This window comes from Pseudomonas sp. A014 (genome assembly GCF_052378495.1).
In the GTDB taxonomy this organism is placed as follows: Bacteria; Pseudomonadota; Gammaproteobacteria; order Pseudomonadales; family Pseudomonadaceae; genus Aquipseudomonas; species Aquipseudomonas machongensis.
Genome location: NZ_CP199001.1, coordinates 505,001 through 617,718, shown reverse-complemented (window position 1 = coordinate 617,718; position 112,718 = coordinate 505,001). Strand labels below are relative to the sequence as shown.

The following is a 112,718-nucleotide window of genomic DNA, read 5'->3' as shown; positions in this document are numbered from 1 at the left end:
GCTACGACGGCCCCCCGCAGCGCGTGCTGGTAGTGGACGACCACGTCGACCACCGCAAGGTGCTCAGCGGCATGCTCACGCCGCTGGGGTTCGAGGTGGTGCAGGCCAGTAATGGCCATGAAGCGATCCGCCAGGTTGCCCTGCTCGGCCCGGACCTGATCCTCATGGACCTGTCGATGCCCGGCATGGATGGCTGGGCCACCAGTCGGCTGATCCGTCGCAACGCCTTGTCCAAGGCTCCGATCATCGTCATCTCGGCCAATGCCCTCAACGACGAGCGCGCCCTGGCCAGCACCTGCAACGACTACCTGGCAAAGCCCGTGCGCACCCCCGACCTGCTCGAGCGCATCCAGCGCCAGCTCGGCCTGCAGTGGCGCCGCCGCCAGGCCACAGGCGCCTGCACGCAACGCGTGCTGCCGGCCTACGCCGAGCTGGTGGCCCTGGGCGAGCTCAGCGCCATCGGCCATGTGCATGGCATCAAGGCCCGGCTCGATGCAATCCAGGCCGAGGCGCCCGAGACGGCAGCCTTCCTCGACACGCTACGCCCGCTGCTGCGGCAATTTCGCCTGGACGAACTCACCCGCACCCTCAAGGAGGCCGAAGATGAATGCGCTGACCACCGCCCCTGAACCTGGCGTCGTGCTGATCGTAGACGACACCCCGGACAACCTCGCGCTGTTGTCCGACGCCCTCAACGACGCCGGACACATGGTGCTGGTCGCCCTCGATGGCCTGAGCGCACTGAACCGCATCGAACGCCGACGCCCTGACCTGATCCTGCTCGATGCGATGATGCCGGGCCTGGACGGTTTCGAGACCTGCCGGCGCATCAAGGCGCAGCCCGCCAGCAGCGACATCCCGGTGCTGTTCATGACCGCCCTCACCGAAAGCGCACATGTGGTGCAAGGCTTCGAAGTCGGTGGCAGCGACTACGTGACCAAGCCGATCCGCATCGACGAAGTATTGGCCCGTGTTGCCGCCCATCTGCGCACCTCTCGCTCGTTGCTGTCGGCACGCGCAGCCTCGCAGCCTGCGACCCTGAGCCTGGACGATGCGCCGGCCAGCCGGTTGCTGTCGGCGCGTTTCCAGTTGACCGGACGCGAAGTCGAGGTGCTGCGCTGGGTGGCCTGCGGCAAGACCAACCGCGACATCGGTACCATCCTCGACCTGAGCCCACGCACCGTGAACAAGCACCTGGAGCATGTGTACATCAAGCTGGGGGTGGAAACCCGTACCGCTGCCACCGCGGTGGTGCTGGCGGCGCTGAGCCGCGATGGCAGCACCCTGGACAATGTGCTTGCCTGAGCGGGCCTCTTTGCGGACAAGTCGGGGCGCCGAACCGTCGCACCCACAAAGGACGGAGGCCCCCGCGACAGGGTCGATACCTCAGCCCAGCAGGACCTGCTGGATGCGCTCCAGCCCCCAGTCCAACTCGTCGCGGCTGATGCACAGCGGCGGCGCGATGCGCAGCACGGTCTCGTGGGTTTCCTTGGCCAGCACGCCCAGCGCCATCAGTGCCTCGCAGTATGGCCGCGCAGGGCGATCCAGCTCGATCCCGACCCACAGCCCACGGCCACGGATATCACGCACGAACGGGACGGCCATCTCACGCAAGCGCTGTTGCAGGTAGGCGCCAAGCTCGGCACTGTTGTGCGCCAGTTGCTCGTCTTCCAGCACGCGCAGCGCCTCCAGGCCTACCGCTGCCGCCAGCGGATTGCCGCCGAAGGTCGAACCATGGCTGCCAGCATCGAACAGGTCCATCAGCGCATGGTCGGCGATGAACGCCGAGACCGGCAGGATCCCGCCGCCCAGCGCCTTGCCGACGATCAGGCCATCCGGGCGAATGCCCTCGTGCTCGAAGGCGAAGGTCTTGCCGGTACGCCCAAGGCCGGACTGGATCTCGTCAAGAATCAGCAGGGTGTTGGTGGCGTCGCACAGCTCGCGCAACTGACGCAGGAAGCCCTGTGGCGGCACGCGAATGCCGGCCTCGCCCTGGATCGGCTCGATCAGCACGGCGCAGGTATCCGGACCGATGGCTGCACGGAAGCTATCGATATCGCCGAAGGTCGCCGTGTCGAAACCGTCGCTGAACGGGCCGAAGCCATCCTTGTACTGCGGCTCGGTGGAGAACCCGACGATGGTAGTGGTGCGACCATGGAAGTTGTCGGTGGCGGTGACGATTCGCGCCTTGTCACGGGCGATGCCCTTGACCCGATAACCCCAGCGACGCGCAGCCTTGATCGCGGTCTCCACCGCCTCGGCACCGCTGTTCATCGGCAAGGCGGCCTCGAAGCCTGCGATCTCGCACAGGGCTTCGAGGAAGTGACCGAGGGTTTCGGAGTGGAAGGCTCGCGATACCACGCTGACCTTCTGCAACTGGGCGATGGCGGCAGCGACGATGCGCGGGTGGGCGTGGCCATGGCTGACCGCCGAGTAGGCCGACATCATGTCCAGGTAGCGCTTGCCGTCGCAGTCCTCGACCCAGACACCCTGGGCACGGCTGATGGCCACCGGCAGCGGCGAGTAATTGTTGGCGCCGAAGCGCTGTTCACGGTCGATGATACGGGTGATGTTCATGAAAACTCCTGATCAGGCGCTGAGCAGCTTGCCGGTGCGAATGGGGGTGGTGCCGGTGACGCGTCCCAGCGGATCGCCAGGGCGCACGAAGCGCACGTCGCGGCGCATGTACAACACGCCAGCGGTGGCGCTGCGGACCGTGGTCACCTCGCCGCTGAGCGGGTCGATCAGGTCGAACATCGGTTCGCCCGGCTGTACCTGGGTGCCCAGGGCAACGCGGTGCACCAGCACGCCACCGACCGGGGCGATGAACTGCTCGCTGCCAGCCAGCGGGGTGCCCGGCCACAGCAGTTCCGGCAGCGCTGCCGGCTCGCCGCTGATGAAGCCGGCATGGCACAGGTAGTCGATGATCGCGCTGGCATCCTGTTGCGCCAGGGCGCTATCGACGTCGCGCTGGCCACGGTGCTCGACGGTCACGCAGGCATTGCCCAGCGGGATCGGGTAGGCGCCTTGCAGACGCTCGCGCAGGCGCCACCAGATCAGGCTCAGCGCCTCGTCGAACGACAGCGCCTGGGAGTCCACCGACAGCAGCGAAGCCTTCGCGCCAATGTAGCGGGCCAGCGGCTCGACCTGCTCCCAGCTCCATTCGGAGGTGTACAGGTGCATCACCGCCTCACGCGAGCAGTGCAGGTCCAGGACCAGGTCGGCATCGTGTGCCAGCAGCATCAGCCGACGCTGCAGCGACGCCATTTCATCGCGCGGGTCGATCGCCTCCAGGCTTTGCTGCCAGGCGGCGCGCACAGCCTTGAGGTTGTGCTGGGCATCGTCGGTGAGTTCCCCTTCCACCCGCTGCAGGATCGCCTCGAGCGGGAAGGGAAAATCACGGTTGTAGTTGCGCCCGCTGGCCAGTTCGAAACGTCCGCTCGGCGCGCCCATGACGAACTGGGCGAGCCCTGCCGGGTTGGCCACCGGCACCAGGACGATCTGTGCCGTCAGCCGGCCAGCCGCCTCCAGCGCCAGCAGGCGCTGGCGCAGGTCGGTGGCGACCAGCATCGCCGGCGTTTCGTCGGCGTGCAGGCAGGCCTGGATGTACACCTTCCTGGTGTAGACGTCCGGCCCAAAGTGCTCGCTGACGATCTCGCGTTGGGTGCCGTGGGTGGCAGTGAGCAGTGGATGTGCGATTCGTTTCATACAGAATTCCATGGCCGCGGGCGGCGTCGTTCATGAAGCAGAAGGCAAGCCACCTCCCGCAGGAAACCCGGCGCTACCAGAGCGCCCAGGTGTACCCCACGATGAAGCGGTTCTCGTTGATGTCGTTGGCATAGCTGGAGTTGAGCTGGGCGTTGCGCCAGCGCAAGGACAAGCCCTTGACCAAGCCGGACTGCACCACGTAGCCGATATCCAGGTCGCGCTCCCACTCACGGCCCTGCTCGCCGACCAGCTTGGTGGTTTCGATCCCCCAGCCCTGGGCGTAGCGCATGCCGAAGGTCAGGCCCGGCACGCCGAGGGCGGCGAAGTCGTACTCGTAGCGGGCATGCCAGGCACGCTCGTTGGTCTGCGAGAAGTTGACCAATTGATACTCGGTGAACAGGTAGGTGTTGGCGCCATCGACATACGGGAACGGGGTGTCGCCGTACTGCTTCTGGTAGCCCACGCCGAAGTTGTGGCCAGCCCACTCGTAGCTGAAGCGGGTGCTCAGCGCGCGGTTGTCGACCTTGCCGGCCAGGCCTGCGCCGTCCTTGTCGGCATCCCAGTAGCGCAACTCGCTGCGCACGGTGCCGGGGCCGAACTTGAAGGCATGCTTGAGGCCGAAGAAGTGCTGCTGGTAGAGGCGCTCGAGCTCGCCGTAGTAGTAGCTCAGCTGCAGGTCCGGCAGCAGGTTGTAGTCACCGCCCGCGTAGCGGAACTGATTGCTGGTGGCGGCTTTGTAGGCGCCGTTCTGGGCGGTCATGCTCATGGTTTCGCGGTCGGTCGACTCGCGGTCACGCATGCGGTCGAACTGGCCCAGGCCCAAGGTCAGGTTGGAAATGTCCTTGGAGCTGACGGTCGCGCCCTGGAAGGTCTGCGGGAACAGGCGGCTGGTGTTGGGCTGCAATACCGGCAGCTTGGGCACCTGCTCGCCGACGCGCAGCTCGGTCTTGCTGATGCGCACCTTGCCGGCCACGCCGAGCTTGGAGTACTCATCGGCGGCACGTCCGTCACTGCCCTTGGGCAGCAGGCCGGTGCCGGAACGGTCGGGGCTGGAGTCCAGCTTCACGCCCAGCATGCCGGTGACATCCAGGCCGAAGCCGACGGTGCCTGGGGTGTAGCCGGAGATGAAGTTGAAGGTGAAACCCTGCGCCCATTCGTCACGCTTGGACTGCTTGGAGGCCTCGCGGTAGTCGCGGTTGAAGTAGTAGTTCTTGGTATCCAGGTTGGCGCTGGAGTCCTTGAAGAAGTCGGCCATGGCCGCCCCCGGCAGGACCGTGACGACGCTCGCGCCCATCAGGATTTTCTTGAAATCTCGGTTCATGTCTGTGCTCCCCACCTTCTTGCTTTTTTCGTTGTTGGATGTTTTGAAGGCATGACTTCCCCCTGGGCGCTCAACCGGGGGTTGGCGCCATCCGAGGAAGGTGAATCAAGGTTTGTGGATCAGCTCGTCGCAGGCGTCTGGCGCAGCCTGAAACCGCCACCTTCGAGCTTCTCCAACGGGCACGACGCTGCCAGCAATTGCCGGGTATAGGCATGCTGAGGGCGATCGAAGATCTCGTCGCGCGGCCCGATTTCCACCACATCGCCCTGGCACATCACCGCGACCCGGTGAGCGATGCGCTCCACCGCTGCCAGATCGTGGGAGATGAACAGGCAGGCGAATCCGTACTGCTTCTGCAGGCGCTCGAACAGCTCGAGGATCTGCTTCTGCACGGTCATGTCCAACGCCGAGATCGGCTCGTCGGCCACCACCAGGCTGGGCCTGCGCACCAGCGCCCGGCCAATCGCCACACGCTGGCGCTGGCCGCCGGACAGCTCGTGCGGCAAGCGGTCGATCAGGCGCTCCGGCAGGTTGATGTCGTTCAGCGTCGCCAGCACTCGAGCGCGACGCTGGGCCGGGCTCATGTCCGGCACATGGCGCAGCGGCTCGGCGAGAATCTGGCCAATGCTCATGCGCGGGTTAAGCGAGGAGAACGGGTCCTGGAAGATCATCTGGCATTGCAGGCGATGGCTGCGATTGGCCGCCTGGGCAATGTCGTGGCCCTGGAAACGGATCTCGCCAGCGCTGGGCTTGACCAGCCCGACGATGGCCCGACCCAGGGTAGTCTTGCCCGAGCCACTGCCGCCCACCAGCGCCAGCGTCTCGCCCGGCGCGATGTGCAGGTTGGCGCCATGCACCACGCGCCGCGCCTCGCTCTTGCGCCACATCCGGCGCGGGCCGGGATAGGCGATCTGCACGCCATCGATCTGCAACAGCGGCGCGTTGGCCTGCGGCAGTGGCGGCAACTCACCACGGCTGGGCAGCGCTTCGAGCAACTGACGGGTGTACTCGGCACGGGGGTTGAGCAGTACCTGGTCGATCGGGCCCTGCTCGACCTCCTTGCCATTGCGCATCACCACCACCTTGTGTGCATAGCGTGCGACCAGCGACAGGTCGTGGCTGATGAACAGCACCGCGGTGCCCTGCTTGGCGGTCAGCTCGAGCATCAGCTTGAGCACATCGAGCTGGGCCAGGCAGTCGAGCGCAGTGGTCGGCTCGTCGGCAATCAGCAGCGCCGGGCGCAGCAGCATGACCGAGGCGAGCATGATGCGCTGGCGCATGCCGCCAGAAAACTCGTGCGGGTAGGCCTGCAGGCAGCGCTCGGCGTCGCGGATGCCGATGTCGCCGAGCATCTGCAGGCATTTCTGGCGAATGGTCTGCTCGTCGAACTCGGTGTGCAGGCGCATGCCTTCGGCCATCTGCTCGCCGATGCGAAGTGCCGGGTTGAGCGACACCATGGGTTCCTGGAACACCATGCCGATCTTCGCCCCGCGAATCTCGCGCAGGGCTTGCGGGCTCAGGCTGCCCAGGTCCTGGCCCTGGAAGCGGACGCTGCCACCGCATACCCGCATCGGCGGCGGCAACAGGCCGATGGCGGCACGCGCGGCCATGGTCTTGCCGCTGCCGGACTCGCCCACCAGCGCCACGATCTGGCCCGGGGCGATGTCGAACGCCAGGTCATCGACCACCACCGGGCCATCGACACCAGCGCGGATCTTCAGGCCCTCGACGGCCAGCAAGGGTTGGGTCTGGCTCATTGCAGCGTCCTCATGCGCGGATCGAGGCGGTCGCGCAGGGCGTCGCCGGCAAGGTTGAAGGCCAACAGCGAAAGGGCAATGCACATGCCGGGGAACAGCCCCAGCCAGCCCGCGGAGGCAATGAAGGGACGGCTGGCGGCAAGCATGTTGCCCCAGGTCGCAGCGGGTGGCGGCACGCCCAGGCCGAGGAAGCTCAGCGAGCTTTCGGCGAGGATGGTCCAGCCGAACATGCTGGTGGCGATCACACACACCGGCGCCACGCAATTGGGCGCGACATGGCGCAGCATGGTGTACAGCTCGGAGTTGCCGATCACCCGCGAGGCCTCGACGAACTCGCGCTCGCGCAACGACAGCACGCTGCTGCGCACCACACGCACCACCGACGGCGTGTAGGCGATGCTCAGGGCCAGGATGATGCCGTACTGGCTCGGGCCGATGATCGCCATCAGCGCCAGCGCCATGAGAATCCCCGGGAAGGCCAGCAGGGTGTCGTTGATCATCATCAGCACCCGGTCGACGTTGCCGCGCAGGTAGCCGGCGAGCAAACCGAGAATGGTGCCGCAGGTCACCGCGACGATCACCGTCAGCAGGCTCACCCACAGGCTGGTGTGTGCGCCGACCATCAGGCGGCTGAGCACATCGCGGCCGTATTCGTCGGTGCCCAGCCAGTGCGCGGCCGAAGGTGGCTGCAGGCGCGTCAACAGGTCCAGGCGCACCGGGTCGTGGGGCGTCCAGACCAAGCCGAGCAAGGCCACCAGGGTCAGGATCGCCAGCAGGGTCAGGCCGACCAGCGCGTTCAGTTGCAGCGGCCGACGGCGACGAGCGCGCGGGGCCGGCGTGGATGACATGTCCGCAGGGGACAGGGTCGGAGTCTGAGGCTTGCTCATAGCTTCACCCTTGGGTCGAACAGTGGGTACAGCAGGTCCACCAGCAGGTTGACCAGTACGAAGATGAAGGTGACCAGCAACAGGCAGCCCTGCAGCACCGGGTAGTCGCGACCGAAGATCGCATCGACCATCAGGCGCCCGATGCCAGGCAAGGTGAACACCGTTTCCAGCACCGCGATACCGCCCAGCAGGTTGCCCAGGATCAGCCCGATCAGGGTCATGGTCGGGGCGAAGGCGTTGCGCAGGGCGTGCTTCCACAGCACTGCGCTTTCCGACAGGCCCTTGGCCCGGGCATGGGTGATGTATTCCAGGCGCAGCACCTCGATGGCGTTGGCCCGGGCCATGCGGGTGATCGCACCGATCTCCACCAGGGTCAGGGTCGCCACCGGCAGGATCATGTAGCGCATCGACTGCCAGGCGTCCTGGTCGAAACTCACGTAGCCCACGATCGGCAACCAGCCCAGCTTGATGCCGAAACCATAGAGCAGCAGCAGGCCCAGCCAGAACGACGGGATCGACAGCAGCAGGGTGGCCACCGCCACCACCGACAGGTCAAGCGAACCGTTCTGTTTCCAGGCCGCCAGCATGCCGGCGGGCACCGCGATCAGGCTGGCGAGCAGCACGGCGATCAGCACGATGCTGGAGCTGACGCCGAAGCGCTCGAGCATCATCGGCAGTACCGCTTCGCGGGTGGTGATGGAATGGCCCAGGTCGCCACTGAGCACGGCCTTGAACCAGATCACGAATTGCACCGCCATCGGCTGGTCGAGCCCCAGGGCCTGGCGAGTGCTCGCCAGGCTCTGTTCGTCGGCCATGTCACCGAGCATCAGCAGTGCCGGATCGCCCGGAATCAGCCGAATGATGGTGAACACCGCTACCGCGATCAGCAGCAGGGTCGGGATCGCCATGCCCAGCCGCTGAAGGATGTACCGAAACATGTCAGCTCTTCCCCTGGTTATCGAGGCTGATCATCCACAGGCGCGGCTTGGACACCGGCCATGGGCGCTGGCCCTGCACATACTCGCGGGTCACGGTGATGGCATTGCCGTTGTACAGCGGGATCAGCGGCAGGTCGCGCAGCATGTCCTTGTGCAGCTCGTCGAACAGCGCCTGGCGCTTGGCCGGCTCGCCTTCGCGGCGGGCTTCGGCGATCAGTTCGCGGGCCTTGGCGTCATCCCAGACCTTGCGCGGCTCCTTGCTCTTGTCGCCGGCGGCAGCGTCGTAGTTCAGCGCCGGGTCCAGGCGCTCGGAATAGGTGGAAACCATCACTTGGTAGTTACCGCTCTGGTAGCGCTCGAGCTGGGTGCCCCATTCCATGGTCTGCAACTGGATGTTCAGGCCGACCTGGCTGGCCATGGCCTGCACATAGACGGCGATGTCGAACATGTTCGGGTAGCGCTTGTTGGTGATCAGCTGGATCGGCTGGCCTTTGTAGCCGGCCTCCTTGAGCAGCCGTTTGCTTTCTTCGGGCGAGTAGCCCCAGCCCTTGTCCTGCGCAGCGGTGTGGTAACGGCTGCCCAAGGCGACCATCGAAGGGTTGGGCTTGGAGCGGCCTTCGGTCAGCGCGGTGACGATGGTGCTGGTGTCCAGCGCATGGGCCAATGCCTGGCGCATGCGCACGTCGGAAAACAGCGGGTCCTTGGTCTGGAACAGCACGGCGCTGGTCGACATGGTGGTGCTCGCCGAGATACGCACGCCAGGCAGCGCCTCGAGCTCCTTGGCTTCCAGGGCACTGACGTCGTTGAGCATGTCGACGTTGCGCGAGAGCAGCGCAGCCTTGGCGGCGGCCGGATCCGGGATGATGGTCATGTGCACGCGGTCGAGGGTGGTCGACTTGTTGCCGGTATAGCCATCGGCAGCCTCGTCACGCGCCTTGTATTCGGCGAAACGGTCCAGGTCGACGTATTGACCCGGCTTCCAGGTCGCCAGCTTGAACGGGCCGGTGCCGATCGGCGTGGTCCACTCACCATTGACCACCGAGTCGGGGTGCATGATGCCGCTGCCACCGCACTCGGGCAGCGCCATGCTGGCCAGGAACAGGGCGTTGGGCTGGTCGAGGGTGAAGACCACGGTCTGCGCGTCAGGGGCCTTGATATCAACGATCTTCGCGCCGCTGTGGCCGTCGAACGACGCGGTACAGCGCCACTGGGTGGCCGGGTCCATGTAGCGCTGCCAGGTCCAGAGCACTTCCTTGGAGGTCAGCGGCTTGCCGTTGTGGAAGGTGACGCCGTCGCGCAGCTTGAAGGTGTAGGTCAGGCCGTCGTCGGAAGTGACGACTTCCTTGGCCAGCAGCGGGCCGACGCTTGCGTCTTCGCGGAAGGCGACCAGGCCTTCGAACAGGTGCAGCACCACCGCATCGGAGTTGGTGTCACGGTTGACGCCTGGCTGGGTGCTGCGGATGTCGGCGTTGAGGGCGACATTCAGGGTGTTTTGTGTCTGAGCGTTGGCGCAGATGGAGGCCATCAGGCCAGTCATCAGAATCAGAGTCTTGTTCAAGTTATTCCCCTCGGGCTCGAGATCCAATGCAGTCGGCGGCAGAGTCGTGAAAGGTTGCGCCCCGATCCGGGAACTCGTTGTTGTTGTTATGACCGTGGCTCTGGGGTGACGTACGCCCGAGGCCCGGTAGCGATGCCTGGCTCATCCTGTCTCAGGTAGCGTCGCTGCGTAAGCACACAAATTCCGATCATGAGTGGCATAGCCAATCACGCTGATCGCAGACTTGCCGTGCACCCCTGCCAAAAACTTTCGGCAAAGGCCATGCTGCGCTGGTCATAACGGGCTCTTCGCCCAGAAACACCTGATCCAATAAAGCTATCGGGATCAGCAAAAGCGCACTGACGGCAAATTCGATCGCTCTCTAACATGGCCGCATCAAGCACGGCCCCCACGCACCCTGCGGAGTTCGAACAATAATGACCCTGACCCACCTGCGCGCCTTCTGCTCCGTGGTCGACATGGGCAGCTTCCGGGCTGCGGCCCGCGCACTGAACATCGCGCAAAGCACCCTCACCCAGTCGGTCCAGGCCCTGGAGCGCGAGCTCGGCGGCCCGTTGCTGCACCGCACCAACCAGGGCATCCGGCTCAGCGACTCCGGCCAGCGCTTCATCGCTCATGCCCGCTCCATCCTGATGGACTGCGACCGCGCCGTGGCTGACGTCCGTGCACTGGTCGAACCCCAGGGCCATGTGGCCCTGGGCGTCACCTCCGAACCGCTGGCCGAACTGCTGGTGCCGGTGTTCGAAAGCTTTACCTCGCAGCACCCGCAGACCCGCCTCGAGGTGACCAGCGGTTCGACCAAGATCCTCATCGAGAAACTGCGCGAAGGCCGCCTGGACTTCGCCCTGTGCGCCCTGCCCGCCCATGTCGATGAAATCGACCTGTCCATCCAGCGCCTGCACGCGTCCCGCGCCGGGGTGATCGCACGCAAGGATCACCCACTGCGTGATGCACGCTCGGTACGCGACCTGACCCAGTGCAAATGGATCAGCGTGCGCCGCGACGGCCTGGTCGGTGGCACCGAGGGCCGCCTGATCGAGCTGTTCCGCGCCCACGGGCTGGGCATGCCGAAGATCGGTATCACCACCGAATCGCTGCTCGAGACCCTGCACATCGTCGCCGAGACCGACTATCTGACCATCGAGCCGGCGATCATTCCGTCGCTGAAACTGTTCTCCTCCTCGCTGGTGAAGATCCCCATCGAGGAGCGCCTGAGCCACCGCGACGTGGCCCTGATCACCCGCAAGAACGCGACGCTGACCAGCGTGGCCCAGGTCTTCATCGGCATGCTGGTGTCCTACAGCCGATTGGTCCACCCGCGCACCGCCGACTGAACAACGCCCCGCATCATGAGGAATACCCATGCCCCAGCCAATCACCGCCGATCAGCCTGCCGCCCATGACCTGCCCCGTGGGCTGCCCTCCAGCGTCGGCATCGACGGCTTCGGGGTCGCCGCCTTTCTCGAGGCGGTGCAACAGGCCGGGCTCGAACTGCACGGGGTGATGCTCGAGCGCGACGGCGTGCTGGTAGTGGACGCCTGGCGCTGGCCGTACGATTCGCTGACGCCACGGGTGACCCACTCGATCACCAAGAGCTTCACCGCCTGCGCCATCGGCCTGGCCATCGACGAAGGGCTGCTGCGCCTGGACGACCCTCTGGCGAAGTTCTTCCCGCAAGCGGCGGCAGGCGCCACCGACCCACGCGCCGCGCAAATCACCGTCGAGCACCTGCTGACCATGCGCACCGGCCACGGCGGCAACACCTCCGGCTCGATCTGGCGCGGCATCGACGGCAGTTGGGTCGAGGAGTTCTTCCGCATACCGCTGACCAGCGCGCCGGGCACCGACTTCGTCTACACCAGCGCCGCCAGCTACATGCTCTCCGCAGTGCTGACCCAGGTTGCTGGCGTCACCCTGCATGACTACCTCAAGCCGCGCCTGCTCGAGCCGCTGGGCTTCGAGGCGCAGCACTGGGACATCAGCCCGGAAGGCATCAGCCCCGGCGGCAACGGCCTGACGGCGCGGCCTGTGGATGTCCTCAAGCTGGCCATGCTGCACCGTGACGGCGGGCGCTGGAACGGCGAGCAGGTTCTGCCGCAGGCGTGGGTGGAGGCGGCAACGCGCGCCCAGGGTGGCGAGGGCAGTCGCTATGGCTATCACTGGTGGACCGACCGACCGGCGAACGGTTACAGCGCCGTGGGCGTGTTCGCCCAGATGGCCGCCGTGATCCCCGGCGAGCGCGCCACGCTGGCGGTATTCGGCGCAATGGAGAAGTCGGCGCAGGTGACGCCCTTCATCGATCGTCATCTGAGCGCGGCGCTGCGCGGTGAACAGGCTGGGGCCGCAGGTGACGAACGGCTACGCGAGGTGCTCCAGCGTTTCGCCGAAGAGCAACCACTGCGCTCGCTCGCACGTCCGACCCAGCCGCTACCTGCACGAATGAGTTTTGCGCTCGAGGCCAATCCGTATGGCATCGAAACGCTGAACCTGTTGCAGGCCGGCGAGCGGTTGGTGATGGAGTGGGTAGAGGCGACGGGCAGCGAGCGCATCGAAGCCGGGATCGATCATTGGGTCGCGGGCACCAGCTCGTTGCCGGGGGCACAACTGCACCATGGCTATGCACTGCGCGATGCACCGGTGCTGGCGACGGCGCGCTGGGTGGCGGCAGATCGACTGGAGCTGGAATGGGTGTACCCGCGCTCGGCATTCCGCGATCGGGTGTGCCTGAGCTTTGCAGGCGAACGGGTTTGCCTGGAGCGCAGCGTGAACATCAACAGCGGCATCCGTGCCTGGGAGCCGCTGTATGGAATGAGCACCCACAACCCGACCCGACACGTGTAGCAACTGTCTTGCTCAAAATCTAAAGACCAGCCCAATCCCTGTGGGAGCGGCGGTTCGGCGCTCCGACTTGTCCCGCGAACACGGGCGGAGCCCGTGCCAGGCAGCGCGGTGTCCTTTTCGCGGGCAAGCCCGCTCCCACAGATTGTGGGGCAGCCCAGATGCTGCGCCAGCCTCGAAATCACAGGCTCAACCGTACTGCGCCTGAAACCGCCCGACCGTCTCCAGCAGAAAGCGATCCAGCACTCCAGTGTCGCTGCGCTCGCCACGCGCCACCTCGACCGTGTCGGCCCGCGCCAGCTCGGCCTCGATGAACCGGTGCAGCACGTCATCCCGCGGCCCGTGCTGCGTCTCGCCCGCCCGGCGCTTGCGCTCGAGCAACTGATCGATCGCCTGGCGCACATCCGCCTCATCGACGGTTCGCTCGAGCAGTGCCGTGAACGCAGTCGGAGGCATACCCAGGCCCTGGTCGATCCAGCGCACCGCCAGCAACGGGCGGATCACGTAGAGGTACTTCTTCAGCCGCACCGTGTCACCCGACAGATAGCCGCGCAGGTTCTTGCGGGCCATCGACAGGTAGTGATGGCGCACAGCGCGTGGCGAATAGAACGCACGAGCCAGCGCGCCCAGTTGCTCACGGGCCTGCTCGTCGGCCCGGTACACCAACGGCGAGCCCAGCCACTCGAGCAGGCTCGGATTGGCACCTCGCAGCAAACGCAATGCCTTGCGCAACTCCCAGCCACTGACGTCCAGCTCATCGCTCAGGGGTCGCTCGATCACATCGCGCGGTTCCTCCACGCGCAGGTACCACTCGGCACGCTGCACATAGACGAAACGCACGTCGTAGTCACTGTCCGGCGAGGCGAAGCCCCAGGCGCGGCTGCCGGACTCGCAGGCGTACAGCACAGTCACGTCATGCTCGCGCTCGATGCGCTGAAGTTCTTCGAGCACCCGCATGCGCATGGCGTCGGACAGTGGATGTGGGTCGTCCTGGTACATCTCTTCACTCCTTGTCAGGGCGCCCCTGGCGCCGCTTCAACCTTTCACACACACCACCTGACGCAGGGTGTGCACAACCTCCACCAGCTCGCGCTGGGCATGCATGACCGCATCGATATCCTTGTAGGCCATCGGAATCTCGTCGATCACACTCTTGTCCTTGCGGCACTCCACATGGGCCGTGGCACGCTGCTGGTCTTCCACGGTGAACAGGTTCTTGGCCTTGGTCCGGCTCATCACCCGCCCTGCACCGTGGCTGCACGAGCAAAAAGCCTCTTCATTGCCCAACCCACGGACGATGAAGCTCTTCGCGCCCATGGAGCCGGGAATGATGCCCAGCTCACCCTTCTGCGCCGATACCGCGCCCTTGCGGGTCACCAGCACTTCGCGCCCGAAATGTTGCTCACGCTGCACATAGTTGTGATGGCAGTTGACCGCCTCCAGGCTGGCCTCGAAAGGCCTGCCCAGCACCTTGCGGGTCGCTGCCACCACCGCCTGCATCATCAGTTCGCGATTTTGCCGGGCAAAGTCCTGCGCCCACTCCACCGCCTCGACATAGTCAGCGAAATGCCGGCTACCTTCCTCGAAATAGGCCAGGTCCTTGTCCGGCAAGTTGGCCAGGTGCTGACGCATGTCGGCCTGGGCAAGTCCGATGAACAGGTTGCCAATGGCATTGCCCACCCCACGCGAACCGCTGTGCAGCATGAACCAGACGCGATCGGCCTCGTCCAGGCAGACTTCGATGAAGTGGTTACCGCCGCCCAGGGTGCCGAGGTGGCTGCGGTTGTTGGTCTTCTCCAGTTGCGGATGCTTGTCGGTGATCACCTTGAAACGTCCAGCCAGGCGGCCCCAGGTCTGGTCGGCCTGGCTCGGCACTTCGCCCCAGGCGCCCTGGTCACGACGACCGAACGTCTTGCCATGGGGCACGGCCTTCTCGATGGCACTGCGCAGGCCATGCAAGTTGTCCGGCAGGTCGCGCGCGTGCAGCGAGGTGCGTGCGGCGATCATGCCGCAACCGATGTCCACGCCAACCGCTGCCGGGATGATCGCACCAACGGTGGGGATCACACTGCCGATGGTCGAACCCTTGCCCAGGTGCACGTCCGGCATCACCGCAAGGTGCTTGAAGATGAACGGCATGCGTGCGGTGTTCATCAGTTGCCGACGCGCGTCGTCCTCGACCGGCACGCCATCGGTCCACAGTTTGATCGGCTTGCCGCCGGCGACTTCCAACAGGTTCATGTCCTTGTTCCTCGTGTTCGATCAGCCTGCCTTGAGGCTGACCAAGCCATTCAATACCTGATCCAGACCACCGAATACCGAGATCCGGTCGATGCGTTCGGCCACCCGCTCCAGGGTTTCCAGCTCCTTCAGGCGCAGGGCCGTCGGGCTGCCTTCCATCACCTTGGCGGTGTTGAGCAGCGAGCGCGTCGCCTGGGTTTCCTCACGGCGACGAATCACGTTGGCCTGCGCCGCCTTTTCCGCCTCCACTACCTGCGCCAGCAGGGTCTTCATCTCGCCCGGCAGGATGATGTCGCGCACCCCGAGGCTGCTGATTTCCAGACCGCTGCCCGGCAGTTGCGTCTGCAGGTGGCGGCTGATGCTGTCGTCGATGAGCTGCTTGTCTTCCAGCAACTCGTCCAGGGTCCGAGTCCCCACTGCGGCGCGCAGACCGAATTGCAGTTCACGGTACAGGTGCTCCACCGGTTTGCTGAAGCGTGCATGGGCCATCAGCACGTCGGCATAGCGCCAGTTGGCGACCAGGTTCAGACGCAGGTTCACCTTGTCGCGGGTAAGGATTTCCTGGCCGCCGACCTCCAGCGCCTGCACACGGGTATCGACGGTTTCCACCGTCACCTGGCTGCCGCAGCGCCAGAAGCCATACTGCCCGGCTTCGAGCAAGTCGAACACGGCACCGTCGATCTTCAGCACGCCGACATGGAACGCCGGCACGCTGACCAGCAACACATGCTCAAGGCCGGCCATGCCCGGACGGTTCAAGCGTGCGAGCAATGCAGGCGCAACGCGCCGTCCGCCACTCAGGTCGACTCGCTCCAGGGTCTGCCGGGCCTGGCCCTTCCAGTACAGGCGACGGCTGTCCGGTGCCAGCAGCTCGACCAGCCGACCGTCCTCGAAACGCAGGCCCAGCTCATGCTCGCCCAGGTCCATGCGCTCGAAATACTGCTCGACCAACTGCGGCTGGTGCTGACGCAGGTAGCCTGCCAGCGGATGGTCGAACAGCGGGGAATTGAGGCTGAAGGTCTGCACCGTCAGCCGGTCGCGCCAGTCGACACGCGAATACTGCCCAGGCTCGAGGATGGCCTCGAAGTCGCCTTCATCGAGCAGCAGGCCACGTTCGTTCTTCTTCACGACAAAGCGTTTGAACAATTTCATCTTTCTATCCTTTTCATCCATATCCAGGGTTGCCGGTGGTGCCGGCACACCGGGCACTGCGGGCGAGACCTGGCGGAGTCAGGTACCGTGAGCAAGGCTCAGGCGGCGTCCTTCGTTGCGTCAGGTCCGGCCGGCAGGCCGGGTGGGCCGGCGGTGGTGCAGGCGTCCGTGGCCGTCGAGGGGCCATCCTGGCCCTGCTTGCCTGACCTGCACCGCACCAGCGGGTGTTACGTTCACAGCTACCTTAGGAGGGTAGTGCCGGGGCTTCCCGGCGAGCGTCTGTGCAGCCGTTTCACGGGTACTGCACAGGGCGACCGGTCGTTGCAGCGGCGGCATGCACGACACCGACACCTGAGTGGGTACGTGCACCAGCGGGGTCTCAACCCCTTGCCCTTGGGCCTGCCTGGCGATTCGGTCGAGAGGGATGTAGCGAGCGGCGTGCCAGCTTTTGGAAACTGCTCGAGTTATTTTTTAAATAGCTGATTTTTAACGATTTATTTTTTCAATCTGGTTTGCTGGCAATTTTAGTGGCAGCAGGAAACTCGATTACTCATATATGCTTGGATAAGACTTTATCTTTTGGGATAACTCCATGAGCAAAGCCCGTGTTGCCATCGGTTTTCTCGGCACCACCCTCGACCGCAATGGCAAGGGCGCCGCACGCTGGAACCGCTGGCGCCCCACGATCGGCCTGTGCCGCCAGCCAGACCTGCCGCTCGATCGCCTGGAGCTGATTCACGGCCCCGGCGTACGTGACGTCAGCCTGGCCGAACGCATCCGTGCCGACGTCCAGCAGGTGTCACCCCACACCGAGGTGCGACTGCACCCGCTCAGCCTGCGTAACCCATGGGATTTCGAAGAGGTCTATGGCGCCCTGCACGACTTCTCCAGCGGCTACCCCTTCGACACCGAGCGCGAGGACTATCTCGTGCACATCACCACCGGCACCCATGTCGCGCAGATCTGCTGGTTCCTGCTCACCGAAGCGCGCTACCTGCCCGCACGCCTGGTGCAGACCTCGCCCTCACGCAAGCACGACGAAGCCAGCGACCCGGCCGGTATCGCCACGCTGATCGACCTGGACCTGTCGCGCTACGACCTGATCGCTTCGCGCTTTCGCCGCGAGCAGGTCGAGGCGCAGTCGCTGCTCAAGTCCGGCATTGCCACGCGCAACGCGGCATTCAACCGCACCATCGAACAGATCGAGCGCGTCGCCCTGCGCTCGAAGGCACCGATCCTGCTGGTCGGGCCTACCGGCGCTGGCAAGTCGTTCCTGGCCCGGCGCATTCACGAGCTCAAGCGCGGCCGACACCAGTTGCAGGGGCGGTTCATCGAGGTCAACTGCGCGACCTTGCGCGGCGATGGCGCGATGTCGGCACTGTTCGGCCATGCCAAGGGCGCCTTTACCGGTGCGCAGAACGCCCGCGATGGCCTGCTGCGCGCGGCCGACGGCGGCATGCTGTTTCTCGACGAGATCGGCGAGCTTGGCGCCGACGAGCAGGCCATGCTGCTCAAGGCCATCGAAGAGAAGCGCTTCTTCCCGCTGGGCTCGGACCGCGAAGTGCAGAGCGACTTCCAACTGATCGCCGGTACCCATCGCGACCTGCGCGCGAAGGTCGCCGAAGGCTCGTTTCGCGAAGACCTGTTCGCCCGTATCAACCTGTGGACCTTCGCCCTGCCGGGGCTTGCGCAGCGGCGCGAAGACATCGAGCCGAACCTGGACTTCGAGTTGCAGCGCCATGCCCGCGAACAAGGCCGACAGGTGCGTTTCAACCTGGAGGCCAAGCGCAGCTACCTGACGTTCGCCCACGCCAGCGAAGCCCGCTGGGCCGGAAACTTCCGCGAGCTGTCGGCCTCGATCACGCGCATGGCGACGCTGGCCGACAGCGGGCGAATAGACGAAGCCCTGGTGGCAGAGGAGATCGAGCGTTTGCGTCATGCCTGGGGGCTGGAGGCCGAGAGCGAGCCGGTACTGGCCGGGCGCGAACTGGACCTGTTCGACCAGGTGCAGTTGCAGGCGGTGATCGACGTTTGTCGCCGCGCAGCAAGCCTGTCCGAGGCCGGGCGCCAATTGTTCGCTGTGTCGCGCCAGGAGAAGGCCAACCCCAACGACGCCGATCGCCTGCGCAAGTACCTGGCGCGATTCGGGCTGGATTGGCAGCAGGTGAAGGGTCAGGGGTGACAGCTAGACCGTAGGACATTTCTCAAGCTGAAACCAAATGCTTCGAGCCAAGCAGGCTTGGGAAGTATCCTACGCGCCTTGCCGAAGCTTCTCTGTTGTCGGGAAAGCACCTCAGGAATAACGTCCCTGGGTCGCGATGTTTGCGGCCGGGTGTGAGAACCCGTTGATGAGTAAAAGAGCATGTCTTTATGGCAGCCGCGCGCGGGCAGACTTCGGTCTGGCCGAGTTTTCTTTGCTCCCTCGGTTTTCTCACCCCGCGCGCGGCCGCCACCCAAAATCCTTGAGAAAGATGTGGCGGCTCCCTTGCACCAAGGAGTAAAGCCATGAAAAAGATCGTCCCCGACCCACCTCTCCTGACTGCCGGCCTGGAAACTTTCAATGAATCCGGCAACCCGCCTGTGGACATGTTCCGCATCCTGCCCGGCATTCCCGCCGAACATGCCTACGACGAAGTGATGAACCTGCTCGCCTGCATCCGCCACCTGCTGCACGAAGGGCTGATGGAGCAGGACGCCCGGCTGCTGACCGCCGCCGACTACCTGAGCGCCTTTGCCAAAGCGCTGATGACGGATGTCGAGCGCGGCAGGCTGCACTGATCTGAGGGCAACTGTCTGACCCAAAATTTAAAGTTCAGCCCAATCCCTGTGGGAGCGGCGGTTCGGCGTCCCGACTAGTCCCGCGATCGGGCGCGCAGCGGCCGTAAAACCAGGCCCCGAGGTGTTTCAGGAAAAGATAGTCGCCTGGATTGCGGCCGCTGCGCGCCCGATCGCGGGACAAGCCCGCTCCTACAGGGATCGAGTGGGAAGCGGGCATCGACTTAAGCAGGGCTTGCCAGCAAACGGTCGGTTTGCGGTATGCTCCCCCGGTCTTCAGGGCGGGGTGAAAGTCCCCACCGGCGGTAAATCGAAAGATGAGCCCGCGAGCGCCCCGGCCATGCCGGGGGTCAGCAGATCTGGTGAGACTCCAGAGCCGACGGTCATAGTCCGGATGAAAGAAGGCGCAAGCGCGGGGCCATCGGGCGCCCTTGCGCGCGCATTTTGTTCGCCCCGAGACGTTCATCGATCATTCACGAGGAGCGTTTCATGTCCACCTTGCACCACTCGAAATTCCCCAACGTCACCGCCGCCATCGCCGCCTTCCAGGCCGGGCGCCCCGTGCTGCTGCTCGACGACGACGATCGCGAGGACGAAGCCGATATCGTTGCCGCTGCCGAAAACCTGTCGCTGCAGACCATGGCCATGATGATTCGCGATTGCAGCGGCATCGTCTGCCTGTGCCTGGATGAAGCCACGGTCGATGCCCTGCAGCTCGCACCCATGGTGCAGAACAACCAGGCCCGCCACGGCACCGGATTCACCGTCACCATCGAGGCGGCCGAGGGTGTGAGCACCGGCGTGTCGGCCCAGGACCGGATCACCACCATCGAGGCCGCACTGCGCTCGACCGCCGAGCAGCGTCACATCGTCAGCCCTGGCCATGTGTTCCCATTGCGTGCGCGTGATGGCGGCGTGCTGACCCGTCGCGGCCATACCGAAGGCTCGGTGGACCTGGCGCGGCTGGCCGGGTTGCGACCAGCAGCGGTGCTGTGCGAGCTGATGAACCCCGACGGCAGCATGGCCCGGGGCGAGCAGGTGGCCGTGTATGCGCGCCAGTACAACCTGCCGGTAGTGACCATCGAGGAGCTGGCGCGCTATCGCGAAGCAATGCTGGAGCTTGAGGCACAACCCGCCTGATCTGCAGCGCGGCTCTTTGGTAGGTGCGGGCTTGCCCCGCTCCTACCAGTACAGCACTCAGCGCAGCCCCAGTTGCCCCTTGAGATAGGCGTACAACATCGCCGCACTCTTGCGATAACCCTCGGCAGTCAGGTGTACCAGGTCTGGTCGCCCCAGGCCGCTGGCCTGCCAGGCGACAATCGAGCACGGCCCGCCCATTCCTGCCTGCCAATCCCAGAACAGTGCCTTGTACTTCTGCGCCGCCTGGCGCTGGATGCGGATCACGCTCGCCAGCGGCTGTGGCTGGCGCGCAGCGCAACTGGCGGCCTTGCGCTGCTTGATCGAATCGGGCGGCCCGACCAGCAGGATGGCCGCCTTGGGCATTTCCTGGCGCAACCGGGCCAAGGTGACCTCCAACTGCGACTGGTACAGGGCAAGATCGAGCTTGTCGTCGAAGGCTTCGTTGGTGCCATAGGCCAGGATCACCAGGTCAGGCCGCAGCGCCTTGAGCGTGCCTTGCCAACCCGCCTGCCACTTGTCGACCACCTCTAGCCGTGCGCCGTTGATACCCAGCGACGAATAGGTGACCCCGGCGTTTTTCTGGCCCTGGATATACCAACCACCCAGCGCCACGCCCTGGACACCCTCCACACTCAGTTGCACCGGCAGGCCGAGATTGATGAAGGCTGGGCTGAAGCGCCACTCACCGTTGGTGGCCGGCAGCATGCGGCGCTGGCTGCCGTTGGCCACCAACGTGCTGCTGCGCGTTGCCTGATACAGGGCCGAGATCCGGTAGCGTTGTTCGTCGGGGTCGCGGGCCTGGATCTTCACGCCGGGGCGATCGACCACCGGCAGCGACAGGTAGCCACCCAACGGAAACTGGCTGCTCTGCTGGTTGCGCGCAGAAACCAGTTCCCACTGACGGCGCTCGCTGGTGACGATCACCCGGTCGTTGCGAATTCCCGGCACGGGCGAGGCCGGCACCAGGCCAATGCCACCGTCGCCATAGCGGGCCTGCAGCAGCTTGCGCAACTCACCGCTGAACAGGTCGGCAGCGGTGTGCGAATCACCCAGCTGGACGATGGAAATGGGCGCACGGCCGGCGTTGCGGAACTTGCCGGCGAGCAGCGCGAGGTTGCCGTCGTCGCGCACATTGGCGACAACGGCGGGCTTGGCCGCAGGCTGGGGTGGCGCGCTGGCGCCGGTGCTGCACGCGGGCAAGGCGCTGATCAGCAGCGCCACGCCCAGCAGGTGATGCCATAGGCGCATCTCAATGTCCTGTTGCAGTCAGGACCGGGAAGCTGATCAGTGACAGTACCTGCGCGGCGATCATCTTCTGGCCCGTGATGGTGAAATGAATGCCGTCGTCGACCCGGACCTTGACCCGCTTGCCCTCCGGCGTCTGCACCGTATACGAGAACTGCTCGTCGGGATAGCCGAGAATCGGGTTGGCCGAGACGTAGTGCTGGCCGAATTGCTGGGTGCGCTCCTGATAAAGGCCACTGAGGTAGCTCATCGCCGTCGACAGCCGCGACTTCTCCATGTTCGGCGGGCCGACCCAGATCACCTGGACATTGTGCTCGCGGGCCTGCTCGAGGATCGCGTCGATGCGCTCACGGTAGGCCACTTCCCACTCCGGCGACTTGAAACGCAGGAACGGCTTGCCCTTGCCCTGGGGCATGTCCCACGGGTCGTTAGGGCCGAGGAATACCACCATCAGGCGGACCTTCGGCGCGCTGGCGAGCGTGTCGGCCACGGTCTTCGGCCAGTTGAAGAAGCCCGGGTAGGCAAGCCCGGTGCTTTGCCGACTGAGGTTGATGGTGTGGATCTGGTAGCGCTTGCGCAGGCTGTTGGCCAGGTGCGGGGCGACGCCCTGCATCAGCGAGTCCCCCACCAGGAACACTTCATCGCCCGCCGCCAACGACGCCAGGGTGCCCGGTGCCACCATCTGCGGCAGCGGTGGCTTCACGACCACGGCAGCGGGCGGTGGCGCCAGTGCCGGTGCCGGTGCCGGTGCCGGTGCCGGTGCGACAGGGTGCGGGGCAGCTGTAGCGACATGCTCAGGCCTGGCCACAGGCGCCTGCAGATCGACACTCACCACCGGCATCGGCGGCGGCAGTTCCACCACAGGCTCTGTACTCGCCACCGCAACCTGCCCGTTGAGGCTGTCGAGGAAGCTGTCACGGCCCTGCTCCAGCGCTGTGGTCAGGCCCGCGCCCAGGCGCCAGGCTGGCAACTGCCCCAGCACCGGCAGTTCGCAACTGTCGTGATACTTCTGCTGGCAATACAGGCTGATCGAGTCCTGGTTCAGCCAGAACAGCAGGCCTGTGGCGACCACCATGGCATACAGCGTGCGCGCCGCGCCCATCTGCACCCGGACCAGCTGACGGATATCAGAAGCTTGCATAGATGAACCCCGGCACACCCGATTGCGACGCGAAGATCACCAGCGACACGAAGATCGCCAGTGGCAGTGGGTACAGTTGCCAGGGCAGGCGCTGGCTAGCTACGAAGCCCTGGCGCAGGGACGCCAGCCACTGTGGATACGTGGCGACGTACAACACACAGGCCAGCAGCGCTACACCGGTGGCCGAGTCGAGCCCGGCCAGGCTGACCTGGGCGATATCGCCAAGCATCTCCCAGGCGCCATCCAGGGTTGGGCTGCGGAAGAAGATCCAGGCGAAGGCGACGTAGTGGAACGTCAGCAGGCGCGCCAGCAGCCCGCTGCCCGGCAGGCGCACAAAGCCCGGCCACAACTGCTCGAACAGCTTGTACAGGGCCAGCCCCACCCCATGCAGCGCGCCCCAGAGGATGAAATTCAGACTCGCGCCGTGCCACAGCCCGGAGATCAGCATGGCCAACAGCATGTTCAGGTTGCCGCGCCACACCCCTTTGCGATTGCCGCCCAGGGGGATGTAGATGTAGTCACGAATGAAGCGCGACAGGCTGATGTGCCAGCGCCCCCAGAACTCCTTGAGGTTGCGCGCGGCATAAGGCGCGTTGAAGTTCTCCGGCAGGCGAAAACCCAGCAGCAGGGCGATGCCGGTGACCAGGTTGGTATAGCCGCTGAAGTTGAAATAGATCAGGAAGCTGTAGCCATAGACGCTGAGCAGCACCTGCTCGGGCGTGAAGCTGCCCGGGGTTTCGAATACCGGATCGACCCACTGGCTGCCCAGCCAGCCGCTGAGCAGGAACAGCTTGACCACCGCCAGGGCGATCAGGCCAAGCGCCCGCTGCGGCTCCAGCACTTCACGCATGGCCTGCGGGCGGATCTGCGGCAGCAGATGCGCCGCGCGATTGACCGGGCCTGCGATCAGGCTGGGGAAGAAGGCCAGGTACAGCGCCAGGTCCACCGGCGGCGCCGAGACCATCTCGCCGCGGTTGATCGACACCAGGTAGCTGACCGAATGGAAGGCATAGAACGAAAGGCCAATCGGCACCAGCAGCTCGAGCACCGGCAGCGACACCTCGAGCCCGACAGCCGTGAATGCGCCCTGCACACTGGCGGCGAAGAACTCCTGGTATTTGAAGAGGTAGAAACACCCCAACACCAGCGCCAGCAGTAAAACGCCATTGAGCCAGCGGCCGGGCTGGCGCGCAGCCAGCAACCCCAGCAGATACACCAGCACGCTGTAGCCGAGCAGGATGTACAACGATTGCAGGCTGAAACTCGCCACCAGCCCGTAGCTGGCCGCAAGCAGCAGCAGGTTCTGCAGGCGCAGGCTCCAGCACAGGCTCCAGTAGACAATGAAGAAGAGCGTGAAACAGAGGCCGAATTCGATCGAAAGGAAGCTCACAACGTAGTCCGTTACGTGACGTCGAGAAGAAGATGGCCCAAGGCTATCAAGATGCCCAGGCCAGAGCGCGCGGGATTATGGCAGAGCCCCCATGGGGTCACAATCCGACCACGTCTCAAATTGCAATAAGAAACTTCTGAAGCAAGTGCAACAAAATACTACTAACGGATTGCCTCCTGGGAGGTACCGCAATTTGCTCCCCCCGCCCCGCTCTGCTAGTGTCGCGCCGTTAAAAACGCCACCGAGACAGTCGCCATGGCCCGCAAGAAAACCTCCATCGATTTCGAACAATCCCTCGCCGACCTGCAAGCCCTGGTCGAGCGCCTGGAGACCGGCGAGCTGTCGCTGGAAGAGTCGCTGGCAGCGTTCGAGCAGGGGATCGCCCTGACCCGCGACTGCCAGGGCGCGCTGGCCCAGGCCGAACAGAAGGTGCAGATCCTCCTGGAGCGTGACGGCGAACTGGCCGCCGAGCCCTTCGACGCGGAACCGCAGGAATGATCAACAGCTACCAGAGCGCCTGCCAGGCGCGCGTCGACGCCGCCCTCGAGCCGCTGTTCGTGGCGCCGTCCAAGGAGCTCGAACGACTCTACGCAGCGATGCGCTACAGCGTGATGAACGGCGGCAAGCGTGTACGCCCGCTGCTCGCCTACGCCGCCTGCGAAGCCTTTGGCGTTGCGCCCGAGCAAGCCAACGGCGCAGCCTGTGCGGTAGAGCTGATCCATGCCTACTCGCTGGTGCATGACGACCTGCCGGCCATGGACGACGACGACCTGCGCCGCGGTCAGCCGACCACCCACAAGGCATTTGACGAAGCCTGCGCGATCCTCGCTGGCGACGGCCTGCAGAGCCTGGCCTTCAGCGCGCTGCTCGATGCGCACCTGAGCCCGCAGCCTGACGCCATCCGCCTGGCCATGGTCCAGGCCCTGGCCAAGGCCGCAGGCCCGGCCGGCATGGTCGGCGGCCAGGCCATCGACCTCGGTTCGGTCGGGGTCAAGCTCGACCAGCAGGCCCTGGAATACATGCACCGGCACAAGACCGGCGCACTGATCGAGGCCAGCGTGCGTCTCGGCGCCCTGGCCAGCGGCCGTGCCGAAGCCACCCAACTGGATGCCTTGCAGACTTATGCACAGGCCATCGGCCTCGCGTTCCAGGTGCAGGACGACATCCTCGACGTCGAAAGCGATACCGCCACCCTGGGCAAGCGCCAGGGCGCCGACATCGCTCGTGACAAACCAACCTACCCCGCCCTGCTCGGCCTGGATGCCGCCAAGGCCTATGCGATCGAACTGCGCGACCAGGCGCTGGTCGCACTTGAAGGGTTCGGCGAAAGCGCCGAGCCGCTGCGGGCGCTGGCGCGCTATATCGTCGAGCGCCGCCATTAAGCGTTGATGCCAATCCCCTGTGGGAGCGGGTTTACCCGCGAATGCGATGCCGGGCCTACCGCCGTCTTCGCGGGCAAACCCGCTCCCACAGGGTCGGCGTAACCCGTGGTCCAATGGGCACTTTTCCCACAATGGGGTAAACTGCCGCGTCTTCAAACCTATAACGACTCGCCTGATGCCCACGACGTTTCAAGAGATCCCCCGCGAACGCCCGGTCACGCCTCTGCTGGACCGCGCCGACACGCCAGCCGGCCTGCGCCGGCTAGCCGAAGCCGACCTGGAGAGCCTGGCCGACGAACTGCGCCAGGAGCTGCTCTACACCGTGGGCCAGACTGGCGGGCACTTCGGCGCAGGCCTAGGCGTCATCGAGCTGACGATCGCCCTGCACTACGTCTTCGACACCCCGGACGATCGTCTGGTATGGGACGTCGGTCATCAGGCCTACCCGCACAAGATCCTCACCGGTCGTCGCCAGCGCATGCTCAGCCTGCGCCAGAAGGACGGCGTCGCTGCCTTCCCGCGTCGCAGCGAGAGCGAGTACGACACCTTCGGCGTCGGCCACTCGAGCACCTCGATCAGCGCCGCACTGGGCATGGCCATCGCCGCTCGTCTGCAGAACGACCCGCGCAAGTCCATCGCCGTGATCGGTGACGGCGCGCTGACCGCTGGCATGGCCTTCGAAGCGTTGAACCATGCCCAGGAAGTCGATGCCGACATGCTGGTGATCCTCAACGATAACGACATGTCGATCTCGCGCAACGTCGGCGGGCTGTCCAACTACCTGGCCAAGATCCTGTCCAGCCGCACCTACGCGAGCATGCGCGAAGGCAGCAAGAAAGTGCTGTCGCGCCTGCCCGGCGCCTGGGAGATCGCCCGGCGCACCGAAGAGTACGCCAAGGGCATGCTGGTGCCCGGCACCCTGTTCGAGGAGCTGGGCTGGAACTACATCGGCCCGATCGACGGTCATGACCTGCCGACGCTGATCGCCACCCTGCGCAACATGCGCGACCTCAAGGGCCCGCAGTTCCTGCACGTGGTCACCAAGAAAGGCAAGGGTTTCGCCCCCGCCGAGGTCGACCCGATCGGCTACCACGCCATCACCAAGCTCGAACCTGTCGACAAGCCCGCCGCGCCGAAAAAGCCCAGCGGGCCCAAGTATTCCGCCGTGTTCGGGCAGTGGCTGTGCGACATGGCCGGCGCCGACAACCGCCTGGTGGGCATCACTCCAGCAATGAAGGAAGGTTCGGACCTGGTCGCCTTCAGCGAGCGCTTCCCGGAGCGCTACTTCGACGTGGCGATCGCCGAGCAGCACGCCGTCACCTTCGCTGCCGGCATGGCCTGCGAAGGCGCCAAGCCGGTGGTGGCGATCTACTCGACCTTCCTGCAGCGCGCCTACGACCAGCTGATCCACGACGTGGCGGTACAGGACCTCGACGTGCTGTTCGCCATCGACCGCGCCGGCCTGGTCGGCGAGGACGGTCCGACCCACGCTGGCAGCTTCGACCTCTCGTACCTGCGCTGCATCCCCGGCATGCTGGTGATGACCCCGAGCGACGAGAACGAGCTGCGCAAGATGCTCAGCACCGGGCACCTGTACAAAGGCCCGGCCGCCGTACGCTACCCGCGCGGCACCGGCCCCAACGCGCCGATCGACGGGGACCTGGAGCCACTGGAAATCGGCAAGGGTGTGATTCGTCGCCAGGGTTCGAAAGTCGCGCTGCTGGTGTTCGGCGTGCAACTGACCGAAGCGCTGCAGGTGGCCGAGCAGATCGATGCCACGGTGGTCGACATGCGCTTCGTCAAGCCGCTCGACGAAGCGCTTGTACTGGAGATGGCCGGCAGCCATGAGCTGCTGGTGACCATCGAGGAAAACGCCATCATGGGCGGCGCCGGTGCGGCGGTCAGCGAGTTCCTGGCGCGTGAGGCGGTGGTCAAGCCACTGCTGCACCTGGGCTTGCCGGATATCTATGTCGAGCATGCCAAGCCTGCGCAGATGCTGGCCGAGTGCGGGCTGGATGCTGCCGGTATCGAAGCTTCCGTCAAAGCCCGAATGGCCAAGCTCGGCCTCTAAGGCCCTTTCGCGGGCAGTCGGCGCGGCGCTCCGACCGCCCGCGAATGCTATTGTACTGCCCATGAAAATCCTGACCTTCGCCCCGCTGCTGTGCCTCCCTCTTCCGCTGCTGGCCGCCGAGCGCGACGACGCTCTCAAGCTCTCCGACACCCTGATCAGTGCCAATCGCCAGGTCGAGTCGCGCACCGCCACCAGCGCCGCCAACAGCGTCTTCACCCGTAACGATATCGATCGCCTGCAACCCAGCAGCGTCACCGAACTGCTGAGCCGCGTGCCTGGTGTGCAGGTGGCGCCGACCGGGGGTCGGGGCAGCCTGCCGGGTATATTCATCCGCGGCACCAAGGCCGCACAGAGCCTGGTGCTGGTCGATGGCGTGCGCATCGCCAACGCCACCTCCGGCGACAGCGGCCTGCAGTTTCTCGACGTCGACCAGATCGAGCGCGTCGAAGTGCTGCGCGGCTCGCGCTCGGCGGTCTACGGCAGCGACGCCATCGGCGGGGTGATCCAGATCTTCACCCGACGCGCCAGCGGCCCCGGCCTGCAACCGCGGCTGCGCCTGGCGGCCGGCAGCAACCAGACCTTCCAGCGCAGCCTGGGACTGTCCGGTGGCGATGGCCAGACACGCTTCAACCTCGGCGCCAGCCTCGACGAAACCGCAGGCATCGATTCGACCGGGCCGTCCTTCGCCAGCGATGGCGATCACGACGCCTACCGCAACAAATCTTTCAACCTGAGCCTGAGCCACACCTTCGGTGAGCGCTTCGAGGCCGGGGTGAACCTGCTCGACAGCCGCGGGCGCAGCGAATACGACAACCCCTTCGGCCGATTCGACCCAGTCAGCTTCGAAAGCTTCGGCCAGAAACCCTACACCGACTTCACCGTCAGCAGCCTGGGCACCTATATCGATGCCCAGCTCAGCGACCTCTGGCATTCGCGCGTGGAGATCGGCCACAGCGAGAACCGCGACCGCAAGCGCGACAAGCTCAGCGACGATGGCAGCGTATTCAACACCTATCGCGACCAGATCACCTGGCAGAATGATCTCGCCCTCGATGCACGGAACAACCTCTCGCTGGGCGCCGACTGGTATCAGGACCGGGTGCATGGCAGCACCGACTTCGCCGAGGACAGGCGCTACAACCGGGCAGCCTTCCTCCAGCATCGCTACAGCGGCGAAAGTTTCTCCACCGAATTGGGTGTGCGGCGCGACCAGAACCAGCAGTTCGGCGGCCAGACCACCTGGAGCGCCAGCCTGACCCTGCCGCTGAACACCGACAACGACCTGCTGCTGTCGTACAGCGAAGGGTTTCGCGCCCCCACCTTCAACGACCTGTACTACCCGCAGTACAGCAACCCTGACCTCGACCCTGAGCGCTCCAGGAGCTACGAACTGCAATGGCGCAGCCAGTTGAGCGACAGCAGCCGCCTGGAAACCTCGCTGTACCGCACCGATCTGCGCGATGCGATCATCTTCGGCGAGGGCTCGATCCCGCGAAACGTTGCCTCGGCGCGGATCAACGGCATGGAGATGTCACTGACCCAGGACTGGGGCCCCTGGCGCAGCCAGCTTGGCCTGGCGCTGATCGACCCACGTGACCGTGACACCGGCCATACCCTGGCTCGCCGCGCCCGCCGAACCTTGAGCCTGGACCTGGACAGGCAGTTCGAGCGCTTCAGTATGGGGGCGAGCTGGCAGGCATTGAGCAACAGCTATGACGACGAGGCCAATCGCAACAGGCTCGGCGGTTATGCACTGCTGGGCCTGCGCGGCAGCTGGGCGGCCAGCGATGCGCTGAAGTTCGAGGCCAAGGTGGATAACCTGCTGGACAAAGGCTACAGCCGCGCGCTCTACAACTATGACGGCAATGACTACGGCTACCGCGAAGAAGGCCGCACCTGGCTGCTGAGCCTTACCTGGACACCGGCGCTGTAGACGCCAGCAGCGCACACAGGCGCGCCGTCGCTTCGATCATCTGTCCGCTGGGGCGCTCCAGGCCCCTGTCGGGCACCACCAGCAGGTGCCCACCGGCAACGGCGCTGAGCTTTGGCCAGGCCTTCCAACCAGCCAACTGCGCAGCGTCACCGGCAAGGATCACATCAGGGTCGCGCGCCAGCACCGACTCGACGTTCACCTGCGGCGCAGGCTGCTCAAGGTCGGCAAAGACGTTGCGCGCCCCACAGACCGTCAGTGCATCACTCACCACCTGACGGCCCCCCAGGGTGTACAACGGCTGATCCCAGACCTGATAGAACACCTTGAGTGGCTGCTCGCGGCGATAGCGCTCGCGCAGTTCGGCCAGGCGCTCGCGCAACCTCTCAGCGTAACGCTGCCCCTGCTCGGCACGCCCCAGGCGCACGGCGATGGCCTGGATCTGCCCGATCAGTTGCTCAAGGTCCTGGGGCTCGCTGCTGAACGTGGTAATCCCCAGCTGACGCAACTGGTCGCGCTGGGCCGGGGGCACGCTGCCGGGCCAGAGCAGCAGCAGGTCGGGCTTGAGCGCCAGCAGGTGTTCCATGTCCAGCTGCCCGTAGCGCCCGACCGATGGCAGATCCTTCAGACGCTGCGGCCGCTCGCCGCTGTCGAGCACGCCCACCAGCAAATCGTCCGCCTCAAGCTCCAGGACGATCTCGGTCATCGACGGCCCGAGGCTGATCACGCGCGGCCCTGCCTCGGCAAATGCACCGATCGACAGCAGCACGGCAACGAAGAAGGCGCGCATCAGCCCAATTGGCGCGGGATGCGATAGAGGTAGAGCAGCACCACGGTAGACAGCGCCAGCAGCACCTGCGGCACCGCCTCCAGCCCCACCAGCACCGAGAGCGCGGCGATCCAGGCCGGGAAGCAGGCGTAGGTCATCGCCAGACGACGAACCCGCGCCAGTTCGATCCAGGCGGCGGGCTCTTCGGGGGTGTCGAGCACCTTGGAGGTGGCGATCAGCGCCCGCTTGTAGGCACCGAAGCGCGGCAGGCTGAGAAACATGGTGGCCGCACCGGCAATGAACAGTGGCATCGCCAGCACCGGAATCAGCGCTTCACTGCCACCAAAAGCCCAGGCCATGACCAGTAGCGGCACCAGCCCGACAGCCAGATACTGCCACCAGGCCAGCGCCAGGCGCCGCTTCACCTGGCCACGGGTCACGCCTGGGGCGCCTCGCCCTGGTGACGGTTGCCCATCATGTGACCGAGCTTGTCGGCCTTGGTCGCCAGGTACAGGCGGTTGTGCGGGTTGTGGCCAGTGTGCAGCGGCACGCGTTCGGCAACCACGATGTTCATGTCGGTCAGGGCTTTGACCTTGCGTGGGTTATTGGTCATCAGGCGCAGCGACTTGACGCCCAGGTGCTCGAGCATCGGCAGGCACATGGCGTAGTCACGCTGGTCGGCCGCAAAGCCCAGGCGCTCGTTGGCCTCGACGGTATCGGCGCCGCCATCCTGCAGCTCATAGGCGCGGATCTTGTTCAACAGGCCGATGCCTCGACCTTCCTGACGCAGGTACAGCAACACGCCACGACCTTCACGGGCGATGGCCTGCAGCGCGGCTTCCAGTTGCGAGCCGCAGTCGCAACGCTGGCTGAACAGAGCGTCGCCGGTCAGGCATTCGGAGTGCAGACGCCCGAGCACCGGTTCACCGTCGGCGATATCACCCAGGCTGAGCACCACATGCTCGCGGCCGGTGGCTTCGTCGAGAAAGCCATGCATGGTGAATGTCGCAAAGGGCGTTGGGAGTTTGGAGGCGGCAACAAAGACGACGGGCACGTTGTGCTCCTGATAAGTAGGAAATTTCAATGGGCCAGATTGTATCAGCAGCCCAGCGGGCATGCGCAGGCTGAATCTCGCGGCTTAAGATCGAAAAGTTCGATGCATAGGCTCGCCCGATACGCCCCCCGCGGTCGGAGCCTCGGCGATCAATGCGGCTGGCTGTCGGAAGCGAACGGGTACGGCTGCTTCCAGCGTTCGAAGATCGAGCGCAGCTCGCCACTGCGTACCAGCTTCTCCATGCGCTGGTCGAACAGGTCGCGCAGGGCCTTGCCTTGATCGCTGCGGGTAAAGGCCAGATACAGCGGCAGCTCAGCGATGTGGGTGCGGCGGAAGTCCTGCGGCTTGCTGGCCTGGTGCAGCACGTAATTCACTTCGGTTTCGGCATCGATATAGAAATCCACCCGGTCATGCTCCAGCATCGGCAGGATGCCTTCGCGGCGCTGGATCTCGCGGAAGTTTTTCACATCGGGCAGGTAGCTCTGGTAGTCATAGCCGCGCACCCACGCCAGGCGGTACTCGCCGACGCTGTTCAGCGTCGGAACCGGCTTGCTGGCGAGCCCCAATGCATAGATATGGTCCATATCGAAGTGCCAGCGCGGGTAGAGGTTGTCTTCGTTCTCCTGCTTGTACGAACCCACCCAGGCATCGGCCTCGCCGCGCCTGACCAGCCCGACTGCACGGCTGTAAGGCGCGCTCGTTACCTCGACCTTCACCCCGGCCGGTTCGAACACCTTGCGCAGCACATCCCAGGCAACCCCGCTGCCATCGGCGTTGGTGTAGTCGATCCACTCCTCGCTGACCAGCCGCACCTGCTTCGGCAACTCAACGGCCCCGGCTCTCCAGGGCAGGAAAACCAGCATCAGCGCCAGCAGCACAGTCCGTATGGCCATCGACCCGCTCCCTGTATCAGGCTACCGCCCAAACCAGCACTTGCATGCCCAGCCAGGCGAACACGCCAGCCAGGATATCGTCGAGCATGATGCCGACACCGCCGTGCACATGGCGGTCGATCCAGCGGATCGGCCAAGGCTTGAGTATGTCGAAGAAGCGGAACATCAGGAACCCTGCGAGCAGCCACTGCCAACCTTCGGGCACCAGCCACAAGGTGATCCACATGCCGACCATCTCGTCCCAGACGATGCCTTCATGATCGTGCACGCGCAAGTCGTTCGCCACCTTGCCGCACAGCCAGAAGCCGAACAGCATGGTGATTCCCAGCAGCAGCCAGTAGCCCCAGTCCGGCAGCATCTGCCACAGCGGGATGAACGGCAGCGCCACCAGCGAGCCCCAGGTCCCCGGCGCCTTGGGCAAGGTACCGGAGCCGAAGCCGAACGCGATGAAGTGCCATGGATTGCGCCAGACCGAAGGCGGAACGAACTCCGCAGGCACCTGATTGGGGTGGTCGGTCACGGTGTCTCCCTGAAATGTTGATAGCCCCGTTGCGTGGGGGTGATGTCACGACCCTGGCGATCACGCAGCGTGACGCCCTGCCCGTCCAGGACGCGGCCGATGACATGGACATGGATGAACCCCGGCAGCTGCAATGCCTGGTGTTGCGCGGCGGGGATGGTGAAGGCCAGCACATAGTCGTCGCCGCCGGTGAGCGCCGCGTGCACGGCAGCGTCACACCCGAGGAAAGCCTCCAGTTCGGTAGATACCGGAACCTGATGCTGGTTCACTTCGAGGGCGACGCCCGAGGCCCGGGCGATATGACCGCAGTCGGCAAGCAGGCCGTCGGAAACGTCCAGCGCCGCCGTGGCCTGGCCACGCAGCAGCTGGCCCAAGGTGAGCTGCGGCATCGGCGACCAGTACTGCGCAAGCAGCGCCTGGGCCTGTTCAGCCGGCGCCTGGCGCTCGCCCAACACCAGCGGCAAGGCCCCTGCGGCGTTGCCCAGGTTGCCGCCGACACACAGCAGGTCGCCCGGCCTGGCACCATCACGGCGCAAGGCCTGCCCGGCCGGAACCCGGCCAAACACAGTGACGGTGATGCTCAGGGGGCCGCGGGTGGTGTCGCCGCCGATCAGGCTCATGCGACAGCGGTGGGCCATACGCTGCAGGCCTTCGGCATAGGCTTGCAGCCAATCCGCGCTGACCTCGGGCAAGGTCAGGGCCAGGGTGAAGCCAATGGCAGTCGCGCCCATGGCCGCCAGGTCGCTCGCGGCCACGGCCAACGAGCGCTGGCCGAGCAGCGAGGGGTCGCAGACTGCCGGGAAGTGCACACCTGCGACCAGCGTGTCGGTGGAGACTGCCAGCTGTTCGCCGGCCGGCAGCTCCAGCAGGGCGCAATCGTCGCCGATCCCCAGGGCCACGCCGTCACCGCCCTGCGCACAAGGCGCGGCGGCAAAGAAGTGGCGGATCAGCTCGAACTCACCCATGGCTCGTCAGCGCCGCGATCAGCGCTTGTTGGCCTTGACTTCAGCTTCGCGCAGGTTGGGCGCGAGCTTGTCGAGCACACCGTTGACGAACTTGTGGCCATCGGTGGCACCGAAGACCTTGGCCAGCTCAACGCCTTCGTTGATCACCACGCGGTACGGAACGTCGACGCGCTTGATGAACTCCCAGGTGGACAGACGCAGCACGGCCAGCTCGACCGGGTCGAGTTCGTCCAGTGCCAGGTCCAGGCAAGGGCTGAGTGCGCTGTCGATTTCGCCCTTGATTGCCGGAACTCCGTGGAGGATTTCGCGGAAATAGGCACCGTCGACATCGGAGAAATCGTTATCGACCCGGAACTGAGCCTCGATCTCGTTCAGCGAATGCTGCGCCATGTGCCACTGGTAGAGCGCTTGCGTGGCGAGCTTGCGGGCTTCGCGACGCTTGGCACTCTTGGAGGGCTTGCCGGCATCCGCAGGTTTTGGATCGCGCGGGTTGAAACGATCGCTGTCGTCGCTAATCACTTGGCCTCCAACTGCGCCAGCAGGCTGACCATTTCCAGGGCGGACAGGGCAGCTTCGGCACCTTTGTTACCGGCTTTGGTGCCGGAACGCTCGATGGCTTGCTCGATGGAGTCGACGGTCAGCACGCCGAAGGATACCGGAACGCCGAACTCCATGGACACCTGGGCCAGGCCCTTGGTGCATTCGCCCGCCACGTATTCGAAGTGCGGGGTACCGCCACGGATCACTGCACCCAGGGCGATGATCGCGCTGTAGTCGCCTTGCTGGGCGACTTTCTGTGCCACCAGCGGGATCTCGAAGGCACCCGGGGCACGGATGATGGTGATGTCGCTTTCGCTGACGCCATGGCGAACCAGGGCATCGACGGCACCGCTCACCAGGCTTTCGACGACGAAGCTGTTGAAGCGGCCAACCACCAAAGCATAGCGACCTTTGGGGGCGATGAAGGTACCTTCGATGGTCTTCAGGGTCATTCCGGTATTCTCATATTAAAGAGCGAGGCCGCACCAGGCGGCCTTCGGGAGGGTTCGGACACGAGCGCCAGGACAATGCTGGCGCACCTGTGTCACTCGGAGGGCACGTATTCTACAACTTCCAGATCGAATCCGGATATCGCGTTGAACTTCATCGGCGAGCTCATCAGGCGCATCTTGCGCACACCGAGGTCGCGCAGGATCTGCGAACCGGCACCCACGGTGCTGTAGGTGCTCGGCACCTTGGCCTGCACATCGCCCGCGCTTTCGCGGATATGCGCCAGCAGCACATCGCCGTCCAGCGGGTGGCCCAGCAGCAGCACCACGCCGCTGCCGGCCTCGGCCACGGCAGCCATGGCCGCGCGCAGGCTCCAACGGCCCGGCTGCTTGACCAGCAGCAGGTCACGCAGCGGATCCATGTTGTGCACACGCACCAGGGTCGGCTCTTCGGCGCAGATCTTGCCCAGCGTCAGCGCCATGTGCACGTCGCCTTCCACCGAGTCACGGTAGGTGACCAGGTTGAACTGGCCCAGCTCGCTTTCGACCGGTTGTTCGGAGACGCGCTGCACGGTGCGCTCGTGGATCATGCGGTAGTGGATCAGGTCGGCGATGGTGCCGATCTTGAGATTGTGCTCGGCGGCGAACACTTCCAGCTCGGCGCGGCGCGACATGGTGCCGTCGTCGTTCATCACTTCGCAGATGACGCCACTCGGCTCGAAACCGGCCATGCGCGCCAGGTCGCAGGCCGCTTCGGTGTGGCCGGCGCGGGCCAGGGTGCCGCCAGGCTGAGCCATCAGCGGGAAGATGTGGCCAGGGCTGACGATATCCTCGGCCTTGGCGTCCTTCGCCGCGGCAGCCTGGACGGTGCGGGCGCGGTCGGCGGCGGAGATGCCGGTGGTGACGCCCTCGGCGGCCTCGATCGACACGGTGAACTTGGTGCCGAAGCCGGAGCCGTTGCGCGGCGCCATCAGCGGCAGCTTGAGCGTTTCGCAGCGCTCGCGGGTCATCGGCATGCAGATCAGGCCACGGGCGTGCTTGGCCATGAAGTTGATGTGCTCGGGCAGGCAGCACTCGGCTGCCATGATGATGTCGCCTTCGTTTTCGCGGTCTTCGTCATCCATGAGGATGACCATTTTGCCCTGGCGGATGTCTTCGACCAGTTCTTCGATGCTGTTGAGCGCCACGCGGCACCCCCTTCTCAATCAGGATTTCAAGAAGCCGTTGGCGGCCAGGAAGCTTTCGGTGATGCCACTGCCTTTGCTCGGCTCGGCGGCCTTGTCGCCCAGCAGCAGACGCTCCAGGTAACGGGCCAGCAGGTCGACCTCAAGGTTCACCCGACGACCTGCACGGTAGTCGGCCATGATGGTTTCGGACAGGGTGTGCGGGACGATGGTCAGCTCGAACTCAGCGCCATCGACCTCATTGACCGTCAGGCTGGTGCCATCGACGGTGATCGAGCCCTTGTGGGCAATGTACTTGGCCAGCTCTTTCGGGGCGCGCACGCGGAACTGGTTGGCGCGGGCGTTATCGCTGCGCGAGATGATTTCGCCGACACCGTCGACGTGGCCGCTGACCAGGTGGCCGCCCAGGCGGGTGGTGGGGGTCAGGGCTTTTTCCAGGTTGACCCGGCTGCCGCTCTTGAGCTCGACCATGGCGGTGCGCTTGAGGGTCTCGACGCTGACGTCGGCCCAGAAGCCATCGCCTGGCAGTTCCACGGCGGTCAGGCACACGCCGTTGACCGCGATACTGTCGCCGAGCTTGACGTCGCCCAGGTCGAGCTTGCCGGTTTCGACGTAGACGCGCACGTCACCGCCCTTGGGGGTCATGCTGCGAATGGTGCCGATGGATTCGATGATGCCGGTGAACATGGTGTTCTCCTCAGGTACGGGCTGCGCGAAGCAAGCCCGGCATTATACGCCGGGCGCGGGCAAGGGGATGGCCGTGACTCGCCAGTCATCGCCCACGGCGCGCATTTCGATGATCTTCAGCCGCGGCGCTTCGCTCATGTGCTCCAGCGGCCACTCCAGCAACGGGCGAGCCTGGGAGCCGAGGAACGTGCCGGCGACGAACAGCTGGTATTCGTCGATCAGGCCGTGGCGAGCGAAGGCGCCGACCAGACCGGCGCCCGCTTCGAGCAGGACCTCGCTGGCACCGCGCTCGGCCAGCAGGCGCAGCAGCGCAGGCAAGTCGACCTGGCCATCGCTGCCGGGCAGCACCAGCAACTCGTGGCCGGCCGCGGCGTAGCGCGGGTCCGGCGCGGCGGCGGTGACCACCAACGCCGGACCGGCCTGAAAGAACGGGGCGTCCAGCGGCAGGCGCAGACGGCCATCGACCAACACCCTCAGCGGCGGGCGCGTCACGGCCAGCGCGGTCATTTCGTCGTCCAGGCCAAGCTCGGCGGCGCGCACGGTCATCCGCGCGTTGTCGTCCAGCACGCTCTGGGCGCTGGTCAGCACCACGCTGGAGCGGGCGCGCAGGCGCTGTACCGCGGCGCGCGCAGCGGGGCCGGTAATCCACTGGCTCTCGCCGCTGGCCATGGCAGTGCGGCCATCCAGGCTCATCGCCAGCTTGGCACGAACGAATGGCAGCCCATGCTCCATGCGCTTGAGAAAGCCCGGGTTGAGCGCGCGGGCTTCGGCCTCGAGCACGCCACTGGCAACCTCGATACCGGCTTCGGCCAGCCGACCCAGGCCACGCCCGGCCACCTGCGGGTTGGGGTCTTGCATCGCCGCCACCACCCGCGCCACACCTGCCTTGACCAGCGCCTCGGCGCACGGTGGCGTGCGGCCATGGTGGCTGCAGGGCTCGAGGGTGACGTAGGCGCAGGCGCCACGCGCACGCTCACCGGCCTGGCGCAGGGCATGCACTTCGGCATGCGGCTCGCCGGCACGCACGTGCCAGCCCTCGCCGACCACTTCGCCATCGCGAACGATCACGCAGCCCACCCGCGGGTTGGGATGGGTGGTGTACAGGCCCTTGCGGGCCAGTTCCAAGGCACGGGCCATGTAATGGGCGTCAAGCAACGCGGTCTGGCTGGACATGCTTACTCTTTGGCTGGCTCACGGGCCAGGCGGTCGATTTCTTCACGGAATTCGTCGAGGTCCTGGAAGCGCCGATACACCGAAGCGAAGCGGATGTAGGCAACTTCGTCGAGCTTGCGCAGCTCGGACATCACCAGCTCGCCGACCACCAGCGACTTCACTTCGCGCTCGCCGGTAGCCCGCAGGCGGCTCTTGATGTGCGCCAGCGCCGCTTCCAGGCGCTCGACGCCGACAGGGCGCTTCTCCAGCGCCCGTTGCATGCCGGCACGCAGTTTGTCTTCGTCGAAGGGCTGGCGCGTGCCGTCCTGCTTGATCAGCCGGGGCAAGACCAGTTCGGCGGTCTCGAAGGTGGTGAAGCGCTCGCCGCAGGCGACGCATTCGCGGCGGCGGCGGACCTGTTCGCCCTCGGCGACCAGTCGCGAATCGATGACCTTGGTGTCGTTGGCACCGCAAAAGGGACAGTGCATGGTGGCAGGCAACAAAAAAAGGGAGGGCCATGGTAGCGCATCCCACTGGCAAGACAAGCCAAAGGGGTTACCATCCAGAGAAATCTGCCTGTGAAGGATTACCCCATGCACCATCGAGCCCTCGTCGTCCTGTGCCTGGCCGGCCTGCTCGCCGCCTGCGGCAGCGACCGACCGAAGCCCGAGCAGCCTGTGGCGCCCAGCGCGCCCAAGACGGTCAAGAAGAGCGACGAACCGGGCCCGCTGCCGGCCTACCAGCGCGAACTCAGCGGCACCCTGATGGAAATCCCCGCAGGCGCCGAAGTCGAGCTGGCACTGCTGGTGATCGACGAGCGCGGCCGCCCCCAACGCCTGCTGGCCAGCAGCGACCTGACCGGCACCGGCCAGGCCCTGCCGTATCATCTGCGCTTCAACCCCGAGGCCTTTCCTGCCGGCGCCCGGGTCGAGCTGCGCGGGCGCGCCAGCCGTTCCGGCCAACTGATCATGCACCTGCCGCCGCAGCGCATCGTCCAGGCCGAAACCCAGACCACCGGCCCACTGCGTTTCGAGAAGGCGCCATAACGTGACCCCGCTACACCTGCAACAGGCCCTCAGCGGCCTGATTGGCGAAGCGCGCCTGGTCATCAGCGAATTGCCGGGCTGCGACCTCAAGCTGTGGCTGATCGACGCCGAGAACATGGACCGGGCATTCAGCCCCGACGAGACCCGGCGCATCCTCGACGAGCCCCCCTACTGGAGCTTCTGCTGGGCCAGCGGCCTGGCCATGGCCCGCTACCTGGCCCAACACCCCGAATGGGTACGTGACAAGCGCGTGCTGGACTTCGGCGCAGGTTCGGGGATCTCCGGCATCGCCGCAGCCCGTGCCGGTGCGCGCGAGGTGGTCGCCTGCGACCTCGACCCGCTGGCCCTGGACGCATGCCGCGCCAACGCTGCACTCAACGGCGTGACGCTGGGCTACAGCGAGGATTTTTTCGCCGAAGCGGACCGCTTCGACCTGATCCTCGTCGCCGACGTGCTGTACGACCGCGCCAACCTGCCCTTGCTCGATGCCTTTCTCGGCCGGGGTCGCCAGGCACTGGTCGCCGATTCGCGGGTACGCGACTTCAGCCACCCGCTCTATCGCCAGCTCGGCGTGCTCGACGCCCTGACCCTGCCAGACCTGGCCGAGCCGCACGAATTCCGCCGGGTCAGCCTGTACCACGCCAGCCGCGAGCCTTTATAGTGGTGCCATTCCGAATGTGCGAAAGCTGCGAGAGTTGCGATGAGCCAAGCTTCTTCTAATACCGCCACGCCCTACATCTTCGACGCCACCGATGCCAACTTCCAGCAACTGGTGATCGAGAACTCCTTCCACAAGCCCGTGCTGGTGGACTTCTGGGCCGAGTGGTGCGCGCCCTGCAAGGCGCTGATGCCGCTGCTGGCGAAGATCGCCGAGGGCTACCAGGGCGAGCTGCTGCTGGCCAAGATCAACTGCGATGTCGAGCAGCAGGTGGTGGCCCAGTTCGGTATCCGCAGCCTGCCGACCGTAGTGCTGTTCAAGGATGGCCAGCCGGTCGACGGCTTTGCCGGCGCCCAGCCGGAGTCGGCGATCCGCGCCATGCTCGAGCCGCATGTGCAGATGCCTGCCCCCCCGACCGCCTCGCCGCTGGAGCAGGCCAAGGCGCTGTTCGCCGAGAGCCGTTTCAGCGAAGCCGAAGCGCTGCTGCAGGCGCTGCTCGGTGAAGACAACAGCAACGCCGAGGCGCTGATCTACTACGGCCGCTGCCTGGCCGAGCGCGGCGACCTGGACGCAGCGCAGCAGGTACTGGATGCGGTAAAAAGCGATGAGCACAAGGCCGCGCTGGCCGGTGCCAAGGCGCAACTGACCTTCCTGCGCCAGGCCGCCAGCCTGCCGGAGGCCGCCGAGCTCAAGAGCCGCCTGGCGCAGAACCCGCAGGATGACGAAGCGGCTTACCAGTTGTGCATCCAGCAACTGGCGCGCCAGCAGTACGAAGCTGCGCTGGACGGGCTGCTCAAGCTGTTCCAGCGCAATCGCGCCTATGACAACGGCCTGCCGCAGAAAGCCATGCTGCAGGTGTTCGACCTGCTCGGCGGCGACCATCCGCTGGTGGGTGTGTACCGCCGCCGGTTGTCTTCGGCGATGTTCTGAGCCCCAAGCCGCCACCTCCTGCTGGAGGTGGCATCCAGCCACGCACCGTCCCCGGCAACTAGCCTACCCAGCGATATACCGGCGCATCCCCACCGCTTTCCACCTTCACTTCACTGCTGTGGCGCAAACGCACCAGCAGCCGCTTGCCTGCCGCGACACTCCCGGCCAACCCTTCCAGCCGCTCCAGCAACTCAGGCCCACTGAGCGCTCCGGCCTGACGCAACACCTCGCGCGCCGCCGACCACTGGCTATCGTCCTGCCGCGCTGGCGCAGTCACAGGCGTACTCGCCACCTCTGCCACCGCAGGCGCCTCTTCGAGCCTGCGCCCAAGCTGAGCCCACTCCGCCGGATCCAGTTCGATAGTCAGGTCCACCGGCCAGTCGCCGATCTGTCCTCGGATTCTCACACTGCCTTCCTTCAATCGCGGATCGATGACGCGCATGCTCCCACGACATGAAACCTGCGCCAAGCGTCTGGCATCGACAAGAAAAGTTGTTATAACATTACCAAATCTTTCCCGTCCGCTTCCGGAGTCGTCCATGCGCCGCCTGCTCCTCGCCTTGCCCTTCGCCCTGCTGCCCCTGGCCGTTGCCCAGGCCCATGAAGATCACGACCACGATCATGCCCACGGCACCTTGCCTGCCCACGAGCACGGCGTCGCACGCCTGAACGTCGGCCTGGATGGCAATACCCTGGAGCTGGCGCTGGAGAGCCCGGCAATGAACCTGGTCGGCTTCGAGCACATGCCGGGCAGCGATGCCGACAAGGCCAAGGTCGAGGCGGTGCGCAAGCAGCTCGAACAGCCGCTCAAGCTGTTCGGCCTGGCCAGCGCGGCCGGTTGCAAGGAAGACCAGCAGGAGCTGGAAAGCCCGCTGTTCGGTGACGAGCCATCGGCCAAGGACGACGACGGTGACGACGATCACGACCATGACCACGCGCATGAACACCAGCACAGCGAGATCCACGCGCACTACCAGCTGACCTGCGCAGCTCCGGCCAAGCTGACCCAGATCGACCTGTCACCGCTGTACAAGGCGTACCCGCAAACCCAGAAGATCAATGTGCAGTTGGTCGGCCCGAACGGCCAGAAGGGCTTCGAAAGCACCCCGGCCAAGGCCGTGGTTGCGTTCTGAATGAGCCAGCCGCTGATCGAACTGCATGACCTGGTCTTTGCCTGGCCAGGCCAGCAGCCGTTGCTGAACATCCCCCAGTTCCGCCTGGAGGCCGGTGAGGCGCTGTTCCTCAAAGGCCCCAGCGGCAGCGGCAAGACCACCCTGCTCGGCCTGCTGGGCGGGGTCAACCTGCCCGACCAGGGCGAAGTGCGGCTGCTCGGGCAGAACCTGGCGGAGCTGGGCCAGGGCGCTCGCGACCGTTTCCGTGTCGACCACACCGGCTACATCTTCCAGCAGTTCAACCTGCTGCCGTTTCTCTCCGTGCAGGAAAACGTCGAGTTGCCCTGCCGCTTTTCGCGCAGCCGTGCCGAACGCGCCGCGCAGCGCCATGGCAGCATCCACCAGGCAGCGGCGCAGTTGCTCGCCCACCTGGGCCTGGGCGACCCCGATCTGCTCGCCCGGCGCGCCGACACCCTGTCGATCGGCCAGCAACAGCGGGTTGCCGCTGCGCGTGCACTGATCGGCCAACCGGAACTGGTGATCGCCGACGAGCCGACCTCCGCGCTCGACGCCGACACCCGCGAGGTGTTCATCCGCCTGCTGTTCGACGAATGCCGCGCCGCAGGCTCCAGCCTGCTGTTCGTCAGCCATGACCAGAGCCTGGCGCCCCTGTTCGACCGCGACCTGTCGCTGGCCGAGCTCAACCGCGCCGCCAAGCCTCGGGAGGCCTGATGTACCTGCTCCGTCTAGCCCTGGCCAGCCTGGCCAACCGCCGCTTCACTGCCTTCCTCACCGCCTTCGCCATCGCCTTGTCGGTGTGCCTGCTGCTGGCGGTGGAGCGCGTGCGTACCGAAGCCCGCGCCAGTTTCGCCAACACCATCAGCGGCACCGACCTGATCGTCGGGGCGCGCTCGGGGTCGGTCAACCTGCTGCTGTACTCGGTGTTCCGTATCGGCAACGCCACCAACAACATCCGCTGGGACAGCTTCGAGCATTACGCCAAGGACCCGCGGGTCAAGTGGGCGATCCCGATCTCCCTGGGCGACTCGCACCGCGGCTACCGGGTGATGGGCACCAACAGCGATTACTTCACCCACTACCAGTACGGCCGCCAGCAGCACCTGCAACTGAGCCAGGGCCGCCAGTTCGCCAACGACCCGTTCGAAGTGGTGCTTGGCGCCGAAGTGGCCGAAGCCCTGCACTACAAGCTCGGCGACAGCCTGGTGCTGGCCCACGGCATCGCCACCATCAGCCTGGTCAAGCACGACGACAAGCCCTTCACCGTGGTCGGCATCCTGCAGCGCACCGGCACCCCCGTGGACCGCACCCTGCACATCAGCCTGGCGGGGATGGAAGCCATCCACGTCGACTGGCAGAACGGCGTGCCGGCCCGCGGCGCCGCGCGCATCAGCGCCGACCAGGCGCGCACCATGGACCTTCAGCCCACCGCCATCACGGCCTTCATGCTCGGCCTGAACAGCAAGATCGCCACCTTCAGCGTGCAGCGCGAGATCAATGAGTTCCGCAGCGAGCCGCTGCTGGCGATCTTGCCGGGCGTGGCCCTGCAAGAGCTGTGGGGCATGATGGGCATCGCCGAGCAGGCGTTGTTCGTGGTGTCGCTGTTCGTGGTACTGACCGGTTTGATCGGCATGCTCACGGCGATTCTCACCAGCCTCAACGAACGGCGACGCGAAATGGCCATCCTGCGCTCGGTGGGTGCGCGCCCCTGGCATATCGCCGGGCTGCTGGTGCTCGAAGCGCTGGCGCTGTCGGTCAGCGGTATCGTCGCCGGGCTGGGATTGCTCTATGGGGGAATCGCCTTGGCCCAGGACGCGGTACAGTCCAACTACGGGCTGTTCCTGCCGCTGGCCTGGCCAAGCCCGCACGAATGGACGTTGCTGGCGATCATCCTCGGTGCGGCGCTGCTGATGGGCAGTGTTCCGGCCTGGCGTGCCTACCGGCAGTCGTTGGCCGATGGCCTGTCGATCCACCTCTGAGAGTTTGTCATGTCGATCCCTGTGGGAACGGGCTTGCCCGCGAAGAGAGCACTACAGATCCTCCTGCTGTTGCTGCTGGTGCTGATCATCCCGGCCTGGGCGGACGAGCCGCGCGAGCTGGACTGGCCGGCACTGATCCCCGAGGGCGCGCCAGTCATCCCCCCACAGCTCACCCCGCTGCATGACCTCTCGCAGATGGGCAACTCGCTGGGCGACGCGCTCGCGGCCGAGTCTGCCCCGGCAGCCCGCCAGCAGGCGCCCGACGCCCCCGTGGTGAAAGCGCTGGACGGGCAGCAGGTCAAACTGCCCGGCTACATCGTGCCGCTGGAAGTCAGCGAAGAAGGCCGCACCACCGAGTTTCTCCTGGTGCCCTACTACGGCGCCTGCATCCACGTGCCGCCGCCGCCGTCCAACCAGATCGTGCACATCTTCAGCGAGATGGGCGTGCGCGTCGAAGACCTGTACCAGCCCTACTGGATCGAGGGACGCATGCAGGTCAAGAACACCAGCAGCGAGCTGGCCGACGCCGGTTACCAGATGGAAGCCGAGAAAATCTACGCATATGAGCTGAAATGAGAACTGTGTCGCCCGTGTGAAGCCCGCTTCGTTGAGCTGAGTCAAACAATGTGTTTGGACGGCTCCTTACCATTGGACTACTCGATTACTTACGTCCTTTGGGAGCTTCCATGAACAAGACATTGCTCGGTGCCTCGCTCGTCGCGTTGGCGCTCGCAGCCCCCGTTGCCCACGCCCACCAGGCGGGTGACTTCATCATGCGTGCCGGCGCCATCACCACTGCGCCGAACGAAAGCAGCAGTGACCTCAAGCTCGACGGCGCCAAGGTCTCCGGCACCAAGGCCACCCTCGACAGCGACACCCAACTGGGCCTGGCCTTCGCCTACATGCTCACCGACCACGTCGGCATCGAGCTGCTCGCTGCCACGCCGTTCAAGCACACCGTGGGCGTCAAGGGCCTGGGCGGCGGGCTCGACGGCAAGCTGGCCGACATCAAGCAACTGCCACCGACCCTGTCGCTGCAGTACTACCCGATGGAAGCCTCGTCGAAGTTCCAACCCTATGCCGGTATCGGCATCAACTACACGCTGTTCTTCGATGAAGACCTCAGCAGCGCCCGCAAGCAGCAGGGCTTCAGCAACATGAAGCTGCAGGACTCCATCGGCCTGGCTGGCCAGTTGGGCATGGACTACATGCTGACCGACAACCTGCTGGTCAACGCCGCGGTCTGGTACGTCGACATCGACACCAAGGCCACCATCGACGGTCCGAGCGCCCTGGGCGTGGGCAAGACCAAGGTCAACGTCGATGTCGATCCGTGGGTCTACATGGTCGGTATCGGCTACAAGTTCTGACACGCAACGCACTCAGGCCCCGCCGTACAGCGGGGCCTCTGGCTGCCGCTCAGCCCTGGCGGTGCAGCCACCACCAATACCCCCACGCCAACGCGCTGACTCCAGCCCCCAGCCCACACACCGCGCCCCACCCCCACGCCCCGTAGACCCAGCTCGCCGTCACCGCCCCCGCCCCACTACCGACCGAATAGCAGCACATGTACGCGCCAATCAGACGACTGGCCATCTCGGCACGCCCGGCCAGCAGCAGGCTCTGGTTGGTCACATGCACCGCCTGCACGGCCAGGTCCAGCATCACCACACCGGCCACCAGCGCCAGCAGCGACTGCCCGACGAACAGGCTCGGCAGCCACGACAGTGTCAGCAGCCCCAGCGCCAGCCCCGTGGTGCGCTGCCCCAGGCCGCGATCAGCCAGGCGCCCGGCACGCGATGCGGCAAGGGCTCCGGCGACACCGGCCAGGCCGAACAGACCGATCTGGGTGTGGGTCAACTGCAGCGCACTCAACGGCAGCACCATGCTGCTCCACAGCACGCTGAACGCGGCGAAGATCAGTAATGCGAACACACCCCGCTGGCGCAGCAGGCGATCATCGCGCAGCAGCACCGCCATGGAGCGCAACAACGCCCGGTAATGTTGGCGCTGCCCTAGAGGTCGTGCAGAGGGCATACGCCAGCCGAGCAGCACGACCATCAGCAGCGCCAACCCGGCAGCAGCGAAATAAACCCCTCGCCAGCCAGCCAGATCAGCCACGACTCCCGCCACCAGCCGCGCCAGCAAAATCCCCACTACGATGCCGCTGGTAACCGTTCCCACCGCCTGCCCCTGCTGCGCCGGTGTCGCCAGGGTGGCCGCCTGGGCGACCATCAGCTGCACCACCACGGCCATCAGCCCGACCATGCCCATGGCCGCCAACAGCGCCGCCCAATGCTGGGCCAGGCCGACCGCGACCAGCGCCAGTGCCGACAGCAGCAACTGCGCGAGGATCAAGCGCTTGCGGTCGAGCAGGTCCCCTAGCGGCACGATCAGCAGCAATCCCAATGCATAGCCTGCCTGGGTTGCGCCGACCACCCAGCCGACCTGACGACTCGGCACGCCCAGGCTCTGGGCCATGGACTCCAGCAGGGGCTGGGCGCAGTACACCGTGGCCACCGCCAGTGCGCAGGCTGCGGCCAGCAACAGGGTCAGGCCGCGAGTGAGTTGAAACGAAGATGCATCGTGGGCGGATGACATGCAGACTCCTGGCAATCTGGTTTCAAAACAAAACCACAAGCTGGATTTCTAGCAAACCTGGTTTTAATCTGCAACCAAACTGGCTCATCCGGAATGATCGATGCTCGACGAAAACAACAGCCGATGCCCCGTGGCCCGGGCACTCGAAGTGCTCGGCGACCGCTGGGCACTGATGATCCTGCGCGACGCGTTCGATGGGCTGCGCCGTTTCAGCGAGTTCCAGAAGAACCTGGGGCTGGCGAAGAACATCCTCGCCACGCGCCTGAAGCTGCTGGTGGAAACAGGGCTCATGGAGCTGCAGCCGGCGTCGGATGGCAGTGCGTACAAGGAATATGTGCTGACAGAAAAAGGCCGCTCGGTGTTTCCGATCGTGGTGGGCCTGCGTCAGTGGGGGGAGCGGTTTCAGTTCGAGGCGGGCGAGGCGCGTTCGGTGCTGCTGGACAATGCCAAGGGCGAACCTGTGGCGAAGCTGGAAGTACGGGCGCGGGATGGGCGGGTGCTTGGGCCGGAGGATTGTCGGCGGGCTTGAAGGTGTTCTGGCCTGTCAGGGCTTGTTCGCGGTACTCCACTGTCCTGGAGATCAGTGGAGTACCTGGAAGGCCAGCGTGTTTGTCAGTCTTTGCCCAACAAACGCGCCAGCCCCTCGGCGATCGGCGTCGCCTGGGGAAAATCAAAACGCGCCAACAGCCGGTGGTTGTCCGCCCGCGAGTGGCGGATATCACCCGCGCGCGCCGGGCCATGGCTGATCGTCGGCAAGCTGCCAACCACCTGCTGCAATGCCGCAAGCAAGTGATTCAGCGAAGTCGCCTGGTTCAAGCCGATGTTCACAGCGCCCTCTTCCACCTGCGACTGCTCCAGCGCCTGCACCATCACCTGCACCAGGTCACCGACATAGAGGAAGTCACGGGTCTGCTCGCCATCGCCGAACACGGTGATCGGCAAGCCCTTAGTCGCACGCTCGCAGAAGATGCTGATCACCCCCGAGTACGGCGACGAGGGATCCTGGCGCGGCCCGAAGATATTGAAGAAGCGGAACACCACAGGCTCCAGCCCATGTTGGCGGCGGTAGAAGTCCAGGTACTGCTCGCCAGCCAGCTTGTCCACGGCGTAAGGCGTCAGTGGCGCCTTGGGCGTGTCCTCGGTGATCGACTGGCCTTCGCCATTGTTGCCGTAGACCGCCGCGCTCGAGGCGAACAACACCCGGCGCACACCATTTATGCGCATCGCCTCGCAGACATTGAGAGTGCCGATGAAGTTGCTCTGGTGGGTCTTGGCCGGGTCGTCCACCGACGCCTGCACCGACGCGACCGCAGCGAGGTGGACCACCGCCGCGCAACCGGCGGCTGCACGGGTAACCAGTGCAGTGTCGGCAACATCACCTTCGATCAGTTGCAGGCGTGGATGGTCGATCTGCAGGTTGCTGCGCTTGCCGGTGGACAGGTCATCGAGAATGCGCACCGCATAGCCTTTGTCCAGCAGCGCATCGCACAGGTGGGAGCCGATGAAACCAGCTCCGCCGGTAATGAGGATGGGGGCATCAGCCATGACGATAGAAACGGTCCAGTAGGGGCGGCAAGCCGGCGCGCCAGGCGCGGGGCTTGATGCCGAAGGTATGAAGGATCTTCTTGCAGGCCAGCACCGCGTGCTGCGGCTCCTCGCTGGCATCCGGGCGCGCGGCGTGGGCCTGTGCGGTGGGGGCCTGCACGGCCAGCTTGTGCCACTGCGCTGCCTCGGAAAGGATAGCTTGTCCCAGCGCCAGCGGTGTGGTCGCCTCGTTGCCGGCGTAATGGTAGGTGCCCCACAGCGGCGCATCGCAGTCCAGCTGCTTGATCACCGAGAGGATCACCCGGGCGGCATCGTCGACCGGCGTCGGGTTGCCGCGGCGGTCATCGGCCAGCAGCAGCTCCTGCGGTTGCTCGGCGCGCGTCAGGAAGCGCCCGAGTGCGCCGTCGATGCTTTCGTCCAGCACCCAACCGAAACGCAGCAGCACATGCTGCGGACAGGCCGCACGCACGCTCTGCTCGATGCGCCACAGCGCCTGGCCACGCAGGCCCAGAGGCACCGGCTCGTCCTTCTCGCTGTAGGAGGTGGCGCGCGAGCCGTCGAACACGCGATAGCTGGAAGGCTGGACCAGCGTGATCTCGTGGTGCTGGCACAATTCGGCCAGACGCTCCACGGCACGCTCCTGAAGGGCCAGGCGCTGTTCGCTGACCGACTCGGCCTGGAACCAGTCGAAGTAATAGGCCAGGTTGACCAGGGCATCGGGGCGGTGATCGTCGAGCAACTGGGTGAGGCTGGCCGGATCCCAGCCCTCGTCCGGCGGGCGCGGTGCCAGAAACGCGATGTCTTCCTCGGCCCCGAGACGAATCAGCGCTTGCCCGAGGGCATTGCCACCACCCAACAGCATCAGGCGCATACGCATAGAGTCAGCAGGTCCGCTCAGATCGATTAGGGAAAGGGGTCATTTTGCGGTTTCCGCCAGGGGAAGTCCAACCCTAGGGGCTACCCCGTCTGTACGTAGGAAGTTTCCAACAGGCATCGAAGCTTTCTCTGTCGCTCACATAAAACCGGTCTTGCACCACGCCGGACGAAAACCTTGAACTAATAGCAGAGGCCGGGGCATGGCAGCCCCGTATGCGCACCCGATAACCAGGAGCACCACCATGACGCGCCGGCTTCGATCTTCACAACGTTTCACGGCTGTGAAATTTTCCACCCCCCCTTTTGCACCTTCGGAAACTACCCGATACTGCGCGGCAGTTGGCCACTACCGACTGGAGTTACACCAGTCAGGTCAACTCACTCCAGCTGTCGGCCGGCACGGAACGCCAACACAACAATAACAAGGAAGGTTTCCCATGCAGGATTCCGAAGTCGCGTACCTGGAATTTACCCAGGATCAAGCCGATGCGCTGTTCGTCGCCAGCCAATCCCTCGCCCGACTCGGCGGCCCGGAAGTCTTCGGGGCGGCCGGCAAGGCACGGCAATGCGCCGAAGCGCTGACAAGATCGCTCGATGCCCAGCAACAAGCGACACTGCGGCGCTTCGCCGACGGCACGCTGTCTGCACTGATGTACCGCGGCATGAGCTGCCCGGAGCACGATCCCATCCCCGAAGACCTGCCTGAGCTGCAGGGCCTGGAGCACGATCCCCGCTGCATCTACCTGGCCTCACGCAACCAGATCCTGCTGGAGCTGGTGCGCTACCGGGCGTTCGCCTTCGATATCGACAACGAAGGCAAGCAGGTGCGTCTGGTCGGCAACTTCAAGGGCGGCGGCAGCCAGCCGCGTCCGCAGGAATCCCGCGACACCCGCGTGGAGCTCAGCTCCCACGCTGGCCTGCGCCTGGGCCCACACACCGAAGCTCCGTACAACTGCTCGGTGATCGCTCGCGATGACCATTCGCCGGCACCCTCTGCGCTGATCCTCACCGCGCGCTGGAACCCGGCGAACGAGCCGACCCACGTCATTCCCATGCGCGAGGTCATAGAAGGCTTGGGCAGCCTGCACGCGCTGGCGCTGACCTCAGCGTCGTTCGACTTCACCCGCAGCGACTGTTTCGTCGCGGGCAGCGGTGAACCGGAGCAGGCCACCGCGATGCTGCAGTTCGACGCCAATGGCGGCTTTGCCCTGCGCTACAACTCGTACCGGTTCTCGCTCAACGACCAGGCCAGCGACCTCGCCGCCCAGGCCTTCGACGCCTTCCAGCAGCGGGTCGCCGAGACGCGGCCAAGGCCCTTCGTGCTGCAACCGGACACCGCCCTGGTGATCAACAACAACCGCGCCCTGCATGGTCGCGACATCGTCCAGGACAACCGTCGCCTGCTGGTGCGGCTGTTCGGCTACTCCCCCTTCGCCCAACCTCGGGTGATCACTCCGGATCCGCTGCTGGTGCGCGGCTGAATAAAAGGAACGTGCGGTAATGATGGAAATCGATGTCTCCCTGCTGCTGACCCTCGCGTCGGTGGCGCTGATGGCCGGCTTCTTCGACGCCATCGCGGGTGGCGGCGGGCTGATCACCCTGCCGGTACTGTTCGTCGCCGGCATCGACCCGTTGGCGGCCATCGCCACCAACAAATTCCAGGCGGCCTCGGCGACGGTGTCGGCCACCGTCGCCTTCGCCCGCAAGGGCATGATCGACTGGCAACGCGGCCTGCCCATGGCCGCCATGGCCTTCGCCGGCGGCGCCCTCGGCGCGCTGTCGGTGAGCCTGGTGCCCAAGACGTTCCTGCAAGCCTGCGTGCCGGTGCTGCTGATCCTGGTTGCGGCCTACTTCGCTTTCAGCCCCAAGCCCGACGAGCACGAGCGCAAGGCGAAGATCTCCAACGCCGTGTTCTGCCTGACCGCCGCCCCGCTGATCGGCTTCTATGACGGCGTGTTCGGCCCTGGGGTGGGTTCGTTCTTCATGCTCGCCTGCGTAATCCTGCTGGGTCAGCACCTGCTGCGCGCCGTGTGCAACAGCAAGCTGCTCAACGCCGCGTGCAACCTGGGCGCCCTCTCGGTATTCTCGCTGAGCGGGGCAATCATCTGGCCCCTGGCCCTGGCGATGGCCTGTGCCGCGTTCATCGGTGCGCAACTGGGCGCACGCTGCGCGGTGCATTTCGGACCCAGGCTGATCAAGCCGTTGCTGGTCTGCGTGTGCTGCATCATGGCCCTCAAGCTGCTGCTTGGCGCAGGCAACCCGCTCGGCGAATGGCTGCAACACCAGTTCCTCTAGGGAGCGCCATGGACTTCGCGAACACCTCCGAGCAACGCGGCAGCTGGCAATACGACGAACCTGCGCCGGGCACCGAATGCTTCATCGACGAAGCATTCGACGGTTATCAACAGCAGGCACGCCTGCTTTTGCCCGACAGCGAGCGCGCTCCGCCACTGTTCGTGGTCGGCGGCGCACGCTCCGACTTCACCCGCCTCAATCCGCTGCTCTATCGCCTGCAACGCCAGGGCATCGGCTCGCTGACCGGCAACCTGTCCGGCCACAGCCAGGCGAGCGAACCCGGCGCCAGCGCACCGACCCTGGCGATCAACCTGCAGGAGGCCCGGCGCTTCCACCGGCATATCGCCGAACGCTGCCGTACCCTGGTCGGCCACAGCCTGGGTGGCGCCATTGCCCTCAAGCTTGCGGCGCAACTGCCAGACATCGACAAGCTGGTGCTGATCTGCCCGGCGGTCTACCCCGATGACGCCCACGACGCGCCATTCGGGCCGGCCTTCAGCGCGGCGATCCGCAAGCCCTACGCCTTTCTCGACTGCGACAGCTACGCCTTCCTGCGCCAGTTCCAGGGGCGGGTACTGCTGGTGATCGGCGAGTACGACGGCCTCAACTCCCAGACCCACGGCCAAGGCCCCGGCACCAGCGCCGGTACCCGAATGCTGCGCGGTGTGCAGCGCTACAGCCCGATACCGGAGGAAGTCACCCATGCGCTGCTGCGCTCGGTGCCGGCGCCCCATGTGGAGTGCCTGTTGCTGACCGACTGCGACCACGGCATCGCCGCACACCTGCGCGATGCACCGGAGATTGCCGATCAGGTAGCGGATGCGGTGGCGGCGTTCATTCTCGACCGAGAGTGACTGGTTCGGCACCCCACTTGTCCCGCGAACACGGGCGTAGCGCGTGCCAGGGAGCGCGGTGTCTTTTTCGCGGGCAAGCCCGCTCCCACAGCCCCCATAGCGTCTGAATACGCTGATGTTACCTGTGGGAGCGGCGGTTCGCCGCTGCGACTTGCCCGCGAAAAAGACGCCGCGCTGGTAGAGCCGAAACCCCTATTCGATCTCGAACAACCCGTTGCTGATCGCGCCGGCGCCGAGCCGGTCGCGAATATCATCGTCGATGCGCGGGTCGTCCGGGCGATAGAGCTTCACCTGGCGATAGGCATTGATACGGTTGATCTCTTCACCAAGAAACTCCCACACCACGCGGGTGCAGGCAGGGTTGCGCCGGTCGCCGCTGGAGACCCCGGTCTTGAGCCCGTTGAGGCGGGTGATACGGCTCTTGAAGCTGGGAATGAGCACGGTCTGGCTCATCTCGTTGAGGGTCAGCGACTCGTAGTCGATCAGGAACACCCGATCCTGCAACTGGAACGCTGCGCCCAGGTAGCGGCAACGCACCTCCGCATGCTGGCTGCCGGCACTGCTGCGCTCCTGGCGTTCCTGGCGCTCGAACAGGAAGCTGCCGCGCTCCTCCCACAGGTGCACCAGCGACACCAGGATCGAGCCTGGTACCGACATGCAGTTGGAATATTCGAAGTAGTAGCCGCAATAGCGCGACAGGTTGCCGGCCTGGGCATGCAAGGGCTTGAACAGCTCGCTGATCGGGTCGTCCTGCGGGCCTGACGACACCGAAGGGTTGCGCGCACCGATCAGCCGGGCGAACTGTTCCGGCGGCAGGTTCAGCTCGTAATCCTCGACCCCGAAGAAATCGCCGATGCGCTTGAGGTTGTAGGTCGTCGGCTGGCTCTGCCCGCTCAGGTACTTGTTGAATTGCGCGCGATTTATCGACAGCTGTCGGCAAACCTCTGAAATAGAGCGGTAGTGACTGCAGGCGAGTTTGAGATTGGCGGCTAGAAAATCGGCCATGAACGGCGTTCCAGGTGATGCGAGTGGTGCAAGTCTAGCATCAAGTCGCACCAAAACAGAGCAACCCGCGAAATTGTAACCACAGGTGTCATGACCAACCATGCGCGCCAACGATAGCGCGCGTCTCTGTCGCCGCTGGTCACTCCACACGAAGAATAAGAATCGAGGTCATTTTCCAATGCTCGAAGCACTTAACGATTTCCTTTCAGGAAAACTGCTCATCGTCCTGATCGTCGGGCTCGGTAGCTACTTCACCATTCGTTCACGGTTCGTCCAGTTCCGCCACTTCGGCCACATGTTCGGCGTGTTCAAGGAGTCCCTGCGCGGCCAGGCTGGCCAACTGAGCTCGTTCCAGGCCCTGATGCTGAGCCTCGCCGGCCGCGTCGGTGCAGGTAACATTGCCGGTGTCGGCATCGCCGTGACCCTGGGCGGCCCAGGCGCAGTGTTCTGGATGTGGGTCACCGCACTGGTGGGCATGTCCAGCAGCTTCTTCGAATGTACCCTGGCCCAGGTCTACAAGCGCGCCGACGGCGACGGCCTGTACCGCGGCGGCCCGGCCTATTACATTCAGCACGGCCTGAAGCTCAAGAGCATGGCGATCGTGTTCTCGATCCTGCTGCTGGTCACCTACGGCTTCGCCTTCATCGGCCTGCAGTCGTACACCGTGACCCATTCGCTGCAGAACGCCTTTGCCTTCGACCCACGCCACACCGGTATCGTCCTGGCAGTGCTGCTGGCCATCACCTTCATCGGCGGCATCAAGCGCATCGCCGCGGTGTCGGACCTCCTGGTGCCGATCAAGACCCTGGCCTACATCGGGGTGACCCTGTACGTGATCGGCACCCAGATCGAACACGTGCCTGCCATGCTGGAAACCATCTTCAAGAGCGCCTTCGGCCTCGACCCGGCCTTTGCCGGCCTGCTGGGCAGCGCCATCGTCATGGGCGTGAAACGCGGCGTGTTCGCCAACGAAGCGGGCCTGGGCAGTGCCCCGAACGTCGCGGCCGTGGCGGCGGTGAAGCACCCGGGCGCCCAGGGCGTGGTGCAGGCCTTCAGCGTGTTCCTCGACACCTTCGTGATCTGCACCTGCACCGCGCTGCTGATCCTGCTGTCGGGCTTCTACACCCCAGGCTTCGAAGGCGACGGTATCGTCCTGACCCAGAACTCGCTGGCCGCCGTGGTCGGTGACTGGGGCCGCATCTTCGTCAGCGTCGCGCTGTCGCTGTTCGTCTTCACCTGCATCCTCTACAACTACTACCTGGGCGAGAACAGCTTGCAGTTCCTGAGCCGCAACCGTGTCGTGCTGATGGCCTTCCGCGGCCTGGTGCTGGCGCTGGTGGTGTGGGGTTCGATGCAAGACCTGTCGACCGTGTTCGCCTTCGCCGACATCACCATGACCTGCCTGGCCTTCGTCAACCTGGTCGCCCTGGCCCTGCTGTTCAAGGTCGGCCTGCGCGTGATGCGCGACTACGACGCACAGCGCAAGGCCGGCATCAAGCAGCCGGTGTTCGACTCCAGCAAATTTGCCGACCTGGACCTGGACCGTGCCGCCTGGCCAGCCAATCCTCAGGCTGAAACAGCCACTGACAAAGCTGCTGGCGAACTTCAGCACCAGCGCTGATACCCTGCCCTGCCCGGCCGCCCCGCTCGTGGGCGGCCGGCTTTCCTTCGCTCCTCGCTTCGGAATCCTTCCATGGGTGCAGTCAAGAATCTCCTCGTTCTCTACACAGGTGGCACCATCGGCATGCTGCAGACCCCCGCGGGCCTGGCGCCGGCGGGTGGCTTCGATGCACGTATGCGTGACCACCTGGCACAGCGCAATGACGCGCCGACACTGCAATGGACCTTGCGCGAGCTCAACCCGCTGATCGACAGCGCCAACATGCAGCAGGCCAATTGGCTGGCGATGCGTGATGCCATCGTCGAGGCGGTCGAGCATGACGGCCATGACGGCGTGCTGGTACTGCATGGCACAGACACGCTGGCCTACAGCGCGGCAACGTTGTCGTTCCTGCTGCTCGGCCTGCAGGTGCCGGTCCTGCTTACCGGCTCCATGCTGCCGGCCGGTGCGCCAGACAGCGACGCCTGGGACAACCTGGTCGGCGCGTTGCGTCAGTTCGAGCAGGGCCTGGGCAACGGCGTGCAGCTTTACTTCCACGGCCGGTTGCTGCACGGCTGCCGCGCCTCGAAACTGCGCAGCGAAGCCTTCGATGCGTTCACCGTGATGGAACGCCACCGCGAAGGCGAGCGCGCTGCGCAGATCCCTGCCAGCCTGGACTACCGCCAGGTGCGCCAAGCGGTGAAGCTGGCGGTGCTGCCGGTGTTCCCGGGGCTGCGTGCAGATTACCTGCGCGGGCTGTTCGACGCTGGGGTCCAGGGCTTGCTGTTGGAGTGCTATGGCAGCGGTACCGGCCCGTCCGATGACCAGGCACTGCTCGACGCGCTGCACGATGCGCGTCAACGCGGGGTGATGATCGTCGCGATCAGCCAGTGCCCCGAAGGCGCGGTGGTGTTCGACACCTATGCCGCCGGCAGCAAGCTGCGCGATACCGGGCTGGTCAGTGGCGGCGGGATGACTCGCGAAGCGGCGCTGGGCAAGATGTTCGCGCTGTTGGGGGCTGGGTTGGATGTGGAGGCCGCAGAGCGGTGGTTTGCATTGGACCTGTGCGGGGAGCGGGCTTAGGTTTCAGCCTGTCATGGCCTCTTCGCGGGCAAGCCCGCTCCCACAGGGATTTCCACAGTTCTTGAGAATTGTGCTGTACCTGTGGGAGCGGGCTTGCCCGCGAATGGGCCTGGCGAAAATGGCGGAAGGCAGCGGGAGTCGAACCTGCCCGGGAACGGCTGCCGTCCCCAACCGGGTTTGAAGCCCGGCCGCGCCACCGGGCGCGATTGCCTTCCTTGAACTCAGGGCCTGGCCTGCTGCCGGGCCAGCGCGCTATCGGCGCGGATGTGACGTTGCTCGGCAACCCTGCGGGTCAGGCCGAGCCGGTCGAAGTACTCGAGAATCTGCACGCTGCGCTTGCGACCGATGCCCAACATATCGCGAAACGCCGCCACCTGCACTACCGGCGTGTCCTGTGTCTGCCGCAACAACATCTCGGCCATGCGCTGGATCGTCTCCTGCGGGTAGAACAGATCGCGCACCACCTGGTGCAGCACTCCCAGCCGCGCCAGCTTGCGCATCAGCAAGCGCACGTGGGCTTCCTCCACCTGCTCGGCTGCAGCCAAGGTCCTGACCCAGGGCGGATCGAACGCGCCGTCCAGCAAACGCGGTTGCAGACGCTCCCAGAGCGCAGTATCGGCGTCACTCAACTGCACCTTGTGATCCGGCAGGTGCAACCACGGGCCGCTGCTGGCGACTGCGCCCTCACCGAGCAACTCGTCCAGCAGGCTGACAAAGGCGGCACGCTCCAGCGGCAAGGCGCAGAAGCGGCGCAGGCGGTCGCGGTCGGGGCCAAGCTGATCGGGCTCCTGCTCGTGGAACCGCGCCAGTTGCTCGAGCACTTCATGCCTGAGCGCCTGCCATTGCTGACGATCGAACAGCAACGGCCCCTGGCGGGTGGCAATCACCTGGACGTCATCGGGCAACCGCCAACTGTCACGCAGACGGTTGAACTGTCGCTCCAGACGCTGCGGGTCGAGCCCGGCGGGAGCCGCCGCCAGCAGGGCCGGCAGGGCCTGCTCCAGATCGCGGGCATCGCGCAGCACCTGCAGTTGGCGCAAGCGCGACTCGCTGCGCCGCTGCCTGCTGGGCGCGAAAGGATCGAGCACTCGGCCACCGCCGAGGGTGCGCTGGGCGCGCTGGTCGCGCAGCACCAGGCGATCGCCATGCACGGCCTGCAACGGTGCGTTGAGCAGCAACTGAGCGAACATGCGTTGGCCTGCCGTCAGAGCCTCGCCCTCCAGCAGCGCCACCCGCGCCGTCACGTCCTGGGTACCGAGGTGCACATGCACCGCGCTGAAATGCTCGAAGGTGCGCGTTTCGCCCGGCAACAATGACAACTCGATATCGATACGCGAACTGGGCGCATGCAGCCACTCGGGCACCAGCCAATCGCCACGGTGCACCTGCTCCACGGCCAGGCGCTCGGCACTGATGTTCAGCGCCACGCGCTGCCCGGCCTCGGCCACCAGCGCGGCCTGGTTCTGTGCATGCAGGCCACGCACCCGCACAGCTTTGCCAGCCTTGCCCAGCAACAGGGTGTCGCCCGCGCTCACCTGCCCGGCCAGCGCGGTGCCAGTCACCACCACACCGGCACCGGAAACGGCGAAAGCACGGTCAATTGCCAGCCGAAAGCCTCCTTGGCTCCCGCGCCGCAGCACCTGCGTGCGCGCCTCGACCAACGCCTGGCGCAGCACTTCGACGCCTTCACCGGTCACGCTGGACAAGACGAACTGCCGAGCCCCGGCATAAGGCCCGGGGGCCAGCAGCGCTTCGACTTCGTGCTGGACTTCCAGCAGTCGCGATGCCTCGACCCGGTCGCACTTGCTGATCGCCACCAGCGCCTGGGGAATGCCCAGCAGCTCGATGATCGCCAGGTGTTCACGGGTCTGCGGCATAACGCCGTCATCAGCGGCCACTACCAGCAACACCAGGTCGATACCATGGGCGCCGGCGAGCATGTTGTGGATAAAACGCTCGTGACCGGGGACGTCGATGAAACCGGTCAACGGCTCGCCTTCGGCCAGCGCCGCATAGCGATAGCCGAGGTCGATGGTCATGCCCCGGGCGCGTTCTTCCTGGCGCTGGTCGCCGGCCTGGCCGGTCAGGGCCTGGAGCAGCGCAGTCTTGCCGTGATCGATATGCCCGGCGGTGCCGACGATCACTGCACCGGCCCCAGCTGTAATGCCGGCAACTGGGCCAGCCACTGGATTTCGTCATCCAGCTGACGCAGGTCGAGCCACAGGGCATCGTCATCGATGCGGCCGAGCACCGGCACCGGCAACTCGCGCAGTGCGCGCTCCAGCACCCTCAGGCTGCGACCACGCAGCTTCTTCGAGACCTGTGGGCGCAGGCACAACGCTGCGCTGGGCAGCCGCGCCACCGGCTGGCTGCCGCTGCCGATCATGCCCAATGCGGGCTCGACCGTGACCGTCCACTGCTCGCCCAGTCGCTCGGCCAGTTCCGGCGCCAAGCGCTGCGCCTGGGTTGCGATCTCGTCCTGGGGCCGGGTCAGCAGGCGCAGGCTGGGCAAGCGTTCGGCCAGGCGGTCGGGGTCACGGTACAGCGCCAGCACCGCCTCGAGCGCCGCCAGGGTGATCTTGTCCACACGCAGCGCGCGCTTGAGCGGGTTCTTCTTGATCCTGGCGATCAGCTCCTTGCGCCCGACGATGATGCCCGCCTGCGGACCACCCAGCAGTTTGTCGCCGCTGAAGGTGACGATATCGGCGCCGTCCGCCAACGCCTGACGCACCGTCGGCTCGGCGGGCAGGCCCCAACGGGTGAGGTCGAGCAGGCTGCCGCTGCCCAGGTCTTCGAGCAGCGGCAGATCATGTTGATGGGCGATGCGCGCAAGCTCGGCGGTCGGCACCTGGGTGGTAAAGCCCTGGATGCTGTAGTTGCTGCAATGCACGCGCATGAGCAGGCCGGTGCGCGGATTGATCGCCGCCTCGTAGTCGCGGGCATGGGTGCGGTTGGTGGTGCCGATCTCGTGCAGGCGCACACCGGCACGGGCCATGATGTCGGGGATGCGGAAGGCGCCGCCGATCTCGATCAGCTCGCCACGGGAGATGATCCCTTCCTTGCGCGCACCCAGGCTGTTGAGCGCCAGCAGCACGGCAGCGGCGTTGTTGTTGACCACGGTGACTGCCTCGGCGCCGGTCAGCTCGCGGATCAGTCCCTCGATCAGGTCATCGCGGTCACCGCGCTTGCCGGTGGCCAGGTCGAACTCGAGGTTGAGCGGATAACGAGCGGCGGTCTGCATCGCCTGTACGGCCTCTTCCGGCAACAGGGCACGACCGAGGTTGGTGTGCAGCACCGTGCCGGTGAGGTTGAAGACCCTTCGCACCTGGCTGCGCTGCTGGATCGCCAGGCGCTCGCCGGCGCGGCCAAGCAGGATTTCAGCAGCCAGTTCGACGGCGCTCAACTGGCCAAGGCGAGCGGGCTCGCGCAGGTCGTCGAGCAGTTGACGCAGGCTGGCCAGGGTGGCGTCGCGGCCATGGCGATCGAGCAAGGGCTGGCAGGCGGGGTGGCGTAGCAGGGTGTCGATGGAGGGCAGGCGTGGCGCTTGATTGGCGAGGCTTGACGACATGCGGTACTACCTTGGTTGATCCGGTGTCTGTAATGGCCCTTTCGCGGGCAAGCCCGCTCCTACAGGTTACCCGTCGTCCGCAAAGGTGGCGGGGTCATTGCAGGAGCGGCGGTTCGCCGCTGCGACTTGCCCCGCGATAGGGGCGGCTCGGTGTGCAGTGTAGACCCTCATCCTCCTCCAGGCGCCAACATCAGGTTCGGCGCCAGCCGATGAAAGCCCTCCTCGTCCAACCGGATATCCAGCGCCAGGCTGGCCAGGTCATCGGCCAACGCCTCGCCCATCGCGTCATTTTCCAGGTAGCAGTGCTTGAGGTAGGTGTTGCAACCAGGGCAGCACTCCGCCCGCAGCGGCGCCTTGCCTGGGGCGTGACGATCATCCTCCAGGCTGGAGTAGCGCAAATCCTTGCTCGACTCGCAGTACACACACTTGACCCGCACCACATGCCACTCACAGGCGCACAGCGAACAGGCCAGATACCGCAGTCCGTTGTGCTTGCCGCGGTTGCGCACCAGGCCCGCCATCGCTGGCGAGCCGCAGCACGGACACTGCGCGAGGCTGCTGCCGGGCTTGAGCTCATCGCTGGGCAAGGCCCGCCGCCAACTGGCCCAGGCCGCCTGCAACGCAGCGCCGATGAAAGGCACCAGCGCCGCGGGCACGGCATCGTACTGACCGCTCAGCAAAGCGATACCCCAACCTTTGCGCTGGCTCTCTTCGCTGCTGCGCAGAACCTTCAGGGCATCCGCCAGGGCACCCTGCTCCGGTACCTCGAAGCGATCCAGCAGCGCCTGCAGCCAGACCAACCACGGCCCTTCGCGCACCAGGCTGTCGGCCGCCAGCGGCGGCAGGCCGTGGCTGATGCACAGGCGCTGACGCTGCTCGGCGACCGGCACGCCGGAGGGTGGATTGTCGAGCAACTGCTGCTGCACCCGGCACAGGCGCGCAACCAGCCTCAGGTAGTCGCCAAGGGCATGGCCCTCGGCAAGCTGCTCCAGTCGCGCCGCGCGCAGTTCGAACAGGTTGTCGGCGGGCTGGTGGAGAAACGGCGGCATTACCGCCGACGCTTCGATCTGCCCGGGTTCGAGAATCGTGCTCAAGCGCTCATCCTTCTTTTCGTCCGGGGTTGTGTGGCGTCTTGTCGTCGGTCACGTCCCGGTACCACAGCTCATGATGTTTGCGTGCCCAGGCGCGGCTGACCCAGCCGTGCAGCATGGCGCCTACCGAGCCCTTGATCCAGATCCCGGCATAGATGTGCACGATGATGCTCAGCACCAGCACGAACGCCGCCAGGGCGTGCAGCAAGGTGGCCAGGCGAATCGCGCCGATGTCGAAGTACTGGCTGAACCAGGCGCGCCAGATCACCACGCCACTGACCAGCAGGATCAGCATGCACACGAGCAAGGTCCAGAACAGCAGCTTCTGCCCGGCGTTGTACTTGCCGATCGGCGGCACGCCTTCTTCCTCGTTGCGCATCACCCGATCCACACGGCGCAGCCACAGGCGGTCGTTGGCGGTGATGAAGTTGGCCCGCCAGAAGCGGATCACCAGCCCCAGGAAGAACACGAACATCGCCACCCCGAGGAAGGGATGCAGGATGCGTGTCCAGGGGCCGCCACCGAACAGGTTGCTGAGCCAGAACAGTGCCGGATGGAACAGCGCCAGCCCCGACAGCCCGGCCATGAAGAACAGGATCGCGACGATCCAGTGGTTGGTCCGCTCGTTGGCGTTGTAGCGCAGGATAGGCTTGTTGTCGTTCATGGCCGCTGCTCCCCTTGCCCGCCGGGCTTGCCCGGGTCATAGACATGCACTGCCGGATCCACCTGGTGCACGCTGGTATCGGTCGGAGCGGGATGCTCGTCCTCCTCGACCCGCTGCGGCCCGACCCGCACATAGTGGAAGAACCCGGCCAGGACCGCCGCGCCCATGGCCAGCAGCGCCAGCGGTTTGCTGATGCCCTTCCACAACCCTACCAGCGGGCTGATCACCGGTTGGTCCGGCAGGCCTGCATACAGCCTGGGTGTATCGGCGTGGTGCAGCACGTACATCACGTGGGTGCCACCGACACCGTCCGGGTCGTACAGGCCGGCGTTCTCGTAGCCGCGCGACTTGAGGTCGACGATGCGCTCGTCGGCATGCACCTTCATCTCGTCCTTGCTGCCGAAGACGATCGCCCCGGTCGGGCAGGTCTTCACGCAGGCCGGCTCCAGGCCCACGGCCACGCGGTCGGAACACAGGCTGCACTTGTAGGCCTTGTGGTCTTTCTGCGAGATTCGCGGGATGTTGAACGGGCAGCCGGTGATGCAATAACCGCAACCGATGCAGTGGTCCTGGTTGAAGTCGACGATGCCGTTGGCGTGCTTGATGATCGCGCCGGGGCTCGGGCAGGCCTTGAGGCAGCCAGGGTCGGCACAGTGCATGCAGCCGTCCTTGCGGATCAGCCACTCCAGGTTTCCGTCGTCGCGCTCGTGCTCGGTAAAGCGCATCAGGGTCCAGGTGTCGGCGGTGAGGTCCTGCGGGTTGTCGTAGGTGCCGTGGTTGTGGCCGACCTCGTCGCGCAGCTCGTTCCACTCCGAGCACGCCACCTGGCAGGCCTTGCAGCCGATGCACTTGGTGGTGTCGATCAGCTTGGCGACCTGCTCCTGCTGGCGTACCGAAGGCGGTACGGTCGTGGTGGCCGAGCGGGCGATGATATCTTGCTGGGCCATCAGATTTTCTCCACGTTGACGAGGAACGACTTGGACTCCGGCGTCTGGGTATTGCCATCACCGAGGAACGGCACCAGCGTGTTGGTCAGGTAGCCATGCCGGGTCGAACCGGTGAAGCCCCAGTGCAGCGGGATGCCGATCCGGTGCACGGTCTGGTTATTGACCTGCAGCGGACGGATCCGCTTGGTCACCACCGCTACCGCCTCGATATGCCCACGCTTGCTCGACACCCGCACCCGATCTCCCGCCTTGATGCCCTTCTCGCCGGCCAGCACTTCACCGATCTCGACGAACTGCTCGGGCTGGATGATCGCGTTCAGGCGGCAGTGCTTGCTCCAGAAGTGGAAGTGCTCGGTCAGCCGGTAGGTGGTCGCTGCGTAGGGGAACTCCTCGTGCTTGCCGAGGGTGTCCCATACCGAATCGAAGATCCGGCCTGCCGGGTTGCTGGTGGCCTTCTTGTTGTTCGGGTGCAGCGGGTTGATCCCGATCGGTGTCTCGAACGGCTCGTAGTGCTCGGGGAACGGCCCCTCGGCCATCTTGTCGATGGCGAAGAAGCGCGCCACACCTTCGGGGTTCATGATGAACGGATTCATCCCCGCTTCAGGCGGCGAGTCGACCTTGAAGTCGGGCACGTCAGTGCCGCCCCAGGCCTTGCCGTTCCACCACACCAGGCGTTTCTTGTGCGGGTCCCACGGGTTGCCCTGCGGGTCGCTGGAGGCGCGGTTGTAGAGGATGCGGCGGTTGGCCGGCCAGGCCCAGGCCCAGTTCTGTACCTGGTGCATGCCGTAAGGGTCGCTGTTGTCGCGCCGGGCCATCTGGTTGCCTTGCTCGGTCCAGCAGCCGGCGAAGATCCAGCAGCCGGATGCTGTGCTGCCGTCATCTTTCAACTGACCGAAGCCCGACAACTGCTGACCGCCCTTGATGGCCAGACCACTGGCGTCGGTCATGTCGCTCACCGCCCAGCCGTTCATCTCCTTGGCGAGCTCTTCGGGGGAAGGCTCCTCGGGGATCTTGTACGGCCAGCTGATGTTGAGCATCGGGTCGGGGTAAGCGCCGCCTTCTGACTTGTAGCGCTCACGCAGGCGCAGGAACAGCTCGCTCATGATCTGCACGTCGGTGCGCGTCTCGCCGGGGCCGTCCGCGCCCTTCCAGTGCCACTGCAGCCAGCGGCTGCTGTTGACCAGCGAGCCGTCCTCCTCGGCAAAGCAGGTGGTGGGCAGGCGAATCACCTCGGTCTGGATATTGGCCGTATCGACATCGTTGTACGGCCCGGCGTTGCGCCAGAACTCGGATGTCTCGGTGGCCAGCGGGTCCATGATCACCAGCCACTTGAGCTTGCCCAGCGCCGCAGTGACGCGGTTCTTGTCCGGCAGCGCGGCGATCGGGTTGAAACCCTGGCACATGTAGCCGTTGACCTTGCCCTGGCTCATCATCTCGAACATGCGCAGCACGTCGTAGGCCGCCACATCGAGCTTGGGCAGCCAGTCGTAGCCCCAGTTGTTCTCGGCGGTGGCGTTGGCGCCATACCAGGCCTTCATCAGGCTGACATGGAACTTGCCATAGTTCTGCCAATACGAGAGCTGGCCCGGACGCAGCGGCTTGGAGGCGCGCTTGTCGATGAACGCGGCGTAGTCCTGCTCGGCATCGCCGGCCAGCGTCAGGTACCCCGGCAGCGAGTTCGACAGCAGCCCCAGGTCGGTCAGGCCCTGGATGTTGGAATGCCCGCGCAGGGCGTTGACCCCACCGCCGGGCATGCCGACGTTGCCCAGCAGCAGCTGGACCATCGCCGCACTGCGGATGATCTGCGCCCCGATCGAATGCTGGGTCCAGCCCAAGGCGTAGAGGATCGTCATGGTCTTGCCCGGCACGGCGCAGGTGGCGATCTCTTTCCAGACCTTCATCATCTGGTCCTGCGGCATGCCGCAGGTCATGCTGGCGATTTCCGGCGTGTAGCGGCTGTAGTGCTGCTTCATCAACTGGAACACGCAGCGCGGGTGCTGCAGCGTCGGGTCGACCTTGGCGAAGCCGTCCTCGCCCAGCTCGTAGCCCCAGCCGGACTTGTCGGCATAGATTCGCTTGGCCGCGTCATAGCCGCTGAACAGGCCGTCTTCGAAGCCATAGTTCTCTTTGACGATGAACGACACGTCGGTGTAGTTGCGCACGTATTCGTGCTGGATCTGGTCGGTCGTCAACAGATAGTTGATAAGCCCGCCCATGAAGGCGATGTCGCTGCCGGTGCGAATCGGCGCGTAGTAGTCGGCCACCGAAGCGGTCCGGGTGAAACGCGGATCGACCACGATCAGGCGCGCTTTGTTGTGCGCCTTGGCCTCGGTCACCCATTTGAACCCGCAGGGGTGGGCCTCGGCTGCGTTGCCGCCCATGACCAGCACCAGGTTTGCGTTGGCGATGTCAGACCAGTGATTGGTCATCGCGCCACGGCCGTACGTCGGGGCAAGACTTGCCACCGTCGGGCCGTGTCAGACACGCGCCTGGTTGTCGAACCCCAGCATGCCGAGTGAACGGATGACTTTATGAGTCAGGTAGCCTGCTTCGCTGGACGCTGCCGACGCCGCGAGGAAGCCCGTGCTCAGCCAGCGGTTGACCGTCTGGCCCTGGGCGTTCTTCTCGATGAAGTTGGCATCGCGGTCCTGCTTCATCAGCGTGGCGACGCGGTCGAGCGCCTCGTCCCAGCTGACCCGCACCCATTCCTGGCTGCCCGGCTTGCGCATCTCGGGGTATTGCAGGCGGCTGGGGCTGTGGATGAAGTCGAGCAGCCCGGCACCTTTGGGGCACAGGGTGCCGCGGTTGACCGGATGATCGGCGTCGCCTTCGATGTGGATGATGTTCTGTTTGACGTTCTTGCCCGCATCGCCCTGGCTGTACAGGATCAGGCCGCAGCCGACCGAGCAGTAGGGGCAGGTGTTGCGGGTTTCTTTGGTGTGCGCCAGCTTGAAGTGGCGCACCTGCTCGGCGAACGCGGCTGTCGGGGCCATGCCCAACGCCGCGAGGCTCGAGCCTCCAAGGCCGACGGCGGCGACCTTGAAGAATTGCCGACGGTTCAGGTCCATCGTGCACTCCTGATCAGGTTTGGACGCACGGGACATTGCCGGCGCCTCTCGACTTCACGGTGGCGGTAGACAGATACCGCCAGCGTTAAGCCTAGACAAGATTCCGAGAAGTGCTATGACAAGGGTCAATGGATGCCGCCAAGGCATCTCGGTTTCCTGTAGGAGCGGGCTCGTCCCGCGATGGCGGCGGTGTGGCCAGCATCGCATCGCGGAGCAAGCCCGCTCTACGAAAAAGCCCCGGACGGTCCGGGGCTTTTTCAGTTCATCCGCTTGACCTCACCCGCGCATGACGCGCCAGGCCGGCACATCATCGTTGGGCTTGTAGGTCAGATCGCTCTTGTCGGTCTTCTCCACCCCGATCGCCTTGAGCCAGGTGTCCAGGTCACCCGTGCTGATCTTGCCGTCACGGCGATCGTTCTTGGCCAGGTTGTCGAGCTGATCGAAGAAGCCCTGGTTGTCGAGCAGGAAGCGCGCGGCCTTCTTCTCGGCGTCGCTGCCGTCGCCATCGGCGATCTTTTCCAGATCCTTTCTGCTGACGATGTCATCCTTGCCGTTCCAGTCGTCCCAACGGTCGCGGATGGTGTCGATGATGTCCTTGTGCTCATCGAAGAAACCGCGGCCGTAGCCATCCTCGTGGGCACCGACGATCTTGAGCCAGGTGTTTAGATCGTCGGTGCTCACCTTGCCATCCTGGCCACCCTTGCCCCACTGGGTATCGAGCTGATCGAAGAAGCCCTCGTGCTCGAGCAGGAATCGCGCCGCCGCTTTTTCCTGCTCGCTGCCGCCGCCCTCGGCGATCTTGTTCAGATCCTTCCGGCTGACGATGTCGTCCTTGCCGTTCCAGGCATCCCAATATTCGCGGATGTCGTGGATCACTTCACGGTTGTCCTGGTAGAACGCCTTGTCGTAGGTGTTCAGGTGCTTGTCGTCGTCCAGGCGGTTGACCGACGAGCCGCCCTCCTGCGGCGTCTCCCTGAAGTGATCCCACTCGTCCTTCTGATAATCGAAGATGCTCTGCCCGTCCGGCGCATCGCGACCGTCGTATTCGTAGAAGCTGTAGCGGGCATATTCGAGCTTGTCGCCCCAGTCATCCTGGGTCAGGCCGATATCGGCGAGGTCCTTGAACCACTGACCTTCCTTGTCCGTGGCCTTCTGGCGCTTCTCGTGGTCGACGAAGATACCGATGATACCGGTGATCAGCCCAAGCCCGGCAGTCACCAGGAACAGCGGTCCGGTCACACCCGCCAGGGCGCCGATGTTGGCGACCAGACCAACCGTGCCGATCACCCCGGCACCGAAACCTGCCGCCCCACTGACCACCTGCAGCGCACCGTTGGCCTTGCCCAGGGCGCTGCCACTCTTGATGGCGTCCTTGATCGCCAGGCCGCCGACAACGATGTCGGCAATGCTCAGCAGGTCCGGGGCCACGCCCAGCACCTTGGTCAGCGAGCCACCGATCTTCGCCGCAACGCCCGGCTTGACGGGTGGCTTGTCGGTGGTCGTGAGTGCGTCCTGGACGGTGCGGGTATCGATCACGCTCGGGGTAGACGGGGTGTTGCGGATGGACTCGTTGATCGGCTCAAGCGCGTCATCGATGACATCGGCCGGTGGCGGGGTGCGGTTATCCAACTCGTACATCTCGTTGATGGATTCGCGATCCAGCTCGAAAGTGTCCGGGTGCGGAAGCTCCCCGCTACCCACCGAGGCACCACTGCCACGGTAGTTCTCGGGATCATTCCAGATCTGGTCGAAGGACCGGCGGCTCGGCGGCGTAAGATTGCGTGACTCGAAATACTCCACGACCCCTTCGTAGATCGAGGTGACGGTGTCGGAGGAGCTGATCGAGGGTGTGCGATGAGCCGAGTCCTGGACGCGCTCGGTGAACTCGAACACCGAATCGTCATCCGGCAGATCGCCCAAGCCATTGGCCGCACGGCGCTCGCTGATGCTGTCTCTGATGATCTCGTCGGTCAGTTCCAACCCCTGGTCCTGCGCCAGCTGCGACAGGGTCTGGTAGCGCGAGTAATCCGTAGGCGGCGTTCCGCCTGCGCGGGTGACGATGTCATCGAGCAATTCGCGGCTGCCGTTGTCCTCCAGCGAGCCGAGCCCCGAAGCTTCCCCGGACAGCCTGACCTCATCCAGCACGTCACCGCCGCCGCTGTTGTGCAGCGAGCCCAGCTCGATAAGGCTGCCGACCCGATCCGCCGCAGGATCCGGCACTCCGGAAATACCTTTGTCGTGCAGGGATTTCTCGATTTTCTTGCCGAGCGAGCTTTCTTTGCCCCAGATTTCCGGCAGGGTCTTGCTCAGCCCCAGCAACTTGGCGGTGTCGGTACCGGTCAACAGGTCGAAGACCTTGGTCTTTTCGAACTGCGCGCCAGCCCCGAGGAAGCCGATGAAGTCGCGGGCGATGGCCAGACGCTCCAGCGGCTCGTCTGCCAACTGGCCGTTCTTCGCCGACAGCGCATAGATAGCACCGCCCAACGAGCCGAACGCCGAAACGCTGCCCAGTACGCCGTACTTGTTGAGCGTCCCTATCGCCTTGGTGAAGTCGTTGCTGCTGACATCCAGCGGCTTGTACTTGCCGGTGAGCTCTTCGTTGAACTTGTCCTGGGTAATCTCACCACTGTTCAGGCGCTCGGTGAGCTTGTTGAAGTCGTCGAGCTTGGTCTTGTCGTTGAGCAGCTCGTTGTAGAACTTCTCGATGCTGTCTGCGACCCGACGCGGAATGTCGGCCGACTTGAGGATCGTCTTGACCAGCGCGCCGAAGTCTTTGTAGGCCAACTCCTTGTATTCATCGGGAATCGCTCCCGGATCACCGAGCAGGGTGTCGATCTCGGCGACGATGCTGTTTTGCTGCAGCTGGGCCTCGGCCTTGCGCGCGCGCTCAGGGTCGAGCATCTCGAGGCTTGAGGTGAGGCCGGCGACTTCGGCCTTGGCCTCGGACTCCATGCCGTTCTTCTTCAGATCGGCCAGGTATTTGACGTAGTCGGGGCTGGTCAGGGTGTCGTAGAGCTGGTCGGCCAGCTTGTCTTTGTCTTCGCCACTGACCTTCTTGATCGCTTCATCGAGTTCGGCCTGGTACTCCTTGCCGATCTTGTCCTTTTCGCCGTTGCCGTTGGTGAACAGCTCATTGAGCAACTTGTCCACGGAATTGCCATCGAGGATGTCCTGCATGTCCTCCTTGCTCAGGGTTTCCCCGTCACCGAACTGCCGCCAGGTTTCGCCGCCGCGCGGATCCTCGATGTAAGGCGTGATGCTGTGCCCGCCCTCCATGGTCGCCTTGGCCTCGATGGCCTTGACCAGTTTGTAGACGTCGCTGTCCTTGTCCACCTTGCCGTCGTCGACCAGCTTCTTGTACTTGTCGAGCAGGTTCTTGGTGGCCAGCTCGACCACCGACATCGACTCCTTGTCGTCCTTGTCGGCCTTTTCACCGGTCTTCTTGTTGAGCAGGTCCAGACTGTCGAGGTCGGGCAGGTCGTATTTGTCGCGCAGATCCTGGATCGAGCCCTCGCTCTTGTTGTAGTCGCTGCGCTTGGAGGCCACGCGATCGTACATTTCCTTGTTCTCGAACTCGGAGACGACGTATTTCTTGCCGTCCTTGGTCTCGAACTGGATCACGCCATTGCCGAACTCGTCCGGCCAGCCGAAGGTGGAAATATCGTGGTCGGCGACGTAGGTATCGGCGCCAGCGACTTCGCGGCCATCGTCGGCGCGCTTTTCCAGGGTGTAGCGCGACAGGGCCATGGGTTGCAACGAAGCGAAGAGCTCGGGTGTCAGGGCTTTCGACACCGTCACGGTTTCGCCGTCCTTGGTGGTGTAGGTGATGACCTCGGCTTTTTCCAGATCGCCCTTCCACTCGAACTGATCGTAGTCGCCCCACTTCTTCAATTCGGTATTGCGGTCGGCGATGGCATGATCGTCCTTCATCGCAGCGACCACCTGGGCCTTTTGCCCAGGCGATTTGTTCAGCTCGAAGAGATTGGCCAGGAACTTGTAGAGCTCGGGGTTTACCGAGCGCTCGACCACCACACCCTTGCCATCCAGCTCGTAGCGAATCTTGCCATCCAGTGCCGGCTCGACCTCGGTCTTGTCCACCGGCGGCCACTTCTCGTTGTCGGTGGCGGTACGGTCGTCGTTCGCTTTTGCATTCACCTTGGCGTTGAGCACGACCCCATCGAATCGCTTGCCGTCGGTTTCGGATCTTTCGCTGGAGCTCGGGTTCAGTGGTTTCACGTTCACGGTGCGGTCCTCGCGTGGCGGTAGCGTTTGGCCAAGCCCTTTCGCAGATGCTTTCACGTTGTGCATCCGTGATCGGGAGCTGTCCATCGTTAGCCCATGTGGCGTGAATTGCTGTGAAACGCTGAGAATCGATGTGAACGATGGGGAAATTGAAACATTTGTCGTTTTGGCGATGACGCGTCCTGGCTCTCGCCTGTCCTGTGAAGAGGTAATAAAAAACCCGATGAATCAAAGACTCATCGGGTTTTTTATTACCGGGCTAGCCGATGCAACAGACGTATCAGAACGGAATATCGTCATCGAAGCTGTCGAAGTCAGCGGCAGGCTGCGGAGCCTGCTGTTGCGGCGCTGGGCGCTGTTGCGCCTGCTGCGGACGCGGCGCCTGCTGGCGTGGCGCCTGGTTGTACTGTTGCTGCTGGCCACCGCCCTGGTTGTAGTTGCCGCCGCCCTGGTTGTACTGATCGCCGCCCTGGCCCTGCGGACGGCCGCCGAGCAGCTGCATGGTGCCCTGCATGTCGACGATGATCTCGGTGGTGTAGCGCTTGATGCCGTCCTTTTCCCACTCGCGGGTCTGCAGCTTGCCCTCGATGTAGCACTGCGAACCCTTGCGCAGGTACTCGCCGGCGATTTCGGCAACCTTGCCGAACAGCGAGACACGGTGCCATTCGGTGCGCTCGACCTTCTGCCCCGACTGCTTGTCGGTCCACTGCTCGCTGGTGGCCAGGCTCAGGTTGGTCACGGCGTTACCGTTGGGCAGGTAGCGGACTTCGGGATCCTGGCCGCAAGTACCAACCAGAATGACTTTGTTAACCCCACGGGCCATAACGTTCTCCTAGGCTTCGCACGCCGCCGAGGCTGGGTTCACCAGACGCTCGAGGGTCGCACGGTCCAAAATTTTCGTATCCAGTTTGATATAGATGGCGGCTTCTTCTGCCACCACCACGGCGTCGGTTACACCCGGCACAGCCATCAGGCGCTCGGTCAATCCAGCTTCGCGAACCGCCTCCGGTGTCAGCGGCATGCGCAGGCTGGTGACGTACGGCGGTTCATTCATGCCCAGGGCAGATACCAGCCAGATACCACACAGTACAGCACATCCCAGGAACACCATGCCCAGGCCACCGTGCTGGTACAACCAGCCACCGATGATTCCTCCCAGCGCGGCACCCAGGAACTGGCTCGTGGAGTAGACCCCCATGGCCGTTCCCTTGCCGCCGGCGGGCGACACCTTGCTGACCAGCGAAGGCAAGGATGCCTCCAGCAGGTTGAAGGCGGTAAAGAATATCACGGTGCCGGTCACCAGTCCTCGCAAGTCGTCAGCCCAGCGCCAGAAGAACACCTCGATCAGCAGCAGCACAGTGACCGCACCAACCAACACGCGTTTCATCTTGCGCTTCTTTTCGCCGTAGATGATGAACGGCACCATTGCAAAAAATGAGACGAGCAAGGCGGTCAGGTATACCCACCAGTGCTCTTCCTTGGGCAGGCCGCCACGCTCGACGAAGGCCAGCGGCAGGGCCACGAAGCTGGCCATGAGGATCGCATGGAGGATGAAAATGCTCAGGTCCAGGCGCAGAAGGTCCGGATTACGCAGGGTCGGGCCGAGCGCCTGGCGTGCGACACCCGATTCGCGGTGTTGCAGTGCGCTATGCGCGCTGGGCACGACGAAGGCGATCAGGGCGATACCGACGACGGCAAGTCCTGCGGTAGCGAGGAACAATCCCGACAAGCCAAAGGCACTTGTCAGCAGCGGCCCTATCACCATCGCCACTGCGAACGACAGGCCGATGCTCATGCCGATCATGGCCATGGCCTTGGTGCGATGCTGTTCGCGGGTGAGGTCGGAGAGCAAGGCCATGACCGCTGCGGAAATCGCCCCCGCGCCCTGCAGGATGCGTCCGGCGATCACGCCCCAGATCGAATCGGCTTGGGCCGCCAGTAAGCTGCCAAGGGCGAAGATCACCAGGCCCAGGTAGATTACCGGACGGCGCCCGATGCGGTCGGAAATCACCCCGAACGGGATCTGTAGCACGGCTTGCGTCAGGCCGTAGGCGCCAATGGCCAGGCCGATCAGCGCGGGCGTGGCACCGGCGAGGTCCATGCCATAGGTGGCCAGCACGGGCAGGACCATGAACATGCCCAGCATACGAAAGGCAAAGACCAAGGCAAGGCCGCCTGCGGCGCGGGTTTCGCTGCCACTCATGCGCTCGTTGTGGGTGTCGTGCATGGATAAACCTCGTGTGAACCGGCGGCGATTCTATCAGTCCGACGGCTAGACGGCATATACGCGACGCTTTGCCGCGTAGTGGCAGCGCGCCGTATACTTCTTTGTTTATGCCCGCCAAGCGAGGCCGTAGTGGACAAGATCCTGATCCGTGGGGCACGTACCCACAACCTGAAGAACATCGACCTGACCCTGCCCCGGGACAAACTGATCGTGATCACCGGTCTGTCCGGTTCCGGCAAGTCGTCACTGGCCTTCGACACACTCTACGCCGAAGGTCAGCGTCGCTACGTGGAGTCGCTGTCGGCCTATGCCCGGCAGTTCCTGTCGATGATGGAAAAGCCCGATGTCGACACCATCGAAGGCCTGTCACCGGCAATCTCCATCGAGCAGAAGTCGACCTCGCACAACCCGCGTTCGACCGTCGGCACCATCACCGAAATCTACGACTACCTGCGCCTGCTCTATGCCCGCGTCGGTACGCCACGCTGCCCGGACCACGACATTCCGCTGGAGGCGCAAACGATCAGCCAGATGGTCGACCTGGTGCTCGAGCAACCCGAAGGCAGCAAACTGATGCTGCTGGCACCCGTGGTGCGCGAGCGCAAGGGTGAGCACCTGGCGGTGTTCGATGAGCTGCGCGCCCAGGGCTTCGTTCGTGCGCGGGTCAACGGCAAGCTGTACGAACTCGACGAGTTGCCCAAGCTCGACAAGCAGAAGAAGCACAGCATCGATGTGGTGGTCGACCGCTTCAAGGTGCGCAACGACCTGCAGCAGCGCCTGGCCGAGTCCTTCGAGACCGCGCTGAAGCTGGCCGACGGTATCGCCCTGGTGGCGCAGATGGATGACGAAAGCGCCGAGGACATGATCTTCTCCGCGCGCTTCGCCTGCCCGGTCTGCGGTCATGCGATCAGCGAGCTCGAACCCAAGCTGTTCTCCTTCAACAACCCGGCTGGCGCCTGTCCGACCTGCGATGGCCTGGGCGTGAAGCAGTTCTTCGACACCAAGCGTCTGGTCAACAGCGAACTGACCCTGGCCGAAGGCGCGATCCGCGGCTGGGACCGGCGCAACGTCTACTACTTCCAGATGCTCGGCTCGCTGGCGGCGCATTACGGCTTCAGCCTCGACGAGCCGTTCGGCCAGCTCTCGGCCGATCACCAGAAGGTGATCCTGCAGGGCAGCGGCAAGCAAAGCGTCGACTTCAAGTACCTCAACGACCGCGGCGACATCGTCAAGCGCTCGCACCCGTTCGAAGGCATCGTGCCGAACCTGGAACGCCGCTACCGCGAGACCGAATCGGCGACCGTGCGCGAGGAGCTGGCCAAGTTCCTTGGCACCCAGCCGTGCCCGGACTGCCGTGGCACCCGCCTGCGTCGCGAAGCGCGCCATGTATGGGTGGGCGAAAAAACCCTGCCGGCAGTCACCAACCTGCCGATCGGCGATGCCAGCGAGTACTTCGCCGCCCTGACGCTCAGCGGTCGACGCGGAGAAATTGCAGCGAAGATCCTCAAGGAGATCTGCGAGCGCCTGCAGTTCCTGGTCAACGTCGGCCTGGACTACCTCACCCTCGACCGCAGCGCCGAAACCCTTTCGGGTGGCGAGGCCCAGCGAATCCGCCTGGCCAGCCAGATTGGCGCCGGCCTGGTGGGGGTGATGTACATCCTCGACGAGCCGTCGATCGGCCTGCACCAGCGTGACAACGACCGTCTGCTCGCCACGCTCAACCACCTGCGCGACCTGGGCAATACGGTGATCGTGGTGGAGCACGACGAGGACGCCATTCGCCTGGCCGACTATGTCGTCGACATCGGCCCGGGCGCCGGGGTGCATGGCGGGCAGATCGTCGCCGAAGGCTCACCACAGGAAGTCATGGCGCACCCCGACTCGGTGACTGGCATGTACCTGTCCGGTCGCAAGAAGATCGCCGTGCCGGCCAAACGCACGCCACGCAACAAGAAGCTGTCGCTCAAGCTCAAGGGGGCACGCGGCAATAACCTGCAGAACGTCGACCTGGAAGTGCCGATCGGCCTGCTGACCTGCGTCACCGGTGTGTCCGGCTCGGGCAAGTCAACACTGATCAACAACACCCTGTTCCCTCTCGCAGCCACTGCGCTCAATGGTGCCAGCAGCCTGGAAGCGGCAGCGCACACCAGCATGGATGGCCTGCAGCACCTGGACAAGGTGGTCGATATCGACCAGAGCCCGATCGGCCGCACACCGCGCTCGAACCCGGCCACCTACACCGGCATTTTCACGCCGATCCGCGAGCTGTTCGCTGGCGTGCCGGAGTCGCGTTCTCGGGGTTATGGCCCGGGGCGCTTCTCGTTCAACGTCAAGGGCGGGCGCTGCGAAGCGTGCCAGGGCGATGGCCTGATCAAGGTGGAAATGCACTTCCTGCCGGATATCTACGTGCCGTGTGATGTGTGCAAGAGCAAGCGCTATAACCGCGAGACGCTGGAGATCAAGTACAAGGGCAAGAATATCCACGAGGTTCTGGAAATGACCATCGAGGACGCACGCGAGTTCTTCGACGCGGTCCCGGCGTTGGCGCGCAAGCTGCAGACACTGATGGACGTGGGCCTTTCGTACATCAAGCTAGGACAGTCGGCTACGACGCTTTCAGGCGGTGAGGCGCAGCGGGTGAAGCTGTCGCGCGAGTTGTCCAAGCGCGACACCGGCAAGACCCTCTACATCCTCGACGAGCCGACCACCGGCCTGCACTTTGCCGACATCCAGCAGTTGCTGGACGTGCTGCATCGCCTGCGCGACCACGGCAACACCGTGGTGGTGATCGAGCACAACCTGGACGTGATCAAGACCGCCGACTGGCTGGTGGACCTGGGGCCGGAAGGTGGCTCCAAGGGCGGCCAGATCATTGCCAGCGGCACGCCCGAGGAACTGGCCAAGATGAAGCAGTCGTATACCGGGCATTACCTCAAGCCCCTGCTGGAACGCGACCGGGCCTGACGAAAAAAGCCCCTGGCATGCAAATGCCAGGGGCTTTTCTCTCTATGCGTGCCCACTGCAGGGACGTTACATCTGCGATTGCAGGTAATTCTGCAGCCCGATGGACTTGATCAGGCCCTGCTGCTTCTCCAGCCAGTAGGTGTGATCTTCCTCGGTGTCGGCCAGTTGCGCGCGCAGGATATCGCGGCTGATGTAGTCCTTGTGCGACTCGCACAACTCGATGCCTTTGCACAATGCGGCGCGGACCTTGTACTCCAGGCGCAGGTCGGCAGCGATCATGTCAGGCACGGTGGTGCCCACGTCGAGGTCATCCGGGCGCATGCGCGGGGTGCCTTCGAGCATGAGAATGCGGCGAATCAGGGCATCGGCGTGCTGCGCCTCTTCTTCCATCTCGTGGTTGATGCGTTCGTAGAGCTTGGCCAAGCCCCAGTCTTCGTACATGCGCGAGTGGATGAAGTATTGGTCGCGTGCCGCCAGTTCGCCCGTCAGCAACGTGTTGAGGTAATCGATTACGTCCGGGTGACCTTGCATCGCCCTGATTCTCCCTGAGTGAAAGCTTGATAAGGAGATAGTGTGAACCATGATTTCTTCAAGGTCACTGAAAAATGCGCAATTTGTGTGAAAAAAGCGGGCAAACCGTAGTGATTTTCATTGAAAAACCGCCCAAATGAGGGCGGTTCTCCTTATCACTTCGACTTAGGCCAGCTTGATGCCCAAGGCGTTTGCAATCCCCTCGCCGTAAGCAGGATCTGCCTTGAAGAAGTGCTGCAACTGACGCTGCACCACATCTTCGCTGACGCCTTGCAGGGTGCCGGCAATGTTGTTTATCAACAGGGCTTGCTGCTCGGCGTTCATCAAGCGGAACAGCGCACCCGCATGGCTGTAGTAGTCATTGTCCTCACGGTGGTCGTAACGATCCGCCGCACCATTGAGGGCCAACGCAGGCTCGGCATGACGAGGCGACTGCTTGGGCGCATCGGCATAGCTGTTCGGCTCGTAGTTCGGAGCGCTGCCGTAGCTGCCCATGGTCATCGCCCCATCGCGCTGATAGCTGTGCACCGGGCTACGTGGCGCATTCACCGGCAAATGCTGGTGATTGGTACCAATGCGGTAGCGGTGGGCATCAGCGTAGGCGAATACGCGCCCCTGCAGCATGCGATCCGGAGACAGGCCAACACCTGGCACCATGTTGCTCGGCCCGAACGCGGCCTGCTCGACTTCAGCGAAGTAGTTGAGCGGGTTGCGATTGAGTTCCAGCACACCTACCTCGATCAGTGGGTAGTCCTTCTGCGACCAGGTCTTGGTGACGTCAAAGGGGTTCTCGGCGCGATTGGCCGCTTCTTCTTCGCTCATCACCTGGATGCAGACGGTCCAGCGCGGGTAGTCGCCGCGATCGATCGCTTCGAACAGGTCACGTTGGGCGTAGTCTGGATCGGTACCCGCGATACGTGCCGCATCGGCCGGGGCCAGGTTCTTGATACCTTGCTGGGTCTTGAAGTGCCACTTGACCCAGGTCCGCCGGCCATCGGCGCTCAGCAGGCTATAGGTATGGCTGCCGAAACCGTGCATGTGGCGGTAGCCGTCCGGAATACCCCGATCAGAGAACAGGATGGTGACCTGGTGCAGCGCCTCGGGCGAATGTGACCAGAAGTCCCACATCATCTGGGCGTTCTTCAGATTGGTCTGTGGGTGACGCTTCTGGGTGTGGATAAAGTCCGGGAATTTCAGCGGATCGCGAATGAAGAACACGGGGGTGTTGTTGCCGACGATGTCCCAGTTACCTTCTTCGGTGTAGAACTTGACGGCAAAACCACGTGGGTCACGCTCGGTGTCAGCCGAACCACGTTCGCCTCCGACAGTGGAGAAACGCAGGAAGGTTTCGGTCTGCTTGCCGATGCTCTCGAACAGACGAGCGCTGGTGTATTGAGTGATGTCGCGAGTGACGGTGAAGGTGCCGTAAGCGCCCGACCCCTTGGCGTGTACGCGACGTTCAGGGATGTTCTCGCGATTGAAGTGGGCCAGCTTCTCGATCAGATGGAAGTCGTCGAGCAGTAGCGGGCCGCGTGGGCCTGCCGAACGGGAATTCTGGTTATCGGCTACAGGTGCACCGCTGGCGGTAGTAAGAATCTTGCTCATGGGCTCTCCTTATCGGTCTCGAAATGCCGGCTAATCGGCCTGAGAGCAAGTATGGGTGCGCAACATGACAAGATCTAATTTATAGATATGCTTATATCGATAGTTTTTTACAATTTATTAAGACACAAAAAACCGGGCACTAGGCCCGGTTTCTTGTAGCAGACAGAACGTCTTACTCGGCAGCTTCTACAGCACCACCGACCGGACGATCAACCAGCTCGACGTACGCCATAGGCGCGTTGTCGCCAGCGCGGAAACCGCACTTCAGGATGCGCAGGTAGCCGCCCTGACGGGTGGCGTAACGCTTGCCCAGGTCGTTGAACAGCTTGCCAACAGCGGATTTCGAACGGGTACGGTCGAAAGCCAGACGACGGTTGGCGACGCTATCTTCCTTGGCCAGGGTGATCAGCGGCTCGGCAACGCGGCGCAGTTCCTTGGCTTTCGGCAGGGTGGTTTTGATCAGCTCGTGCTCGATCAGCGACACTGCCATGTTCTGGAACATAGCCTTGCGGTGAGAGCTGGTACGGCTCAGGTGACGTCCACTTTTACGATGACGCATGATTCATTCCTTACCAAACACTACGTTCGGTGATTACGACGATCAGGCAGTCGCCTTGTCGTCTTTCTTAAGACTTGCAGGCGGCCAGTTGTCGAGGCGCATGCCGAGAGACAGACCACGGGAGGCCAGGACGTCCTTGATTTCGGTCAGGGACTTCTTGCCCAGGTTAGGAGTCTTCAACAGCTCTACTTCGGTACGCTGAATCAGGTCGCCGATGTAGTAGATGTTCTCCGCCTTGAGGCAGTTGGCCGAACGTACAGTCAGTTCCAGGTCGTCAACCGGGCGCAGCAGGATCGGATCGATCTCGTCTTCCTGCTCGACCACGACCGGCTCGCTGTCACCTTTGAGGTCGACGAACGCGGCCAGCTGCTGTTGCAGGATGGTCGCGGCCCGACGGATGGCCTCTTCAGGGTCCAGGGTGCCGTTGGTTTCCAGATCGATGACCAGCTTGTCCAGGTTGGTACGCTGTTCAACACGGGCGTTCTCGACCACGTAGGCGATACGACGCACCGGGCTGAACGAAGCGTCCAGCTGAAGACGGCCAATGCTGCGGCTTTCATCTTCGTCAGTCTGACGGGAATCGGCCGGCTCGTAACCGCGACCACGAGCTACGGTGAGCTTCATGTTCAGGGCGCCGTTGGACGCCAGGTTCGCGATTACGTGATCGGGATTGACGATCTCGACATCGTGATCCAGCTGAATATCGGCAGCGGTAACCACCCCCGAACCCTTTTTCGACAAGGTCAGCGTAACTTCGTCACGACCGTGCAGCTTGATCGCCAGGCCTTTGAGGTTCAACAGGATTTCAATGACGTCTTCCTGTACACCTTCGATCGCGGAGTACTCATGGAGTACGCCATCGATCTCGGCCTCGACTACTGCACAGCCAGGCATGGAGGACAACAGGATGCGACGCAGCGCGTTGCCCAGGGTATGGCCGAAACCACGCTCGAGAGGCTCGAGCGTGATCTTGGCGCGGGTTGGACTGACTACCTGCACGTCGATGTGACGGGGAGTCAGGAACTCATTTACCGAAATCTGCATGGATGCACCTATTTTCTAGCCCTTACTTGGAGTAGAGCTCGACAATCAGGTTTTCGTTGATGTCGGCGGACAGATCGCTGCGAGCAGGAACGTTCTTGAAAACGCCCGACTTTTTAGCAGAATCAACGTCTACCCACTCAACGCGGCCACGCTGGGCGCACAGTTCAAGGGCTTGAACAATGCGCAGCTGGTTCAGCGACTTCTCACGAACCGCGACCACGTCACCCGGACGAACTTGGTAGGATGGAATGTTTACGGTCTTGCCGTTAACGCTGATCGCTTTGTGCGAAACCAGCTGACGGGATTCGGAACGAGTCGAACCGAAGCCCATACGGTAAACGACGTTGTCCAGGCGGCATTCCAGCAGTTGCAGCAGGTTCTCACCAGTAGCGCCTTTTTTCGAGGCTGCGACTTGGTAGTAACCGCGGAACTGGCGCTCCAGGACACCGTAGATACGGCGGACTTTTTGTTTCTCGCGCAGCTGGGTACCGTAGTCGGACTGACGGCCACGGCGCTGGCCGTGTACACCTGGGGCTGCTTCGATGTTGCACTTCGATTCCAGAGCGCGAACACCGCTCTTCAGGAACAGGTCAGTGCCTTCACGGCGAGACAGTTTGCATTTTGGACCAATGTAACGTGCCATTTATCTGTCTCCTGATTACACGCGACGCTTCTTCGGCGGACGGCACCCGTTATGCGGGATTGGCGTCACGTCGGTGATGCTGGCGATCTTGTAGCCGCAGCTGTTCAGTGCACGAACGGCGGACTCACGACCTGGACCTGGACCCTTGACGTTCACGTCGAGGTTCTTCAGACCGTATTCCAGCGCAGCTTGACCAGCGCGCTCAGCAGCGATCTGAGCTGCGAACGGGGTGGATTTGCGCGAACCACGGAAACCCGAACCACCGGAAGTCGCCCAGGACAAAGCGTTGCCCTGACGGTCGGTGATGGTCACGATGGTGTTGTTGAAAGACGCATGGATGTGGGCGATGCCATCAACCACTGTCTTTTTGACTTTTTTACGAGGACGAGCAGCAGGTTTTGCCATGTCTATATTCCTGGGCGATTACTTGCGGATCGGCTTACGCGGGCCCTTACGGGTGCGTGCGTTGGTCTTGGTGCGCTGACCGCGAACCGGCAGACCTTTACGATGACGCAGGCCGCGGTAGCAACCCAGGTCCATCAAGCGCTTGATCTTCATGTTGATGTCACGGCGCAGGTCACCTTCGGTGGTGAACTTCGCGACTTCGCCACGCAGGGTTTCGATTTGCTCGTCGCTCAGATCCTTGATCTTAGCGGCTGGATTTACACCAGCGTCTGCACAGATTTTCTGTGCAGTTGTGCGACCGACACCATAGATGTAGGTCAGCGAGATAACAGCATGCTTGTTATCTGGAATGTTGACGCCTGCAATACGGGCCATTCAGTGGGACTCCAATTGACAGCTACCTACGCCCCGGAAGCCAAGAAATAGGGCGCGAGATAATATCGCTGTAGAAACGAATAATCAACCCAGCAGCACACTAGCTGCTGGGTTTGAAGCGCAGATCACACTCAGCCTTGGCGCTGCTTGTGACGCGGTTCCGCGCTGCAGATCACGCGCACGATACCTTCGCGACGAATGATCTTGCAGTTGCGGCACAGCTTTTTCACCGATGCACGAACTTTCATTACCGACTCCTCGAACCTTAGGGGTCTATCAGCGCAGCAGACCGCTGCCACCATAGCCTTTCAGGTTGGCTTTCTTCATCAGGGATTCGTACTGGTGCGAAACGAGGTGCGATTGTACTTGGGACATGAAGTCCATCACAACCACTACCACAATCAGCAACGAGGTCCCGCCAAGGTAGAACGGCACGTTTGCTGCCACCACCAGGAACTGGGGCAGAAGGCAGACGGCCATCATGTAAAGAGCACCGAACATGGTCAAACGAGTCAGAACGCCATCAATGTAGCGCGCCGACTGCTCACCAGGACGGATACCCGGAATAAAGGCACCGGACTTCTTCAGGTTTTCCGCTACGTCTTTCGGGTTGAACATCAACGCTGTGTAGAAGAAGCAGAAGAAGATGATCCCTGCACTAAACAGCAGAATGTTCAACGGCTGACCAGGAGCGATCGACTGCGAGATGTCCTGCAGCCAGCCCATACCCTCGGACTGACCGAACCAGGCACCCAGCGAAGCCGGGAACAGCAAGATGCTGCTCGCGAAAATGGCAGGAATGACGCCCGCCATGTTCACTTTCAGCGGCAAGTGGCTGGTCTGCGCAGCGAAGACCTTGCGGCCCTGCTGACGCTTGGCGTAGTGAACGGCGATACGACGCTGACCACGCTCAATGAACACCACGAAACCGATAATCGCTACTGCAAGCAAACCGATAGCGACCAGGGCGAAGATGTTGATATCGCCTGTGCGCGCAGACTCGAAAGACTGCCCGATTGCTCTCGGAAGACCGGCAACGATACCTGCGAAGATCAACATCGAGATACCGTTGCCCACACCGCGCTCGGTGATCTGCTCGCCGAGCCACATCATGAACATTGCGCCAGCCACGAAGGTGGAGACGGCAACGACATGGAAGCCCAGGCCAGCAGAAAACGCCACGCCCTGGTTGGCCAGGCCAATGGACATGCCAATGGCTTGAACCAGCGCCAGGATAACGGTGCCGTAGCGGGTGTACTGGCTGATCTTGCGACGGCCAGCTTCACCTTCCTTCTTCAACTGCTCCAGCTGAGGGCTGACTGCGGTCATGAGCTGCATGATGATCGATGCCGAGATGTACGGCATGATCCCCAGTGCAAAGATGCTCATGCGCTCCAGCGCACCACCGGAAAACATGTTGAACAAGCTAAGAATGGTCCCCTCATTCTGTCGAAACAGATCCGCCAGACGGTCTGGATTGATGCCAGGCACCGGGATATGTGCGCCGATCCGATAGACGATGATCGCCATGAACAGAAAGCGCAGACGAGCCCAGAGTTCCGACATCCCGCCCTTACCGAGCGAAGAGAGAGCACCTTGCTTAGCCATTTATTCCTCGAACTTGCCGCCAGCTGCTTCGATAGCCGCACGCGCACCTTTGGTGACGGCGATGCCCTTGATAGTGACTGCGCGAGTGACTTCGCCGGACAGCATGATTTTCACACGCTGTACATGCTGGCCAATCACGTTGGCGTCTTTCAGGGACTGTACGGAGATCACGTCGCCTTCCACCTTGGCCAGCTCGGACAGACGCACTTCGGCGCGATCCATGGCTTTCAGGGAAACGAAGCCGAACTTCGGCAGACGACGGTGCAGCGGCTGTTGACCGCCTTCGAAGCCCGGAGCGATGGTGCCACCGGAACGGGAGGTCTGACCTTTGTGACCACGGCCACCAGTCTTGCCCAAACCGCTACCGATACCACGACCCGGACGATGCTTCTCGCGACGGGAACCCGGCGCTGGACTCAGATCATTGAGTTTCATCGATTAACCCTCGACGCGCAGCATGTAGTAAGCCTTGTTGATCATCCCGCGATTCTCGGGAGTATCCTGGACTTCTACAGTGTGACCGATGCGACGCAGACCCAGGCCTTTAACGCACAGGATGTGGTTAGGCAGGCGGCCGGCGGTGCTCTTGATCAGCGTTACTTTTACGGTTGCCATGATCAGAAGATCTCCTCAACGCTCTTGCCGCGCTTGGCAGCAATGGATTCAGGAGATTGCATGGCTTTCAGACCCTTGAAGGTGGCATAAACCACGTTCACTGGGTTGGTCGAACCGTAGCACTTGGCCAGAACGTTCTGGACACCAGCAACTTCCAGGACAGCACGCATTGCGCCGCCGGCGATGATACCGGTACCTTCCGAAGCAGGCTGCATGTAAACCTTCGAGGCGCCGTGGGCAGCCTTGGTGGCGTACTGCAGGGTGGTGCCCTTCAGGTCAACCTGGATCATATTGCGACGGGCAGCTTCCATGGCTTTCTGGATCGCGGCAGGTACTTCGCGCGATTTGCCACGGCCGAAGCCGACGCGACCTTTGCCATCACCTACCACGGTCAGCGCGGTGAAGGTGAAGATACGGCCGCCTTTAACGGTTTTAGCAACGCGGTTAACTTGAACCAGCTTCTCGATGTAGCCTTCGTCGCGCTTTTGATCGTTATTTGCCATAACTTAGAACTCCAGTCCGCCTTCACGAGCAGCATCGGCCAGCGCCCTGACGCGACCATGGTACTTGAAGCCGGAACGGTCAAAGGCAACTTGAGATACACCGGCGGCTTTCGCACGCTCAGCTACCAGCTTGCCAACCTTAGTGGCCGCGTCGATGTTGCCGGTGGCGCCATCACGCAGTTCTTTGTCCAAGGTCGAGGCGCTTGCCAGAACCTTGCTGCCGTCGGCCGAAATGACCTGGGCATAGATGTGCTGCGAGGAGCGGAACACGCACAGACGCACGGCTTCTAGCTCGTGCATTTTCAGGCGTGCTTTGCGAGCGCGACGCAGTCGAATAACTTTTTTGTCGGTCATTTGCTAGGCCCTACTTCTTCTTGGCTTCTTTACGACGGACTACTTCGTCCGCGTAACGCACACCCTTGCCTTTGTAAGGCTCTGGCGGACGGAAGTCGCGGATTTCAGCGGCCACCTGACCCACCAGCTGCTTGTCGATACCCTTGATCAGGATGTCGGTCTGGCTTGGGGTTTCAGCGGTGATACCGGCTGGCAGTTCGTAGTCCACTGGATGCGAGAAGCCCAGAGCCAGGTTCAGGATGGTGCCCTTGGCCTGTGCCTTGTAACCAACACCGACCAGCTGGAGCTTGCGCTCGAAGCCTTGGCTTACGCCCTGGACCATGTTGTTCACCAGAGCACGGGTGGTACCGGCCATGGCACGAGCTTGCTGGTCACCGTTGCGAGCGACGAAGCGCAGCTCGCCGGACTCTTCGGTAACTTCAACAGACGAGTGAACGTTCAGTTCGAGAGTGCCCTTGGCACCCTTCACCGAAAGCTGCTGGCCGGCGAATTTGACTTCGACACCGGATGGCAGCTTAACGGGGTTCTTAGCGACGCGAGACATGCCTATCTCCCCTTAGAACACTGTGCACAGAACTTCGCCACCGACACCGGCAGCGCGCGCAGCGCGATCAGTCATCACACCTTTGTTGGTGGAGACGATAGACACGCCCAGACCGCCACGTACTTTCGGCAGGTCGGAGACGGACTTGTACTGGCGCAGGCCTGGACGGCTGGAGCGCTTCAGTTCCTCGATGACCGGACGGCCTTCGAAGTACTTCAGTTCGATCGACAGGGAAGGCTTGGCTTCGCCACTGACCTGGTAGCCAGCGATGTAACCTTCGTCCTTCAGAACTTTGGCAACCGCGACCTTCAGAGTGGAGGAAGGCATGCTTACGACGGACTTTTCAGCCATCTGGGCATTACGGATGCGAGTTAGCATGTCCGCTAACGGGTCCTGCATACTCATGGGCTAGATGCTCCTGATACAAGAATTATTAGCCTTGCGGCTATCACAACCACCTGACCGCCCCGGGCAAAAAACCCAGGCTCAGGTGAGCCGGTCATTCTAGACACAAGACAGAAACGAAACAAGCCCCACGAGGGGGCTTGTTTGTTGGCGATGTCACCGGCGGTCGGAAGATTGCTCCCCCTACGCCGGGATCACACCTGCAGCGATTACCAGGAGGCCTTGACCAGACCTGGTACGTCACCGCGCATTGCAGCTTGACGCAGCATGTTACGGCCCAGGCCGAACTTACGGTAAACACCGTGAGGACGACCGGTCAGGCGGCAACGGTTGCGCAGACGCGAAGCGCTGGCATCACGAGGCTGCTTCTGCAGAGCGACAACGGCAGCGAAACGCTCTTCTGGAGAGGCGTTCAGGTTGACGATGGTCGCTTTCAGCTCGGCACGCTTTTTGGCGTACTTGGCTACCGTGAGCTGACGCTTCAGCTCGCGGTTTTTCATGCTCTTCTTGGCCATTTTCCTACTCCAATCAGTTGCGGAACGGGAACTTGAATGCACGCAGCAGAGCGCGGCCTTCGTCGTCCGAACGAGCAGTGGTGGTCAGGGTGATGTCCAAACCGCGCAGAGCATCGATCTTGTCGTAGTCGATTTCCGGGAAGATGATCTGCTCTTTCACGCCCATGCTGTAGTTGCCACGACCATCGAAGGACTTGGCATTCAGGCCGCGGAAGTCGCGAACCCGAGGCAGGGAGATCGCCAGCAGGCGGTCCAGGAATTCGTACATCTTGTCGCTACGCAGGGTCACCTTGACGCCGATCGGCCAGCCTTCACGGACTTTGAAGCCCGCGATGGATTTACGAGCGAAAGTCACGACCGGCTTTTGACCGGTGATCTTTTCCAGGTCGGCAACTGCATGCTCGATGACTTTCTTGTCGCCGATCGCTTCGCCCAGACCCATGTTCAGGGTGATCTTGGTAACGCGCGGAACTTCCATCACGTTCGACAGCTTAAGTTCTTCCTTAAGCTTGGGAGCGATTTCGTTCCGGTAAATCTCTTTCAGTCGTGCCATGGTCTTCTACCTAGCAGTGTTCAAGCATCAACCGCTTTTTGGGTCGACTTGAAGACACGAATTTTCTTACCGTCTTCTACTTTGAAACCAACGCGGTCAGCCTTGTTGGTTTCGCCATTGAAGATGGCCACGTTGGAAGCGTGCAGAGGCGCTTCTTTCTCGACGATACCGCCCTGAACGCCTGCCATCGGGTTCGGCTTGGTATGACGCTTGACCAGGTTGACACCACCGATGACCAGACGGTCATCAGCGAGAACCTTCAGCACCTTACCGCGCTTACCCTTGTCTTTGCCGGCGATCACGATGATCTCGTCGTCACGACGAATCTTTTGCATGTCGGATCTCCTTACAGCACTTCAGGGGCGAGCGAGACGATCTTCATGAACTTCTCGTTACGAAGTTCACGGGTCACTGGCCCGAAGATGCGGGTACCGATCGGCTCTTGCTTGTTGTTCAGCAGAACAGCAGCGTTGCCGTCGAAACGAATGATGGAACCGTCAGCGCGACGTACACCGTGACGGGTACGGACGACAACAGCGGTCATCACCTGGCCTTTCTTGACCTTACCGCGAGGAATCGCTTCCTTGACGGTAACTTTGATGATGTCACCGATGCCGGCGTAACGGCGGTGCGAACCGCCGAGCACCTTGATGCACATGACGCGACGAGCGCCGCTGTTATCGGCCACATCGAGCATGGATTGAGTCTGAATCATAAAATTTCTCCGACCCCTAGCCCTTAGACTTCAACAGCGCGTTCGAGGACTTCAACCAGTGCCCAGGACTTGGTCTTGGCCAGCGGACGAGTTTCGGTAATCGAAACCTTGTCGCCGATCTTGCACTGGTTGGTTTCGTCGTGCGCGTGCAGCTTAGTCGAACGCTTAACGTATTTACCGTAGATCGGGTGCTTAACGCGACGCTCGATCAGAACGGTGATGGTCTTGTCCATTTTGTCGCTGACGACACGGCCAGTCAGCGTACGGACGGTTTTTTCAGCTTCAGCCATGATCACTTACCTGCCTGCTGGTTGAGCACAGTTTTCACGCGAGCGATGTCACGCTTAACTTGCGAGAGCAGGTGCGACTGCCCCAACTGGCCAGTTGCTTTCTGCATACGCAGATTGAACTGGTCGCGCAGCAAGCCGAGCAGTTGCTCATTCAGTTGCTGTGCCGATTTTTCACGAAGTTCATTCGCTTTCATCACATCACCGTCCGCTTAACAAAGGAGGTGGCGAGAGGCAGCTTTGCAGCAGCCAGGGCGAAAGCTTCGCGCGCCAGCTCTTCAGAAACACCCTCGATCTCGTACAGGACTTTGCCTGGCTGGATCTGGGCAACCCAGTACTCCACGGAACCCTTACCTTTACCCATACGAACCTCGAGAGGCTTCTTGGTAACCGGCTTGTCCGGGAATACACGGATCCAGATCTTGCCGCCACGTTTTACGTGACGGGTCAGCGCACGACGCGCCGACTCGATCTGGCGGGCGGTGAGACGACCGCGAGCGACAGCTTTCAGAGCGAACTCGCCGAAGCTGACCTTGCTACCGCGCAGTGCCAGACCACGGTTGTGGCCGGTCATCTGCTTGCGGAATTTTGTACGCTTTGGTTGCAACATTTGGCGTACCCCTTACTTAGCAGCTTTTTTACGAGGCGCTGGTGCTTGCGGCTTCAGCTCTTCCTGGCGACCACCAATTACTTCGCCTTTGAAGATCCAAACCTTCACACCGATCACACCATAGGTGGTGTGAGCTTCGTAGGTGTTGTAGTCGATATCGGCACGCAGGGTGTGCAGAGGCACACGACCTTCGCGATACCACTCAGTACGGGCGATCTCGGCACCGCCGAGACGACCGCTCACCTGGATCTTGATGCCTTTGGCACCAATACGCATGGCGTTCTGTACGGCGCGCTTCATGGCGCGACGGAACATAACGCGGCGCTCCAGCTGCTGGGCAACGCTTTGCGCAACCAGCATGGCGTCGAGTTCCGGCTTGCGGATCTCTTCGATGTTGATGTGCACAGGCACACCCATCTGCTTGGTCAGGTCCTGACGCAGCTTCTCTACATCCTCACCCTTCTTGCCGATAACGATACCGGGACGAGCGGTGTGGATGGTGATGCGTGCAGTTTGAGCCGGACGATGAATATCGATACGGCTTACGGACGCGCTTTTTAGTTTGTCTTGGAGGTACTCACGCGTTTTCAGATCCTTCAACAGGTAATCTGCGTAAGTAGCACCGTCTGCGTACCAGACGGAGGTGTGCTCCTTGACGATTCCCAGGCGAATGCCAGTGGGATGTACTTTCTGACCCATCTGATCGACTCCGTTACTTGTCCGCAACCTTGACAGTGATATGGCAAGACCGCTTGACGATGCGATCAGCGCGGCCTTTGGCTCGCGGCATGATGCGCTTCAGCGAACGCCCTTCGTTGACGAAAACGGTGCTGACCTTCAGGTCATCAACGTCTGCGCCTTCGTTGTGTTCGGCGTTGGCAACGGCCGACTCGAGGACTTTCTTCATGATTTCAGCGGCTTTTTTGCTGCTGAAGGCCAACAGGTTGAGCGCTTCGCCCACCTTCTTCCCGCGGATCTGGTCGGCGACCAAGCGGGCTTTCTGGGCGGAGATTCGAGCGCCCGACAACTTAGCGGCTACTTCCATTTCCTTACCCCTTAACGCTTGGCTTTCTTGTCAGCCACGTGCCCGCGATAGGTGCGGGTACCGGCGAACTCGCCCAGTTTGTGGCCGACCATGTCTTCGTTCACGAGAACTGGGACGTGTTGGCGACCGTTGTGTACCGCGATGGTCAGACCGACCATTTGTGGCAGGATCATCGAACGGCGCGACCAGGTTTTCACTGGCTTGCGATCGTTCTTCTCCACCGCCACTTCGATCTTCTTCAGCAGGTGAAGATCGATAAAAGGACCTTTTTTCAGAGAACGTGGCACTGTCGTATCCCTCTAGTTACTTGCGACGACGGACGATCATGTTGTCGGTACGCTTATTACCACGGGTTTTCGCACCCTTGGTTGGGAAGCCCCATGGCGATACCGGATGACGACCACCGGAGGTACGACCTTCACCACCACCATGTGGGTGGTCAACCGGGTTCATGGCAACACCACGAACGGTTGGGCGAACGCCGCGCCAGCGTTTGGCACCAGCTTTACCCAGCGAACGCAGGCTGTGCTCGGAGTTCGAGACTTCACCCAGGGTCGCACGGCATTCAGCCAGTACTTTGCGCATCTCACCGGAGCGCAGACGCAGAGTCACGTAGGCACCTTCACGAGCGATCAGCTGAGCCGAAGCACCAGCGGAACGAGCGATCTGTGCACCTTTACCCGGCTTCAGTTCGATGCCGTGAATGGTGCTACCTACCGGGATGTTGCGCAGTTGCAGGGAGTTACCGGCCTTGATTGGGGCCAGGGCACCTGCGATCAGCTGGTCGCCAGCGCTCACGCCTTTAGGGGCGATGATGTAGCGACGCTCGCCGTCTGCGTAGCACAGCAGGGCGATGTGAGCAGTACGGTTTGGATCGTATTCCACGCGCTCGACAGTGGCTGGAATGCCATCTTTGTCGTTGCGACGGAAGTCGACCAGACGGTAATGCTGCTTGTGACCACCACCAACGTGACGAGTGGTAATGCGGCCATTGTTGTTACGACCACCAGACTTCGATTTCTTCTCGAGCAGCGGTGCGTGAGGAGCGCCTTTGTGCAGCTCCTTGTTGACCACCTTGACCACGAAACGGCGGCCAGGGGAAGTCGGTTTGCATTTAACGATTGCCATGATGCACCCCTTCCTTACTCAGCACTGCTGCTGAAATCGAGATCTTGGCCTGGCTGAAGGGAGACGATCGCCTTCTTCCAGTCATTACGCTTGCCCAGACCACGTGCGGTACGCTTGGTTTTACCCAGGACGTTGACAGTCGACACGTTTTCAACTTTTACGTTGAACAGGCCTTCGACAGCTTTCTTGATTTCCAGCTTGGTTGCATCGGTAGCAACCTTGAATACGAACTGGCCTTTTTTCTCAGCCAGAACGGTAGCCTTCTCGGAAACGTGCGGGCCAAGGAGGACTTTGAATACGCGTTCCTGGTTCATCCCAGCAGCTCCTCGAATTTCTTCACGGCGGAGACAGTGATCAACACTTTCTCGTAGGCGATCAGGCTGACCGGGTCGGAACCCTGGACGTCACGTACGTCGACGTGCGGCAGGTTACGAGCAGCCAGGTACAGATTCTGATCAACTGCGTCCGAAACGATCAGTACGTCGTTCAGGCCCATGCCGTTCAGCTTGTTCAGCAGGTCTTTGGTTTTCGGCGCTTCGACAGCGAAGTCCTGAACCACGACCAGACGATCGCTACGCACCAGCTCGGAGAGGATGGAGCGCAGTGCTGCGCGGTACATCTTCTTGTTGAGCTTCTGCGAGTGATCCTGAGGGCGAGCTGCGAAGGTGACACCACCGCCACGCCAGATCGGACCACGAGTGGTACCGGCACGAGCACGGCCAGTACCCTTCTGACGCCATGGGCGCTTACCGCCACCGGCTACGTCAGAGCGGGTCTTCTGCTGCTTGGTGCCCTGACGGCCGCCGGCCATGTAGGCCACGACTGCTTGGTGTACCAGCGTCTCGTTGAATTCGCCACCGAAAGTCAGTTCGGAAACTTCGATCGCCTGAGCGTCATTTACATTGAGTTGCATGTCAGTTTCCCCTTAACCGCGAGCCTTGACAGCCGGACGCACAACCACGTCGCCGCCAGTAGCGCCTGGAACGGCACCCTTGATCAGCAGCAGGTTGCGTTCAGCGTCTACGCGTACTACTTCCAGGGACTGTACAGTCACGCGCTCAGCGCCCATGTGACCGGACATCTTCTTGCCCTTGAATACACGACCAGGAGTCTGGCACTGGCCGATGGAGCCAGGGACACGGTGCGATACGGAGTTACCGTGGGTGTTGTCCTGACCACGGAAGTTCCAACGCTTGATGGTACCGGCGAAGCCTTTACCTTTGGACTGACCGGTTACGTCTACCAGCTGGCCTGCAGTGAAGAGTTCAGCTTTGATCAGATCGCCAGCCTGGAAATCGCCTTCTTCAAGACGGAACTCCCAGACACCGCGACCAGCGGCAACGTTAGCCTTGGCGAAGTGACCTGCCTGAGCGGCAGTCACGCGCGAAGCACGACGCTCGCCGACAGTGACTTGCACTGCACGGTAGCCATCGGTTTCTTCAGTTTTGAACTGGGTGACACGATTCGGCTCGATCTCGATGACCGTGACCGGAATGGAGACACCTTCTTCGGTGAAAATGCGGGTCATACCGCACTTGCGACCGACTACACCAATAGTCATGTTGTAAACCTCATGAGTGTACGGGGCTTTCACCCGCTATGGCCGCCCATTTCAGAGCGTTACACGACTCAGACCGAAGTCTTAGCCGAGGCTGATCTGCACTTCCACACCTGCCGCGAGATCAAGCTTCATCAGCGCATCAACGGTTTTATCCGTTGGCTGGACGATGTCCAGAACGCGCTTATGAGTGCGAATCTCGTACTGGTCACGCGCGTCTTTGTTGACGTGCGGGGAGACCAGAACGGTGAAACGCTCTTTGCGGGTAGGCAGTGGAATTGGACCACGCACTTGTGCACCAGTACGTTTCGCGGTTTCCACGATTTCCTGGGTGGATTGGTCGATCAGGCGATGGTCGAAAGCCTTCAACCTGATACGGATTTGCTGATTTTGCATTGGATTTCAGACTCCAGGCTGTTCCCAACGGACGCACTACGCCCGCTAAAAGGAGGCGTGATTCTATAGACGCCCCTATTTAGTGTCAACCCAATAAAAAAAACCCCCGCTAAGCGGGGGTTTTTTCAATCGGTCGAGTGATTACTCGATGATTTTGGCTACGACGCCGGCGCCGACGGTACGACCGCCTTCACGGATGGCGAAGCGCAGACCGTCTTCCATTGCGATGGTCTTGATCAGGGTGACAGTCATCTGAATGTTGTCACCTGGCATTACCATTTCAACGCCTTCCGGCAGTTCGCAGTTACCGGTCACGTCAGTGGTACGGAAGTAGAACTGAGGACGGTAGCCTTTGAAGAACGGAGTGTGACGACCGCCTTCTTCCTTCGACAGAACGTAGACTTCTGCGGTGAACTTGGTGTGCGGCTTGACCGAACCTGGCTTGACCAGAACCTGGCCACGCTCAACGTCGTCACGCTTGGTACCACGCAGCAGAACGCCGCAGTTCTCGCCAGCACGACCTTCGTCCAGCAGCTTGCGGAACATCTCAACACCGGTGCAGGTGGTGGTGGTGGTGTCACGCAGACCAACGATTTCCAGCGGATCCTGAACGCGAACGATGCCACGCTCGATACGGCCGGTAACAACGGTACCACGACCCGAGATCGAGAATACGTCTTCGATCGGCATCAGGAACGGCTGGTCGACGGCACGAACTGGCTCAGGGATGTAGGCATCCAGAGTTTCTACCAGCTTCTTGACAGCGGTAGTACCCATTTCGTTGTCGTCTTTGCCTTCCAGCGCCATACGAGCCGAACCGATGATGATCGGAGTGTCGTCGCCTGGGAAGTCGTAGGTGGACAGCAGGTCGCGAACTTCCATCTCGACCAGTTCCAGCAGCTCAGCGTCGTCTACCAGGTCAGCCTTGTTCAGGAAGACCACGATGTACGGAACGCCTACCTGACGGGACAGCAGGATGTGCTCACGGGTTTGTGGCATCGGACCATCGGCAGCCGAGCAAACCAGGATCGCGCCGTCCATCTGGGCAGCACCGGTGATCATGTTCTTCACGTAGTCAGCGTGACCTGGGCAGTCAACGTGAGCGTAGTGACGAATGTTCGAGTTGTACTCGACGTGAGCGGTGTTGATGGTGATACCGCGCGCTTTTTCTTCCGGAGCCGAGTCGATCTTGTCGAACTCAACGACTGCCGAACCGAAAACTTCGGAGCAGACGCGAGTCAGAGCTGCGGTCAGAGTGGTCTTACCGTGGTCAACGTGGCCGATAGTGCCGACGTTAACGTGGGGAAGGGAACGATCAAATTTTTCTTTAGCCACGACAGTGAACCTCTTGCCTAAAGGGGATTAGCCTTGTTTTTTAACGAGTGCTTCGACGATGTTCGACGGAGCTTCGGCGTATTTGGAGAATTCCATGGAGTAGCTTGCGCGACCCTGAGACATGGAACGAACGTCGGTCGCGTAACCGAACATCTCTCCGAGCGGTACCTCAGCAGTGATTACCTTGCCGGACACCGAGTCTTCATTACCCTGGATCATCCCGCGACGACGGCTCAGGTCACCCATCACGTCACCCAGGTAGTCTTCCGGGGTTACAACTTCGACCTTCATGATCGGCTCAAGCACCACGCCACCGCCCTTCTGGGCCAGCTGCTTGGTCGCCATCGAAGCGGCGATTTTGAACGCCATTTCGTTGGAGTCGACGTCGTGGTACGAACCGTCGAATACCGTAGCCTTCAGGCCGAGCAGCGGATAGCCGGCAACAACGCCGTTTTTCATCTGCTCTTCGATACCCTTCTGGATCGGGGCGATGAATTCCTTAGGAATCACACCACCAACGACTTCGTTGGTGAACACCAGACCTTCGGTGATGTTGCCTTTCTCGTCCACGTCCGGCTCCGAGAAACGGATCCAGCAGTGACCGAACTGACCACGACCACCCGACTGACGAACGAACTTGCCTTCGATCTCGACGTTGGACTTGGTGATCTTCTCGCGGTACGAAACCTGCGGCTTGCCGACGTTGCACTCGACGTTGAACTCGCGCTTCATGCGGTCAACGAGGATGTCCAGGTGCAGCTCACCCATACCGGAGATGATGGTCTGGCCGGTTTCTTCGTCGGTCTTGACGCGGAACGACGGGTCTTCCTGGGCCAGCTTGCCCAGAGCGATACCCATCTTCTCCTGGTCAGCCTTGGTTTTCGGCTCTACGGAGAGCGAAATTACCGGCTCAGGGAAGTCCATACGCTCGAGGATGATCGGCTTGTCGGCGTTGCACAGGGTGTCACCGGTGGTGACGTCCTTCATGCCGATCAGAGCAGCGATGTCGCCAGCGCGTACTTCTTTGATCTCTTCACGCTGGTTGGCGTGCATCTGCACCATACGACCAACGCGCTCTTTCTTGCCTTTGACCGAGTTGATGACGGAGTCACCGGAGGTCAGGAAGCCCGAGTAGACGCGGACGAAGGTCAGAGTACCCACGAACGGGTCGGTGGCAATCTTGAACGCCAGGGCCGAGAACGGCTCGTTGTCGTCAGCAGGACGCTCGTCGTACTGCTCTGGAGTGACTTCATCCTTCGGCACGTCGATCAGATCAGGGTGGATACCCTTGATCGCAGGGATCTCGGTTGGCGCAGGCAGGAAGTCAATGACGGCGTCGAGAACCAGGGGAACGCCCTTGTTCTTGAACGAGGAACCGCAGACAGCAGGAACGATCTCGCTCGCCAGGGTACGGGCGCGCAGACCAGCCTTGATGTCTTCGACGGACAGGTCACCTTCTTCGAGGTACTTGTTCATCAGCTCTTCGTTGGCCTCGGCAGCAGCCTCGACCATATTGCTGCGCCATTCGTTGGCCAGGTCCACCAGCTCGGCAGGAATCTCTTCCTCGCGATAGGTGGTGCCTTTGTCGTCATCGTTCCAGTAGATGGCCTTCATCTTGATCAGGTCAACCTGACCCTGGAAGTCATCTTCAGCACCGATGGCCAGCTGGACCGGAACCGGGGTGTGACCCAGGCGGTTCTTGATCTGACCGACAACGCGCAGGAAGTTGGCACCGGCACGGTCCATCTTGTTCACGTAGACAACACGTGGAACGCCGTACTTGTTGGCCTGACGCCATACGGTTTCGGACTGAGGCTCAACGCCGGAAGTACCGCAGAACACGACGACCGCGCCGTCGAGTACACGCAGCGAACGCTCTACTTCAATGGTGAAGTCAACGTGGCCGGGGGTATCGATGACGTTTACGCGGTAGTTGTCGTACTGACCACGGGAGCCTTTCCAGAAGGTGGTAACGGCAGCGGAGGTAATGGTGATACCGCGCTCCTGCTCCTGCACCATCCAGTCGGTGGTCGCGGCGCCATCATGCACCTCGCCCATCTTGTGGCTCAGACCTGTGTAGAACAGGATCCGCTCGGTAGTGGTGGTCTTGCCCGCGTCAACGTGGGCACAGATACCAATGTTACGGTAGCGGTTAATTGCTGTAGTACGAGCCATAAAGCCCTCGCAAAATGATTGATGCTTGAATTAGAAGCGGTAGTGCGAGAACGCTTTGTTGGCTTCGGCCATACGGTGCACGTCTTCACGCTTCTTGACTGCAGCACCCTTGCCTTCGGCAGCATCCAGCAGTTCGCCGGCCAGGCGCAGGGCCATCGACTTCTCGCCGCGCTTGCGGGCGTAGTCTACGAGCCAGCGCATTGCCAGAGCGTTACGACGGGATGGACGAACTTCAACCGGAACCTGGTAAGTGGCACCGCCGACACGACGGGACTTTACTTCGACCAGCGGAGCGATGGCGTCGAGAGCTTTCTCGAAGATTTCCAGGGGGTCGCTGTTCTTGCGTGCTTTGACGGTATCCAGGGCACCGTAAACGATGCGCTCGGCTACGGCCTTCTTGCCGCTTTCCATCACGTGGTTCATGAACTTGGCGAGGATCTGAGATCCGTATTTCGGATCGTCAAGGATCTCACGTTTTGCTGCTACACGACGTCTTGGCATGATAAGCCCTCAAACGGTCTTCAGGTTAGCCCGGGACGCGGGTCTTCGACCCCTGCCCGACCTTACTCTTATCGACTCAAATAAATGGATGTCTGCAAACGACCGATTACTTCGGACGCTTGGTACCGTACTTCGAACGGCCCTGGTTACGGCCTTTGACGCCCGAAGTATCCAGAGAGCCGCGAACGGTGTGGTAACGAACACCTGGCAAGTCTTTTACACGGCCGCCACGGATCAGGACGACGCTGTGCTCTTGCAGGTTGTGGCCTTCACCGCCGATGTACGAGGAAACCTCGAAACCGTTGGTCAGACGCACACGGCATACTTTACGCAGTGCCGAGTTAGGTTTTTTCGGCGTGGTGGTGTACACACGGGTGCACACGCCACGACGCTGCGGGCAGTTCTGCAGCGCAGGAACGTCGGACTTCTCGACCGAACGCTTGCGCGGCTGACGTACCAGCTGGTTGATAGTTGCCATCTACTAGCTCCACTGATTGTCTTGCGACTCTATTGTCTTGCAAGAAAGCCAAAAATTGGCGAGACGGAGCCTCACCAAATTTAAGGGTACAAAAGTCTAAAGAGGATCTTGCACCCAGTCAAGACAAGGCCCCGACCCTTCCTGCCCGATCATCGGCAACAAATCATGTCACCGAGACTCGGGAGGAAGGGGCCGGGGCCCCGCCTCTTCTTAGTTACCGCTGGAGTTCAGCGCTTCGGTCAGTGCGGCTTCCACCTCACTGGCGCTCACACGCAGCGGCTTGTCGGCATCACGGCGACGCTTGCGCTCGCTGTGGTAGGCCAGACCGGTACCGGCCGGGATCAGACGACCCACGACCACGTTCTCTTTCAGGCCGCGCAGGTAGTCGCGCTTGCCGGTTACCGCCGCTTCGGTCAGTACGCGGGTGGTTTCCTGGAAGGAAGCCGCGGAGATGAACGACTCGGTCGACAACGACGCCTTGGTGATACCCAGCAGGACTCGGGTGAACTTGGAGATGAACTTGTCTTCGCCAGCCAGACGCTCGTTCTCTACCAGCACCTGGGTCAGCTCCATCTGGTCGCCCTTGATGAAGCTGGAATCGCCCGACTCGCTGATCTCGACCTTGCGCAGCATCTGGCGCAGGATGGTCTCGATGTGCTTGTCGTTGATCTTCACGCCCTGCAGACGGTAAACGTCCTGGATCTCGTTGACGATGTATTTCGCCAGCGCGCTGACACCCAGCAGACGCAGGATGTCGTGCGGATCACTTGGACCGTCGGAGATGACTTCGCCGCGGTTTACCTGTTCGCCTTCGAAGACGTTCAGGTGGCGCCACTTCGGAATCAGCTCTTCGTACGGATCGCTGCCGTCGGTCGGCGTGATGACCAGGCGACGCTTGCCCTTGGTCTCTTTACCGAACGCGATGGTACCGCTGACTTCAGCCAGGATCGACGCTTCCTTCGGACGACGCGCTTCGAACAGGTCGGCAACGCGCGGCAGACCACCGGTGATGTCACGGGTCTTCGACGTTTCTTGCGGGATACGCGCGATAACGTCACCGACGCCGATCTGGGCACCGTCAGCCACACCGACGAGGGCGTTGGCTGGCAGGAAGTACTGAGCCGGTACGTCGGTACCAGGCAGGTACAGATCCTTGCCGTTGGCGTCGACCATCTTGATGGCCGGACGGATTTCCTTGCCAGCGGCAGGGCGATCCTTGACGTCCAGGACTTCAATGTTGGTCAGGCCGGTCAGTTCGTCGGTCTGGCGCTTGATCGTGATGTTTTCTTCCATGCCCACGAAGGTCACGGTACCTTTCAGCTCGGTAACGATCGGGTGGGTGTGCGGGTCCCACTTGGCGACGATGGCGCCAGCTTCGACCTTCTCACCTTCCTTGACCGAAATCACGGCACCGTAAGGCAGCTTGTAGCGCTCACGCTCACGACCGAACTCGTCGGCAATGGCCAGCTCGCCGGAACGCGATACCGCGACCAGGTTGCCATCGGCACGCTCGACCTGCTTCAGGTTGTGCAGACGTACCATACCGCCGTTCTTCACCTGGACGCTGTCGGCAGCCGAGGTACGGCTCGCAGCACCACCGATGTGGAAGGTACGCATGGTCAGCTGGGTACCCGGCTCACCGATCGACTGTGCAGCGATGACGCCGACAGCTTCACCGATGTTCACCTGGTGACCACGAGCCAGGTCACGACCGTAGCACTTGGCGCAGATGCCGTAGCGGGTTTCGCAGCTGATCGGCGAACGCACGATCACTTCGTCGATGCTGTTCAGCTCGATGAACTCGACCCACTTCTCGTCGACCAGGGTGCCAGCAGGAACGATGACGTCCTCGGTACCAGGCTTGAACACGTCGCGGGCGATGACACGACCCAGAACACGCTCACCCAGCGGCTCTACAACGTCGCCACCTTCGATGTGCGGCGTCATCAACAGGCCCTGGTCGGTGCCGCAGTCGATCTCGGTCACGACCAGATCCTGCGCCACGTCTACCAGACGGCGAGTCAGGTAACCGGAGTTCGCAGTCTTCAGTGCGGTATCCGCCAGACCTTTACGAGCACCGTGGGTCGAGATGAAGTACTGCAGTACGCTCAGACCTTCACGGAAGTTCGCAGTGATCGGCGTCTCGATGATCGAGCCGTCCGGCTTGGCCATCAGACCACGCATACCAGCCAGCTGACGAATCTGTGCAGCGGAACCCCGCGCACCGGAGTCAGCCATCATGTACATCGAGTTGAAGGACTCTTGCTCGACTTCCTTGCCCTCGCGGTCGATGACCTTCTCTTTCGAGAGGTTGGCCATCATCGCCTTGGACACTTCGTCGTTCGCCTTCGACCACAAGTCGATGACCTTGTTGTACTTCTCGCCCTGGGTAACCAGGCCGGAGGCGTACTGGCTCTCGATTTCCTTCACTTCATCGGTGGCAGTACCGATGATGCGGGCTTTTTCGTCCGGGATAACGAAGTCGTTAACACCGATCGAGACGCCGGAAATGGTCGAGTAAGCGAAACCGGTGTACATCAACTGGTCAGCGAAGATCACGGTCTCTTTCAGACCCACCACGCGGTAGCACTGGTTGATCAGCTTGGAGATCGCCTTCTTCTTCATGGGCTGGTTGACCACGTCGTACGGCAGACCTGCCGGAACGACCTGGAACAGCAGCGCACGGCCAACGGTGGTGTCGACGATACGGGTGTTCTTGGTGACGCTGCCATCACGGTCTTTCACGGTCTCGTTGATACGGACCTTGATTTTCGCGTGCAGGGCAGCCTCGCCGGCGCGGAATACGCGGTCGACTTCCTGCAGGTCGGCGAACACGCGACCTTCGCCCTTGGCGTTGATGGCTTCGCGGGTCATGTAGTACAGACCCAGTACAACGTCCTGCGAAGGAACGATGATCGGCTCACCGTTGGCTGGCGACAGGATGTTGTTGGTCGACATCATCAGCGCGCGCGCTTCGAGCTGGGCTTCCAGGGTCAGCGGCACGTGAACGGCCATCTGGTCACCGTCGAAGTCGGCGTTGTACGCAGCACAGACCAGCGGGTGCAGCTGGATCGCCTTGCCTTCGATCAGCACCGGCTCGAACGCCTGGATACCCAGACGGTGCAGCGTCGGTGCACGGTTCAGCAGGACGGGGTGTTCGCGGATGACTTCGGCGAGAACGTCCCAGACCTCTGGCAACTCGCGCTCGACCATCTTCTTGGCCGCCTTGATGGTGGTCGCCAGACCACGCATTTCCAGCTTGCCGAAAATGAACGGCTTGAACAGCTCGAGGGCCATCTTCTTCGGCAGACCGCACTGATGCAGACGCAGGGTCGGGCCTACGGTAATTACCGAACGACCGGAGTAGTCCACGCGCTTACCGAGCAAGTTCTGACGGAAGCGACCTTGCTTACCTTTGATCATGTCGGCCAGCGACTTCAGCGGACGCTTGTTCGAGCCAGTGATGGCGCGACCGCGACGGCCGTTGTCGAGCAGGGCATCGACTGCTTCCTGCAGCATGCGCTTTTCGTTGCGCACGATGATGTCCGGCGCCGACAGATCGAGCAGGCGCTTCAGACGGTTGTTACGGTTGATCACCCGACGATACAGGTCGTTCAGGTCGGAGGTCGCGAAGCGGCCACCATCCAGCGGAACCAGCGGACGCAGGTCCGGCGGCAGCACTGGCAGGACGGTCAGGACCATCCACTCAGGCAGGTTGCCCGAGCCCTGGAAAGCTTCCATCAGCTTCAGGCGCTTGGACAGCTTCTTGATCTTGGTTTCCGAGTTGGTTTGCGGAATCTCTTCACGCAGACGGCCAATCTCGTGCTCCAGGTCGATCGCGTGCAGCAGCTCGCGGACAGCCTCGGCACCCATGCGGGCGTCGAAGTCGTCACCGAACTCTTCCAGCGCTTCGAAGTACTGCTCGTCGTTCAGCAGCTGACCCTTCTCGAGGGTGGTCATGCCTGGATCGATCACCACGTAGCTCTCGAAGTAGAGCACGCGCTCGATGTCACGCAGGGTCATGTCCATCAGCAGGCCGATACGGGACGGCAGCGACTTCAGGAACCAGATGTGGGCGACCGGCGAGGCCAGTTCGATGTGCGCCATGCGCTCACGACGAACCTTGGCCAGGGCAACTTCAACGCCGCACTTCTCGCAGATGACACCGCGGTGCTTGAGGCGCTTGTACTTGCCGCACAGGCACTCGTAGTCCTTGACTGGGCCAAAGATCTTGGCGCAGAACAGACCGTCACGCTCAGGCTTGAACGTACGGTAGTTGATGGTTTCCGGCTTCTTAACTTCACCGAACGACCACGAACGGATCATTTCAGGCGACGCCAGACCGATGCGGATGGCGTCGAACTCTTCGACTTGACCCTGGTTTTTCAGCAAATTCAGTAGGTCTTTCAAGGCCTTTCCTCCTGGCGGAGCAGGAAGTGGGCTATACCAGCCCCACTCCCCTTCGCGTCACGTGTTATTCGGTTTCCAGATCGATATCGATACCGAGCGAACGGATCTCTTTGATCAACACGTTGAAGGACTCGGGCATGCCCGGCTCCATACGGTGATCGCCATCCACGATGTTCTTGTACATCTTGGTACGGCCGTTCACGTCGTCCGACTTCACTGTGAGCATTTCTTGCAGGGTGTATGCCGCGCCGTATGCTTCCAGCGCCCACACTTCCATCTCCCCGAAACGCTGACCACCGAACTGCGCCTTACCACCCAACGGCTGCTGGGTAACCAGGCTGTAGGAACCAGTGGAACGCGCGTGCATCTTGTCGTCCACCAAGTGGTTCAGCTTGAGCATGTACATGTAACCAACGGTCACAGGACGCTCGAACTTGTTGCCAGTACGGCCGTCGAACAGCACCATCTGGCCGCTCTCTGGCAGGTCGGCCAGCTTCAGCATGGCCTTGATCTCACGCTCCTTGGCACCGTCGAAGACAGGCGTCGCCATCGGCACACCTTTCTTGAGGTTGTTGGCCAGGGCGAAGATCTCTGCGTCGGAGAACTCGTCGAGGTTTTCCTGACGACCACCGATCTCGTTATAGATCTCGGTCAGGAAGGTACGCAGCTCGGCTGCCTTGCGCTGTTCTTCGATCATGCGGTCGATCTTCTCGCCCAGACCTTTGGCCGCCAGGCCCAGGTGGGTTTCGAGAATCTGACCGACGTTCATACGCGAAGGTACGCCCAGCGGGTTCAGTACGACGTCGACCGGAGTACCGTTGGCGTCGTGCGGCATGTCTTCTACCGGCATGATCACCGAGACGACACCCTTGTTACCGTGACGACCGGCCATCTTGTCACCCGGCTGGATGCGACGGCGGATTGCCAGGTAGACCTTGACGATCTTCAGTACGCCTGGAGCCAGGTCATCGCCCTGCTGCAGCTTGCGCTTCTTGTCTTCGAACTTGTCGTCCAGCAGACGGCGACGATCGACGATGTACTGCTGAGCCTTTTCCAGCTGCTCGTTCAGTGCATCTTCAGCCATGCGCAGTTTGAACCACTGGCCGTGCTCCAGACCGTTCAGTACGTCGTCAGTGATCACGGTGCCTTTCTTCAGGCCCGCACCACCGTCGACCACCTGGCCGTTCAGAGCCGAACGCAGACGCTCGAAGGTTGCGCCTTCGACGATGCGGAACTCTTCGTTGAGGTCCTTGCGGATCTCGTCCAGCTGCATCTTCTCGATGGCCAGGGCGCGGCTGTCGCGCTCGACGCCATCACGGGTGAAGACCTGTACGTCGATGACGGTGCCCTTGGTGCCGGTCGGCACGCGCAGGGAAGTGTCTTTGACGTCGCTGGCCTTCTCACCGAAGATCGCACGCAGCAGTTTCTCTTCCGGCGTCAGCTGGGTCTCGCCTTTCGGAGTGACCTTGCCGACCAGGATGTCACCAGCGCCGACTTCGGCACCTACGTAGACGATACCGGCTTCGTCCAGCTTGTTCAGCGCAGCCTCACCCACGTTCGGGATGTCCGCGGTGATTTCCTCTGGGCCAAGCTTGGTGTCACGCGCCACACAGGTCAGTTCCTGGATGTGGATCGTGGTGAAGCGGTCTTCCTGAACCACACGCTCGGACAGACAGATGGAGTCTTCGAAGTTGAAGCCGTTCCACGCCATGAACGCGATGCGCATGTTCTGGCCCAGCGCCAGTTCACCCATATCGGTGGACGGACCGTCAGCCATGATGTCGCCACGCGCAACCACATCACCCTTGCTCACCAGCGGGCGCTGGTTGATGCAGGTGTTCTGGTTCGAACGGGTGTACTTGGTCAGGTTGTAGATATCCACACCTGCTTCACCGGTCTCGACTTCGTCGTCAGCTACACGCACGACGATACGGCTGGCGTCGACCGAGTCGATCACACCACCACGGCGAGCCACGACGCAGACGCCGGAGTCACGGGCGACGTTGCGCTCCATGCCGGTACCTACCAGCGGCTTGTCGGCACGCAGGGTCGGTACAGCCTGACGCTGCATGTTCGAACCCATCAACGCACGGTTGGCGTCGTCGTGCTCGAGGAACGGAATCAGCGAGGCAGCAACGGAAACAACCTGCTTCGGCGAAACGTCCATCAGGGTGACGTCTTCCGGCGCCTTGACGGTGAATTCGTTCAGGTGACGGACCGCTACCAGCTCGTCGATCAGGTGCTTCTGCTCGTTCATCGCAGCCGAAGCCTGGGCGATGACGTGATCAGCTTCTTCGATCGCCGACAGGAACACGATGTCGTCGGTGACCACACCCTCTTTCACCACACGGTACGGGCTTTCCAGGAAGCCGTACTGGTTGGTGCGGGCGTAGGCCGCCAGGGAGTTGATCAGACCGATGTTCGGACCTTCCGGCGTTTCGATCGGGCACACGCGGCCGTAGTGGGTCGGGTGTACGTCACGGACTTCGAAGCCGGCGCGCTCACGGGTCAGACCGCCAGGGCCGAGTGCGGAGACACGACGCTTGTGGGTGATCTCGGAGAGCGGGTTGTTCTGGTCCATGAACTGCGAGAGCTGGCTGGAACCGAAGAACTCCTTCACCGCCGCCGCAACCGGCTTGGCGTTGATCAGGTCCTGCGGCATCAGGCCTTCGCTTTCGGCCATCGACAGACGCTCTTTGACCGCACGCTCGACGCGCACCAGGCCAACGCGGAACTGGTTCTCGGCCATCTCGCCGACACAACGCACGCGACGGTTACCCAGGTGGTCGATGTCGTCGACGATGCCCTTGCCGTTACGGATGTCGACCAGGGTCTTCAGTACATCGACGATGTCTTCCTTGCTCAGCACGCCCGAACCTTCGATCTCGGTGCGACCGATACGACGGTTGAACTTCATGCGGCCTACGGCGGACAGGTCGTAACGCTCGGCGCTGAAGAACAGGTTGTTGAACAGGGTCTCGGCGGCGTCCTTGGTTGGTGGCTCGCCTGGACGCATCATGCGATAGATTTCGACCAACGCTTCCAGCTGGTTGCTGGTGGTATCGATCTTCAGCGTGTCGGCGATGAACGGACCGCAATCGATGTCGTTGGTGTACAGGGTCTCGATGCGGACGACCTGGGCCTTGGCGATCTTGACCAGCAGATCGGTGGTCAGCTCGGTGTTGCACTCGGCCAGGATTTCACCAGTTGCCGGGTGCACGATGGCCTTGGCAGTGGTACGGCCAATCATGTACTCGAGCGGAACGTCCAGCTGCTTGACGCCAGCTTTCTCGATCTGGTTGATGTGGCGCGCAGTGATACGGCGGCCTTGCTCGACGATGACCTTGCCGGTGTCGTCGGTGATATCCATTACCGCAACTTCACCGCGCAGGCGCTGGGCAACCAGCTCCAGGCTCAGCTTCTCACCGGAAACGTGGAACACGTTGGTGGTATAGAAGGTGTCCAGGATCTCTTCGGTGCTGTAGCCCAGGGCGCGCAGCAGTACGGAGGCCGGCAGCTTGCGGCGACGGTCGATACGGACGAACACGCAGTCCTTCGGATCGAACTCGAAGTCGAGCCAGGAGCCGCGGTAAGGAATGATGCGAGCGGAGTACAGCAGCTTGCCGGAGCTGTGAGTCTTGCCACGGTCGTGGTCGAAGAACACACCAGGCGAACGGTGCAGCTGGGAAACGATCACACGCTCGGTACCGTTGATAACGAAGGTACCGTTCTCAGTCATCAGGGGAATTTCACCCATGTAGACTTCTTGCTCTTTGATGTCCTTGATCGCTTTGTTCGACGATTCCTTGTCGAAGATGATCAGGCGCACCTTGACCCGCAGTGGGACCGCGAAGGTCACGCCACGCAGGACACATTCCTTCACATCGAAGGCAGGCTCGCCCAGGCGATAGCCTACGTACTCCAGGGCAGCATTGCCGGAGTAGCTGATGATCGGGAATACCGATTTGAAGGCCGCATGCAGACCGACGTCGCGGAACTGATCCTTGGATGCTCCCGCCTGCAGGAATTCGCGATACGAATCCAGCTGGATGGCCAGGAGATACGGCACATCCATGACGTCCGGCAACTTGCTAAAGTCCTTGCGGATACGTTTTTTCTCAGTGTATGAGTAAGCCATCAGCGTTCCCCAGCTTGGTCACCTGCTTGTTTGGCTTCTCCCGGCGGGAGCAGCCAGAAAATCGTGCAAACCCCTTGGTTTGCGCCACCCACATGGGTGTCTTGCAGCTCATTATCGGGGCCGACATGATCGGCCACCAATAACGGAAAAAGGCCGGTGGCACAGGCCACCAGCCATCAGCCCTACGCTTGACGCTCAGGCTGCAGTCGCAAAGTCGAAATTACTTCAGCTCGACTTTAGCGCCAGCTTCTTCCAGCTTCTTCTTAGCGTCTTCAGCGGCTTCTTTCGAAACGCCTTCAGCTACAACCTGAGGAGCGCCATCGACTTTCTCTTTGGCTTCTTTCAGGCCCAGACCGGTCAGTTCGCGAACGGCTTTGATGACGTTCACTTTCTTGTCGCCGGCTTCAACCAGGACAACGTTGAACTCGGTCTGCTCTTCAACAACGGCGGCGGCAGCAGCTGGGCCAGCGGCAACAGCGGCAGCAGCGGTAACGCCGAAGGTTTCTTCCATTGCTTTGATCAGTTCAACAATTTCCAGAACGGTTTTCTGGCCGATTGCTTCGATGATTTGCTCGTTAGTCAGAGACATGACTATGAATTCCTGTATTGGGGGACAGCCTTACACGGCCATCAAATTAAACGTTTGATTTCGAGAGAAGCTACGCCGCCTTAGGCAGCAGCGGCTTCTTTCTGGTCGCGCAGAGCTGCCAGGGTACGAGCCAGCTTGCTGGTTGCACCTTGGATTACGCTCATCAGCTGTGCGATAGCCTCGTCGCGAGTTGGCAGGGTTGCCAGCACGTCGATCTGGTTAGCGGCAAGGAACTTGCCGTCGAACGCAGCTGCCTTGATCTCGAACTTGTCCTGACCCTTGGCGAATTCCTTGAACAGACGAGCAGCAGCGCCCGGGTGTTCGTTGGAGAACGCAATCAGGGTAGGGCCGGTGAAGGCGTCGTTGAGGACACTGAATTCAGTGTCAGCAACAGCGCGCTTGAGCAGGGTGTTACGTACGACACGCACGTATACGCCAGCTTCACGAGCCTCTTTACGGAGTCCGGTCATTGCGCCTACAGTCACACCACGGGCATCGGCCACGACAGCGGACAGAGCGACTTTGGCAGCCTCGTTGACTTCAGCGACGATGGCCTTCTTGTCTTCGAGTTTAATTGCCACGGGTTTACTCCTGGTTTCTACCGTTTCATCTGGCCGAGGCCGGATGTCGTTTTGGTGTCTGATTCGCGAGCGAATCGGGAGCACCATCTGCGTAGGCTTGTGTTTTAAGACTTGCGTCGCCTACGGTCTTGGATAGCCCCCGCCAGGCAGGGACCCCAATCTTGTTGCAGTCGGCGCGCTCGAGAGACCGCGCCGACTTTGCACTACACGTTCAGCGAGCTCTGATCGATGATCAGACCTGGGCCCATGGTGGTGCTCAGGGTAACGCGCTTGACGTAGATACCTTTCGAGGAAGCCGGCTTGATACGCTTCAGATCAGCGATCAGGGCTTCAACGTTTTCCTTCAGCTTGTCGGCTTCGAAGCCGATCTTGCCAACGGAGGTGTGGATGATACCGTTCTTGTCGGTACGGTAGCGAACCTGACCAGCCTTGGCGTTTTTCACGGCAGTGGCTACGTCTGGGGTCACGGTACCGACTTTCGGGTTAGGCATCAGGCCACGAGGACCCAGAACCTGACCCAGCTGACCGACAACGCGCATGGCATCCGGGGATGCGATGACGACGTCATAGTTCAGGTCGCCGCCTTTCATTTCGGCAGCCAGATCGTCCATACCTACGCGGTCAGCGCCGGCAGCCAGAGCGGCCTCGGCAGCTGGACCCTGGGTGAAGACAGCAACGCGTACGGTCTTGCCAGTGCCGTGCGGCAGCACAGTAGCGCTACGAACGACCTGGTCGGATTTACGCGGGTCAACACCGAGGTTTACGGCGATGTCGTACGACTCGACGAATTTGGCAGCCGGCAGCGAAGCCAGCAGGGTAGCGGCCTCTTCGAAGTTATAGGCCTTGCCTGCTTCGATTTTCTCGGCGATTGCCTTTTGACGCTTGGTCAGCTTAGCCATTACACACCCTCCACGTTCAGGCCCATGCTGCGGGCAGAGCCAGCGATGGTGCGTACAGCTGCATCCAGGTCAGCGGCGGTCAGATCAGCCTGTTTTGCCTTGGCGATATCTTCCAGCTGAGCGCGGGTGACGGTACCGACCTTGACGGTGTTCGGACGGGCCGAACCACTGGTCAGGCCAGCAGCTTTCTTCAGCAGAACCGAGGCAGGGGTGCTCTTGGTTTCGAAGGTGAAGCTACGGTCACTGTAAACAGTGATGATCACAGGAGTCGGCAGGCCGGCTTCTTGACCCTGAGTACGGGCGTTGAAGGCCTTGCAGAATTCCATGATGTTCACACCGTGTTGACCCAGTGCTGGACCAACGGGTGGGCTTGGGTTGGCCTGGCCGGCCTTTACTTGCAGCTTGATGTAAGCCTGAATCTTCTTAGCCATGAGCTACTCCAAAATCGGGTTCGAACGCCTGGTGGCTCCCCGGATGACTTGCGTTTTATCCCAGTGACGACAAAACCCCGCAGCACATAGGGCTGCGGGGTATGGGATGCGTCGCTCAGTTAGACCTTCTCGACCTGACTGAACTCAAGCTCTACCGGAGTAGAGCGACCGAAAATGAGCACTGCGACCTGCAGACGGCTCTTCTCGTAGTTAACCTCTTCGACGCTACCGTTGAAGTCGGCGAATGGACCGTCAATGACGCGAACCACTTCACCCGGCTCGAACAGCGTCTTCGGCTTCGGCTTGTCACTGCCGTCGGCAACGCGACGCAGAATAGCTTCTGCCTCTTTATCGGTGATCGGCGCGGGCTTGTCCGCGGTACCACCAATGAAACCCATGACGCGAGGGGTATCCTTGACCAAGTGCCAAGTCCCTTCGTTCATTTCCATCTGCACCAGGACATAGCCCGGGAAGAATTTACGCTCACTCTTGCGCTTCTGGCCGTTGCGCATTTCGACGACTTCTTCGGTCGGAACGAGAATCTCGCCAAACCCGTCTTCCATGCCTGCCAGCTTTACGCGCTCGATGAGGGAGCGCATGACATGCTTCTCGTAACCCGAGTAAGCATGCACAACATACCAACGCTTAGCCACGAGACACCCTTAGCCAACAATCAAGGAAACCAACCAACCGAGCAGGGAATCCAGACCCCACAACAGCAGCGCCATCACGAGGACCACAGCCACCACGATCAACGTAGTCTGGGTAGTCTCCTGGCGGGTTGGCCACACGACTTTACGGATCTCGGTACGAGCTTCCTTCGCCAGCGTAAAGAACGACTTACCCTTCGCAGTCTGCAGAGCAACAAAGCCTGCGACAGCTGCCAGGGCGAGCAGCGCGAGAACGCGATACAGGATAGGAGCGGCGGAGTAATACTGATTACCCACGACACCTACGACAACCAATGCAACTACAGCCAGCCACTTGAACAGATCAAAACGCGATTCTTGGGCTTCAGTTTTGGGAGTCATCGGGGAGGATCCTGTAAGAAGAAAGCCAATCACACCGAGGTGAATGGCAGGTCAGGAGGGAATCGAACCCCCAACCTACGGTTTTGGAGACCGTCGCTCTGCCAATTGAGCTACTGACCTGTAACGCTGTATCAGGCCGGCCATTATGCCGGCCTGATTTAGATAAATCAACTACTTATTCAATAATCTTCGCTACGACGCCGGCGCCGACGGTACGACCGCCTTCACGGATGGCGAAGCGCAGACCGTCTTCCATTGCGATGGTCTTGATCAGGGTGACAGTCATCTGAATGTTGTCACCTGGCATTACCATTTCAACGCCTTCCGGCAGTTCGCAGTTACCGGTCACGTCAGTGGTACGGAAGTAGAACTGAGGACGGTAGCCTTTGAAGAACGGAGTGTGACGACCGCCTTCTTCCTTCGACAGAACGTAGACTTCTGCGGTGAACTTGGTGTGCGGCTTGACCGAACCTGGCTTGACCAGAACCTGGCCACGCTCAACGTCGTCACGCTTGGTACCACGCAGCAGAACGCCGCAGTTCTCGCCAGCACGACCTTCGTCCAGCAGCTTGCGGAACATCTCAACACCGGTGCAGGTAGTGGTGGTGGTGTCACGCAGACCAACGATTTCCAGCGGATCCTGAACGCGAACGATGCCACGCTCGATACGGCCGGTAACAACGGTACCACGACCCGAGATCGAGAATACGTCTTCGATCGGCATCAGGAACGGCTGGTCGACGGCACGAACTGGCTCAGGGATGTAGGCATCCAGAGTTTCTACCAGCTTCTTGACAGCGGTAGTACCCATTTCGTTGTCGTCTTTGCCTTCCAGCGCCATACGAGCCGAACCGATGATGATCGGAGTGTCGTCGCCTGGGAAGTCGTAGGTGGACAGCAGGTCGCGAACTTCCATCTCGACCAGTTCCAGCAGCTCAGCGTCGTCTACCAGGTCAGCCTTGTTCAGGAAGACCACGATGTACGGAACGCCTACCTGACGGGACAGCAGGATGTGCTCACGGGTTTGTGGCATCGGACCATCGGCAGCCGAGCAAACCAGGATCGCGCCGTCCATCTGGGCAGCACCGGTGATCATGTTCTTCACGTAGTCAGCGTGACCTGGGCAGTCAACGTGAGCGTAGTGACGAATGTTCGAGTTGTACTCGACGTGAGCGGTGTTGATGGTGATACCGCGCGCTTTTTCTTCCGGAGCCGAGTCGATCTTGTCGAACTCAACGACTGCCGAACCGAAAACTTCGGAGCAGACGCGAGTCAGAGCTGCGGTCAGAGTGGTCTTACCGTGGTCAACGTGGCCGATAGTGCCGACGTTAACGTGGGGAAGGGAACGATCAAACTTTTCCTTAGCCATCGATACAGTCCTCCGCAGAAGAAATAGTCACTACGCTGATAAAACAAAGGCAGATATTTTCATATCTGCCTTGTTTATATGGAGCTCTTGAGCGGACTTGAACCGCTGACCTCACCCTTACCAAGGGTGTGCTCTACCAACTGAGCTACAAGAGCGAAACTCTTTGTGCCAAAACAGCAAACTTGGAGCGGGTAGCGGGAATCGAACCCGCATCATCAGCTTGGAAGGCTGAGGTTCTACCACTAAACTATACCCGCGGAGCTTGCAGCTCTCGCTAAAACTGGTGGAGGGAGAAGGATTCGAACCTTCGAAGCTCTCGCAACGGATTTACAGTCCGTCCCCTTTGGCCGCTCGGGAATCCCTCCAGACGTGGCGGGCATTCTATTTACCTGCCGGCCTGTAGTCAAGCATTTTTTTCAATTAAATCTGAAAGTTAGCTGCTTTGACTACGCTTCCGGTACTACCACCTGAGCGGTGTTCCCTGCGAAGCGGGCGCCATTCTATCAAGCTATTCGCCAGTTGCAATACCCTGGCAGAAAATAATTTTATGTTTTAAGTCTTTGAAATCACTGGAAAGACTGGCAATGACCGCCTCATCCAGCAAACGCTCGCTATCAGGGCTGACCTTGAGCCAGAAGCCGTCCGCGCCAGCCAACTGCCCCTGCACGGGCTGAGCGGCGATATCCAGGCTCAGCAACCGCTGGCGCAAGGCCACGAGTTCATCCTGCCCGGTAAATCCCCCCACCACCAGGCACTCATCCCTGCGCCTGGCGGGAGCCGCCGCTCCCGTCTCCCGAAGCAGGCGGATCTCCTGCTGACTTCCCTTGTAGAGGGAAAGGGGTGCAACTTCCTTGACCCGTACCGGCGCCTCCTGCTGGTGCCACACGTAATAGACGGCATTTAGCACTACCAACAGCAGAAACAACCAACGCATAGGCACCTCAACTCAAGGGGCAGGCCATCGCCAGGCCAACAAAGACCAGGTCCGGTACAACCCGCGCGCCAGGTGCAGACACCTGGACCAGGGGCGCATCGCCTCCCGTGAGGAAGACGCTGAACTCATTACCCCACAGCGCGCGCGCCTGATCGATCTGCGTACGGGCGAACCCCTGCAGCATCAGCACGCACCCACGTTCGACTGCCTCGACCGTGGAACGCCCGGGCTCAAGACTGCTCAATGCTCGCTCGGCCGAGGCATCGTCATAACGAATACGGCGGGTATGGGTCCGCAGCTGGCTACGCATCAGAGGCATCCCCGGACAGATATATCCACCCAGGTGCTGACCATCCGCCGCCACGAAGTCCGCCTTGGCGGCTGTGCCAAAATCCATCACCAGGCAAGCCCCTTTGGCCAGGTGGAATGCACCGAGGGCGGCCAGCCAGCGATCCATGCCCAGGCGCTCATGATCTTCATAGCCATTGCGTACTCCCGCCATTTCAATGACAGGACGCGCAACCTGCACGTCAACAGCGAAGGCTTGCCTGATCGCCCCGCACAGCGCATCGGTTTCTTCCTCGCTGCGCACGCTGACCATCCGTGCACCCGCCAGGCGCGCGGCAGCCAGCCCTCCGACAGCGGCCAGCAGCGCCTGATCCGAATCGACGATACCGCCACCCACAATGGTGGCATCCGCGGCATGAATCACACGCCACTTGATAAAGCTATTACCGCAATCGAGCTCAAGAATCATCGCGCAACCTCAACCCGAGCTCTCCACCACTGAAGCTCTTCTCCACACCCTCAACATCCATGCGTAGACCGCCCTGCCCGTCCACACCCAGCACAATGCCATCGACCGTCTGATTGCCGGCGATCAGCGAGACCTTGCGCCCCTGCCACAGATGCGCCTGCTCCCATTCCTCCTGGAAAGCAGCGAAACCATAGCGACGATGGCGTGAAAGCTCATGCTGCAATTGCTGGTTCAACTGCGCAACCAGACGATTGCGATCAATGAGATCGCCAGTCTCCCGACGCATCGATGTCCATTGCTGGTCGACCTGATCATTGCTCTGCATGTTCACATTGATGCCGACACCTAGCACGACGTGACAGACATCCGCGGGGTCGCCAACCAGCTCCAGAAGAATGCCGACAATCTTCTTGTTAGCTACAAGAACGTCATTGGGCCATTTCAGCCCCGCTCCCTTTACACCGAACGTATGCAGCGTGCGCATTACCGCGAGGCCAACGACCAGACTCAGCCCCTCGAGCTGGCGCATGCCACCCTCTACCCGGAGCACCAGGCTGTAATAGAGATTCTCAGCGAACGGGCTGACCCAGTGTCGGCCGCGCCGACCACGACCAGCACTCTGGCGCTCGGCGAGCACCAGGAAGGGAGCTGCTTGCCCCTTCCCAATCAGACGCAGGGCCTCGGCATTGGTCGAATCTATCGAGTCATGGACAAGAACAGGCCATTGCTCACCCTGCGTGAATGTAGCAATCGCCGACGCCTCGAGCAGGCTCAATGGCGTAGCGAGCTGGTATCCACGACCACGCACCTTGTGAATGGTGAGGTTCAGCTCGCTTTCGAGGTGCTGCAGCTGCTTCCACACAGCACTGCGGCTTACCCCCATGGCTTCCCCCAGGGCCTGGCCAGAATGAAATCGGCCATCCTTGAGGAGATTCAACAACTTCAGCATGCCAGTCTCGACTTGGAATAAGGCTGGCATGATAGCCACGGGCTGCTGGATTGCATAGGAAAAGGGCAGGGATATCCCCGCGAGAAAGGGAGGGCGCCGATGTGTCCCGTGGCGTGCGCGGTGTCGGCGCGGGGGAGCGATGAGATCTGGCGAACGCCAGAAAGACAAAACCCCTACCTGCTCGCGCAGATAGGGGTTTTGCGAAATGAATCTTGACGATGACCTACTCTCACATGGGGAAACCCCACACTACCATCGGCGATGCATCGTTTCACTGCTGAGTTCGGGATGGGATCAGGTGGTTCCAATGCTCTATGGTCGTCAAGAAATTCGGTTGCCAGTGCGTCTTTGCAGACACGCCAGCCAATTCGGATATGTGATCTTTGTGGGTCGCTTCGAACTTTCGGTTCGTTTCGTCTTCACCACCACAATCTGCAAGGCAAATTGCTTGGGTGTTATATGGTCAAGCCTCACGGGCAATTAGTATTGGTTAGCTCAACGCCTCACAGCGCTTACACACCCAACCTATCAACGTCGTAGTCTTCGACGGCCCTTCAGGGGATTCAAGATCCCAGTGAGATCTCATCTTGAGGCAAGTTTCCCGCTTAGATGCTTTCAGCGGTTATCTCTTCCGAACATAGCTACCCGGCAATGCCACTGGCGTGACAACCGGAACACCAGAGGTTCGTCCACTCCGGTCCTCTCGTACTAGGAGCAGCCCCTCTCAAATCTCAAACGTCCACGGCAGATAGGGACCGAACTGTCTCACGACGTTCTAAACCCAGCTCGCGTACCACTTTAAATGGCGAACAGCCATACCCTTGGGACCGGCTTCAGCCCCAGGATGTGATGAGCCGACATCGAGGTGCCAAACACCGCCGTCGATATGAACTCTTGGGCGGTATCAGCCTGTTATCCCCGGAGTACCTTTTATCCGTTGAGCGATGGCCCTTCCATACAGAACCACCGGATCACTAAGACCTACTTTCGTACCTGCTCGACGTGTGTGTCTCGCAGTCAAGCGCGCTTTTGCCTTTATACTCTACGACCGATTTCCGACCGGTCTGAGCGCACCTTCGTACTCCTCCGTTACTCTTTGGGAGGAGACCGCCCCAGTCAAACTACCCACCATACACTGTCCTCGATCCGGATCACGGACCTGAGTTAGAACCTCAAGGTTGCCAGGGTGGTATTTCAAGGATGGCTCCATGAGAACTGGCGTCCCCACTTCAAAGCCTCCCACCTATCCTACACAAGCAAGCTCAAAGTCCAGTGCAAAGCTATAGTAAAGGTTCACGGGGTCTTTCCGTCTAGCCGCGGATACACTGCATCTTCACAGCGATTTCAATTTCACTGAGTCTCGGGTGGAGACAGCGCCGCCATCGTTACGCCATTCGTGCAGGTCGGAACTTACCCGACAAGGAATTTCGCTACCTTAGGACCGTTATAGTTACGGCCGCCGTTTACCGGGGCTTCGATCAAGAGCTTCGCTTGCGCTAACCCCATCAATTAACCTTCCGGCACCGGGCAGGCGTCACACCCTATACGTCCACTTTCGTGTTTGCAGAGTGCTGTGTTTTTAATAAACAGTCGCAGCGGCCTGGTATCTTCGACCGGCATGGGCTTACGGAGCAAGTCCTTCACCCTCGCCGGCGCACCTTCTCCCGAAGTTACGGTGCCATTTTGCCTAGTTCCTTCACCCGAGTTCTCTCAAGCGCCTTGGTATTCTCTACCTAACCACCTGTGTCGGTTTGGGGTACGGTTCCCAGTTATCTGAAGCTTAGGAGCTTTTCTTGGAAGCATGGTATCAACCACTTCGCACTCTAAAGAGCGCTCGTCATCAGCTCTCGGCCTTGAAATCCCGGATTTGCCTAAGATTTCAGCCTACCACCTTAAACCTGGACAACCAACGCCAGGCTGGCCTAACCTTCTCCGTCCCTCCATCGCAATAACTGGAAGTACAGGAATATTAACCTGTTTTCCATCGACTACGCTTTTCAGCCTCGCCTTAGGGACCGACTAACCCTGCGTCGATTAACGTTGCGCAGGAAACCTTGGTCTTTCGGCGTGCGAGTTTTTCACT

The 112,718-nt window shown here is 62.4% G+C and carries 111 protein-coding genes, 5 tRNA genes, 2 rRNA genes and 1 riboswitch (2 of these 119 running past the window's edge); of the genes, 26 read left to right on the top strand and 92 right to left on the bottom strand.

What is annotated here, in order from left to right; genetic code table 11:
• Together ACTYOL_RS02940 and ACTYOL_RS02935 are read left to right on the top strand one after the other, a co-directional pair.
• Positions 1-629 carry the 3' end of an ATP-binding protein gene (locus tag ACTYOL_RS02940; protein ID WP_444757516.1) on the top strand. The gene continues 2,749 nt to the left of window position 1, outside the view, so only the last 629 of its 3,378 coding nucleotides appear in the window; its start codon lies beyond the left edge, outside the window; the stop codon is at positions 627-629.
• Positions 604-1,305, top strand: coding sequence for a response regulator (locus ACTYOL_RS02935; RefSeq protein ID WP_063542561.1), 702 nt, complete (start codon positions 604-606; stop codon positions 1,303-1,305). The genes ACTYOL_RS02940 and ACTYOL_RS02935 overlap by 26 nt, the downstream gene beginning before the upstream one ends.
• A gap of 81 nt (positions 1,306-1,386) precedes the next feature.
• Here ACTYOL_RS02935 and rocD read toward each other — a convergent pair whose 3' ends face one another.
• The 7 genes from rocD to ACTYOL_RS02900 form a co-directional block, all read right to left on the bottom strand.
• Positions 1,387-2,577 (bottom strand): ornithine--oxo-acid transaminase, encoded by a 1,191-nt coding sequence (rocD, locus tag ACTYOL_RS02930; RefSeq protein ID WP_197893432.1) that lies wholly within the window; start codon positions 2,575-2,577, stop codon positions 1,387-1,389.
• A 12-nt stretch (positions 2,578-2,589) separates the two neighbouring features.
• On the bottom strand, positions 2,590-3,708 hold the full coding sequence (locus ACTYOL_RS02925) for a succinylglutamate desuccinylase/aspartoacylase family protein (RefSeq protein WP_444757515.1): 1,119 nt from the start codon (positions 3,706-3,708) through the stop codon (positions 2,590-2,592).
• Between the two features lie 73 nt (positions 3,709-3,781).
• A complete protein-coding gene (locus ACTYOL_RS02920) occupies positions 3,782-5,029 on the bottom strand; it encodes an OprD family porin (protein ID WP_151926360.1) in 1,248 nt (415 codons plus the stop codon).
• 119 nt (positions 5,030-5,148) lie between these two features.
• Positions 5,149-6,786 (bottom strand): ABC transporter ATP-binding protein, encoded by a 1,638-nt coding sequence (locus tag ACTYOL_RS02915; RefSeq protein ID WP_151926359.1) that lies wholly within the window; start codon positions 6,784-6,786, stop codon positions 5,149-5,151.
• The gene (locus ACTYOL_RS02910) at positions 6,783-7,673 is read right to left on the bottom strand and encodes an ABC transporter permease (RefSeq protein ID WP_081255193.1); all 891 of its coding nucleotides are present in this window, start codon (positions 7,671-7,673) and stop codon (positions 6,783-6,785) included. Before ACTYOL_RS02910 ends, ACTYOL_RS02915 begins: the two co-directional genes overlap by 4 nt.
• Entirely contained in the window at positions 7,670-8,611 is a 942-nt protein-coding gene (locus ACTYOL_RS02905; protein ID WP_063542551.1) for an ABC transporter permease, read from the bottom strand. Before ACTYOL_RS02905 ends, ACTYOL_RS02910 begins: the two co-directional genes overlap by 4 nt.
• Before the next feature lies 1 nt (position 8,612).
• Entirely contained in the window at positions 8,613-10,169 is a 1,557-nt protein-coding gene (locus tag ACTYOL_RS02900; RefSeq protein ID WP_054892856.1) for an ABC transporter substrate-binding protein, read from the bottom strand.
• A 416-nt stretch (positions 10,170-10,585) separates the two neighbouring features.
• Here ACTYOL_RS02900 and ACTYOL_RS02895 point away from each other — a divergent pair, with 416 nt between their 5' ends.
• On the top strand, positions 10,586-11,503 hold the full coding sequence (locus ACTYOL_RS02895) for a LysR family transcriptional regulator (protein ID WP_444757514.1): 918 nt from the start codon (positions 10,586-10,588) through the stop codon (positions 11,501-11,503).
• A 28-nt stretch (positions 11,504-11,531) separates the two neighbouring features.
• Positions 11,532-13,010, top strand: coding sequence for a serine hydrolase domain-containing protein (locus ACTYOL_RS02890; protein WP_200603972.1), 1,479 nt, complete (start codon positions 11,532-11,534; stop codon positions 13,008-13,010).
• A gap of 186 nt (positions 13,011-13,196) precedes the next feature.
• Here ACTYOL_RS02890 and ACTYOL_RS02885 read toward each other — a convergent pair whose 3' ends face one another.
• The 3 genes from ACTYOL_RS02885 to ACTYOL_RS02875 are packed head-to-tail and all read right to left on the bottom strand — an operon-like array spanning position 13,197 to position 16,400.
• A complete protein-coding gene (locus tag ACTYOL_RS02885) occupies positions 13,197-14,006 on the bottom strand; it encodes a nucleotidyltransferase domain-containing protein (protein ID WP_444757513.1) in 810 nt (269 codons plus the stop codon).
• 36 nt (positions 14,007-14,042) lie between these two features.
• Complete coding sequence (locus ACTYOL_RS02880; protein ID WP_197893428.1) at positions 14,043-15,248, bottom strand: RtcB family protein; 1,206 nt, start codon at positions 15,246-15,248, stop codon at positions 14,043-14,045.
• 21 nt (positions 15,249-15,269) lie between these two features.
• A complete protein-coding gene (locus ACTYOL_RS02875; protein ID WP_444757512.1) occupies positions 15,270-16,400 on the bottom strand; it encodes a slipin family protein in 1,131 nt (376 codons plus the stop codon).
• Between the two features lie 592 nt (positions 16,401-16,992).
• Between ACTYOL_RS02875 and rtcR the strand changes: the two genes are divergently transcribed.
• The 3 genes from rtcR (at position 16,993) to ribB (ending at position 20,315) form a co-directional block, all read left to right on the top strand.
• Complete coding sequence (rtcR, locus tag ACTYOL_RS02870) at positions 16,993-18,582, top strand: RNA repair transcriptional activator RtcR (RefSeq protein WP_444757511.1); 1,590 nt, start codon at positions 16,993-16,995, stop codon at positions 18,580-18,582.
• A gap of 323 nt (positions 18,583-18,905) precedes the next feature.
• Positions 18,906-19,178: a DUF3077 domain-containing protein gene (locus tag ACTYOL_RS02865; RefSeq protein ID WP_082421015.1), complete on the top strand. Its 273-nt coding sequence runs from the start codon at positions 18,906-18,908 to the stop codon at positions 19,176-19,178.
• Between the two features lie 265 nt (positions 19,179-19,443).
• Positions 19,444-19,585: riboswitch (FMN riboswitch) on the top strand.
• Between the two features lie 79 nt (positions 19,586-19,664).
• Positions 19,665-20,315 (top strand): 3,4-dihydroxy-2-butanone-4-phosphate synthase, encoded by a 651-nt coding sequence (gene ribB / locus ACTYOL_RS02860; RefSeq protein WP_054892761.1) that lies wholly within the window; start codon positions 19,665-19,667, stop codon positions 20,313-20,315.
• Between the two features lie 57 nt (positions 20,316-20,372).
• Here ribB and ACTYOL_RS02855 read toward each other — a convergent pair whose 3' ends face one another.
• From ACTYOL_RS02855 to ACTYOL_RS02845, 3 genes are read right to left on the bottom strand one after another with little or no spacing between them, the layout of a single operon-like run.
• Complete coding sequence (locus ACTYOL_RS02855; protein WP_444757510.1) at positions 20,373-21,563, bottom strand: SGNH/GDSL hydrolase family protein; 1,191 nt, start codon at positions 21,561-21,563, stop codon at positions 20,373-20,375.
• Position 21,564: 1 nt separating this feature from the next.
• Positions 21,565-22,701 (bottom strand): SGNH/GDSL hydrolase family protein, encoded by a 1,137-nt coding sequence (locus ACTYOL_RS02850; RefSeq protein WP_444757509.1) that lies wholly within the window; start codon positions 22,699-22,701, stop codon positions 21,565-21,567.
• On the bottom strand, positions 22,688-24,091 hold the full coding sequence (locus ACTYOL_RS02845; protein WP_197893098.1) for an MBOAT family O-acyltransferase: 1,404 nt from the start codon (positions 24,089-24,091) through the stop codon (positions 22,688-22,690). The genes ACTYOL_RS02850 and ACTYOL_RS02845 overlap by 14 nt, the downstream gene beginning before the upstream one ends.
• Positions 24,092-24,346: 255 nt before the next feature.
• Between ACTYOL_RS02845 and ACTYOL_RS02840 the strand changes: the two genes are divergently transcribed.
• The 4 genes from ACTYOL_RS02840 (at position 24,347) to ACTYOL_RS02825 (ending at position 29,477) form a co-directional block, all read left to right on the top strand.
• Complete coding sequence (locus tag ACTYOL_RS02840) at positions 24,347-24,589, top strand: exodeoxyribonuclease VII small subunit (protein ID WP_054892757.1); 243 nt, start codon at positions 24,347-24,349, stop codon at positions 24,587-24,589.
• Positions 24,586-25,473, top strand: a complete 888-nt coding sequence (gene ispA / locus ACTYOL_RS02835; RefSeq protein WP_054892756.1) for a (2E,6E)-farnesyl diphosphate synthase — start codon at positions 24,586-24,588, stop codon at positions 25,471-25,473. Before ACTYOL_RS02840 ends, ispA begins: the two co-directional genes overlap by 4 nt.
• A gap of 175 nt (positions 25,474-25,648) precedes the next feature.
• The gene (gene dxs, locus ACTYOL_RS02830; RefSeq protein WP_444757508.1) at positions 25,649-27,544 is read left to right on the top strand and encodes a 1-deoxy-D-xylulose-5-phosphate synthase; all 1,896 of its coding nucleotides are present in this window, start codon (positions 25,649-25,651) and stop codon (positions 27,542-27,544) included.
• Positions 27,545-27,605: 61 nt separating this feature from the next.
• The gene (locus tag ACTYOL_RS02825) at positions 27,606-29,477 is read left to right on the top strand and encodes a TonB-dependent receptor domain-containing protein (protein WP_444757507.1); all 1,872 of its coding nucleotides are present in this window, start codon (positions 27,606-27,608) and stop codon (positions 29,475-29,477) included.
• Here ACTYOL_RS02825 and ACTYOL_RS02820 read toward each other — a convergent pair.
• From ACTYOL_RS02820 to nrdR, 12 genes are all read right to left on the bottom strand, one after another.
• The gene (locus ACTYOL_RS02820) at positions 29,455-30,264 is read right to left on the bottom strand and encodes a cobalamin-binding protein (protein WP_444757506.1); all 810 of its coding nucleotides are present in this window, start codon (positions 30,262-30,264) and stop codon (positions 29,455-29,457) included. The genes ACTYOL_RS02825 and ACTYOL_RS02820 overlap by 23 nt on opposite strands.
• A complete protein-coding gene (locus tag ACTYOL_RS02815) occupies positions 30,264-30,683 on the bottom strand; it encodes an MFS transporter (RefSeq protein ID WP_200604029.1) in 420 nt (139 codons plus the stop codon). The genes ACTYOL_RS02820 and ACTYOL_RS02815 overlap by 1 nt, the downstream gene beginning before the upstream one ends.
• Positions 30,680-31,297, bottom strand: a complete 618-nt coding sequence (gene ribA / locus ACTYOL_RS02810) for a GTP cyclohydrolase II (protein ID WP_054893604.1) — start codon at positions 31,295-31,297, stop codon at positions 30,680-30,682. Before ribA ends, ACTYOL_RS02815 begins: the two co-directional genes overlap by 4 nt.
• Before the next feature lie 149 nt (positions 31,298-31,446).
• Positions 31,447-32,190, bottom strand: coding sequence for a substrate-binding periplasmic protein (locus ACTYOL_RS02805; protein ID WP_444757505.1), 744 nt, complete (start codon positions 32,188-32,190; stop codon positions 31,447-31,449).
• A 16-nt stretch (positions 32,191-32,206) separates the two neighbouring features.
• On the bottom strand, positions 32,207-32,710 hold the full coding sequence (locus ACTYOL_RS02800; RefSeq protein WP_054893602.1) for a phosphatidylglycerophosphatase A family protein: 504 nt from the start codon (positions 32,708-32,710) through the stop codon (positions 32,207-32,209).
• Entirely contained in the window at positions 32,707-33,675 is a 969-nt protein-coding gene (gene thiL, locus ACTYOL_RS02795; RefSeq protein ID WP_444757504.1) for a thiamine-phosphate kinase, read from the bottom strand. Before thiL ends, ACTYOL_RS02800 begins: the two co-directional genes overlap by 4 nt.
• 18 nt (positions 33,676-33,693) lie before the next feature.
• On the bottom strand, positions 33,694-34,194 hold the full coding sequence (gene nusB, locus ACTYOL_RS02790; RefSeq protein WP_054893600.1) for a transcription antitermination factor NusB: 501 nt from the start codon (positions 34,192-34,194) through the stop codon (positions 33,694-33,696).
• Positions 34,191-34,667, bottom strand: coding sequence for a 6,7-dimethyl-8-ribityllumazine synthase (ribH, locus tag ACTYOL_RS02785; protein WP_054893599.1), 477 nt, complete (start codon positions 34,665-34,667; stop codon positions 34,191-34,193). The genes nusB and ribH overlap by 4 nt, the downstream gene beginning before the upstream one ends.
• 92 nt (positions 34,668-34,759) lie before the next feature.
• The gene (ribBA, locus tag ACTYOL_RS02780) at positions 34,760-35,851 is read right to left on the bottom strand and encodes a bifunctional 3,4-dihydroxy-2-butanone-4-phosphate synthase/GTP cyclohydrolase II (protein ID WP_054893598.1); all 1,092 of its coding nucleotides are present in this window, start codon (positions 35,849-35,851) and stop codon (positions 34,760-34,762) included.
• Between the two features lie 18 nt (positions 35,852-35,869).
• Entirely contained in the window at positions 35,870-36,535 is a 666-nt protein-coding gene (locus ACTYOL_RS02775; protein WP_444757503.1) for a riboflavin synthase, read from the bottom strand.
• A 42-nt stretch (positions 36,536-36,577) separates the two neighbouring features.
• Positions 36,578-37,708, bottom strand: coding sequence for a bifunctional diaminohydroxyphosphoribosylaminopyrimidine deaminase/5-amino-6-(5-phosphoribosylamino)uracil reductase RibD (gene ribD, locus ACTYOL_RS02770; RefSeq protein WP_444757502.1), 1,131 nt, complete (start codon positions 37,706-37,708; stop codon positions 36,578-36,580).
• A 2-nt stretch (positions 37,709-37,710) separates the two neighbouring features.
• Positions 37,711-38,175 carry a transcriptional regulator NrdR gene (nrdR, locus tag ACTYOL_RS02765; RefSeq protein ID WP_054893595.1) on the bottom strand — a complete coding sequence of 155 codons (465 nt, stop codon included), beginning with the start codon at positions 38,173-38,175 and terminating at the stop codon, positions 37,711-37,713.
• 105 nt (positions 38,176-38,280) lie between these two features.
• Here nrdR and ACTYOL_RS02760 point away from each other — a divergent pair, with 105 nt between their 5' ends.
• Genes ACTYOL_RS02760 through trxA form a run of 3 tightly spaced genes read left to right on the top strand, consistent with a single transcriptional unit; the run spans position 38,281 to position 40,321 of the window.
• Positions 38,281-38,733: a YbaY family lipoprotein gene (locus ACTYOL_RS02760; RefSeq protein WP_063542517.1), complete on the top strand. Its 453-nt coding sequence runs from the start codon at positions 38,281-38,283 to the stop codon at positions 38,731-38,733.
• A 1-nt stretch (position 38,734) separates the two neighbouring features.
• Complete coding sequence (locus ACTYOL_RS02755; protein ID WP_444757501.1) at positions 38,735-39,394, top strand: class I SAM-dependent methyltransferase; 660 nt, start codon at positions 38,735-38,737, stop codon at positions 39,392-39,394.
• Between the two features lie 39 nt (positions 39,395-39,433).
• On the top strand, positions 39,434-40,321 hold the full coding sequence (trxA, locus tag ACTYOL_RS02750) for a thioredoxin (protein ID WP_444757500.1): 888 nt from the start codon (positions 39,434-39,436) through the stop codon (positions 40,319-40,321).
• A gap of 58 nt (positions 40,322-40,379) precedes the next feature.
• Here trxA and ACTYOL_RS02745 read toward each other — a convergent pair whose 3' ends face one another.
• Positions 40,380-40,727, bottom strand: coding sequence for a hypothetical protein (locus tag ACTYOL_RS02745; RefSeq protein ID WP_444757499.1), 348 nt, complete (start codon positions 40,725-40,727; stop codon positions 40,380-40,382).
• Between the two features lie 133 nt (positions 40,728-40,860).
• Between ACTYOL_RS02745 and ACTYOL_RS02740 the strand changes: the two genes are divergently transcribed.
• From ACTYOL_RS02740 to ACTYOL_RS02720, 5 genes are all read left to right on the top strand, one after another.
• Positions 40,861-41,454, top strand: a complete 594-nt coding sequence (locus tag ACTYOL_RS02740; protein WP_197893115.1) for a DUF2796 domain-containing protein — start codon at positions 40,861-40,863, stop codon at positions 41,452-41,454.
• Entirely contained in the window at positions 41,455-42,165 is a 711-nt protein-coding gene (locus ACTYOL_RS02735; protein ID WP_054893590.1) for an ATP-binding cassette domain-containing protein, read from the top strand. It abuts the gene before it with no gap.
• The gene (locus tag ACTYOL_RS02730; protein ID WP_054893589.1) at positions 42,165-43,430 is read left to right on the top strand and encodes an ABC transporter permease; all 1,266 of its coding nucleotides are present in this window, start codon (positions 42,165-42,167) and stop codon (positions 43,428-43,430) included. The genes ACTYOL_RS02735 and ACTYOL_RS02730 overlap by 1 nt, the downstream gene beginning before the upstream one ends.
• 9 nt (positions 43,431-43,439) lie before the next feature.
• Positions 43,440-44,006, top strand: coding sequence for a DUF3299 domain-containing protein (locus ACTYOL_RS02725; RefSeq protein WP_054893588.1), 567 nt, complete (start codon positions 43,440-43,442; stop codon positions 44,004-44,006).
• 110 nt (positions 44,007-44,116) lie between these two features.
• Positions 44,117-44,800, top strand: a complete 684-nt coding sequence (locus tag ACTYOL_RS02720; RefSeq protein WP_063542509.1) for an OmpW/AlkL family protein — start codon at positions 44,117-44,119, stop codon at positions 44,798-44,800.
• Positions 44,801-44,849: 49 nt separating this feature from the next.
• On the opposite strand, the gene ACTYOL_RS02715 is transcribed toward ACTYOL_RS02720, so the two are convergent.
• On the bottom strand, positions 44,850-46,031 hold the full coding sequence (locus ACTYOL_RS02715) for an MFS transporter (protein ID WP_444757498.1): 1,182 nt from the start codon (positions 46,029-46,031) through the stop codon (positions 44,850-44,852).
• 100 nt (positions 46,032-46,131) lie between these two features.
• On the opposite strand from ACTYOL_RS02715, the gene ACTYOL_RS02710 reads away from it, so the two are divergent.
• A complete protein-coding gene (locus ACTYOL_RS02710; RefSeq protein WP_200603916.1) occupies positions 46,132-46,560 on the top strand; it encodes a winged helix-turn-helix transcriptional regulator in 429 nt (142 codons plus the stop codon).
• Positions 46,561-46,643: 83 nt separating this feature from the next.
• Here the strand turns inward: ACTYOL_RS02710 and ACTYOL_RS02705 are convergent, their stop codons facing one another.
• The gene (locus ACTYOL_RS02705; protein WP_444757497.1) at positions 46,644-47,576 is read right to left on the bottom strand and encodes an NAD-dependent epimerase/dehydratase family protein; all 933 of its coding nucleotides are present in this window, start codon (positions 47,574-47,576) and stop codon (positions 46,644-46,646) included.
• On the bottom strand, positions 47,569-48,453 hold the full coding sequence (locus ACTYOL_RS02700; protein ID WP_054893583.1) for a sugar nucleotide-binding protein: 885 nt from the start codon (positions 48,451-48,453) through the stop codon (positions 47,569-47,571). The genes ACTYOL_RS02705 and ACTYOL_RS02700 overlap by 8 nt, the downstream gene beginning before the upstream one ends.
• A gap of 436 nt (positions 48,454-48,889) precedes the next feature.
• Here ACTYOL_RS02700 and ACTYOL_RS02695 point away from each other — a divergent pair, with 436 nt between their 5' ends.
• The 3 genes from ACTYOL_RS02695 to ACTYOL_RS02685 are packed head-to-tail and all read left to right on the top strand — an operon-like array spanning position 48,890 to position 51,601.
• Positions 48,890-49,933, top strand: coding sequence for a hypothetical protein (locus tag ACTYOL_RS02695; RefSeq protein ID WP_153774991.1), 1,044 nt, complete (start codon positions 48,890-48,892; stop codon positions 49,931-49,933).
• A 19-nt stretch (positions 49,934-49,952) separates the two neighbouring features.
• On the top strand, positions 49,953-50,747 hold the full coding sequence (locus ACTYOL_RS02690) for a TSUP family transporter (RefSeq protein ID WP_054893581.1): 795 nt from the start codon (positions 49,953-49,955) through the stop codon (positions 50,745-50,747).
• A gap of 8 nt (positions 50,748-50,755) precedes the next feature.
• Positions 50,756-51,601, top strand: coding sequence for an alpha/beta hydrolase (locus tag ACTYOL_RS02685; protein WP_151926339.1), 846 nt, complete (start codon positions 50,756-50,758; stop codon positions 51,599-51,601).
• A gap of 192 nt (positions 51,602-51,793) precedes the next feature.
• On the opposite strand, the gene ACTYOL_RS02680 is transcribed toward ACTYOL_RS02685, so the two are convergent.
• Positions 51,794-52,606 (bottom strand): helix-turn-helix domain-containing protein, encoded by an 813-nt coding sequence (locus ACTYOL_RS02680; RefSeq protein ID WP_054893579.1) that lies wholly within the window; start codon positions 52,604-52,606, stop codon positions 51,794-51,796.
• A 178-nt stretch (positions 52,607-52,784) separates the two neighbouring features.
• On the opposite strand from ACTYOL_RS02680, the gene ACTYOL_RS02675 reads away from it, so the two are divergent.
• Positions 52,785-54,227: an alanine/glycine:cation symporter family protein gene (locus ACTYOL_RS02675; protein WP_054893578.1), complete on the top strand. Its 1,443-nt coding sequence runs from the start codon at positions 52,785-52,787 to the stop codon at positions 54,225-54,227.
• A 72-nt stretch (positions 54,228-54,299) separates the two neighbouring features.
• A complete protein-coding gene (locus ACTYOL_RS02670) occupies positions 54,300-55,289 on the top strand; it encodes an asparaginase (RefSeq protein ID WP_153774987.1) in 990 nt (329 codons plus the stop codon).
• A 119-nt stretch (positions 55,290-55,408) separates the two neighbouring features.
• Here ACTYOL_RS02670 and ACTYOL_RS02665 read toward each other — a convergent pair.
• The 10 genes from ACTYOL_RS02665 to ACTYOL_RS02620 form a co-directional block, all read right to left on the bottom strand.
• Positions 55,409-55,504 (bottom strand) — tRNA-Sec (locus tag ACTYOL_RS02665).
• Positions 55,505-55,510: 6 nt separating this feature from the next.
• Positions 55,511-57,433 carry a selenocysteine-specific translation elongation factor gene (selB, locus tag ACTYOL_RS02660; RefSeq protein ID WP_444758127.1) on the bottom strand — a complete coding sequence of 641 codons (1,923 nt, stop codon included), beginning with the start codon at positions 57,431-57,433 and terminating at the stop codon, positions 55,511-55,513.
• A complete protein-coding gene (gene selA / locus ACTYOL_RS02655; protein ID WP_200603910.1) occupies positions 57,430-58,857 on the bottom strand; it encodes an L-seryl-tRNA(Sec) selenium transferase in 1,428 nt (475 codons plus the stop codon). The genes selB and selA overlap by 4 nt, the downstream gene beginning before the upstream one ends.
• Before the next feature lie 167 nt (positions 58,858-59,024).
• Positions 59,025-59,951 (bottom strand): formate dehydrogenase accessory protein FdhE, encoded by a 927-nt coding sequence (gene fdhE, locus ACTYOL_RS02650; protein WP_444757496.1) that lies wholly within the window; start codon positions 59,949-59,951, stop codon positions 59,025-59,027.
• A 4-nt stretch (positions 59,952-59,955) separates the two neighbouring features.
• Positions 59,956-60,612 carry a formate dehydrogenase subunit gamma gene (locus ACTYOL_RS02645; RefSeq protein ID WP_444757495.1) on the bottom strand — a complete coding sequence of 219 codons (657 nt, stop codon included), beginning with the start codon at positions 60,610-60,612 and terminating at the stop codon, positions 59,956-59,958.
• Positions 60,609-61,559 carry a formate dehydrogenase subunit beta gene (fdxH, locus tag ACTYOL_RS02640; protein WP_054893573.1) on the bottom strand — a complete coding sequence of 317 codons (951 nt, stop codon included), beginning with the start codon at positions 61,557-61,559 and terminating at the stop codon, positions 60,609-60,611. Before fdxH ends, ACTYOL_RS02645 begins: the two co-directional genes overlap by 4 nt.
• A complete protein-coding gene (fdnG, locus tag ACTYOL_RS02635; protein ID WP_444757494.1) occupies positions 61,559-64,627 on the bottom strand; it encodes a formate dehydrogenase-N subunit alpha in 3,069 nt (1,022 codons plus the stop codon). The genes fdxH and fdnG overlap by 1 nt, the downstream gene beginning before the upstream one ends.
• A gap of 276 nt (positions 64,628-64,903) precedes the next feature.
• Positions 64,904-68,869: a hypothetical protein gene (locus ACTYOL_RS02630; RefSeq protein ID WP_444757493.1), complete on the bottom strand. Its 3,966-nt coding sequence runs from the start codon at positions 68,867-68,869 to the stop codon at positions 64,904-64,906.
• A 280-nt stretch (positions 68,870-69,149) separates the two neighbouring features.
• Positions 69,150-69,692 carry a single-stranded DNA-binding protein gene (locus ACTYOL_RS02625; protein ID WP_054893569.1) on the bottom strand — a complete coding sequence of 181 codons (543 nt, stop codon included), beginning with the start codon at positions 69,690-69,692 and terminating at the stop codon, positions 69,150-69,152.
• Positions 69,693-69,701: 9 nt separating this feature from the next.
• Entirely contained in the window at positions 69,702-71,096 is a 1,395-nt protein-coding gene (locus ACTYOL_RS02620) for an MFS transporter (protein ID WP_063542485.1), read from the bottom strand.
• Between the two features lie 129 nt (positions 71,097-71,225).
• On the opposite strand from ACTYOL_RS02620, the gene uvrA reads away from it, so the two are divergent.
• Complete coding sequence (gene uvrA / locus ACTYOL_RS02615; protein ID WP_178117591.1) at positions 71,226-74,060, top strand: excinuclease ABC subunit UvrA; 2,835 nt, start codon at positions 71,226-71,228, stop codon at positions 74,058-74,060.
• 66 nt (positions 74,061-74,126) lie between these two features.
• Here uvrA and bfr read toward each other — a convergent pair whose 3' ends face one another.
• From bfr to ACTYOL_RS02355, 52 genes are all read right to left on the bottom strand, one after another.
• Complete coding sequence (gene bfr, locus ACTYOL_RS02610; RefSeq protein WP_197893135.1) at positions 74,127-74,591, bottom strand: bacterioferritin; 465 nt, start codon at positions 74,589-74,591, stop codon at positions 74,127-74,129.
• 165 nt (positions 74,592-74,756) lie between these two features.
• Positions 74,757-76,196, bottom strand: a complete 1,440-nt coding sequence (locus tag ACTYOL_RS02605; RefSeq protein WP_063542479.1) for a catalase — start codon at positions 76,194-76,196, stop codon at positions 74,757-74,759.
• Between the two features lie 172 nt (positions 76,197-76,368).
• Positions 76,369-76,755, bottom strand: a complete 387-nt coding sequence (gene rplQ, locus ACTYOL_RS02600; RefSeq protein ID WP_003255451.1) for a 50S ribosomal protein L17 — start codon at positions 76,753-76,755, stop codon at positions 76,369-76,371.
• Between the two features lie 42 nt (positions 76,756-76,797).
• Complete coding sequence (locus tag ACTYOL_RS02595) at positions 76,798-77,799, bottom strand: DNA-directed RNA polymerase subunit alpha (RefSeq protein WP_003255452.1); 1,002 nt, start codon at positions 77,797-77,799, stop codon at positions 76,798-76,800.
• A gap of 22 nt (positions 77,800-77,821) precedes the next feature.
• Positions 77,822-78,442, bottom strand: a complete 621-nt coding sequence (gene rpsD, locus ACTYOL_RS02590) for a 30S ribosomal protein S4 (protein WP_063542477.1) — start codon at positions 78,440-78,442, stop codon at positions 77,822-77,824.
• Positions 78,443-78,457: 15 nt separating this feature from the next.
• Positions 78,458-78,847: a 30S ribosomal protein S11 gene (gene rpsK, locus ACTYOL_RS02585; protein ID WP_003255454.1), complete on the bottom strand. Its 390-nt coding sequence runs from the start codon at positions 78,845-78,847 to the stop codon at positions 78,458-78,460.
• Between the two features lie 18 nt (positions 78,848-78,865).
• Positions 78,866-79,222 (bottom strand): 30S ribosomal protein S13, encoded by a 357-nt coding sequence (gene rpsM / locus ACTYOL_RS02580; RefSeq protein WP_003257112.1) that lies wholly within the window; start codon positions 79,220-79,222, stop codon positions 78,866-78,868.
• Positions 79,223-79,353: 131 nt separating this feature from the next.
• Positions 79,354-79,470 carry a 50S ribosomal protein L36 gene (gene rpmJ, locus ACTYOL_RS02575; protein WP_011531897.1) on the bottom strand — a complete coding sequence of 39 codons (117 nt, stop codon included), beginning with the start codon at positions 79,468-79,470 and terminating at the stop codon, positions 79,354-79,356.
• Positions 79,471-79,498: 28 nt separating this feature from the next.
• A complete protein-coding gene (secY, locus tag ACTYOL_RS02570; protein ID WP_003255459.1) occupies positions 79,499-80,830 on the bottom strand; it encodes a preprotein translocase subunit SecY in 1,332 nt (443 codons plus the stop codon).
• Entirely contained in the window at positions 80,831-81,265 is a 435-nt protein-coding gene (gene rplO / locus ACTYOL_RS02565) for a 50S ribosomal protein L15 (protein ID WP_054893563.1), read from the bottom strand.
• A 3-nt stretch (positions 81,266-81,268) separates the two neighbouring features.
• Positions 81,269-81,445, bottom strand: coding sequence for a 50S ribosomal protein L30 (rpmD, locus tag ACTYOL_RS02560; protein WP_029614570.1), 177 nt, complete (start codon positions 81,443-81,445; stop codon positions 81,269-81,271).
• A 2-nt stretch (positions 81,446-81,447) separates the two neighbouring features.
• Positions 81,448-81,948: a 30S ribosomal protein S5 gene (rpsE, locus tag ACTYOL_RS02555; RefSeq protein ID WP_003255465.1), complete on the bottom strand. Its 501-nt coding sequence runs from the start codon at positions 81,946-81,948 to the stop codon at positions 81,448-81,450.
• Between the two features lie 3 nt (positions 81,949-81,951).
• The gene (gene rplR / locus ACTYOL_RS02550) at positions 81,952-82,302 is read right to left on the bottom strand and encodes a 50S ribosomal protein L18 (protein WP_444757492.1); all 351 of its coding nucleotides are present in this window, start codon (positions 82,300-82,302) and stop codon (positions 81,952-81,954) included.
• A gap of 10 nt (positions 82,303-82,312) precedes the next feature.
• A complete protein-coding gene (gene rplF / locus ACTYOL_RS02545) occupies positions 82,313-82,846 on the bottom strand; it encodes a 50S ribosomal protein L6 (protein ID WP_027594874.1) in 534 nt (177 codons plus the stop codon).
• Between the two features lie 12 nt (positions 82,847-82,858).
• Positions 82,859-83,251 (bottom strand): 30S ribosomal protein S8, encoded by a 393-nt coding sequence (gene rpsH, locus ACTYOL_RS02540; protein WP_023382627.1) that lies wholly within the window; start codon positions 83,249-83,251, stop codon positions 82,859-82,861.
• Between the two features lie 209 nt (positions 83,252-83,460).
• A complete protein-coding gene (rpsN, locus tag ACTYOL_RS02535) occupies positions 83,461-83,766 on the bottom strand; it encodes a 30S ribosomal protein S14 (RefSeq protein ID WP_013970638.1) in 306 nt (101 codons plus the stop codon).
• 13 nt (positions 83,767-83,779) lie between these two features.
• Positions 83,780-84,319, bottom strand: a complete 540-nt coding sequence (gene rplE, locus ACTYOL_RS02530; protein WP_003255474.1) for a 50S ribosomal protein L5 — start codon at positions 84,317-84,319, stop codon at positions 83,780-83,782.
• A gap of 20 nt (positions 84,320-84,339) precedes the next feature.
• The gene (rplX, locus tag ACTYOL_RS02525) at positions 84,340-84,654 is read right to left on the bottom strand and encodes a 50S ribosomal protein L24 (protein ID WP_003255476.1); all 315 of its coding nucleotides are present in this window, start codon (positions 84,652-84,654) and stop codon (positions 84,340-84,342) included.
• Between the two features lie 11 nt (positions 84,655-84,665).
• Positions 84,666-85,034 carry a 50S ribosomal protein L14 gene (rplN, locus tag ACTYOL_RS02520; protein WP_011063774.1) on the bottom strand — a complete coding sequence of 123 codons (369 nt, stop codon included), beginning with the start codon at positions 85,032-85,034 and terminating at the stop codon, positions 84,666-84,668.
• A gap of 23 nt (positions 85,035-85,057) precedes the next feature.
• Positions 85,058-85,324: a 30S ribosomal protein S17 gene (gene rpsQ, locus ACTYOL_RS02515; RefSeq protein ID WP_023534981.1), complete on the bottom strand. Its 267-nt coding sequence runs from the start codon at positions 85,322-85,324 to the stop codon at positions 85,058-85,060.
• 2 nt (positions 85,325-85,326) lie between these two features.
• Entirely contained in the window at positions 85,327-85,518 is a 192-nt protein-coding gene (gene rpmC, locus ACTYOL_RS02510) for a 50S ribosomal protein L29 (RefSeq protein WP_002555481.1), read from the bottom strand.
• Positions 85,518-85,931 carry a 50S ribosomal protein L16 gene (rplP, locus tag ACTYOL_RS02505; RefSeq protein ID WP_009397508.1) on the bottom strand — a complete coding sequence of 138 codons (414 nt, stop codon included), beginning with the start codon at positions 85,929-85,931 and terminating at the stop codon, positions 85,518-85,520. The genes rpmC and rplP overlap by 1 nt, the downstream gene beginning before the upstream one ends.
• Before the next feature lie 12 nt (positions 85,932-85,943).
• Positions 85,944-86,630 carry a 30S ribosomal protein S3 gene (gene rpsC, locus ACTYOL_RS02500; RefSeq protein WP_003255481.1) on the bottom strand — a complete coding sequence of 229 codons (687 nt, stop codon included), beginning with the start codon at positions 86,628-86,630 and terminating at the stop codon, positions 85,944-85,946.
• A gap of 13 nt (positions 86,631-86,643) precedes the next feature.
• On the bottom strand, positions 86,644-86,976 hold the full coding sequence (gene rplV, locus ACTYOL_RS02495; RefSeq protein ID WP_003103908.1) for a 50S ribosomal protein L22: 333 nt from the start codon (positions 86,974-86,976) through the stop codon (positions 86,644-86,646).
• 11 nt (positions 86,977-86,987) lie between these two features.
• Positions 86,988-87,263: a 30S ribosomal protein S19 gene (gene rpsS, locus ACTYOL_RS02490; RefSeq protein WP_010486981.1), complete on the bottom strand. Its 276-nt coding sequence runs from the start codon at positions 87,261-87,263 to the stop codon at positions 86,988-86,990.
• 16 nt (positions 87,264-87,279) lie between these two features.
• A complete protein-coding gene (gene rplB, locus ACTYOL_RS02485; protein ID WP_029614573.1) occupies positions 87,280-88,104 on the bottom strand; it encodes a 50S ribosomal protein L2 in 825 nt (274 codons plus the stop codon).
• A gap of 14 nt (positions 88,105-88,118) precedes the next feature.
• Entirely contained in the window at positions 88,119-88,418 is a 300-nt protein-coding gene (gene rplW, locus ACTYOL_RS02480) for a 50S ribosomal protein L23 (protein ID WP_003255484.1), read from the bottom strand.
• Positions 88,415-89,017 carry a 50S ribosomal protein L4 gene (gene rplD, locus ACTYOL_RS02475; protein WP_009397517.1) on the bottom strand — a complete coding sequence of 201 codons (603 nt, stop codon included), beginning with the start codon at positions 89,015-89,017 and terminating at the stop codon, positions 88,415-88,417. The genes rplW and rplD overlap by 4 nt, the downstream gene beginning before the upstream one ends.
• A gap of 12 nt (positions 89,018-89,029) precedes the next feature.
• Positions 89,030-89,665, bottom strand: coding sequence for a 50S ribosomal protein L3 (rplC, locus tag ACTYOL_RS02470; RefSeq protein ID WP_054893562.1), 636 nt, complete (start codon positions 89,663-89,665; stop codon positions 89,030-89,032).
• An 81-nt stretch (positions 89,666-89,746) separates the two neighbouring features.
• Entirely contained in the window at positions 89,747-90,058 is a 312-nt protein-coding gene (gene rpsJ / locus ACTYOL_RS02465) for a 30S ribosomal protein S10 (RefSeq protein ID WP_003186070.1), read from the bottom strand.
• A gap of 141 nt (positions 90,059-90,199) precedes the next feature.
• Entirely contained in the window at positions 90,200-91,393 is a 1,194-nt protein-coding gene (gene tuf, locus ACTYOL_RS02460; RefSeq protein ID WP_013970626.1) for an elongation factor Tu, read from the bottom strand.
• Positions 91,394-91,420: 27 nt separating this feature from the next.
• The gene (fusA, locus tag ACTYOL_RS02455; protein WP_054893561.1) at positions 91,421-93,568 is read right to left on the bottom strand and encodes an elongation factor G; all 2,148 of its coding nucleotides are present in this window, start codon (positions 93,566-93,568) and stop codon (positions 91,421-91,423) included.
• Between the two features lie 30 nt (positions 93,569-93,598).
• Positions 93,599-94,069 carry a 30S ribosomal protein S7 gene (gene rpsG / locus ACTYOL_RS02450; protein WP_003246741.1) on the bottom strand — a complete coding sequence of 157 codons (471 nt, stop codon included), beginning with the start codon at positions 94,067-94,069 and terminating at the stop codon, positions 93,599-93,601.
• A 106-nt stretch (positions 94,070-94,175) separates the two neighbouring features.
• A complete protein-coding gene (gene rpsL, locus ACTYOL_RS02445; RefSeq protein WP_003255492.1) occupies positions 94,176-94,547 on the bottom strand; it encodes a 30S ribosomal protein S12 in 372 nt (123 codons plus the stop codon).
• A 210-nt stretch (positions 94,548-94,757) separates the two neighbouring features.
• Positions 94,758-98,957, bottom strand: a complete 4,200-nt coding sequence (rpoC, locus tag ACTYOL_RS02440) for a DNA-directed RNA polymerase subunit beta' (protein ID WP_054893560.1) — start codon at positions 98,955-98,957, stop codon at positions 94,758-94,760.
• A 64-nt stretch (positions 98,958-99,021) separates the two neighbouring features.
• Entirely contained in the window at positions 99,022-103,095 is a 4,074-nt protein-coding gene (rpoB, locus tag ACTYOL_RS02435; protein WP_151926555.1) for a DNA-directed RNA polymerase subunit beta, read from the bottom strand.
• Between the two features lie 220 nt (positions 103,096-103,315).
• A complete protein-coding gene (rplL, locus tag ACTYOL_RS02430; RefSeq protein WP_054893558.1) occupies positions 103,316-103,684 on the bottom strand; it encodes a 50S ribosomal protein L7/L12 in 369 nt (122 codons plus the stop codon).
• 80 nt (positions 103,685-103,764) lie between these two features.
• Positions 103,765-104,265 carry a 50S ribosomal protein L10 gene (rplJ, locus tag ACTYOL_RS02425; RefSeq protein ID WP_029614620.1) on the bottom strand — a complete coding sequence of 167 codons (501 nt, stop codon included), beginning with the start codon at positions 104,263-104,265 and terminating at the stop codon, positions 103,765-103,767.
• Between the two features lie 203 nt (positions 104,266-104,468).
• The gene (gene rplA, locus ACTYOL_RS02420; protein ID WP_054893557.1) at positions 104,469-105,164 is read right to left on the bottom strand and encodes a 50S ribosomal protein L1; all 696 of its coding nucleotides are present in this window, start codon (positions 105,162-105,164) and stop codon (positions 104,469-104,471) included.
• Entirely contained in the window at positions 105,164-105,595 is a 432-nt protein-coding gene (gene rplK, locus ACTYOL_RS02415; RefSeq protein ID WP_003255500.1) for a 50S ribosomal protein L11, read from the bottom strand. Before rplK ends, rplA begins: the two co-directional genes overlap by 1 nt.
• A gap of 119 nt (positions 105,596-105,714) precedes the next feature.
• Positions 105,715-106,248, bottom strand: coding sequence for a transcription termination/antitermination protein NusG (gene nusG, locus ACTYOL_RS02410; RefSeq protein ID WP_003255501.1), 534 nt, complete (start codon positions 106,246-106,248; stop codon positions 105,715-105,717).
• Between the two features lie 9 nt (positions 106,249-106,257).
• The gene (secE, locus tag ACTYOL_RS02405; RefSeq protein ID WP_063542475.1) at positions 106,258-106,626 is read right to left on the bottom strand and encodes a preprotein translocase subunit SecE; all 369 of its coding nucleotides are present in this window, start codon (positions 106,624-106,626) and stop codon (positions 106,258-106,260) included.
• A 44-nt stretch (positions 106,627-106,670) separates the two neighbouring features.
• A tRNA-Trp gene (locus ACTYOL_RS02400) sits at positions 106,671-106,746 on the bottom strand.
• 55 nt (positions 106,747-106,801) lie between these two features.
• On the bottom strand, positions 106,802-107,995 hold the full coding sequence (gene tuf, locus ACTYOL_RS02395) for an elongation factor Tu (RefSeq protein ID WP_013970626.1): 1,194 nt from the start codon (positions 107,993-107,995) through the stop codon (positions 106,802-106,804).
• A gap of 79 nt (positions 107,996-108,074) precedes the next feature.
• Positions 108,075-108,150: transfer RNA gene (locus tag ACTYOL_RS02390), tRNA-Thr, on the bottom strand.
• 28 nt (positions 108,151-108,178) lie between these two features.
• Positions 108,179-108,252, bottom strand: a tRNA-Gly gene (locus ACTYOL_RS02385).
• 24 nt (positions 108,253-108,276) lie between these two features.
• Positions 108,277-108,360 (bottom strand) — tRNA-Tyr (locus tag ACTYOL_RS02380).
• A gap of 143 nt (positions 108,361-108,503) precedes the next feature.
• Complete coding sequence (locus ACTYOL_RS02375; protein WP_063542473.1) at positions 108,504-108,929, bottom strand: hypothetical protein; 426 nt, start codon at positions 108,927-108,929, stop codon at positions 108,504-108,506.
• A gap of 7 nt (positions 108,930-108,936) precedes the next feature.
• Positions 108,937-109,686, bottom strand: coding sequence for a pantothenate kinase (locus ACTYOL_RS02370; RefSeq protein ID WP_197893508.1), 750 nt, complete (start codon positions 109,684-109,686; stop codon positions 108,937-108,939).
• On the bottom strand, positions 109,676-110,635 hold the full coding sequence (gene birA / locus ACTYOL_RS02365; RefSeq protein WP_444757491.1) for a bifunctional biotin--[acetyl-CoA-carboxylase] ligase/biotin operon repressor BirA: 960 nt from the start codon (positions 110,633-110,635) through the stop codon (positions 109,676-109,678). Before birA ends, ACTYOL_RS02370 begins: the two co-directional genes overlap by 11 nt.
• Before the next feature lie 210 nt (positions 110,636-110,845).
• Positions 110,846-110,961, bottom strand: a 5S ribosomal RNA gene (gene rrf, locus ACTYOL_RS02360).
• Positions 110,962-111,094: 133 nt separating this feature from the next.
• Positions 111,095-112,718: ribosomal RNA gene (locus ACTYOL_RS02355) — 23S ribosomal RNA — on the bottom strand; it runs 1,269 nt beyond the window's last position.

What these genes read in the sequence shown, in the direction of transcription:
- ACTYOL_RS02935 (WP_063542561.1), top strand. Translation starts at nt 604, where the DNA reads ATGAATGCGCTGACCACCGCCCCTGAACCTGGCGTCGTGCTGATCGTA.
- ACTYOL_RS02695 (WP_153774991.1), top strand. Translation starts at nt 48,890, where the DNA reads ATGCAGGATTCCGAAGTCGCGTACCTGGAATTTACCCAGGATCAAGCC.
- ACTYOL_RS02625 (WP_054893569.1), bottom strand. Translation starts at nt 69,692, where the DNA reads ATGGCCCGTGGGGTTAACAAAGTCATTCTGGTTGGTACTTGCGGCCAG.
- rpsL (WP_003255492.1), bottom strand. Translation starts at nt 94,547, where the DNA reads ATGGCAACTATCAACCAGCTGGTACGTCAGCCGCGCAAGCGTTCGGTC.
- secY (WP_003255459.1), bottom strand. Translation starts at nt 80,830, where the DNA reads ATGGCTAAGCAAGGTGCTCTCTCTTCGCTCGGTAAGGGCGGGATGTCG.
- rplK (WP_003255500.1), bottom strand. Translation starts at nt 105,595, where the DNA reads ATGGCTAAGAAGATTCAGGCTTACATCAAGCTGCAAGTAAAGGCCGGC.
- rpsC (WP_003255481.1), bottom strand. Translation starts at nt 86,630, where the DNA reads ATGGGTCAGAAAGTACATCCCACTGGCATTCGCCTGGGAATCGTCAAG.
- ribD (WP_444757502.1), bottom strand. Translation starts at nt 37,708, where the DNA reads ATGTCCAGCCAGACCGCGTTGCTTGACGCCCATTACATGGCCCGTGCC.
- ACTYOL_RS02915 (WP_151926359.1), bottom strand. Translation starts at nt 6,786, where the DNA reads ATGAGCCAGACCCAACCCTTGCTGGCCGTCGAGGGCCTGAAGATCCGC.
- ACTYOL_RS02875 (WP_444757512.1), bottom strand. Translation starts at nt 16,400, where the DNA reads ATGAAATTGTTCAAACGCTTTGTCGTGAAGAAGAACGAACGTGGCCTG.
- rpmC (WP_002555481.1), bottom strand. Translation starts at nt 85,518, where the DNA reads ATGAAAGCGAATGAACTTCGTGAAAAATCGGCACAGCAACTGAATGAG.
- ribH (WP_054893599.1), bottom strand. Translation starts at nt 34,667, where the DNA reads ATGACCCTGAAGACCATCGAAGGTACCTTCATCGCCCCCAAAGGTCGC.
- ACTYOL_RS02595 (WP_003255452.1), bottom strand. Translation starts at nt 77,799, where the DNA reads ATGCAGATTTCGGTAAATGAGTTCCTGACTCCCCGTCACATCGACGTG.
- rpsE (WP_003255465.1), bottom strand. Translation starts at nt 81,948, where the DNA reads ATGGCAAATAACGATCAAAAGCGCGACGAAGGCTACATCGAGAAGCTG.
- nrdR (WP_054893595.1), bottom strand. Translation starts at nt 38,175, where the DNA reads ATGCACTGTCCCTTTTGCGGTGCCAACGACACCAAGGTCATCGATTCG.
- ACTYOL_RS02620 (WP_063542485.1), bottom strand. Translation starts at nt 71,096, where the DNA reads ATGCACGACACCCACAACGAGCGCATGAGTGGCAGCGAAACCCGCGCC.
- rpsN (WP_013970638.1), bottom strand. Translation starts at nt 83,766, where the DNA reads ATGGCCAAGAAGAGCATGAAAAACCGCGAGCTGAAGCGTCAGCTCACG.
- tuf (WP_013970626.1), bottom strand. Translation starts at nt 107,995, where the DNA reads ATGGCTAAGGAAAAGTTTGATCGTTCCCTTCCCCACGTTAACGTCGGC.
- ACTYOL_RS02710 (WP_200603916.1), top strand. Translation starts at nt 46,132, where the DNA reads ATGCTCGACGAAAACAACAGCCGATGCCCCGTGGCCCGGGCACTCGAA.
- fdxH (WP_054893573.1), bottom strand. Translation starts at nt 61,559, where the DNA reads ATGGCCCAGCAAGATATCATCGCCCGCTCGGCCACCACGACCGTACCG.
- rplR (WP_444757492.1), bottom strand. Translation starts at nt 82,302, where the DNA reads ATGACCGACAAAAAAGTTATTCGACTGCGTCGCGCTCGCAAAGCACGC.
- rpsG (WP_003246741.1), bottom strand. Translation starts at nt 94,069, where the DNA reads ATGCCAAGACGTCGTGTAGCAGCAAAACGTGAGATCCTTGACGATCCG.
- ACTYOL_RS02725 (WP_054893588.1), top strand. Translation starts at nt 43,440, where the DNA reads ATGTCGATCCCTGTGGGAACGGGCTTGCCCGCGAAGAGAGCACTACAG.
- ACTYOL_RS02820 (WP_444757506.1), bottom strand. Translation starts at nt 30,264, where the DNA reads ATGCGCGCCTTCTTCGTTGCCGTGCTGCTGTCGATCGGTGCATTTGCC.
- rpsM (WP_003257112.1), bottom strand. Translation starts at nt 79,222, where the DNA reads ATGGCCCGTATTGCAGGCGTCAACATTCCAGATAACAAGCATGCTGTT.
- selA (WP_200603910.1), bottom strand. Translation starts at nt 58,857, where the DNA reads ATGTCGTCAAGCCTCGCCAATCAAGCGCCACGCCTGCCCTCCATCGAC.
- ACTYOL_RS02675 (WP_054893578.1), top strand. Translation starts at nt 52,785, where the DNA reads ATGCTCGAAGCACTTAACGATTTCCTTTCAGGAAAACTGCTCATCGTC.
- rocD (WP_197893432.1), bottom strand. Translation starts at nt 2,577, where the DNA reads ATGAACATCACCCGTATCATCGACCGTGAACAGCGCTTCGGCGCCAAC.
- rplA (WP_054893557.1), bottom strand. Translation starts at nt 105,164, where the DNA reads ATGGCTAAGCTGACCAAGCGTCAAAAGGCAATCGCCGAGAAAATCGAA.
- ACTYOL_RS02910 (WP_081255193.1), bottom strand. Translation starts at nt 7,673, where the DNA reads ATGAGCAAGCCTCAGACTCCGACCCTGTCCCCTGCGGACATGTCATCC.
- rplD (WP_009397517.1), bottom strand. Translation starts at nt 89,017, where the DNA reads ATGCAACTCAATGTAAATGACGCTCAGGCGATCGAAGTTTCCGAACTG.
- ACTYOL_RS02855 (WP_444757510.1), bottom strand. Translation starts at nt 21,563, where the DNA reads ATGCGCCTATGGCATCACCTGCTGGGCGTGGCGCTGCTGATCAGCGCC.
- ACTYOL_RS02740 (WP_197893115.1), top strand. Translation starts at nt 40,861, where the DNA reads ATGCGCCGCCTGCTCCTCGCCTTGCCCTTCGCCCTGCTGCCCCTGGCC.
- rplX (WP_003255476.1), bottom strand. Translation starts at nt 84,654, where the DNA reads ATGCAAAAGATTCGTCGTGACGACGAGATCATCGTGATCGCCGGCAAA.
- rplL (WP_054893558.1), bottom strand. Translation starts at nt 103,684, where the DNA reads ATGTCTCTGACTAACGAGCAAATCATCGAAGCAATCGGCCAGAAAACC.
- ACTYOL_RS02865 (WP_082421015.1), top strand. Translation starts at nt 18,906, where the DNA reads ATGAAAAAGATCGTCCCCGACCCACCTCTCCTGACTGCCGGCCTGGAA.
- ACTYOL_RS02895 (WP_444757514.1), top strand. Translation starts at nt 10,586, where the DNA reads ATGACCCTGACCCACCTGCGCGCCTTCTGCTCCGTGGTCGACATGGGC.
- rplP (WP_009397508.1), bottom strand. Translation starts at nt 85,931, where the DNA reads ATGTTGCAACCAAAGCGTACAAAATTCCGCAAGCAGATGACCGGCCAC.
- ACTYOL_RS02840 (WP_054892757.1), top strand. Translation starts at nt 24,347, where the DNA reads ATGGCCCGCAAGAAAACCTCCATCGATTTCGAACAATCCCTCGCCGAC.
- rtcR (WP_444757511.1), top strand. Translation starts at nt 16,993, where the DNA reads ATGAGCAAAGCCCGTGTTGCCATCGGTTTTCTCGGCACCACCCTCGAC.
- rplF (WP_027594874.1), bottom strand. Translation starts at nt 82,846, where the DNA reads ATGTCTCGCGTCGCTAAGAACCCCGTTAAGCTGCCATCCGGTGTCGAA.
- ACTYOL_RS02370 (WP_197893508.1), bottom strand. Translation starts at nt 109,686, where the DNA reads ATGATTCTTGAGCTCGATTGCGGTAATAGCTTTATCAAGTGGCGTGTG.
- ACTYOL_RS02705 (WP_444757497.1), bottom strand. Translation starts at nt 47,576, where the DNA reads ATGGCTGATGCCCCCATCCTCATTACCGGCGGAGCTGGTTTCATCGGC.
- ACTYOL_RS02905 (WP_063542551.1), bottom strand. Translation starts at nt 8,611, where the DNA reads ATGTTTCGGTACATCCTTCAGCGGCTGGGCATGGCGATCCCGACCCTG.
- rpoB (WP_151926555.1), bottom strand. Translation starts at nt 103,095, where the DNA reads ATGGCTTACTCATACACTGAGAAAAAACGTATCCGCAAGGACTTTAGC.
- ACTYOL_RS02850 (WP_444757509.1), bottom strand. Translation starts at nt 22,701, where the DNA reads ATGCAAGCTTCTGATATCCGTCAGCTGGTCCGGGTGCAGATGGGCGCG.
- birA (WP_444757491.1), bottom strand. Translation starts at nt 110,635, where the DNA reads ATGCTGAAGTTGTTGAATCTCCTCAAGGATGGCCGATTTCATTCTGGC.
- ACTYOL_RS02825 (WP_444757507.1), top strand. Translation starts at nt 27,606, where the DNA reads ATGAAAATCCTGACCTTCGCCCCGCTGCTGTGCCTCCCTCTTCCGCTG.
- ACTYOL_RS02885 (WP_444757513.1), bottom strand. Translation starts at nt 14,006, where the DNA reads ATGTACCAGGACGACCCACATCCACTGTCCGACGCCATGCGCATGCGG.
- rpsQ (WP_023534981.1), bottom strand. Translation starts at nt 85,324, where the DNA reads ATGGCTGAAGCTGAAAAAACCGTCCGTACGCTGACTGGCCGTGTCGTC.
- ACTYOL_RS02760 (WP_063542517.1), top strand. Translation starts at nt 38,281, where the DNA reads ATGCACCATCGAGCCCTCGTCGTCCTGTGCCTGGCCGGCCTGCTCGCC.
- ACTYOL_RS02880 (WP_197893428.1), bottom strand. Translation starts at nt 15,248, where the DNA reads ATGAACCTGTTGGAAGTCGCCGGCGGCAAGCCGATCAAACTGTGGACC.
- ACTYOL_RS02690 (WP_054893581.1), top strand. Translation starts at nt 49,953, where the DNA reads ATGATGGAAATCGATGTCTCCCTGCTGCTGACCCTCGCGTCGGTGGCG.
- rplB (WP_029614573.1), bottom strand. Translation starts at nt 88,104, where the DNA reads ATGGCAATCGTTAAATGCAAACCGACTTCCCCTGGCCGCCGTTTCGTG.
- ACTYOL_RS02375 (WP_063542473.1), bottom strand. Translation starts at nt 108,929, where the DNA reads ATGCGTTGGTTGTTTCTGCTGTTGGTAGTGCTAAATGCCGTCTATTAC.
- dxs (WP_444757508.1), top strand. Translation starts at nt 25,649, where the DNA reads ATGCCCACGACGTTTCAAGAGATCCCCCGCGAACGCCCGGTCACGCCT.
- ACTYOL_RS02735 (WP_054893590.1), top strand. Translation starts at nt 41,455, where the DNA reads ATGAGCCAGCCGCTGATCGAACTGCATGACCTGGTCTTTGCCTGGCCA.
- rpsD (WP_063542477.1), bottom strand. Translation starts at nt 78,442, where the DNA reads ATGGCACGTTACATTGGTCCAAAATGCAAACTGTCTCGCCGTGAAGGC.
- ACTYOL_RS02685 (WP_151926339.1), top strand. Translation starts at nt 50,756, where the DNA reads ATGGACTTCGCGAACACCTCCGAGCAACGCGGCAGCTGGCAATACGAC.
- secE (WP_063542475.1), bottom strand. Translation starts at nt 106,626, where the DNA reads ATGACTCCCAAAACTGAAGCCCAAGAATCGCGTTTTGATCTGTTCAAG.
- rplW (WP_003255484.1), bottom strand. Translation starts at nt 88,418, where the DNA reads ATGAACCAGGAACGCGTATTCAAAGTCCTCCTTGGCCCGCACGTTTCC.
- rpmJ (WP_011531897.1), bottom strand. Translation starts at nt 79,470, where the DNA reads ATGAAAGTTCGTGCATCGGTGAAAAAGCTGTGCCGCAACTGCAAGATC.
- thiL (WP_444757504.1), bottom strand. Translation starts at nt 33,675, where the DNA reads ATGGGTGAGTTCGAGCTGATCCGCCACTTCTTTGCCGCCGCGCCTTGT.
- rplE (WP_003255474.1), bottom strand. Translation starts at nt 84,319, where the DNA reads ATGGCACGACTGAAAGAGATTTACCGGAACGAAATCGCTCCCAAGCTT.
- rplQ (WP_003255451.1), bottom strand. Translation starts at nt 76,755, where the DNA reads ATGCGTCATCGTAAAAGTGGACGTCACCTGAGCCGTACCAGCTCTCAC.
- rpmD (WP_029614570.1), bottom strand. Translation starts at nt 81,445, where the DNA reads ATGGCAACCGTAAAAGTAACGCTGATCAAGAGCACCGCCGGCCGCCTG.
- ACTYOL_RS02730 (WP_054893589.1), top strand. Translation starts at nt 42,165, where the DNA reads ATGTACCTGCTCCGTCTAGCCCTGGCCAGCCTGGCCAACCGCCGCTTC.
- ispA (WP_054892756.1), top strand. Translation starts at nt 24,586, where the DNA reads ATGATCAACAGCTACCAGAGCGCCTGCCAGGCGCGCGTCGACGCCGCC.
- ACTYOL_RS02670 (WP_153774987.1), top strand. Translation starts at nt 54,300, where the DNA reads ATGGGTGCAGTCAAGAATCTCCTCGTTCTCTACACAGGTGGCACCATC.
- ACTYOL_RS02925 (WP_444757515.1), bottom strand. Translation starts at nt 3,708, where the DNA reads ATGAAACGAATCGCACATCCACTGCTCACTGCCACCCACGGCACCCAA.
- rplN (WP_011063774.1), bottom strand. Translation starts at nt 85,034, where the DNA reads ATGATTCAGACTCAATCCATGCTCGATGTGGCCGATAACAGCGGCGCT.
- ACTYOL_RS02700 (WP_054893583.1), bottom strand. Translation starts at nt 48,453, where the DNA reads ATGCGTATGCGCCTGATGCTGTTGGGTGGTGGCAATGCCCTCGGGCAA.
- ACTYOL_RS02775 (WP_444757503.1), bottom strand. Translation starts at nt 36,535, where the DNA reads ATGTTCACCGGCATCATCGAATCCATCGGCACCATTCGCAGCATGACC.
- rplO (WP_054893563.1), bottom strand. Translation starts at nt 81,265, where the DNA reads ATGAAACTCAATGATCTGAGTCCAGCGCCGGGTTCCCGTCGCGAGAAG.
- rplC (WP_054893562.1), bottom strand. Translation starts at nt 89,665, where the DNA reads ATGACTATTGGTGTAGTCGGTCGCAAGTGCGGTATGACCCGCATTTTC.
- ACTYOL_RS02605 (WP_063542479.1), bottom strand. Translation starts at nt 76,196, where the DNA reads ATGAGCAAGATTCTTACTACCGCCAGCGGTGCACCTGTAGCCGATAAC.
- rplV (WP_003103908.1), bottom strand. Translation starts at nt 86,976, where the DNA reads ATGGAAGTAGCCGCTAAGTTGTCGGGCGCTCGAATCTCCGCCCAGAAA.
- trxA (WP_444757500.1), top strand. Translation starts at nt 39,434, where the DNA reads ATGAGCCAAGCTTCTTCTAATACCGCCACGCCCTACATCTTCGACGCC.
- rpsH (WP_023382627.1), bottom strand. Translation starts at nt 83,251, where the DNA reads ATGAGTATGCAGGACCCGTTAGCGGACATGCTAACTCGCATCCGTAAT.
- rpsJ (WP_003186070.1), bottom strand. Translation starts at nt 90,058, where the DNA reads ATGCAAAATCAGCAAATCCGTATCAGGTTGAAGGCTTTCGACCATCGC.
- ACTYOL_RS02680 (WP_054893579.1), bottom strand. Translation starts at nt 52,606, where the DNA reads ATGGCCGATTTTCTAGCCGCCAATCTCAAACTCGCCTGCAGTCACTAC.
- ribB (WP_054892761.1), top strand. Translation starts at nt 19,665, where the DNA reads ATGTCCACCTTGCACCACTCGAAATTCCCCAACGTCACCGCCGCCATC.
- ACTYOL_RS02920 (WP_151926360.1), bottom strand. Translation starts at nt 5,029, where the DNA reads ATGAACCGAGATTTCAAGAAAATCCTGATGGGCGCGAGCGTCGTCACG.
- fusA (WP_054893561.1), bottom strand. Translation starts at nt 93,568, where the DNA reads ATGGCTCGTACTACAGCAATTAACCGCTACCGTAACATTGGTATCTGT.
- ACTYOL_RS02890 (WP_200603972.1), top strand. Translation starts at nt 11,532, where the DNA reads ATGCCCCAGCCAATCACCGCCGATCAGCCTGCCGCCCATGACCTGCCC.
- ACTYOL_RS02720 (WP_063542509.1), top strand. Translation starts at nt 44,117, where the DNA reads ATGAACAAGACATTGCTCGGTGCCTCGCTCGTCGCGTTGGCGCTCGCA.
- ACTYOL_RS02715 (WP_444757498.1), bottom strand. Translation starts at nt 46,031, where the DNA reads ATGTCATCCGCCCACGATGCATCTTCGTTTCAACTCACTCGCGGCCTG.
- ACTYOL_RS02805 (WP_444757505.1), bottom strand. Translation starts at nt 32,190, where the DNA reads ATGGCCATACGGACTGTGCTGCTGGCGCTGATGCTGGTTTTCCTGCCC.
- ACTYOL_RS02645 (WP_444757495.1), bottom strand. Translation starts at nt 60,612, where the DNA reads ATGAACGACAACAAGCCTATCCTGCGCTACAACGCCAACGAGCGGACC.
- rpsK (WP_003255454.1), bottom strand. Translation starts at nt 78,847, where the DNA reads ATGGCAAAACCTGCTGCTCGTCCTCGTAAAAAAGTCAAAAAGACAGTG.
- bfr (WP_197893135.1), bottom strand. Translation starts at nt 74,591, where the DNA reads ATGCAAGGTCACCCGGACGTAATCGATTACCTCAACACGTTGCTGACG.